Genomic DNA, 108,089 nt, shown 5'->3' with positions numbered 1-108,089 from the left:
CGATCTTCCTCTTTTTTATCGTAGCCGAAGAAACAGACGGCCCAGACTTTTGCCTTTCATCCGGGAGACGCCGCGCTCTGGCTCGGCGTCCGAAAGTGGCGGAAACCCGGCCGGATTCTGCCGCGGCAACGCCCCACCCTCTTCGTCCCGGTCTCGGCACAAAAAAAGGCATTCCGCCCGGACGGTGCGGCAAATTGCATCCGCGCCGGAGAATTACATCCGTTCCGGAACGTCGATGCCGAGCAGTTTCATGCCGCTGCGGATGACGCGGGCGACCTGCTGAGCCAGCTGGAGACGCATTCTGCGGGTTTCGTCGTTCTCCTCCTTGAGAATCGAATGGTCGTGGTAGTAACCGTTGAACTGCTTGGCCAGCTCGTACACATAGGCGCCGACGATCGAAGGCGCGAAGTTCTCGCCTGCGGCGGCAACGACCGACGGATATTCGGTCAGCGATTTCACGAGGGCGATCTCTTCGGGCAGGTAATCCGCCTGCGCCGCACCGGAGAAGTCGATGCCGGCTTCGGCGGCCTTGCGCAGCACCGAGCAGATACGCGCATGGGTATATTGGATGAACGGGCCGGTGTTGCCGTTGAAGTCGATCGACTCGCGCGGATCGAAAAGCATCGTCTTTTTCGGGTCCACCTTCAGGATGAAATACTTGAGCGCGCCCAATCCAACCATCGTGGAAACGGCGTCGGCCTCCTCTTCCGTACAGCCGTCGAGCTTGCCCAGCTCGTCCGACATCTCGCGGGCCGTGGATACCATGTCTGCGATCAGGTCGTCGGCATCGACCACCGTGCCTTCGCGCGACTTCATCTTGCCTTCGGGAAGCTCCACCATGCCGTAGGAAAGGTGCGTGATATGGTCGCTCCAGTCGGCATAGCCCAGTTTCTTGAGGATGAGCTTCAACACCTGAAAATGGTAGTTCTGCTCGTTGCCCACGACATAAATCATGTCGTCGAGCCTGTTCTCCTCGAAGCGGCGGTAAGCCGTGCCGAGGTCCTGCGTCATGTAGACCGAGGTGCCGTCGCCGCGCAGGAGCAGTTTCTCGTCCAGTCCGTCGGCCGTAAGGTCGATCCAGACCGAATTGTCGTCGCGGCGGTAGAACACGCCCTTGCGGAGTCCCTCCTCGACGAGACTCTTGCCCAGCAGGTAGGTCTGCGACTCGTAATAGATTTTGTCGAAATCGACGCCCAGCGCCTTGTAAGTCACGTCGAAACCTTCGTACACCCAGCCGTTCATCGTCTCCCAGAGCGAGTAGACTTCGGGGTCCTTGGCCTCCCATTTGCGCAGCATCTCCTGCGCTTCGAGCATCACAGGGGCGTTTTTCTTGGCCTCCTCCTCGGTTTGGCCCTGCGCCGTCAGCTCCTTGATCTGGGCCTTGTAATGCTTGTCGAACTCGACGTAGTATTTGCCGACGAGGTGGTCGCCCTTCATGCCCGACGAAGCGGGTGTCTCGCCGTTGCCGTAAAGCTTCCAAGCCAGCATCGACTTGCAGATATGGATGCCGCGGTCGTTCACCAGATTGGCCTTGATGACGTTATGGCCGTTGGCCCTGAGTATCTGCGCCACGGAGTAACCCAGCAGGTTGTTGCGGATATGGCCCAGATGCAGGGGTTTGTTGGTGTTGGGCGACGAGTATTCGATCATCACCGTACGTCCCGTGTCGGGAGCCTGCCCGAAGTTCGCATCGGCGGCGATCTCCGCAAAACGCGCGGCCCAGAACGCGCAGTCGAGGGTCAGGTTCAGGAAACCCTTGATGACGTTGAACGACTTGACTTCCGGCACGTTGGCCGTCATATATTCGCCTATCTCGGTCGCGGTGGCTTCGGGCGACTTGCGGCTTCGTCGCAGCAACGGAAACGTCACGAGGGTGTAATCGCCCTCGAACTCCCTGCGGGTCTTCTGAATCTGCAGTTGTTCGCCGTCGAGCGGACCGTAAAGCGCCTCCACCGAACGGCGGACCGCATCCGAAATAAAGTTTTCAATATTCATAACACAAAAGATTTGCCTGCAAATTTAGCGTTTTTCGGCTAATAACCAATCCCGCAAAGCCATAATTCTCACAAATTGCGGCCGCGGCGCCCCCGAAATTCCAAACAATGCTTATCTTTGCCGCTACATTACACGCTTTTCATGGAAATCATCATCATTATCCTGCTGATCCTGCTCAACGGGCTTTTCGCAATGTCGGAAATCGCGCTGATCTCGGCGCGCCGCTCGAACCTGACGGCACGCGCCAAGCAGGGCAACAAGGCGGCCGCCAAAGCCCTCCAGCTGGCTCAGGACCCGGACAGATTCCTTTCCACGATTCAGATAGGCATCACCCTGATCGGCATCCTGACGGGTATCTATTCGGGCGAAGCGCTGGCCGGCCGCTTCGGCGCGATGCTCGCATCGCTGGGCATGCCGCTCCGCACGGCCGTTCCGGTCGCCCAGATACTTATCGTCATCGTCGTAACCTACCTCACGATCGTCTTCGGCGAGCTGGTGCCCAAACGCATCGGCATGAAAAGCGCCGAACGGGTCGCCATACTCGTCGCACGGCCGATGCAGGTGCTCGCCAAGGTGACGTCGCCCTTCGTATGGCTGCTTTCGCGCAGCATCGAGCTTATCACCCGCCTGCTCGGAATACGGGATACGGAGAGCAAGGTCACCGAGGAGGAGATCAAATCGATCATTCAGGAGGGGACCGAAGACGGAGAAGTGCAGATCGTCGAACAGCAGATCGTCGGCCGCGTATTCTCGCTCGGCGACCGCAAGGTGGGTTCGATCATGACGCACCGCAGCGAAATCGCATGGATAGACCCCGCCATGACGCCCGCAGAGATCCGCGAGCTGGTCGGCAGGGAACCCCACACGCTCTACCCCGCCGCCCGCAGCAACCTCGACCGGCTGGCCGGCGTGATATACCTCAAGGACCTCTTCACGCACATCGGCGAGGAGGATTTCGACGTCGCATCCATACTGCGTCCGGCAAAATTCTTCCACGAGGAGACCCAAGTGTACACCGCGCTGGAACAACTCCGCAGCGAGCAGGTCGGCTACGGCATCGTCTGCGACGAATTCGGCGTGACGCAGGGCATCGTCACCCTGCACGACATCTTCGAAGCGCTGGTAGGCTCGATTCCCGAAGAGCGGGAGGAGCCGGACATCGTTCACCGGGAGGACGGCAGCTGCCTGATCGACGGGCAGTGCCCGTTTTACGATTTTCTGGTCTGCTACGGGCTGGAGGACGTCTACCCGAACAACCTCTACAACACCCTCAGCGGCCTGATCCTCGACGAGCTGGGGCATATTCCGCAGACGGGCGAAAAACTGAGGTGGAACACCTTCACGTTCGAGATCGTCGACATGGACGGCGCCCGCATAGACAAGATCCTCGCCTGCGAAACATCGGAAAAAACGAACCAGAACCCATGAAAATAGCTGATATAGAACTCGGCGAAAAGCCCCTGCTGCTGGCGCCGATGGAAGACGTGACCGACCCTTCGTTCCGCTACATGTGCAAGCGGTTCGGGGCCGACGTGGTCTATACGGAATTCATTTCGTCGGACGGGCTGATCCGCGACGCGGCCAAGTCGCTCAAAAAACTCGAAATCGACGCAGCGGAGCGTCCCGTGGGCATCCAGCTTTACGGCCACCTGATCGAACCGATGGTCGAAGCGGCCCGCATGGCCGAAGCGGCCGGTCCCGACATCATAGACATCAACTTCGGCTGCCCGGTGAAGAAAATCGCCGGGCGCGGCGCCGGATCGGGCATGATGCGCGACGTGCCGCTGATGGTCGAGATGACGCGCCGGATCGTGCAGGCGGTGCGCAAGCCCGTGACCGTCAAAACGCGGCTGGGCTGGGACGAGGAGTCGAAGAACATCGAGGAGATCGCATTGCGCTTGCAGGACGTGGGCATCGCCGCGCTCACCGTTCACGGCCGCACACGCGCCCAGATGTACCGCGGCGAAGCGGACTGGACGCTGATCGGCAAAGTGAAGAACAACCCGCAGATACATATCCCGATCATCGGCAACGGCGACGTGGATTCGGGACCGAAGGCCGCGGAGATGTTCGACCGCTACGGCGTGGACGGCGTGATGATCGGCCGGGCGACCTACGGGCGGCCGTGGATCTTCCGCGAGGTGAAGCACTATCTGGCCACGGGCGAAGTGCTCCCGCAGCCGTCGGTGTGCGAACGGGTCGAAATCGCCAAGGAGCATCTGCGCAAGTCGCTCGAAGTAAAGGGCGAATTCGTGGGCATCCTCGAAATGCGCCGTCATCTGTCCAATTATTTCAAGGGACTGCCCGACTTCAAGCCGACGCGCCTGAAGCTCGTCACGTCGCTCGACATCCCCGAACTGTTCGACACGCTCGACTCGATCGCCCGGCGCTGGGGCGACTTCGACGTAAGCGGGACGGTTCCCGCCCCGCTGTCGCACGACCTGTAAAACGGCGCGCCAGCCTATTTCAGCACGCGCTCGACATAGGCTTTGTAGTCCTTGACGACGGGTACGTACCCGTCGTCCTCGAAAAGCGGCGAAGAGATCAGAAAATCGGCCGACGAACGGTTGATGGCCGTCGGCACGTTGTAGAGCGTGGCCAGACGCAGCAGGGCCTTGACGTCCACGTCGTGCGGCTGGGCCGACATCGGGTCCCAGAAGAAAATCAGGGCGTCGATCTTGCCGTCGGCGATCAGCGAACCCAACTGCTGGTCGCCGCCCAGCGGACCGGATTTGAGCAGCGTGATCCTCAGATCGGGAAGCTCTTCGATCTCCTCGCCACCCTCGTACTCTTCCCGGTGGTCGCGCAGCGTCTTTTCGACCATCTTGCCGGTCGTACCCGTGCAGACCAGATGGTGACGGCCGAGTTTTTTGCTGTTCCAGTCCACCCATTCGGCCAGATCGTGCTTCATGTTGTCGTGGGCAACCAATGCCAGCACTTTCGTCCTTCGTTCCATAATGTCAGTTGCTTGAATGTTTGTTTCGCTATTGCACAAAGATAATATAAACCGCGAATTCGGCGGCATGAAAAAAGCCGGAATCACACCGGAGACAACGAAAAAGTCCCGCTCTCGGAGCGGGACTTTTTCTATTCGGCTTCGGACGGGAGTTTGAACTCCGTAAAACCGGCCCTGACCAGAATGTTGTACCACGCGAAGCACTTCTTCATGTCGGATACGTGCACCCGGTCGCGGTCGTATTCGGGAAGGACCTCGGCGAAAGCGGCTTTCAGCTTCTCAGGCGCCTCCTTGGGGCTGATGGCCTCCTTGCCGCCCGTATGCGCATAGATTTTGGTAAAGACGTCCGCCAGCGCAATGTCCTCGCCTTCGGTGAACATCGAAATCTCGGTCAGGGAGCTGACCTTCGACGACGCCGAGGCGTTCATCCGCCTGCCGTCGAGCAGCGACTCGACGATCACGCCGTTGGTGGACTGCGCCACGTATTTATAAAGTCCGGGCTGGCCCGAAATGGCCAGAATTTCTTTTAATTCCATAAACGATATCTCTGATAAAAATTAGTTTTCGTCCGGCAGGTCGGGATTCGGCTTTTCTTCGTCTTCGCCGCCCTCGACCTTGTAGGTATACGTCTGGGTCCACATGAAGACATAATCGGAACGGGTAAGCACCTGAAACGACACTTTCGCTCCGGCCTTCTGTCCCGGAATCCGCTCCCTGAACGTAACGGTGGTGGCGTCGTAATTGAAAGGCGTAGTCGTCACCACATTGGACTCGTCGCCGTCCACGAAGTAGGCAAGCCACACCTGTTTGACCTTGTACGGGCAGGATACCGTCGCATTCACCCACACGACCTCGTCCACCTTCACCGGTTCGGTGATTTTGTCCGGCTGCGTCGCCGTCGTGAAAGTCACTTCGTCGAAAACGGGCGGCGTCTCGTATTCGGGACCAAGCTCCTTGTTGCAGGCGGCCAGCAGCCAGACTGCGGCTGCGGCAAACAATAATTTTTTCATATACTCCTCACTTAGTTTTGTTTCACATGTACGTCCATCTGCGGGAAGGGGAAGCTGATGCCCTTGAGCGGCAGCAGTTTGTAGATTTTTTCGTTGTTCTCGAAAAACACGTCCCAGTAATCGGCGTTTTTCACCCATGCGCGCACCGAAAGGTTCACCGAGCTGTCGGCGAGCGCCGCAACCCACACCACGGGAGCCGGGTCGGTCAGCACACGGCTGTCGGCGGCCAGCAGGTCGAGAAGCGCCCTCCGCGCCGCATCGACGTCGTCGCCGTACGAAATGCCGATCGTCCAGTCCACGCGGCGCGTCTCGGAGGTCGAATAATTGTCGATGATCGCCGTGGCAATGGAATTGTTAGGAATATAAATGGTCTGGTTGTCCCCGGTGGTGATGACCGTCGAGAAGAGTTTGATCTCGCGCACCGTGCCCGACTGGCCCTGCGCCGAAATGAAATCGCCGACCCGGTAAGGTTTCATCAGCAGGATCATCACGCCGCCCGCGAAGTTCTGGGCCGTGCCGCTCAAGGCCATACCGATGGCCAGCGTGGCGGCCGAGAAGAGGGCGATGAGCGAAGTGACGTTGACGCCGAGGGTCTGCACGACGATCATCAGCAGGATGAGCGTGAAGACCACCTTGACGGTATTGCGCAGGAACGAGCGGAGCGAAGTGTCCACCTGACGGCGCTCGAATGCGGCGTCGAGCAGCCGCACGATGCGGCGCACGATCCAGCGGCCGATAAAATAGATGGCCAGCGCGATCAGGATCTTCACCAGTATCCAGACGGATTCGGAAAGCAGAGAGCGCAGCATGTCGCCCACGTCCAGATGGATGATTTTATTCACCGCTTCGGCGAGATTGGCTTTCTGCACGCTGTCGGGCAGGATCAAAGGCGCTTCGGGCGTTTCCGTAAAAAACGGCACGAGAAAAGACCACATAAAGTCCGATTTTTAAGTTTATCGTGCAAAAATAACCAAAAAAAGAAAGTTTACTAACTTTGTCTACGAATTTACCAAAAGGAAACAGGAAACGATGCAGAACAACGTTGAAATTATCCAGATAAACATCTCAGGCGAAGACAAGCCGGGAATGACCTCTTCGCTCACCGAAATACTCGCGCGCTACGACGCCTTCATCCTCGACATCGGTCAGGCCAATATCCACCAGTCGCTGACGCTGGGCATCCTGTTCAAGACCACGGCCGACAAGTCGGGAAACATCATGAAAGAGCTGCTGTTCAAGGCTTCGGAGCTGGGCGTGATGATCCGCTTCACGCCGATTTCGGAGCGGAAATACGAGGACTGGGTGGGCCGTCAGGGCAAAAACCGATACATCATAACCCTGCTGGGGCGCACCGTCACGGCTCGGCATATCGCCGAGGTGACCAGCGTCGTGGCCGAGCACGGACTCAACATCGACGCCATGAAGCGTCTGACAGGCCGCATCCCGCTCAGCGAGGATGACCGTGCGGCCAAATCATGCATCGAGCTTTCGGTGCGCGGGTCGCTCACCGACGAGGAGCGCAGCACCATGCAGGAGGGATTCATGAATCTCTCGGAGATCGGTCTCGACGTCTCGTTCCAGAAGGACGACATCTACCGCCGCAGCCGCCGCCTGATCTGCTTCGACATGGATTCGACGCTGATCGAGACCGAGGTGATCGACGAACTGGCCGAACGCGCCGGAGTCGGCGAGGAGGTGCGGGCGATCACGGCCAGCGCCATGCGCGGCGAAATCGACTTCCGCGAGAGTTTCTCGCGCCGCGTGGCCCTGCTCAAGGGTCTCGACGTCTCGGTCATGGAGGAGATCGCCCGCAGCCTGCCCATCACCGAAGGGCTGGAGCGCATGATGACCATCCTCAAGCGCGTGGGTTACAAGACGGCCATTCTGTCGGGCGGCTTCACCTACTTCGGCAACTACCTGCGCCAGAAATACGGATTCGACTACGTATATGCCAACGAGCTGGAAATTGAGGAGGGCAAACTCACGGGCCGCTACGTGGGCGAGGTGGTGGACGGCCGCCGCAAAGCCGAGCTGCTGCGCCTGCTCTGCCAGTTCGAGGAGATCAACATCGCCCAGTCGGTAGCTGTCGGCGACGGCGCCAACGACCTGCCGATGCTCAATCTCGCCGGTCTGGGCATCGCTTTCCATGCCAAACCCAAAGTGAAGGCCACCGCCCGGCAGTCGATCTCGACCATCGGACTGGACGGCATCCTCTACTTCCTCGGTCTGAAGGATTCACGCATCGAATAACGGAGCTTATGCGACGCCTGCCGCTGTTATGCGCCTTTCTGCTGCTGACCGGGTGTTACGACTCCCGGTTCGGGGAACGGAGCGGCGGCGAGGAACCGGAACCAACAACGGCGACCATCGCCCAATTGCGCCAACTGTACGCCGGGACGACGTTCGTGATTGCGACCGACGTGGTGGTGTCGGGTCGGGTGAACACCAGCGATGCGGAGGAAAACTTCTACCGCACATTCTGCGTCGAGGAAGATGGAGCAGGACTTGAGGTAATGGCTGGTATCGACCATCTGCACAACGACTTTCCACCGGGAAGCCGCGTTACGCTGCGGCTGAAGGGGCTGGCGCTGGGCGAAAGCCGCGGCATATTGCAGGTCGGACGGAAACCCGCCGCGGGAAGCGGCTTCGCAACGGATTACCTCGGCTCGAAAGCCGCGCTGGACGCCGCCGTGAGTCGCACCGGCGAAGCCCCGCAGCCGGTCGCACCCGCTCTGCTGACGATTGCGGAACTCACGCCGAAGCGGTGCGGGACGCTGGTGCGGATTGACGGTCTGAGTTACACGCCCGAAGACCTTACGCCCGGCACGTGGGCGGGGTACAAACGCTTCACCGACGCCGGAGGAGCCGAAATATACACCTATGTCCGCAATTACGCCGAGTTCGCCGGCGAAGAGGTCCCCGCCGGAAAGAGCTGTTCGCTCACGGGCATTCTGCAATACGACGACGCCGGCAAAGGCCGTTACCTGCTCAAAATCCGCGATGAAAACGACTGCATGTATTAAACTGCTGGCGCTCCTGCTGCTGACGGCCTGCGACCGGACGTCGAAACTCTCGTTCGAGGGCGGCGCTCCCGGCGGCGTGCACACCATTGCGGACCTCAAGGCGCGCTGCACCGCAAACAGCGTCGCCGTAACGGAGGACATCACGCTCGAAGGCGTCGTCACGGGCAACGATTTCTACGGCGAATTTTACAAGACGCTCGTCGTCGAGGATGCCAGCGGCGGGATTTCGGTCCTGATCGACGGCACCCGACTCGCTTTCGACTACCCGGTCGGAGCGGCCGTCACCATCTTCTGCAACGGGCTTACGCTGGGCGATTACGGCGGCAAGATTCAGCTCGGAGTCGCGCCCGACGGCGATTACGGCGTAGGGCGGATTCCGCGTGAAGAGCTAGAACGCTATCTGCGCCGCAATCCGGACAAGGACCGCCGGCCGCGGCCGGCCGTATGTACGTTCGACGCCATCGGCCCTCGGCAGACAGACACCTACGTATGTTTCGAAGGAGTACGGTTCACCGAAGCGGGGCCGTGGTGCGACACCGATCCGGAGACCTCGGAACCGCAGACCTCCGAACGGACGCTGACCGACGCCCAAGGCCGGACATTCCGGGTCCGGACGCTGGGGACATGCGCATACGCAACGGAACCCGTACCGCAGGGCACGGGTTCCGTATATGGAATTATCGACTATTTCAACGGGAAATACACGCTCCGCGTCTCGGAGCGGCGCGTCGAATTCGCTAACGCTGCAGGGCTTCCCAGAGCATATCCTTCAACCGGGAAATATTCAGCCCCGAAACCGACGAAATAAAGACCGAGGGAATGCCTTCGGGCAGGTGGGGTTTCATCTGCTCGATCAGCTCCTCGTCCAGCATGTCGCACTTGGTGACGGCCAGCAGGCGCTCCTTGTCGAGCAGTTCGGGATTGTACTGCGTCAGTTCGCCCAGCAGGACTTCGTAATCGCGCCGAACGTCGTCGCTGTCGGCGGGAATCATGAACAGCAGCACCGAATTGCGCTCGATATGGCGCAGAAAGCGGGTGCCGAGTCCGCGGCCCTCGTGCGCCCCCTCGATGATGCCGGGAATGTCGGCCATGACGAACGATTTATGGTCGCGAACCTCCACGATGCCCAGATTGGGTTCGAGCGTGGTGAAGGCATAGTTGGCGATCTTGGGTTTGGCGGCGGAAACAGCCGCGAGCAGCGTACTCTTGCCCGCATTGGGAAAGCCCACCAGTCCCACGTCGGCCAGCACCTTCAGTTCGAGAATGAAAGCCCCTTCGTCGCCCTCTTCGCCCGGCTGGGCGTAGCGCGGCGTCTGGTTGGTGGCGCTTTTGAAATGCCAGTTGCCGAGACCTCCGCGGCCGCCATGCAGCAGCACCAGCCGTTCTCCGTCGGCGGTAACCTCCCCCACCGTCTCGACGGTTTCCGTGCCGTCCTCCTGCGTGACGATCCGTTTCGCAACCGTACCCAGCGGCACGGGAATCACGATGTCCTTGGCGTCCTTGCCCGACGAACGGGCGCCCGAACCGCACTGGCCGTCCTCGGCGAACTGGTGACGCTGGTATTTGAGGTGGATCAGGGTCCAGTACTGGCTGTCGCCCTGCAGGACGATACTGCCGCCCTTGCCGCCGTCGCCGCCGTCGGGACCGCCGAAAGCCACGAATTTCTCGCGGCGGAAATGCGCCGAGCCGGCTCCGCCGTGACCCGAACGGGCGAATATCTTTACGTAATCTACAAAATTCGATCCTGCCATAATGTGCCGTATTGGGGTGCAAAGACAGTGCAAGCCGGGTGCAAAGCCAAATTCATTGGGCTATGCCGGAGCGCAGCCTGTCTAAGCCGGAGTTTGTTTGCGGCAAAGATAGTGCAAGCCGGGCGCAAAAACAAATCGGCCGGCCGCACAATCGCTATAAATGCGTCAGATAACCGTATCTGACGAGGTCTTCTTCGCCCTGCGCGAGGTAGGCCCGGCCGTCGGCCATGACGTAAAGGCGGTCGGCGAGGTCGGTGACGTGGCGGTGCATATGGTCGGTCAGGAGAATGCCTTTGGACGCCCGCTCCTGCAGGATCAGTCGCTTAAGCGCGGAGACATGCAGGGGCGCAACCTGCGAAAAAGGCTCGTCGAGCAGTATGAACCGCGTGGGGCTGCGCAGGATCAGGTAACATTCCAGAATCCGCCGTTCGCCGCCCGACATCGCGTAAATCTTGGTTCCGAACAGTTTTTCGAAGAGCGGAAACCATTTCAGCAGGTCGCCGCGCGTCATGTCGTAATCCCGCAGCACCCGGTCCAGCGTCAGCCAGCCGGGAATGAAACCCTGCTGCGGCAGGTAACGCACTTCGTCGGCCCGGAAGCGGTCGTGCCACACGCCGTCGATGCGCATAGACCGGAAACCGGCCTGCAGGGAGCCGCAGAGAATCTTCATCAGACAGCTCTTGCCGCAGCCGTTGCGGCCCAGAACGGCAGAGACGCCGCCCGTCTCGACCGCCAGATAGACGCCCGAAAGGATACGCCGGTCGCCGAACGACAATTCGACCGAGTCGATTTCGAGGGTATGTTTTTCAGAGGGGTTCATACAGGAAAAGGGCCGTCAGTTTCAACAATACGTAACACAAGACAAAGTCCGCGGCGCAGCTTACGCCCAGCAGTTCGCGCCGCCGGACGCCCAGATTGCGGTAATAGAAGAATTCATCGCCGTAACGCTGTACGATCCAGACATAGAGATACAGCGGATAGACCGCCGCCTTGCCGAGCATGCACATCGGAATGATCTCCGGACCGTGCACCTTGACCAGCCACGCAAGCGCCACGCTCACCGCCGCGCAGAAGAAAAACATGGCCGAGTAGTAAAAACGGAGTATGAGCAGGAGTTTGCGGATCATCGTTCAAATATACGCATAAAAAACGGAGAAGCAGAGCTTCTCCGTATCCTTGAACGAATAAAACTGCACACGGCCGTCCGAATCGGCCCGCCGCACGAACGACGCTGCGCCACGCCACGCCGGATCGCAGGAACTGTGAACTCCGTGCGCCGGGCGGACCGGCGCCTTGCCGACGGCATACGGGACGGCCGGATGCGGCGCGACCGCTGTAGGGAGTAAGTGCACGGCGAAAATCCAGCGGCAGAAGTCACGCGGCAGAAATCACGCTGCAGAAATCGCACGGCGGAAACTACAGCGTCAGCGGCTCGTAGTCGAGTCCCCACGCATCGGCGACGGGCTTGTAGACCACCTTGCCCTGCACGATGTTGAGTCCCAGTTCGAGTTCGCGGTTTTCCCGGCAAGCCCGCCGCCAACCCTTGTCGGCCAGCTGGATGGCGTAGGGAAGCGTCGCATTGGTGAGCGCCAGCGTCGAGGTATAGGGCACCGCACCCGGAATATTGGCCACACAGTAGTGCAGGATGCCGTCCACATAATAGACGGGGTCCTCGTGCGTCGTAGGCCGCGACGTCTCGAAGCAGCCGCCTTGGTCGATGGCCACGTCGACCATCACCGTGCCGGGTTCCATCTCCTTCAGCATATCGCGCGTGACGAGCTTCGGAGCCTTGGCGCCCGGAATCAGCACCGAGCCGACGACCAGATCGGCGCGCTTGAGCTCCTCGCGGATGTTGTATTCCGAAGACATCAGGGTTTTGACGTTCTTGGGCATCACGTCGGCAAGGTACGTGAGACGCTGCAGCGAAATATCGCAGATCGTGACGTCGGCTCCCGTTCCGGCGGCCGTACGCGCCGCGGCCGTGCCGACCACGCCTGCGCCGATGACGAAGACCTTGGCGGGTTTCACGCCCGGAACGCCGCCCAGCAGGATACCCTTGCCGCCGCGAGGTTTCTCAAGGAAGTAGCGGCCCTCCTGCGTGGCCATGCGGCCCGCGACCTCGGACATCGGGATCAGCAGCGGCAGAGAGCGGTCGGCCCGTTCGACGGTCTCGTAGGCGCAGCACACCGCCCCGCTGTCGATCATGGCGCGGGTGAGAGGTTCGCTGCTGGCGAAGTGGAAGAAGGTGAAGACCAGCTGGTCCTTGCGGATCAGCTGGTACTCAGGGGCGATCGGCTCCTTGACCTTGATAATCATCTCGGCGCGGGCGTAGACGTCTTCGATCGTGGGAAGCATCTCCGCCCCTACCGCCGTATAGGCATCATCGGCAAAACCGCTGTTCACACCGGCCGAAGCCTGCACATAAACCTTGTGACCCCGTTTGGTCAGCTCCTGAGCGCCGGAGGGGGTGAGAGCAACGCGATTCTCGTTGTTCTTGATCTCTTTGGGAATACCGATAATCATGGAATTTTGAAGTTTTAATGGTTTTTCGACCTTTAAGTTACGAATTCCATGTCGAAATCCAAAAAAAATCGGCCGTTTTTTTACTTACGTCCTAAAATCGGTAAGAGACTGTAAGATAGAACGAACGGGGATAGGCATAGGTAAGGCGCGTCGCATGGGGAGCATAGCAGAGCGTGTCGCCCGAACGGATGCGGCGCACGCGCTGCGACTCGTAAGCGCTGTAAACGGTGTCGCCGTCGCCCAGCAGATTGCGCAGGATCAGCGACGCCGTCAGCCGCGAACGGTCGAACCAGAAGGTTTTGAAAAGCGCCGCGTCGAGGGTAAAGGCGTCGCCGAGCCGCTGCTGACGGGTGAAGGCGTCGAACATCTCCCGCGTCGTGCCGCCCTGACGGGCGATCCGCTCGGTGCGCCGCAGCAGCGACGGTTCGACGTAACGCGCGCCGGCGTATCCCGCCGAAGTTTTGAATCCCCATCCTTTCGGACCGAAGTAACCCAGTTCGGCGCAGGTCGTCAGCTGCGGCGCGCCGCCGGGCGTGCAACCGTTCAGGTGGCTCACGGCACGGGCGTCCACGACCGAATTATCGACGTCGGAGATCACGGTTATCCGCGGGTTGCGGATGAATTTGTAACGCCCCGCAGATGCGGCGAGCGACAGACTCCAGCGGTAAGAGAGCCGGATGTCGGCGGCGGCTTCGACGCCGCAGGCCATGCGTCCGATCCGCGTCGCAGCCATGTCGCAGAATACGCCCGCCATGTCATCGTAGTAACGACGGGTCTCGACGCCGTCGAACATTGCCAAGAGATAAGCCGAAAACCGCAGGGTCAGCGTTTCGCCCGTACGGCTGTAATTGATTTCGGCGGCATAGCGGCGTTCGGGACAGGGATCGTCGATGACGCGGTTGTTGTACTGCGGCTGGTAGAAAAGGTCCGCGGCGTCGGGCAGCACGGCTTCGGCGGCGGCCGACGCTTCGAGGTAACTGCGGGGCGAGAAGGCCCAGCCGGCGGTCGCTTTGAGGGTATAGGGCGTAAACCGCACCCGGCGCGAACGGCCGTACGACTGTGCGCCGGGGAAAAGCTCCTTCTCGTAATACCCGCGGCGGCAGACTGCGGCGGCGCCCAGCGAAAGGACGAGATCGGCGCGGAAGCGGTCGGAGCGGTATTCGGCATGCAGCCGCGCATCGGCCCGGCGCGTCGTCAGCGCATAATCGTAGCCGAACCTGCCGCCCTTGCGGATCGTACGGTCGGGACGCCGCAGGTCGTTCTGCAGAAGGTTGCTGTAGGTATCGTCGTCCACCAGATACTGGTCGATGTCGGTGATATACTCCGCACCCAGCAGGTCGCGCATCTGCTTGTAATTGCGCGACCGCGCATGGCGGAGAACCAAGTCGTAACGCAGTGTCAGCCGGGCGTCGAGCGCAGTCGTAAACAGGGCGCTGAAGTTCAGGTCGCCGAGCCGCTCGGCGCGGTCTTCGAGGGCATAGACGGCATGGCCCGCCGCCATGCGGTTCTGGGCGATCAGTTCGTCCCAGTCGATCTGCGTATAGCGCGCGTCGCCGGCCCGCCACGCCTGCTCGGTCTCGCGGTCACCGGTATAACCGGGCAGGTAGCGGTAGTTGTCGGGCATCGGCGTGCGGGCGTCGTACCATCCCAGCGCACTGTATTTGCGCGTGCCGTACTCCGCGCTGAAATCGGCGGCAAGCGACGTCGATTGCGAAACCGGCATCCGGTAGGAGACGACAGCCAGCGGCACGAACTCCCGCCGCACGCGCGAATTGCGGACCTTGCCGTGCTGGAATCCCCATGCGGGGTTATAGAGCCGGTCGCCCGTAAGCCGGAACGCCTCTTCGGCCGAGGAGAGACGCGTACCCCGGACCGAGGGCGGAACGATGAGCATCAGGCTCAGGTTGTGATCGTCGCCGAACCGCTTCGCGGCGCGCAGACTCGCAGTCAGCGCATTGGTGAAGACGCCTTCGACGTGCATGTCGCGCCCCGTACGGGCGTCGAGAGCCGCCGTACCGCTCCATCCGCAGCCGAGCGGTTCGGTGACGGACAGCCGCGCCCCGGCCAGATAGCTGCGGTCCGTAAAACTGACGGCGGTATAGCGCGACGCCTGCGGATAATCGGCCGTAAACCGGAACAAGCGCAAACCACCGACTCCGCCCGTAACGCCGTCCGCCGCCGCAAGCCCTCCATAGCGTACTTCATCGGCCCCCAACAGGCGCATCGCCCCGAAATACCGAGACGAAAGCCGTACAACCCCGACCGAGGCGGATTCGTCGCGGTAATTCAGGCCCCGGCGTTTCACGGAGACATAAGGCAGGTTGAAGGCGGTATGTTCGGCATAGAGGTCAGGAGTCGTCTGCACGGCGCGGTAAAACAGCGTCGAGTCGGTCAGCAGAAGCGGCGTACGCTCCTCCTGCCGGGCGGCATAGGGGTAATATTCGTCATCGGGATGCTGGGCCGCGGCACCGCATACGGTGAGCAGGCCGACCAGCAGACAACCGTATTTCGGGATCATGCACAGCGAATTTTCGGAATACAAATATAACTAATTTTGTCACTTCACCAATAAAAAACCGAAGCGTTTGCAGCAGCGATGTTCAGACTGATGGTATTTGACGCCGAAAAGGACGGTTCGATAAAAAAATAATCAATTTATTATTAGTTTGTTTCAATTTATTTTATTATATTGCTCATAAAGTTAATGAATAGCTTGTATAATATTCACCACCCACTTACACTTATTTCCTATGAAAAAACTTTCAGAATTCAGAAAAAAACTTCTTTACAGCCTTTATGGTTGCAGGTAGCGGATTGCTTTCGAGCAATTGCAGTAATGACGATCTGACCGTCGATCGGACAGTTCCGGATGACGTGGTCGCAACAAGATCCAGTGCATTCCATTGGACCTGTCCAGATTCCAAATGCGGATTCGATCTAAATGCGGGTTGGCAAAGTCATTGTGGCAGACCCGGATGTAAAGAAGAATACAGCGATAGTCACGGTATTTTGATTCTCACATTTGCCGATTACATTAAGAACACCGTAGGATTCGACACGGGAGGAGGTGGTGGTGCGGGATTTGATTATAACCGAATCGAATTACCTAATGGAAAATTTCCGAAATTCGCACCGGAGCCGTGGTACGAGACCCCCTGTGCCATGAAGTATTACAACGAACTTAGAAATTCCTCGCAATACAGACTGACACCGGGCTATGCGGAAGCAGTCGAATACGCATGGTATCGGACCGTGCGGATTCTCTATCCTAAATACCACAATTCGACAACCGTAGAAAGAGAATACACAAGATTTCTACTCAACGAAGGGCGAAACTTAACGGGATTTAAAGGTTCGGGGATACTTGATGCCAGCGAAGCCGCCGTGAAAGCGTTTGCGACATGCAGATAATACCACATGAGCTGCTCAATCAATTATGTTGGGCAGTTTATACCGATTAAACCATTCCAACTATGAAAACCATATTAAAACCGCTGTCTATAATTATACTGATTATGGCACTGGCAGGCTGTGCGGCACAAAAGAGCGGGAATACCCCCGGTAAAAGCACAGCGGAAGAGGTACTTTATACGCAGGCTTTGAAAGCACTGGAAGAGCGGAATTTTATCATTAAAATCGACGAGTTCCATTTTCCGTCGGACAAGGCCCCGGTCAATTCCACGAACAGCTATGTATCCATGCAAGGCAGTCACGCCGTTATCCGGATGTCACAGGATTTTCCATCCCAGATTCCCTCGAACCGGAATACGGAAAGCGATAATGCCGAAATAACGAAAGGTTCAGCCAAAAAGAACGGCGACATACAATTTCATATGCTAATTAAAGGTGCTGAGAAATGGCAGGACAGAGAACTAATAATTATATTATATAAAAATACGAATCAATGCTTTGTTAATATCAATAGAGGACATTCCGGACAAAATATTGTTAATTTCAAAGGATACGTATACCCGCTGGCGACCGAATGACACAAAACCGGGAGACCTTTTCAAAGGGTCTCCCGGTTCGAATAACATAATCGTCGGAATCAGACGGTTTTAAGCACTTCGAGCAGCAGGTCCCAGAATTTGGGAACCGTGGCGATTTCGAGCCGTTCGTCGGGCGAGTGTACGCCGCGCAGGGTCGGGCCGAACGAAACCATTTCCAGTTCGGGGTATTTTTCGAGGAACAGGCCGCACTCCAGTCCGGCATGGATCGCACGGACCTTGGGATCGGCGCCGAACAGCCGTTTGTAGGCATCGACCGTCTTTGCGAGCAGGGCCGACTGCGGGTCGGGCGTCCAGCCCGGATAGCCGTCGGAGTGAGCGACATCGGCCCCGGCCAGCGCAAATACCGATTCGACCATCTGCATTACATAGGTCTTGGCGCTCTCGACGGACGACCGCTGGGACGAGGTGACGACGATGCGGTCGTCCCCCACGAATTTGACCGAAGCGAGATTGGTGGAGGTCTCGACCAGCCCCGGCACGGCGAACGACATGGCGATCACGCCGTTGGGCACGCCCACCAGCGAATAGACCAGTCCGAACTGCGTCCGGGCGTCGAGCACCCGATCGACCTGCGGCATTTCGTTGAGCGTGATCTTGAAGTTGGGTTCGCGCAGACGGAACTCGGCTTCGAGATCGGCGGCGAAAAGTTTGTAGCGTTTGATGAACTCATCCTTGAACCGGACCGGAACGCCGAAGATCGCATAGGCCTCGCGGGGAATCGCATTGCGCAGGTTGCCGCCGTCGAACCAGCTCAGCTTCAGCTCGTAGCTCTGCATGCCGTCCCACAACAGACGTGCGACGGTCTTGTTGGAATTGACGCGGCCCTTGTCGATGTCGTCGCCCGAATGTCCGCCCTGCAGGTCCGAGACATCAACCCGGAAGAAGGCGTAGTTTTTCGGAGCCTCCTCCATCGTATAGCGGAACGTGGCGACCGTGTCGATGCCGCCGGCGCAGCCGATGAAGATCTCGCCCTCGTCCTCCGAATCGAGGTTGACGAGGTATTTGCCCGTAAGCATATCTTCGCCCAGCTCGAAGGCTCCGGTCAGGCCCGTCTCCTCGTCGACCGTAAAGAGCGCTTCGACGGGGCCGTGCTCCACGGCGGGGTCGATCAGGACAGCCAGCGCGGCGGCCATGCCGATACCGCAGTCGGCGCCGAGCGTCGTGCCTTCGGCCCTGACCCACCCGCCGTCGATGCGCGTGCGGATCGGGTCCCGGTCGAAATCGAACTCCACGTCGGAGTTCTTCTCGCAGACCATGTCCATATGCGACTGGAGGATAACCGTCGGACGGTTCTCGAAGCCCGGCGTGGCGGGCTTGCGCATCACCACGTTGCCGATGGCGTCCTTCTTGTATTCGAGATTGTGCTTCCGGGCGAAATCGACCAGAAATTCGATGATCCTGCCCTCCTTCTTCGAGGGGCGCGGAACCCGTGTGATGGCGTCGAACTGCTCCCAGACGATGCGGGGTTCCAGATTGGTAATTGCTGACATATCCTATGATAAATTAAAGTCCGTTCTTCATCCCCCGCCGGATTTCCGGAACGTTCTGCGAATCCGGCTCCGCAGAGCGAGGGTATTTTTTACAAAGATATTAAAAACAGCGCAATTTTCGGTATCTCAGGTCCTGTTTTTTGCAGCGGAAACGCGGCGGGCAAATAAATTTGCTTTTACATGCCGGTTCGATTATCTTTACGCAAAAAAACGGAGACCATATGACCGATTTCAGGATAGGACACGGATACGACGTGCATGCGCTGGCGGACGGCCTGCGGCTGATACTGGGCGGAATCGAGATTCCCCACACGAAAGGATGCGTCGCGCATTCGGACGGCGACGTGGCGATACACGCCGTATGCGACGCGCTGCTGGGCGCCGCGGCGCTGGGCGACATCGGGCTGCACTTCCCCGACACGTCGGACGACTTCGCGGGAATAGATTCGAAAATTCTGCTCCGCAGGGTTGCGGCGCTGCTGCGCGAACGGGGATACGAAATCGGGAATGTCGATTGTACGATCCGGATGCAGCGGCCCAAGCTCCGGCCCCATATCGACGCGATGCGCGCCGCAATGGCCGGTGCAATGGGCGTAGGCGATGACCGGGTGTCGGTCAAAGCTACGACCACAGAGCATCTCGGTTTCGAAGGGCGCGAGGAGGGAGTTTCCGTCTCGGCCGTGGCATTGATCTACAAAAGCTGAGCCAAAACGGCTTGGCGAATAAAAAAACGGAGCGGCTTTTCGGGGCCGCTCCGCCTGTTCCGGGATTTTCCGCCGGCGTCAGTCTATCCGCCGGAACTTCGGATCGCCCATCCGCTTGTTCCACAGCCAGCCGACGTAACGCATCGTAACGTCGGGCGTCAGCAGCGTCAGCACCGTCTCGCCGGTAGCCGTCGAAACGGCAAATTCGGCGTGATAGACCCTATTGCCGTCGGCGACATCGAACGAGATGCACCACCCCCACTGCAAGCGCGCGGCCTGATAACTGCGGATCGACATCGAGTCGAAATTGAGCATTTCGACGTATTGCGTAACGCCCCGTTCGGTAGGCAGGTGGATTTCGACGTGATCGACGAACATGCCGAAAAAGAAGTAGTCGGCATAGATGCTGCGGATAAGGCCGCCGGGAATCTCCTGCATGCTGTTCGGAAAGAACATGTAGTCGCGCGACTGCACCAGCGAGTCGATCTTCTGCGCATAGAGTCTAGCCCGGTAGGCCCGGCGTTCGGGGCGAGTCATGCCGCGGGCTGGGTCTTCATAGACCGTCGTGTGCTCGACGAGCTGCACGGGCTGCTGCTGGACGGGAACCACGGTCGTCTGCGGCACGCTGTCCACGGCCGAAGTGCCCAGCGAAAACTGCGGGGAGGACGGAACCTGCGGAGAGGATGAAGCTTGCGGAGATTGGGTGGCCGCTTGCGGAGACGGTGCAGCCGCTTGCGGAGACTGGGCGGCGACCGGCATCAGCCAGAAAAGAGCCGCCGCGCAGAGGAGCGCCCGGCCTGTTTTCAACCGCCGCAGGACAAAAGCCCCCGCCGAAGCGGGGGGTTCTGACTGCGGACTGCATTCCTGCGGTTCCGGCACAGCGTCCGGCGTGCGGTCTTCCGCAGGATGCCGCCGGAAACGTTCCGGACTTGCCGGCACGGCGGCGCGGCGCACTGCCCTGCCCTCCGGCGACGGGGTGCGGAACCCCGTCCGGCTTTGCAACCCGGATTTCATACTAATAGAGCTGAGAAATGCTTCCGGAGTACTCCACGGGGTTGTACCACGGATTGGTGATCGTCAGGTTGGCGCCGCCCGTACGGGTGAAGATCTCGAAGGTGAAGGTATAGGTCGAAGCCGAGAAGAGCGAAGTCGAGAAGGTCACCATCCAGCCTTCGTGGGTCTGCTCGGTCGTATATCCCTGCACGTTGGGAACCGTATAGTTGAGTATCATGACGTAGTAAGGCGGCACGTAGCCTTTGATGTAAGGCAGGCAGATGTCCACCGTACCGTCCCATACTCCGACGTTGAAGGCCGGATTCATGATCTGACGCATGGGGCCGGCCGGCTGGCGCTGCATGGTCTGGGGGTTGAACTGGAAATTGCGCGAAAGGATGACCGAATCCATCGTTTTCTCAAAACTGGCGATACGGTCCGCACGTCTTTTCTCACGCACCTCGCGGCGCTCTTCTTTGGGCGACAGATTCTTTTTCTGTCCGATCACGGTAGCGCCGACTACGCAGAGCAGCAGGCCCACGACGATAATAACTGTTTTTTTCATAGCACATAAAAGATTTGTACGGCTATGAAGTGCAAAATCGGTGCCTAACTGCTTAGCGTAGTGACTAAAGTCCCAGTTTTTTCAGGAATTCGCCCGTGTAGCTGCGTTTGCAGCGGGCTACCTCATGCGGCGTACCGGCGGCGACGATCTCGCCGCCCGCGGCTCCGCCTTCGGGTCCGATGTCGATGATATGGTCGGCGACCTTGATGACGTCGAGGTTGTGCTCGATGACGATGACGGTGTTGCCGCGCTCCACGAGTTTGTTCAGCACCTCCAGCAGCAGGCGGATATCTTCGAAATGGAGTCCCGTCGTAGGCTCGTCGAGGATATAGAGCGTGCGGCCCGTGTCGCGCTTCGAAAGTTCGCTCGCCAGCTTGATGCGCTGGCTCTCGCCGCCCGACAGCGTGGTGCAGGGCTGGCCGAGGGTCAGATAGCCCAGTCCCACTTCCTGAATGGCGCGGAGTTTCTGGTAGATGTTGGGAATGTTTTCGAAAAACTCCACGGCCATATTGACCGTCATGTTCAGCACGTCGTCGATATTCTTGCCCTTGTATTTGACTTCGAGCGTCTCGCGGTTGTAACGGTGTCCGCCGCACGTCTTGCAGCGCACGTAAACGTCGGGCAGGAAGTTCATCTCGATGGTCTGCACGCCCGCGCCGCGGCACTCCTCGCAGCGGCCGCCCTTGACGTTGAACGAGAAGCGGCCCGCCTTGAAGCCCCGGATCTGGGCGTCGGGCGTCATTTCGAAGAGTTTGCGGATGTCGGAAAAGACATTGGAATAGGTCGCCGGATTGCTGCGCGGCGTACGGCCGATGGGCGACTGATCGACGACGACCAGTTTGTCGACATGTTCGATGCCCTCGACGCTGTCATACTCCAGCGGCTGGGCGAAAGAGCGGTAAAGCTCCTTCGAGAGGATCGGCCGCAGGGTCTCGTTGACGAGCGTCGATTTGCCCGAACCGCTGACGCCCGTGACGCAGACGAACTTGCCCAGCGGGAATTCGGCGGTCACGTTTTTGAGGTTGTTGCCCTTGGCTCCGCGGATCACGATGCTCTGGCCCGTCCCCTTGCGGAGCGTTTCGGGAATTTCGATGCGGCGGCGGCCCGTCAGGTAATCGGCCGTGATGGAGTCGGACTTGAGAATGTCATCGAACGTTCCGGCCGCAATGATATTGCCGCCCTTGCGGCCCGCGCGGGGCCCGACATCGACGATGAAATCGGCGGCGCGCATCATGTCTTCGTCGTGTTCGACGACGATCACCGAGTTGCCCGCGTCGCGCAACTCTTCGAGACTGCGGATCAGTTTGCGGTTGTCGCGCTGATGCAGGCCGATCGACGGTTCGTCGAGAATATAGAGCACATTGACCAGTTTGGAGCCGATCTGCGTAGCCAGCCGGATACGCTGACTCTCACCGCCCGACAGCGAGCGCGACGAACGCGAGAGCGACAGGTAGCCCAGCCCCACGTCCATCAGGAAGCGCAGGCGTTCGCGGATCTCCTTGACGACCTCCTGCGCGATCTTCCACTCCTTGTCGGTCATATGCTCCCCGATACGGGCGGCCCACTCCGAAAATTCGGAAATCGACATGGCCGAAACGTCGGCGATACTCAGGCCGCCGATACGGAACTGCAGGGCCTCCTTTTTCAGGCGCGTGCCGCCGCAGACCGAGCATTTGCGGTAGACGAGGAACTGCTCGCGCCACTTCTGGCCGTGTTTGGAGTCGTCGTCCTCGGTGCGGCCGATGTATTCGGCAACGCCCTCCCACGAAACGAGGTGGTTGCCGCCCGACGAACTGAACTCCGAGAGGTTGATCGTCAGCGGCTCGGAATCGCCGTAGAGAACAGCGTTCAGACCTGCTTCGGGCAGCGTGCCGACGGGGTCGTCGAGCGTGAAGTCATAACGGCGGCCCAGCATTTCGAGGATGGCGAAAAGCATGTTGTTGCGGAACTTGCCCAGCGGTTCGACGGCCCCTTCGCGCAGCGAAAGCTTCATGTCGGGAATGATCTTCCCGACGTCGAACACCGCCTCCTCGCCCAAACCGTTGCAATGGGGACAGGCGCCCTGCGGCGAGTTGAACGAAAAGGTATGCGGCGCGGGGTCCTCGAAAGCCACGCCCGTCGAGGGGCACATCAGATGGCGCGAATAGAAACGCTGCTGCTCGGTGCCGTAATCGTAAACGGCCATCGTGCCCTTGCCCTGCCGCATAGACTCCCTGAGCGAAGTCATCACGCGGTCGCGGGCGTCCTCGGCCACGACGAGCCGGTCCACGACCAGATCGATCGTATGGATTTTATAGCGGTCGAGACGCATACCGGCCGAAATCTCGCGGATCTCGCCGTCGATGCGCGCATAGATATATCCTTTCTTGGCCAGCGACTCGAACAGTTCGCGGTAGTGGCCCTTGCGGCCCTTCACGATGGGAGCCATCAGGGCGATTTTACGCCCGGCAAAGCCCGTCATGATCAGCTCGGCGATCTGCTCGTCGGTGTAATGCACCATCTCCTCGCCCGTGACGGGCGAATAGGCGCGCGACGCGCGCGCATAGAGCAGACGCAGGAAGTCGTTGATCTCGGTAACCGTGCCGACGGTCGAACGGGGATTCTTGTTGGTCGTCTTCTGTTCGATGGCCACCACGGGGCTGAGACCCGTGATCTTGTCCACGTCGGGACGCTCCATCGTCCCCACGAACTGACGCGCATAGGTCGAGAGCGTCTCCATGTAGCGACGCTGCCCCTCGGCGTAGATCGTGTCGAACGCGAGCGACGATTTGCCCGAACCCGAAAGGCCCGTTATGACAACCAGTTTGCGGCGCGGAATCTCCAGATCGACATTCTTGAGGTTGTGGACCCGTGCGCCCAGTATTTTGATCGTATCTTCTTTCATCATCGTAATTAAACGCACCGGAAGCTCCGTTTATTGAGCGGAGCGGATTTTTCCGGCGGGAATATCGTACAAAGATACGACATATGCGGCGCAAAACAAAACGAACAGAAGAAAATTCGGCCGGGACAAGATGCGGCGCAACTGCCGGAAAGACAGAGCCGGAATACGAAGAAAAGCAAAGCGGAATTCCGAAGAGACAGCAGCCCGGAACTCCGAGAAAAAGCAGGCCCGGACGCCGAGGAAGAACAGGCCCGGACGCCGAGGGAAAGCAGGCCCGGACGCCGAGGGAAAGCAGGCCCGGACGCCGAGGAAGAGCAGGCACGGACGCCGAGGAAGAGCAGGCACGGACGCCGAGGAAGAGCAGGCACGGACGCCGAGGAAGAGCAGGCACGGACGCCGAGGAAGAGCAGGCACGGACGCCGAGAACTGCGAGAATCCAAGCCGGAACTCCTTAGAGACAGCGACGCGCCTCTGAAGAAAAACCGGATCGGGCATCTAAAGAAAAAAACGCAGGATCAAGCCTCCGACGGACTGCGGAGACGGGAGACGGGAAAAGCACAAGCCGGGGTTCCGAAAGACAGCGGAGCCGCGGACAGGCAGGACGGAGCTGGGACCGGAAAGCCGTCAGAGCCTCAGCACTTCAGTTCGAAGTCGTCGGCATCCATCCATGCGGGGAATTTCTCCTTGAAGGCCGCCTGAGCTTCGGAGTCGAATTCGGCGGTCAGCGTCCGTTCGCGGTCGCCGGCGTCGGCCAGCGTACGGCCGGCGAAGTCGATCAGCGCCGAATCGCCCGCATAGCTTGCGTCGGGATCCGTACCTACACGGTTCACGCCCGCCAGATAGCACTGGTTCTCGATGGCGCGGGCGCGGAGCAGCGTGCGCCACACCTCGCGCCGGTCGTCGGCCCACGAGGCGCTGCACAAAATGGCGTCATAGTCGCCCCTATTGCGGCTCCACACCGGAAAGCGCAGGTCGTAGCAAACCAGCAGCAGGAAGCGGAAGCCCATGTATTCGACGATCACGCGCCGGTCGCCGGGCGTATAGTCGCGCGCTTCGCCGCCGGGGCGGAACAGATGGCGTTTGTCGTACCACGCCGTCTCGCCCGAAGGTTTGACGAAGAACATCCGGTTGCGGAACCGCTCCTGCTCGGCGACGACGACACTGCCCACGACGGCCCTGCCGTACTGCGCGGCCCAGCGGCGCATGGTCGTGACGACCAGCCCGTCGGCCGGTTCGGCGACGCAGGACGGACGCAGTTTGAATCCCGTGGCGAACATTTCGGGCAGCACGACAACATCGGCATCGGCGGCGGCCACGATCGGCTCCAGACGTTTCAGGTTCCGGGCGGTGTTTTCCCACTCCATATCGACCTGACAGATAGCTACGCGTATTTTCATAGGAAACTTCTCTTTTGTAACAAATATATGAAATTTTCTTACAGTTTGCACTTTTTGCAAGAAAAAAGCGGGACATCCTATGGACATCCCGCAAATTTCATGCGATCCGCGCATACCGACGCGGCGCGGCGTAAGCCGGAACAGAGCGGCGAACCGGGTCAGCTTTCTCCGAGCCGCCACACGGTAACGGACGAAGCGTTGCTCCGCTGGTGCAGCACCGAGACTTTGCAGGGCACGAAATCCGAAGCGCCGCACGTCCAGACATCGACGAACTGCTGGGGGCTGCGCTCCGCGAGCGGGAACCATGTGCTCTGCACCTGAATCATCACCCGGTGTCCGGCGCGGAACGTATGCGCGATGTCGGTCATGCGGAACGGCACGCGGGCCGGAACGCCCGGCGTAAAGGCTTTGGGACGCGAGAACCCGTCGCGGAAACGCCCCCGCATCACGTCGCCGCGCACGAGCATCCGGCAGCCGGACTGCGGATCGTCGTCGGGAAAAACGTCGATCAGCCTGACGACAAAATCGGCGTCGGTGGTCGAAAGGATCACCTCCAGCTCGACATCGACGGGTCCCGCGAGGGTCATATCCCCGTCGAGCGGCTCGGTGACGAAGGTCAGCACGTCGGAACGGTCCGACACGAAGCGCTGGTCGGCGAGCATATACTCTTTGGGGCGGCGTTCGCCGAAGGATTCGATATAGGGCACGGGATCGGCCGGATCGGACGTATAGGCGGAGGCGGAGCTTTTGGCCGTCGGGCGGCGGGTTTCGAGACGTCCGCCGTCGGAGAGGTAGAAGGTGAGCTTACGCGCTTCGCGCGGCGTCCAGCGGTCGAAAGCATGCCAGCGGTTGTCGCCCGACGAGAAAACCGCGGCGGCGGGAAGCGGGTCCGCGGCGCCCTCGCCCTTGAGGTAATGGTCGAAGAAAGGAAGTTCGAAATGCTCCATATAGTATTCCCACGCCGCCTCGCGCCCGAAATCGAACGCTCCGAGTTTTCCGCTGCCGTTGCGCCATGCTCCGTGCGCCCAAGGTCCCACGACCAGATGGCACGGCGTTGCGGGGCTTTGCCGGACCATGGCCCGGTAGAGGTTCCACGCCCCGAAGCAATCCTCGGCGTCGAACGTCCCTCCGACGACCAGCACGGCCGGCTGTACGTTGTAGCAGGCCCTGCGCAGGTCGCGCGCCTGCCACCATGCGTCGTAGGAGGAGTGTTCGGCAAGCTCTTCCCAGAAAGGATTGGGTCGCTGAAGTTCCGTAAGTTCGGCCAGCGTCGCATGTTCCCGGAAGAACGTCCACTCGTCGGGGCGGGTCCGCTTCGACATCGGGGGCATCTTTTCGGTCGGAGTATGGCCCGGAGGGGTGTTCATGCCGCTCAGGAAACGGTAGGAGTCGGTGAGCATCAGCACGCCGTTGTGGCGGACGTCGTCGCCCATGAACCAGTCGGTGACGGGAGCCTGCGGCGAAACGGCCTTCACCGCAGGATGGGTGCAGAGACCGCCCATCATGGCGTAGAAGCCCGGATAGGAACTGCCGGCGAAACCCACCCTGCCGTTGTTGTGCGGCACATGCTTCACAAGCCACTCGACCGTGTCGTAGCTGTCCGTCGTCTCGTCCGTCTCGCCGTATCCCGCAGGGCGGACATGGACGAATTCGCCCTCGCTCATAAAGCGGCCCCGCACATCCTGCATGACGACGATATAGCCGCGGTCGATATAACTGCGCATATAGCCGCTCCCGAAGCCGCGGGGAAACTCGCCGGGACCGTAGGGGGCGCAGCCGTAGGGGGTACGGAAAATAAGGATGGGGGCTTTGGCATCCGTTTTGGGCGTATAGACCGCGGTATAGAGTTTCACGCTGTCGCGCATCGCGATACGGTATTCGGCCTTGTCGTACAGTTCATCGACGGGCTGCCGGGCAAAGGCCGCGGCCGCCGTGAGCAATCCTGCGAGCAGGAGTGCGGAAAATAGGCGCAGCTTCATGGTCGGGAGTTTTCGGTTAGTGTCCGAAAGGTACGCTTTTTTCCGCAATAGCCAAAGCCTCGGCGGAAAATCGGATTCATTCGAAGCGGCGGGTCCGATCTATTCCCGCGCGGAAAGTTGCATAGCCGCGAAATTAAACGTACTTTTGCAGTCGGTCAATTCCGACAAACGACAATATGCTCAGAGCAGGACGCATCCAGAAACTCACCGTAAGCCGCATCTCGGATTACGGATTATACCTTGCGGACGAGGAGCAGAACGAGGTTCTGCTGCCCAACCGTTACATATCCCTTACAGACAAGCCGGGCGACGAAAAGGAGGTCTTCCTCTACCACGACTCCGAAGACCGGCTGGTGGCGACGACCGAAACGCCGCTGCTGCGCGTCGGCGAGGCGGGTTATCTCCGCGTCGTGGACAAGACGGCCCACGGGGCGTTCCTCGACTGGGGGCTGTACGGCAAGGACCTCTTCCTTCCGAACCGCAACCAGCAGGGCGGCATCATCGCCGGACGGAGCTACATCGTCTACCTCTACGAAGACAGCGTCACGGGCCGCTGCGTGGCGACCTGCAAGCTCAAGAGCTTCATCAACAACGACATCATCACGGTGGCGCCCCGTCAGGAAGTCGATCTGCTCGTGGCGTCGGAGAGTCCGATCGGCTACCGCGTGATCATAAACAACCGGCACTGGGGCATGCTCTACCGCAACCAGCTGTTCCGCCCCATAGCGGTCGGAGACCGGACGAAGGGTTACGTCCGCAAGCTCACCGAGGACAACCGCATCGACGTCAGCCTCCAGCAGGAGGGTTTCGCGCAGGTGAAGGACTCGGCGGAGGTTTTGCTGCAGCTGGTCCGCGACAACGGCGGCTTCCTGCCGCTGAACGACGACAGCGCCCCGGAAGAGGTGAACCGGCTGACACAGACGAGCAAGAAGATTTTCAAACGTTCGCTGGGCATGCTGCTCAAACGCGGCGCCGTCACGGTGGACGAACAGGGAATAAAGATCAACGAGTAATGGCCAAGATAACGACCGCGGAACGGGTTTCGCGGGAAGCTTCCGACAATTTCGTGTTCCAGCGTTCGCTGCTGGCCTACCATGCCGCGGCGCAGCGCATCAGCGGCGACGTGCTGGAGATAGGCACGGGGGCCGGTTACGGCATCGAGGTCGTGGCGCCCCGCGCCCGGAGTTTCGTCACCATCGACAAACTGGCCCCCGCGCCCGAACCGACGCAGCTCCCGAACGTCGAATTCCGGCAGGCGACAGTTCCGCCGCTGCCCTTCGCAAACGACTGTTTCGACTTCGTGATCTCGTTTCAGGTGATCGAACACATAAAACGGGACCTCGAACTGGTGCGCGAAGTGAAGCGCGTGCTGCGTCCGGGCGGAAAGTTCATCGTGACGACCCCGAACGCCCCGATGTCGCTCACGCGCAACCCGTGGCACATCCGGGAATACACCGCCGTGGAGCTGCGCAGCCTGCTCGGCAGCGAATTTTCGTCGGTCGAGGCGCTCGGCGTTTCGGGCAACGCGCGGGTCATGGAATATTACGAACAGAACCGCCGCAGCGTGGAGCGCATCACGCGCTTCGACATCCTCGACCTGCAGCACCGGCTCCCCCGCTGTCTGCTGCAATTCCCCTACGACGTTCTCAACCGCATAAACCGCCGCAGACTCCTGAAGTCCAACACCGATCTCACGACCTCGATCCGCATGGACGACTACCGGATCGGCCCCGTGACGGACGAGAGTTTCGATCTGTTCTTCGTGGCGGAAAAATAGACGGAATCATCTGATAAAAACCAAGGGCTGCCCCACTGCGGGGCGGCCCTTGTCATATTGTCCCGGACCTACATTCGACATGCAGGCTGCGCCGCCGAAATCAGCGGCAGCGGCCGGCGGTTCCGCCACGAAAAGGCATGAGGTTGCAGCGGTTCAACGGGAATGATCCGGTTCCCGATTTCGAGGCCCGTATTTACGAAAAAAATGCAAGGAATCGGAAACTTACGATAAAATATTGTACAAAAAACAACATTACATTTTAATCGTACAGCACTGATTATCAACATTGATATTCATTAAAAATCTTATCTTTGGCTTTCAAAAATCCAACGATTTGACTGCTAACGACATGCATATCAGGCTGGTTATCCGAATCCGGGAGTTCTGCAATAACTTAATATAAAAAAGGGATTGCAGCATGCTCATAAAGAATCACTCGCCTTAACGAAGACCCGACTCCGCCAGATCTCATGAATTAACTATTAATCCTCCTCCATATGGAATTCATCATAACGATTCTCGTCATGGACATATTCATTGTCCTCATAATATACCGACGCCTGCGAAACCATATACACTATGTTTCAGGGCAGGCAAAAGCCAGACTGAACTATATCCGTATCCTGATCGATACCGTATATACCTATTCCCACCAGCCGGAACTGCTGCAAAAACCCCTGCAAAAAGAGATGTCGATCAAAAAACTGCTGGCTTATCATGTGATCGACAACCGATGCGACCGTCTTTTCTCCGCCAGAATGAAAGTGAACAGCAACGATCAATTGCTGTACATGCTTCATAAAGAGGGATTTTCACCACGGGAGCTATGTGTCATATTCGAATTGAACAACCTCAATTCGGTATATGTCAAATGCCACCGAATAAACAAGAAACTGCATGCGGGCGACATGCAGGAAGTGCTTTCGAAATAAACAGCCAAAAGCAGACAGCCCTTCCCGGCCGGAAGCCCTGCTTCCGGCTTTTTTCGTCCCCTCCCGGCAACGTATTCTTCATAGCTGCGGTTCGGAATCCGCCGCCCAGCTTTTAGACAAAAGCGTCCCCGCCCCGGTTCGGCAGACCAACTTTCGATCTGTTCGGTGAAACCGGATCCTTGGAAAAACCGCCGTCCGGTCCCTGCGTTCGTCCCGTTTCCTTCGGACCGGCAGGGAGCCGGCGGGAAGGCCGCGGCGGGCAATCACGGGGCGATATTTATTAAATATTTGAAATCCAGCGAGGTGAATAATAAAAAAGCAGCCGTTTTTCCGCCCGGAACAACGCCCTTATTACACGAAACCTCCGTAACAGGATATTTTTCGTTTTGTAAACTAAAAAAAATACGAAATATTTTGCACAGTAAAAACTAATTCGTATTTTTGTTTTGAAACGAAAGGTATTATTTTCATATTGAAATTAACAAGTCGCTTCGGGAGCGGAAAATGAACGCTGATATGGACCGCCGCCTAAACAACTGACCATGAAATCGAAACTGCCGCCAAACCGGATTCCGGAACCTGCCGGAATAAGAACAACAGCAATGGCCGCCGCCGATGCGACGGCACCTGTACCCGCAGCAAAATGCCGGTTCCACGCCCCTGCGACAACCGCAGGCAACGCGGTTTCGGACCGCACCGGCAGCATTCCCTGCCGGAAAAAACCGAATCGAATCTCGAATCCGCTGATCGCTTCCGGCGCTTCCCGCACCATACAGAGCCATTGGCGACCATACCTATATTTATTTAACCGACAACATTCAAACAACTTAAACATTTAACCAAAAACAAATGCTTATGAATTTTAAATTCTACGTTAAGAGGTTTTTGTTATCCCTGTTTCTGGTGCTGGCATCGACGATGCTCTACGCCCAGAAGAAAGCGGATATCACAGGAACCGTCTACGATTCGGACGGCACTACCCCGGCGGTAGGCTGCGCCGTAACGATCGAGGGAACACCGACAGGTGTTATCACGGACATCAACGGCAAGTACAAAATAAGGGGGGGGGAAACTCAGACCCTCGTTTTTTCTTCGCTGGGTTATAAGACCCAGAAGATACTAATAGGCCCTAAAACGCGGATAGACGTCACGCTGGAGGCCGACAGTCAGGAAATCGAAGGCGTCGTCGTAACCGCACTCGGTATCAAGCGAGACGAAAAAGCGCTCGGTTATGCCGTTACGAAGGTGGACAACGACGTACTCACCAGCACGGTATCGAGCAACTGGATGAATGCTCTGTCAGGCAAGGTCGCCGGTCTGAACTTCGATCAGGCGTCGACGGGTCCCGGAGGATCGATGCGCGTGACTCTCCGCGGCGAAACCTCCATCAACATGAACGGCGGCACGGCCCTGTTCGTGGTCGACGGAGTGCCCATCACCAGCAGCACCACTTCCAGCACGTCGGAAAGCGCATACAACTCGACCGACGGCGCCGTAGACTTCGGTAACGCCGCGGGCGACATCAACCCCGAAGACATCGAGAACGTATCCGTACTGAAAGGTCCCGCCGCAACGGCATTGTACGGATCGCGCGCCGCAAACGGCGCCATCATCATCACGACCAAGTCGGGTCGCACCACCAAAGGCATAGGCGTTACGTTCAGCTCGTCGGTTTCGTTCGAGAAAGCCGGATTCTGGCCCGATTTCCAGTACGAATACGGCGCAGGACGCTTCGGCGGCAACCCCTATTCGTTCTACAGCGTAGACGGCGTGTCGCGCAACTGGTCGTCCTATGCCTTCGGCGACAAGTTCGACGGCCATCTGACCTACGAGTGGCCTTCGCTGAACGACGACGGCACCTATACGATGATGGAGTGGCGTCCGCGCAACTTCTTCGCGGGATTCTTCGACACCGGCGTAACGTGGAACAACAACATCTCGGTCAGCGGCAACAACGGCAAAGGCACCTCGGTCCGGGTTTCGGTAACCGACGTGCGCAACGACTGGATCGTTCCCAACACCGGTTACAAACAGCAGACCTTCTCGATATCGCTCTCGCAGCAGATCAACAAGTACATCAAGCTGGACGCCAAGGTGAACTACTACCGCAAGGACAGCGACAACCTGCCGATGACCGGTTACGGCGGCTCGTCGATCATGTATCCGCTGCTGTGGAATACGCCCAACGTGGACGCCCAGTGGTTCAAGGCGGACTACAAGAAATGGGTGCGCGAAGGCGGTGACCTGAGCAAAAGCACCCAGCACGTATCGGCCAACGGCAACAACCCCTACTACACGGCTTACGAACAGCTCAACAAACTCGACCGCGACCGCGTGTTCGGCAATCTGGCAGCGACGATCAACTTCACCGAAGAGCTTTCGCTGATCCTGCGATGCGGCATGGACCTCAACAACGATTTCCGCACCCAGCAGAAACCCAAGGGCGCCAAGACCTACATCAACGGTATGTACAAGGAGCAGACCGTGTTCGACTACGAGATGAACAACGACTTCCTGCTGCGCTATACCAAGAAACTGAACGACTTCGACCTGAGCGCATCGTTCGGCGGCAACAACATGATGCAGTCCTACCGTTCGAACACCTCGCTGGCCGAAAGTCTGGTCGTGGACCGCGACTACCGCCTGAGCAACTCGGTGGACCGTCCCAAAGTGACTTCCATACGCCGTCAGAAGTCGATCAACAGCTTCTACGGACTCATATCGGCCAGCTGGCGCAACATGATATTCCTCGACGTCACCGGCCGCAACGACTGGTCGAGTACGCTGGCTCCGGGCAACAACTCCTATTTCTATCCTTCGGTCAGCGGCAGCGTCATTCTCAGCGACCTGCTGCACATCGACACCCCGATGGTCAATTTCCTCAAGGTGCGGGCTTCGTGGGCCAACGTGGGTAACGACACGTCGCCCTATCAGCTGCTCAACTACTACAACAACTCCTCCTTCACCGGCGGCTTCAACATGCCGACCAACAAGGCGAACTACAACCTCAAACCCGAAAACGTCGAGAGCTGGGAGTTCGGCGTCGAGGGCCGCTTCTTCGACAGCCGTCTGACGTTCGACGTGGCGTTCTACAACGCGACCACCACGAACCAGATCATTTCGGTGCCCGTAGACATCACCACCGGCGTCTACAATACGATCGTGAACGCGGGCGAAATCAACAACCGCGGCTGGGAGGTATCGGCCCGCATACAGCCCGTGAGGAACAAGAACATCCGCTGGGACATGAACTTCACGTGGTCGCGCAACCGCAACAAGGTCGTGGAGCTGGCCCCGAATCTGGATTCTTGGACCATCGCAACCGGTCCCCGCGGCGAAATCCGCGCCGTTCCGGGCGGATCGCTGGGCGACCTGTACGGTTCGGGCTACGAGAAGGCCCCCAAGGGTTCCTACGTCACGGCCGACGACGGATCGACGATCGACGTATCGGGCTGGGACATCGTCGATTCGGACGGTTATCCCGTACTGGCTTCGGAATTCGAGAACCTCGGCAACACGCAGGCCGACTGGAAGGCGGGCTGGATGAACTCGATCTCCTACAAGAATTTCCGCCTGAGCTTCTCGTTCTCGGCGCAATGGGGCGGGCAGGCCTACTCCTTCACCAACGCCATGCTGGGCTATCAGGGTAAGATAAAGGCGACGCTCCCCGGCCGTTATGACGGTCTGATCCACAAGGGCGTGAACCAGAACGCCGACGGCACCTACTCGATCAACAAGACCGTGACGGCCAGCATCGAGAGCTACTACAACCTGCGCGTGTTCAACCGCGACAACGTGGTGAACAACACCTTCAGCACGTCGTTCCTGAAGATGAAGGACATACGTCTCGAATATTCGCTTCCCAAGAAGATCGCGGCCAAGACCAAGGTGCTGCAGGGCGCTTCGATCGCCTTCTTCGCCACGAACCTCTTCTGCTGGACCAACTGGCCGCAGTTCGACCCGGAGATCGCGACGATGAACGGTTCGGAAATCACCAAGGGTTTCGAAACCGCGGCGTTCCCGATGACACGCACGTATGGCGTTAATCTTAAACTTCAATTCTAATAAGACGATGAAACGAATCAATTCATATATATTGACCGGGGGAGTGATAATCTTGGGATTGTGCGGCTGTACGAGCAATTTCGACGATTACAACAAGGACCCCAACCGGGCGGAGGTCGGCAAGGCCAACTCCTCCCAGATGCTCGAAGACCTGATTTTCGAGGGCGCCGGAAGCATGAAATACCGCACGTGGCGCCACAACAACGAGTTCATGCAGTATACGGTGGAGACCAGCACGCTGAATCAGCTGCACCGCTTCGTGCTCACCGACAGCGAATTCAAGGGCGCGTGGAACTTCTGCGGACGCTGGGCCGTCAATGCCATAGAGATGTATAAGCTCGCGGAGAAGGAGGAGAATACCAACGCGCAGGCCATAGCCCTGACCATGAAGGCGCTCTACCTTTCGAACATGACCGACCTGTTCGGCGACATGCCCTTCAAGGAGGCGTTCAAAGGCATCGACGAAAACATCATGCAGCCGAAATTCGACGATCAGAAAGTCATCTACGACTCGCTGCTGATGGACCTCGAACGGGCCAACACGCTTTACACGAAGACCTCGACCATAGACGCCAAGCGCGACCTGCTCTACAACGGCGACGTGACCAAATGGCGGAAGTTCACCAACTCGCTCTATCTGCGCCTGCTGATGCGCGTGAGCAACCGCAGGGACATGAATTCGGCGGAACGCATCAAGACCGTATTCGAGAACCCCTCGCAGTACCCCATATTCGAGAGCAACGACGACAACGCCACGCTGAAATACAGCGGCACGCGTCCGTTCGTCAATGATTTCGGCGACAACGCCACCGACGACAGCGCGATGGGCGAACGTTTCATCAACATCATGGTGGACTCAAGCGACCCCCGCATCTCGGTTTACTGCAACCGCGTAAGCTCCGGAGCCAACGCGGGCGGTTACGTGGGAATCACGAGCGGCGCCCCGGCTTCGGTCATCTCCAAACAGTCGGCCGACGGCGCGTCCAACAGCAACAATACGACTTTCAGGCAGTACACCTCCCCGTACACGTTCATGACCTATTCGGAGGTGCTGTTCATCAAGGCCGAGGCCATTCAGCGCGGAATGATGGACGGCGAAGCGTCGGAGACCTACTATGCTGCGGTCACGGCGTCGCTCAAGCAGTGGATTCCCGACATCTCAGAATCGGCCGTCGAAACCTTCCTGCAGAACGGAGCCGTGGCTTACGACGCTACGACCGAAATCATCATCACCCAGAAATACGTTTCGCTGTTCACGGTGGGCTACGAGTCTTGGCACGAGTACCGCCGGACGGGTTATCCCCTGCTGGTGATGGGCGAAGCCATCCGCAACGACGGCGTGCATCCGACCCGTTTCCCCTACCCGCTGGTGCTGCGTTCGTCCAACAAGAACTATGCGACGCAGCTGGCAAAAATGGGCGAAGACAACATGAAAACGCCGGTGTGGTGGAGCCGCAAGGCCGTCAAGCTGGAAAATCCGGAGGAGGACAACAACCTCGGTTACACCGGCCACAAATGGGATGCGGACATCAAATGGTAAGAGTGTCCGTAAAACGAATCGCAACCGGAAAGGCAACGCAGCATCCCGGTCGAGTTTTGAATTTAACCCGTAAATAACGAAAAAACAATTCATATGAAAATAAAACAATTCATCTCCGGAAGATGGCCCGGCCTGAAGGCGCTCGCTCTCTGCGCGATGGCGGCAACGGCATTCGTCGCCTGCAAGGACGACGAGACCGACGTTGTCCAGGATCCCCATATCACGCTGTCGGAAGACGCTTTCCTGTACAACGCAGCGGGAGAGACGCACAGTTTCACCGTGTATTCCAATATCGACTGGAAGGTCGAAATGGCGGACACCTCCCAGACGTGGGTCAATATCTGGCCCAAGGAGGGTTCCGACGACGGCGTTTTCGCCGTGAAGGTATCCAAACAGCCGGCCAAGGACCCCGTACTGCGGGAGGCCCGCTTCCGCGTCGTTGGCAAGCACGAGCACGACAACATCATTCAGGAAATCACGATTTCGCAGCGGGACGTCGATCCGGCGCTCAAACTCGGAGTGACCACGACGCCTCCCAAGGTGGTCATCAACAGCAACGGCGAGGAGAAATATTCGGTAGGCGTCACCTGCAACGTGGAGTGGACGGCCAAGGTCGGCGACTCCGGCGAGGGCTGGATCACGATCGACGAGATCAGCGACAACGAAATCAAGTTCTCCGTACCCAAATATGCGGGAACGGTGCCCCGCACGGGACGTATCGAATTCAACGCCACCACCGAGCGTATGGCGACGGTAGAGCTGATCGTCTATCAGAGCATTCCGCTGGATATCGGCGAAAACGCCGAACTCAAGACCATTGCCGAGGTGTACGAGAAGCTGGGCGGCCTGCAGGGAACCGTTCGTGAGAACGTCAAGATACAGGGTACCGTGATCAGCGACCGCGTATCCGGCAACTGCCCGAATCCCGCCGCGTTCTTCGTTCAGGACGCCAGCGGACGCGCCATTCAGTTCCGCGTTCAGGAAGGCTCGCACTCGCTCCAGCTCAATTCGCTGGTGACCATACCGCTCATGAATACGCAGTCGGTGATCGACGACGACGGACAGCCCTACATCACCATTTCGACCGAACGCATCCGCGACGTCATCACCACGGGCGGCGCTCCGATCGAACCGAAGGTGATGGAAAGCACGCAGGGCCTGACGGACGAAATGCTCGGTACGCTGGTAACGATCAGAAATCTCCAGTTCGTATTCCCGCACGGAACCTACTACAACGCCAACGAAGGCTCCATTTACGGCGGCGGACGTCCTACCGACCTCGCCCAGCTGCTTCTGGACCGCGACGGCAACACGATCAGCCACTACGTCTACGGCGGCACCAGCGTCGAGACGGGCGCCATGTTCAAGCATTACGAACTGCTGACGGACGATCCGATGCTAGATATAACGGGTATTCTGATCAAGGTCGAAAACGAATGGGCGATCCGCATGCGCAACATCAACGACCGCGACAAACTGACCGAAGCCCGGCGTTACGTGCCCGTCACCGAATTCTACTGGCCCGAAACGCTTCCCGACAAGGAGATACTCGTTCCCAAAGTCGGCACGGGACAGCTGTTCGTGAACTTCGCCCCCAAGGCCGTCATCGCGCAGAGCACCACCTTCCGCCTTTACAGCGGCGCCGCCTATGTCCGCGTCGATGCGTCGGTCAACGGCACCGAGAAGGGATACTATTCCGCCAACTGCGGCGGTTGGGGCGCCCAGTCGAACGACACCTATACGCCGACCCAGAAGGCATGGTACTTCGAGACTTCGACGGCAGGCATTTCGGATGACCTTTACGTATGCTTCTGCACCACCAGCTCGCAGTCGGGCCCCGGTCCCTTCTCGATCGAGTGGGCTGCGGCCGAGGCCGGTCCGTGGACCTTCGTAACCGACTACAAGGCCGGAAACTGGGAGGTAATACCCGGTCCCAAGAACTTCGCCTTCAAACTGCCCGACGGTTGCAAGAACCAGTCTTCGCTCTGGCTGCGGTTCCGCGTCAATTCGGACGAGCGCGTGGACGGCAAGGCCGCCAACAGCGCGACGGGTACGAACCGCATGATCTATACGAGCCTGAAGAAAAAAGTCAATTAATCCGGTGTAACGCAGGATAATCTTGCCGGGCCGCTCCCCTCCCGGAGCGATTCGGCAGGATTAGACAAAAATCTAAACAATGAGAAAAATGAAACGATTGATAAAATTCAGATTACCGTATCTGTTCGCAGCCGCATTTCTGCTGTTGTGCATCGGAATCAGCTGTTCGGAAGATCCGACATGGACCAAACCGACGCCCGAACAGGAGGAAATTATCCCCGCCGTCTTCATCGAAGATCTCGTGATGCCCGATGCGGAGGAGATCTTCATCCCGGAGGACCCCATCAAGATCATGGGAACCGGATTCGACAAATACGACGTATTCCTGTTCCGCTCCACGTCGGAAGACCCTGAAGAGGAGACCAAATACTTTCAGGCCGAGATCAGCGAGGTGGCCGAGGATTACGTCATAATAACCGTTCCCAAGACGATCGACCTGCGCTCGTACGAGCTTATCCTGAAGCGTTACAACAAGCAGCAGGTGCTGGGGCCGATGACCATTTACAAGGCGCACTTCCCCGCGATTCCCGATCAGGCGGGCATGACCGTCAAGGGCCGCGTCTACTGCGGGAAAAAGGCGGTTGCAGACGTGGTGGTGTCCGACGGAGTCATCGTCACCAAGACCGACAAGGACGGCGTCTATTACCTGCCCTCGGAGAAGAAGATGGGGTACGTATTCGTTTCCATCCCCTCCGGATACAACATCGAGAGCGAAGCGGGTTATCCGGCCTTCCCGGCCATGAGCCAGCAGCTGCTCAACGAAGACAACGAGCAGCACGATTTCGCGCTTACGGAGATCCCCGGTGGAAACACGAACCATGTGATGATGGTATTCACCGACCTTCATCTGGCGAGCAAGACCCCGAACACGGCCGGCAAATATGCCGACATCGACCAGTACAAGAACAAGTTCATGCCCGACATCACGGCCGAAATGGCGCAGTATGCGAACGTGTATGCGCTCTGTCTGGGCGACATCACGTGGGATGCGTTCTGGTACAAAACCATGAATCAGGGTCCTGAGAACATGGTGGAGGTACGCTACCAGCTGCCGAACTACAAGGAGTTGATGAAGAACTTCCCCTGCCCGGTTTTCAACGTGATCGGCAACCACGACAACGATCCGAAAGTGGTCGGAGACTATTTCACCGAGCTGCCTTTCAAGCAGCACATAGCTCCCACCTACTATTCGTTCAACATCGGCGACGTACACTACATCGTTCTGGACAACGACCAGTACGACAATTACAACGGCGGCAGCCGCATCGAGCGGATCGGTCTGCTCGGCGACTCCGACCCGCAGAAATGGCAGATGGCATGGGTGGCCGAAGACCTGAAATACGTGGACAAGTCCAAGAAGATCGTGGTCGCCATGCATGCCCCGATGACCTCGGCCGGTCTGAACCCGATCGTAACGCTTTCGGGCGGAAACGACCTGCTCGGTCTGCTGCAGGGTTATCAGGTGGAATTCCTCACCGGACATACGCACACCAATCACCACGCGAAGATCGCCGAAGGCGTACGCGAACATAACGTCGCAGCCGTATGCGGCACGTGGTGGTTCAACGTGAAAAGCGCCAACGGAGGCGCCGACTACGACTTGTGCAAGGACGGCTCCCCGACGGGATACGGCGTATTCAAATTCAACGGAACGGCCGTGCAGTGGTACTATAAGGGGATCGAGGTGGCCCGCAACGAGCAGTTCGCCGTATACGACATGAATTTCGTGAAGAGCGACTACAAGAGCGCCGTGGGCGCCAAGGCCAACGAAGTGCTGGTCAATGTCTGGAACTGGGACGAAGACTGGACGGTATCCGTGACCGAAAACGGACAGCCGCTCACAGCGACCCGCGTATACCGCAAGGACCCGACGCACTACACATGGCAGAAAGACGTACTGGAACCGGCCCACGCCCCCGGATCGCCCAACAGCACCTACCTCACGGGCTACAATGCCCATATGTTCTCCGCCATAGCGCAGGTTCCCGGCTCGACGATCAAGGTCGTCGTAACGGATCCGTTCGGCGGCGTCTACGAGAAGACGATCGTACGGGAAATTCCTTCGAATCTGCCGGCGCAATGGGTATTTACAAAGGGCGTCAACGTCGATGAGTTCGTCGTGGACAACAAAATGCCGTCGGCAACCGGAAAGGGCTATATCAGCTATATCAGCAACTGCGATCCGGCACTCGACGTAAACAACAAGATAGCCCGCGCCAATACGGCCGGCGAGCCTTATATCACGGGCAGATGGCCGGGCGACTGGTGGCTGTTCACCATTCCGGAAATGACCATAAAGGCCGGAACGGTCATCAACGCCAAGTTCCACGCACGCGCATCCGGAACCGGTATGAAATACTGGATGCTGGAGTACTACGACGGCGGCGAATGGAAGCCCGGAGCGCCCTTGCAGACGACGACCGTCGGAGAGGGCGATCAGGCGCAGACATTCTCTTACAATTATGAAATGATGAATACGGACCATTGCCTGATCGACCGCAACATGACGTTCGAGCATGCCATCAATAACGGGGATATTCTGATCCGGCTCCGTTGCATGGCCAACTGGCAGGCCAGCGGAAAGGGAGCCTTAGCCGCTCCCAACGGCGGTACGCACCGCATATCCGTACAAAACAATATCAACCCCACGATCTCGATCGTTCAGTAAACGGGATCGGACAGCAAACAGAACGGCCGCTTCTTTCGGAGCGGCCGTTTTATTCGTCTACAGCCGAGCAAATGCGCGTCATAGCAGACGATCCCCGACCGGGCGGACATTTGGCCGTCGTTCTTACGTCTCAGAAATAAGTATTACTCCATAGCAACAAGAGTATGCTTAAAAATTAGGATGAAACGGGATGCAACTTCCCCTTTTGCGTTCGGCTTGGTGCGCACAATAAAGTTGCCAGAGGGACATTCTGATTTAAGTCTACCCATAATTTCCGATTTTTTACCATCACAAAGATGAATCCAAAAATTGTCAATTTTTTGTCAATTTTATTTAACCGGAAATGTCCCTTAAATACTAACGGCACGATTATGAATCGTGCCGTCGAGTAATTTAACTATGTCATTTTGAGCCATTTCAGCCCAAAATTCTTTTCAGTACTCCTCTTCATTAAAGAAGAAATCGTCTTTCGAGGGGTAATCGGGCCAGATGTCTTCGATAGATTCGTATATCTCGCCTTCGTCTTCTATTTCTTGCAGATTTTCAAGCACTTCAAGAGGTGCACCCGAACGTACTGCATAGTCGATCAGTTCGTCTTTCGTGGCAGGCCAAGGGGCATCTTCGAGTTTCGATGCCAATTCAAGTGTCCAGTACATAATTTCAATGTTTTTAAGTTCCCAAATATCAGCGGATTAGCCAAACCGAAAACGGGACTGTTCCGCCATCACTGATTTGCAAAAGTATAAAAAAAACGAGAAAAACAAAGAAAAAACAACAAAACATCGCCGGTGCAGGATAAACACGCTTGCACTCAACAGATTACGGAATCCACAAGGTTTCATCGACCTCGTAATGCGCCGTAAGCATGCGTCCGAGCGCATAGAAGTAATCCGACAGCCGGTTCAGGAACATCAGCGCCTCGGCGTCCGTGCCGTATTTCTCGTCGGCGCGCAGTGCGGCGCGTTCGGCACGGCGGCAAACCGTGCGGCAGACATGGCACATCGAAACGACGGCGTTGCCGCCGGGAATCGTAAACTTGTCGATCGGCGGTACGGCAGCCTGCAAGGCGTCGATCCGCCCTTCGAGCCACGTGACGGCTTCGGGCGCCAGCGGAGCGACCTTCTCGCAGCCCGATTTCCCGCGGGCCAGCAGGGCTTCGACGGTCATCAGCCGCGAAAGGATGCGGTTCAGGTCGTCCACATACGGCGTCAGTGCGGCATCGGAGCGCATATTGTCGCACAACAACGCCGTAAAAGCCGCCAATTCATCTACCGAGCCGTACGCTTCGACCCGTTCGTCGGTCTTGAAAACCCGCTCGCCGCCGACCAGAGACGTGGTCCCCTTGTCGCCCGTTTTGGTGTATATTTTCATATCCGGAAATGTTGTTTCGGCAAATTATTGTTGAAAATCAGCAGGTATCCCCTATTGTCCACCGTCGTCGAACGATGCGCCGCCACGATCTGACGGCACAACATCTGGCGATCCTGTCCCTCGCAGGGCGACATCAGGGCGACGGTATGCCCCGCTTCGCCCGCGGCGGCGACCAACGCCAGCGTCTCCGCACGGGGCAGGTCCCGCGTCAGGATACAGAATTCGGCATCCGCACGATTCAGGCCAAACGTACCGTAACCGCAATGAATCGCCACGTTTTGCAACTGTATCGCCCGGCGTTCGGGAACTCCGGTACCGCGCAACGCCCGGTACAGCCGCCGGTCGCCCGGCAGCAGCTCGCCGCGCATGAAGACCTCCCGTACAATATTATATACGAAGGGCGAATGGACTCCGTGCCCCCGAAAATAACGGGCGCGGACCAGCCGGTTGTGCAGTTCTGCGATCCGTCCGTAAAAACCCAGTCCGATAGTGCGGCCGCCGATCCTCATCTCCCCTACTTTTTCAGCATGCCCGCCAGACGGCCCGTCGAAAAGGCGATCTGCAGGTTGTATCCGCCCGTATTGGCGTCGAGGTCCAGCACCTCGCCCGCAAAGTAAAGTCCCCGGACCTTCAGCGACTCCATCGTATAGGGGTTCACCTCGTCGCAGCAGACGCCGCCGGCCGTCACGACGGCATATTCGAACGGCGCATAATCCGTAAGCGGGAAGGTGAATCCCTTGAGCGTCTTTATCAGGCGGCCGATCTGCTCTTCGGTGATTTTGCTGACGTAATTCTTGCCGTTGACATCCATTTCATGCACAAGAGTCAAGACGAGCGGCTTCGGAACCAGCTTACGCAGCAGTTCGGTGAAAAACTCGGTCGGCTCCATATCGGCGATCTCGCGCGCGATCCGCTCGCGCAACACCTCTTCGGTAAGCGCGGGTTTGAGGTCCACGACCAGTTTCACGCGCCGCTGGTCGATCAGCGCATCCACCGCGTCGCGGCTCATCCGCAGCGCCACGGCGCCCTCGATGCCGCGCTGCGAGAATCCCAGTTCGCCGAACTCCTCGCGCACGGGCTGGTCGTCGATCCAAAGCGTCGCCCGGACGTTGCGCAGCAGAAGGCCGTCGAGGTATTTGATCTGCGGATGCGACGAGACGAGCGGCGTCAGCGAAGGGCGCACCGGCTCTACGGAGTGTCCCAAGTCGGATGCGAAGGCGTATCCGTCGCCCGTGGAACCCGTCGCGGGATAGGAAAGCCCTCCCGTAGCGACGATGACGTTCGGGCACTCCTCCTTGCGTTCGAAACCGCGCTTGTTGATATAGCGGACGCCGAAGACCTTGCTGCCCAAGGTCATAATCCCGGTGACGCGCGTATTGTATATGATTTTGACGCCGTTCTCGAAGCAATATTCCAACAGGGCCGTAGCGATGTCCCATGCCTTGCCGCTTTTGGGAAAGACCCGTTCGCCGCGCTCGATTTCGAGCTTCACGCCCGCCCTCTCGAAGAAGCGGATGGCGGCGCGGTTGTTGAACTCGGCGAAGGCCGGCGCGAAAAACTCCGCATTGGTCCGCACCTGCGAGGCGAACTCCTCGGCAGGGCGGGCGTTGGTGACGTTGCAGCGGCCCTTGCCCGTGATGCGGACCTTACGGCCCGATTTCTCCATCTTCTCGATGAGCAGCACACGTTTTCCGTTGCGCGCGGCGGTTCCTGCGGCCATCATGCCCGCAGCCCCCGCACCGACGACGATGACGTCGTACGGTATGATCTCTTTTTCTTCCAATTGCTCCATACGACCGCAAAGATAGGCAATAATTCTTTCTTTACGGAAAAATTTTTCTATCTTTGCGGCCGTTAAAACCGTTCTAAAAGATATGTTGAGCAGAAGATTACTTCGTATTAAGGTCGTCAAAGCGCTGTTCGCGCACCTCAAATCGGGTGCAGACAACATGATTGCGTCCGAGAAAACGCTGATGACGTCCGTCGACAAGGCCTACGACCTCTACTTCCAGATACTGATCCTGCCCGTGGAAATCGCCCGTTACGCCGAACAGCGTCAGGAGCTGGCCAAGCAGAAAAAACTGCCGACACACGAAGACCTCAACCCCAACACCAAATTCGTCGACAACCAGATCATCCGCGTAATCGCCAACAGCGACGCGGTGAACGACTATGCGGCGGCCCGCAAGCTGAACTGGACGCGGTATCCGGAGTTGATACGCACGCTCTACACCCAGCTGACCGAAAGCGACTACTTCAAGGATTACATGGCGCGTCCGGAGCGTTCGTTCGCCGACGACCGCAAACTGCTCGAAGACTTCTTCAAGGAGCTTCAGAGCTGCGAACCGCTGGACAACGTGCTGGAGGAGATGTCGATCCTCTGGAGCGACGACCTGCCCTATATCGTGATGATGATCCTGCGTTCGCTCTCGAACCTGCGCCCGACGCACACGGAGCTGAAGGTTCCCGCGAAATTCAAGAGCGACGAGGACCCGCAGTTCGTCCGGACGCTGTTCGAAAAATCGCTCGTCAATTACGACTCCTATCAGGATTATATCGAGAAATTCACCTCCAACTGGGACGTGGAGCGCATCGTCTTCATGGACAACCTCATCATCGGCACGGCGATGGCCGAACTGACCTCGTTCCCGTCGATTCCGGTCAAGGTGACGCTCGACGAGTACATCGAGATTTCGAAATACTACTCGACACCCGGCAGCAGCACTTTCATCAACGGCGTGCTGGACAAGATCGTCGATTCGCTCACCGCCGAAGGCCGCATCAAGAAAGCGGGCCGCGGCCTGATCTGAGGTCCGATGCTGCGTGTCTGTCTGTTGCTGCTTCTGGCCGCGTCGCTCGCGGCATGCGGCGCCCGGCAGGTGAAGACCGAACGCAAAGGCCGGATTATCACCCTCACGGACAAGATTCTCGACACGGGAGGTACGGACACCGTGCGTTTCGGACGCCTGCATTCGGGCGAAATCGCCCAGCTGCGTCTGTGGCTGGCCAACGAGACGAGCGGACCGGTCGTCATCGCCAAATACGGCCGCAGCTGCGGATGCACGACGCTCGGATATGACAATCAGCCGATTAACGCCGGCGATGCGCAGCAGGTAACGCTCACTTTCGACGCAAGGGGCGAGTGGGGCTGGCAGCTCAAGACGCTCGACGTCTCGTTCGCCGGGGCGCGCAGTCCCCTCCGGCTGTTTATCGAAGCCGAAGTGGAATAAATAGTTGCGTATTCGACAATATTTCGTATATTTGTCCCGTTACAGAAATTAAACACTAAAACATAACGACGTATGATCAATTTTCTTCAGGTGCCGCCCGTAGAACCCCAGCCGGGTTTCATGCAGCAGTACAGTTTCATCATTATGATCGGCCTCATGGTGCTGGTTTTATGGCTATTCATGTGGCGTCCCGAAGCCAAGCGCCGCAAGCAGATGCAGGCTTTCCGCGACGGGCTGAAAAAGGGCGACAAGGTCATCACCGCCGGCGGTATCTACGGCACGGTAAAGGAGATCAAGGAGACCACCCTGCTGATCGAAGTGGACGGCAACGTAACGCTGCGCATCGACAAGAACATGGTCGTAGCCGACAACAGCGACCTCCAGCGTCAGTAAAACAGGATACGCGAAAACAGGAAAAGCTGCAAAATTTGCAGCTTTTTTGTTTGTCGGTTAGGAATTTATCCCTATATTTGCACTTGTAACCGGAGCAATCCGGGCACGATCCCAATAACATTGTCGAGGGGGGGGGAATCTTTTAAGCGCCTCTTACAGATTACCCCCTTTTCGGCAATGTTTTTTAGGCCCTTCACACAAAGAGACACGGCAAACCCCGGCCGGGGCATTCCCGCAACAGCCGCGGCCGCGAAAGCACCTCCCCTACATTCAGAAAAGATTTCCCGTTTCGCCGTTTATTGCTATATTTGCGGTCGAATTTTCATATCAGACACCATGACCCAGCACATATCCTATCCCACCGTCGGGACCTGTTCCCGGCAAATCGACATCGAACTGGAAGAGGGCGTTATCCGCAACGTAACCTTCACGGGCGGCTGTTCCGGAAACACACAGGGCGTCGCCGCGCTCGTACGCGGCATGAAGGCCGCAGATGCCGTCGCGCGGCTCGAAGGCATCGACTGCCGCGGCAAGGGCACGTCGTGCCCCGACCAGTTGGCAAAAGCGCTGAAACAGGCGCTTTAGCGCCCCGGTGCAACATCGGGAACGAATTTTGCACGCGGCAGGTACATAAGATCAAAACTGGAAATCTATGTATTTTGTCTGGTACCTCCTGCTAGGTCTGGCGTCCGGATGGATCGCCAACCTCATCGTCAAGGGCGACGGCTCAGGACTCATCATCAACCTTATCGTAGGACTCGTCGGCGGCGTGCTGGGAGGCTGGCTCTTCTCGCCCGTAGGACCTGCACCGCTAGGTTCGCTCGGCAGTCTGGCGACTTCGGTCATCGGCGCCGTCGCGCTGTTGTGGATCGCCGCCGCCATAACGCGCAAGAAAATCCGATAAACCTAAATCATTCGATCATGGACACACTGAAAACCGACAAGACCGACACCGCAGAGGCGGAAAATATCGAAACGATGGAACTGTTGACCGGCATGCTCGACAATGCGACGCAGTGCGGCGGGACGGACGATGAAAATCCGCAGCCGGAGAAGTCCGGGAAATGATACCGGAACACTCCGGCAGAAGCCGTGCCGGACTGGCGTCGGCAGCTGATGGACAGCGCGATAACACAAAAGGGAGACCTCGAAAGTCTCCCTTTGTGTGAGTTGAGCTGCCAGGACTCGAACCTGGAACGACAGAACCAAAATCTGCTGTGTTACCATTACACCACAGCTCAATCCGTTGCTCGAAAGCGGCACAAAGATAAGCAAATTTTCCCAAAATACAATTCCGGAAGCGAAAAATGCTGCAAATCAAGGAGCATACTCGGTATAATTTTATTACTTTTGCAAGGATGAAACAGTGGTTGATGATATTGGCTTTGTGCTGGGCGGCGGCGACGGTAAACGCCGCCGGGGAGAGTCGGTCCCGTACGCTCCGGGCCGAAATCACCGCCGCCGTTCTCTCGCAGGCCGACAGCGAACGTTTCGAGACAGACAACGCGCCCCTGCTGGCTACCGCCTGCACGGGCTGCACCCAGCTTTCGGGAGCGGAACAGGGCGCCGGCCGAAGCGTCCGCCACGCAGGGAATTTCATCGTGGCGGCGACCCGCGGGTACGCCTGCGCCGGCAATCCGCATCCGGCCGCACCGGCCGTCGGAAAATGCGGCGTACGCCCGCCCAGCATACGCAGGGCCGATCGGTATATTTATTATTTGAGGAGGATCATCATTTAGCGGAGGATTCACGTTCGAACCGCACGCTCCTACATGCGGACAATACTTTCACGAATCTTTCACCAAACGAAAACTCATCAATGAAAAATATGATCGATGATGCGATTTATTCCGCATCGCCCGAAATTGCATGCCGCCGTTACAACCCGTCATTAGGCATCGTGCTGACGGCAGGCAGCATCACCCTGCTGTGGGCCAACTCCCATGCCAGTCTCTTTACCGAGAACGACATGCTGTCACAGTGGAACCTTTTGATCAGCTCCTGCATCCTTTGCACGGGCATCGTGATGATCTGCTACCGGCTGTTCGGCGATTCGTCGGCCCCGGTCGAGAAGCGGAGCCGCGAGCGGCTCTACCGCTCGGAATACTCCTTCGAGGCGCACGATCTGCCCAAAGTGCAGTCGGCGATCGAATGCGGCAACTTTGCGGTACTGCAGAATCTGCCCCGCAGCTACCAGCCCGCGGCTCAGGTCATCTGCTACCGGACGGACAGCGGCTCGCTTATTGCGGCGCAGGTGCTGATGAACCGGCAGCCGACCGGGGAGATCAAGGTCTTCCGCGCCGGAGAATATGATTTTTAACACATAAAGCATGATTCTGACAATGATTCTGCTCTTCGTGGTGGGTTACACGTTCATCGCGCTGGAGCATAAGGTAAAAGTGGACAAATCGGCCATCGCACTGCTTATGTGCGGCGCGATATGGACGGTTTTCAGCCTGTGGGGACACGACAGCAACATCAGCCACGAGATGGTAGACCATCTGGGCGACACGTGCGAAATCTTGGTTTTCCTGATCGGAGCCATGACCATCGTCGATCTGATCGACACGCACGGCGGCTTCAACGTCATCACCGACCACATTACCACCCGCAACAAGCACAAGCTGATGTGGCTGCTGGCCATCATCACGTTTTTCATGTCGGCGGCGCTGGACAACATGACCACGACGATCATCATGGTAATGCTGCTGCGGCGAATCATTGCGGATCAGAAGGAGCGCTGGATTTTCGCCAGCCTGATCGTCATCGCGGCCAACAGCGGCGGCGCATGGTCGCCCATCGGCGACGTGACGACGATCATGCTCTGGATGCGCGGCAACGTCACTGCGGCGGCCCTGATGGGAACGCTCTTCGTGCCGTGCATCGTATCGGTAATCATCCCGACGGCGATCGCGATGCGCTACGTGGGCAACGAAGACGCGGCCCCCGTGGACGAAAGCGCGTTCGAAGCGGAGCTGCCCAAGGGCGTGGGTCCGCGGCTGAGCAAGTTCATCCTCGTCACGGGCGTCCTCAGCCTGCTGTTCGTACCCGTATTCAAGAGCATCACCCACCTGCCGCCCTACATGGGCATGATGGTTTCGCTGGGCGTGATGTGGGTGCTGACGGAGATCATCTACGACCGCAAACGCGGCATCGAGGAGTCGATCAAATGCCGCGTTTCGAAAGTGCTCAAGCATATCGACATGCCGACGATTCTCTTCTTCCTCGGCATCCTGATGTCGGTGGCCGCACTGCAGAGCGCGGGCGTGCTGACCGACGTGGCCAACTGGCTCGACAAGCAGGTGCACGAGGTCTTCACGATCGCGGGCGTCATCGGCGTGCTTTCGTCGGTCATCGACAACGTACCGCTGGTGGCCGCATGTATGGGCATGTATCCGGTCATGGACGCGGCGGCGGTTGCGGCCAGCGCCGATCCGGCCTACATGCAGTCGTTCGTGCAGGACGGACTGTTCTGGCACCTGCTGACCTACTGCGCAGGCGTGGGCGGCAGTCTGCTGATTATCGGTTCGGCGGCGGGCGTCGTGGCGATGGGGCTGGAAAAGATCAACTTCGCGTGGTACTTCAAGAAAATCACGCTGCTGGCGTTCGTCGGCTATCTGTCGGGCATTCTGGTCATCCTGCTCGAACACCTGCTGATCGGGCTATGACCGGAGAGGAGCGATGTGAAAAAGGGCGCGGAGGATTTTCCCCTGCGCCCTTTTCATTTACAGGCGGTTATTCATAGCCGGGCCGCTGATTGTCGGCCGGCCGTTTTCCGGGCTGAGCGTTCTCCGCAAGAAACGGCGAATACATCATCAGCGCGTCGTTGCGGGTGACGTACTGCACATCGACGCAGCGGCCTTCGGCGTCGTACACCTCGCGGTAGAGCTTGTTGTGGCGGCTGTATCCGCCCCAGTATTCGCTCTGCATGCAGTGATCCCGTTCGACCACGCGGTAAGAGTATTCCGGCCGCCGGTCGGCGCGCCACTCCCCTTCGAGGAACTCGCCGCCTACGGTGACATGCAGGCGGAAAGTCGTCTGCGTATCGTTGCGGATCATCAGGTCGCGGTAGGGATAAACGCAGGTCGCGCCGCTTCCGAAAGGCTGGGTGCGGCCGCAGTCGGGAAATACGTCGTACGAATGGCGGTAACGCTCGACAACGGTCAGCGGCGTATGGAGCGTCATCCAGAAGATCAGGTTGGACATCTGGCAGAGTCCGCCGCCGACTCCGGGGCGGAACGTGCCGCAGAAAAGAACGATGCCGTCGAGATAGCCCTTGCGGCGGGAGGGACGTCCGATCAGCCGCCAATAGCTGAACGTCTCGCCCGGACGCAGCACCACGCCGTCGAGACGCGCCGCGGCCAGCCGGAGATTGGTGATCTTGTTGTATTGGTACTGCATGTCGACGTCCTTCAGCCTGCGCAGCAAGGGCGTCCGGTGCCGGAAGTGCGAATAGTCGCAGCTCGGAGAGCCGGATTTACGGGCGAAACGCAGGCCGCCGAAGTACCACAACCCGTAACGCAGGCAGGTGTACCAGAGACGTCCGCACCACAGACGGAAGCGGCTGCGGCGCCGAGGTTCGGCACTTGGTCGGTCCACGGTCAGCCCAGTTTGGCCATGAACTTCTCGCAGTCCACGACATAGCGGATATGCACGCCCTCGCCGATCATCCCCCCGGCGTCGCGCGCGCCGACGTTGAAAGTCAGCTTGCGTCCCTCGACTTCGGTCAGCACGGCCGTCGCGGTGATTTCGGCGCCCAGCCCCGAAGGTTTGATATGGGTGACGTTCATCTCCGCGCCCACGGTCGTCGAGCCGGCAGGCAATGCGGCCGCCGCGGCTGTCATGGCGGCGTTTTCCATCAGCGCCACCATCGAAGGCGTGGCGAATACGGGCAGGTCGCCCGATCCCATCGCGGCGGCCGTATTTTCGTTCGTTACCGTAGTGCGGCTCTGGGCCGACAATCCTTTTTCGAGCATAATATCGTTCTGGCGTATGACGTTTAACCGATAAATAATTACCTTCGCAAAGGTAACAATTTTTTACGGACATGAAAAAGTGGCTTCTGCTTCTGATAACGCTGGCCGCCGCACTCCCCGGAGCGCAGGCGCAGGGAGGCCGCGGCTTCTGGCATCAGGAGTGGTGCGTGGAAAAGGGCGACTCCGTGCCGCTGGTGCACATTCTTCCGGTTTACGTATTTAGCCGCCCGGTGGACCTGCGCCGCTACCGCAAGCTGGTCGATGCCGTGAAGAAGGTCTACCCCATCGCCCGGATCGCCAAAGCCAAGATGGCGGCCATGGAGGAGGAGTTGTGCCGCCTGCCGACGAAGAAGGCGCAGAAAGCCTATATCAGACAGGTTTACAACCAAATCAAGGAGGAGTATACGCCGGTGCTGAAGCACATGACCCGCACGCAGGGCAAAGTGTTGCTGAAACTGATCGACCGCGAAACGGAATACACCGCCTACGAGGTGCTGAAGGAGTTCCGGGGCGGCTTCGTGGCGGGATTCTGGCAGGGCGTGTCGCGCATCTTCGGACAGAACCTCAAGTCGGAATACGACAAGCAGAACGAAGACCGGATGATCGAACAGATCGTAATTTATTACGAAGCCGGACTGCTCAGGTAACCCTTCCGGATAAATTACGATCTGTCCGGCCGCAAAGCGGCCTTCATACTGACAATCCCCCGAAATTCCCCTTTGAAAAGGGGGACTTGTATTTTTAGTGGTACGAAGCCGGACTGCTGCGGTAAGCGACTGGCTGGGGCAACCGGGCTGCGACGGCTGGGCAACCGGATTGCGGCGACCCGGCAATCCGGTCAGAAGTTGAACGACAGGCCGACGCCGACGCCCATATAGGAGCGGGTCGGACGGAAGTCTCCGTATCGGAATCCGAAATTATCCGTAATATAACAATGGTAGGTGAAATCTCCGTAGAGATTGAACCGCCAGATGGGAATAATCAGCCGCGCGCCGACATCGAAAGTACAGCTGAAGCGGTGTCTGACGAGAAATCCCCCGTCATAGGGCGGAAGGCTCAGCGGCCCGAACATCATGCCCGGTGTGAAACCCGTATGCACTTCGAACGCCGAGGGGAGAATCGAGAACAGCGTGGTGAGGAACGCACTGCCCCAGTCGGGTTCGCTCTCCCCGTAATAATCGTTGCCATAAGGGTCGTTGTTCGGATAGCCTTCGTCCCTGCTTCTGCGCCATGCCGACACCATACGTCCCGTCCGCCATGTAAACTGCATCGGGATGGAATAGTAGTCGAAGACGTCGGAGTCCAGAAAGACGTTCAGACCCGTGCGGAAGCCGATGTTGTAGTAGTTGTAGCGGGCATAGTCGATGCTGAACGCCTGCAGGTCGGGCGAAAGCCGGTCGGGCGAAAGCCGGCCGCCGTTGCCGAGCTGGATCTGGGCGCCGTAGCGGATGCCGATTTCGTTGCCGTAGGGCAGGCCCTTCGGGGGCTGCCATTCGTCGGGAGTCTGGGCCGCCCCGCTGACGCAACACAGAAGCGCGAGGAGTACCGCAAAAGCTGTTTTTTTCATAATGCACAGTTTGCTTCGGTCACAAAGGTGGCACAATAGGCCGGACTGCCAAACATTTACGCCGAAAAGTGCGGTCGGCGGCGGCAGCGGCGCCGAAAATTGCCGCGGCCCTTGCTCTTTGTGAATTATTCGTTATCTTTGTGGGCAAAATTTCGCAGACCTATGTTTGAAAATTTAACGGATAAACTCGAACGGTCGTTCAAAATCCTCAAAGGCGAGGGCCGCATCACGGAGATCAACATCGCCGAAACCCTCAAGGAGATTCGACGTGCGCTGATCGACGCCGACGTCAACTACAAGGTAGCCAAGTCGTTCACCGACGAGGTGAAGCAGAAGGCGCTGGGGCAGGACGTATTGAAGGCGGTGAAGCCCGGACAGATGATGACCAAGATCGTACGCGACGAGCTGGCCCTGTTGATGGGCGGCACGGCGACGGACATCCGGCTGGAGGGCAATCCCGCCGTGATTCTGATCGCGGGTCTTCAGGGTTCGGGTAAAACCACTTTCTCAGGCAAGCTGGCTTTGTTCATCAAGAGCAAGAAAGGCCGGCAGGTGCTGCTGGTCGCCGGCGACGTTTACCGTCCGGCAGCCATCGACCAGCTGAAGGTGCTCGGAGGGCAGATCGGCGTCGAGGTATATACCGAAGAGGGCAGCAAAGACCCGGTGCAGATCGCCGAAAACGCCATAAAATACGCACGCCAGCACGCGTTCAACGTCGTGATCGTCGATACCGCCGGACGTCTGGCCGTAGACGAGGCCATGATGCAGGAGATCACGGCCATCAAAACCGCCGTGAAACCCTCGGAAACGCTCTTCGTCGTGGACGCCATGACGGGTCAGGACGCCGTGAACACGGCACGGGAGTTCAACGACCGGCTCGACTTCGACGGCGTGGTGCTCACCAAGCTCGACGGCGACACCCGCGGCGGCGCCGCGATCTCGATCCGTTCGGTCGTGAACAAACCGCTGAAATTCATTTCGAGCGGCGAGAAGATGGACGCCCTGCAGGTCTTCCACCCCGAACGTATGGCCGACCGTATTCTGGGCATGGGCGACGTGGTGTCGCTCGTGGAGCGCGCGCAGGAGCAGTTCGACGAGGAGGAGGCCCGCAAGCTGAAAAAGAAGCTGGTCAAGAACCAGTTCAATTTCAACGACTTCATCGGCCAGATACAGCAGATCAAGAAGATGGGCAACCTGAAGGACCTTGCGTCGATGCTTCCCGGCATGGGCAAGATGCTCAAGAACGTGGACATTCCGGACGACGTCTTCAAGCAGACCGAGGCGATCATCTCGTCGATGACCCCCGCCGAGCGCGAACGCCCCGAAATCATCAATGCCCGCCGCCGCGAACGCATCGCCAAAGGCAGCGGCACGACGATGGCCGACGTGAACCGTCTGATGAAGCAGTTCGAGGACACCCGCAAGATGATGAAGGCCGTGGCCGGAGGCGGTATGAAGATGCCGAAGATGCCCGGCATGCGGCGGTAATTCGGACGACAAGCCGTCCCGCCGTCCCGGAAAATCCGAAGTTTCCGAAACAAAATCAGAAAATCCCTGCCCGATGAACCGGCGCAGGGATTTTCGGTTTCGAGTCCCGGACTACCGCGTCCAGCCGTTACGCCGGATATTGCCGGGATTCCATTTCTGTTTAGGCTCTGGGGTCTGGGCCGGATACCCGATCGGAATCACATTCAGCGGCACGACGGATTCCGGAAGTCCCAGAATAGTGCGGACGGCCTTCACCCGCTCGCTGCGGGGATATACGCCTGTCCATACCGCCCCCAGCCCTACGGCGTGGGCCGCGAGAAGCAGGTTCTCGGAAGCGGCCGAAGCGTCCATCACCCACCAGTCGCCGGAAGCGCCCGGATTGCGGGTGAGGTCCGCGCAGACGACGACCGCCAGCGGCGCCGATGCCGCCATCTTGGCGTATTGCAGGGAGTCGGCGAATTTTTGGAGCAACGCCTTGTCGTCCACGACCACGAAGACCCACGGCTGGCGGTTCATGGCCGAAGGCGCGGCCATCGCCGCACGCAGCAGCAGTTCGACCGTATCGGCCCCTACCGGACAGTCCCGGTAGGCGCGGACGCTCGTGCGCGTCGCAATCACGTCGAGGGCGCTCCGCTCCCCCGCGGCCGGCAGTCCGGCGGCAGAGATTCCCGCAGCTGGCATTCCAACGGCGGAGGTGCCGGCGGCGGCCTGTTTGCCGCCGGCCAGCCACCACGTCAGCAGGGCCGCCAGCAGGGCGCCGAGCAGGAAAAAGAGAGTTTTCGAGGTTTTCATAGGCGGTTGCATCGGGATTTCACGTTACGGCAAATATAAACGAAAAAATCGGGAAATGCGGCAGGACGGGTCCAATCGGGAAAAATGCCGGGTAAATTAATCGTTCCCGTGTTTGGAGGGGGTGCATTTTATCGTTACCTTTGTCCGGATCATATCCCAGAAAGAAAATGCACAAATCGGGCTTTGTAAATATCATCGGAAATCCCAATGTCGGAAAATCGACACTGATGAACGCTCTGGTCGGCGAAAAACTGTCGATCATCACCTCCAAGGCGCAGACCACGCGCCACCGCATCATGGGCATCGTCTCCGGCGAAGATTTCCAGATCGTCTACTCCGACACGCCGGGCATCCTCAAACCCAGTTACAAACTGCAGGAGTCGATGATGAAATTCGTGACCGGCGCCGTGACCGACGCCGACGTCATCCTCTACGTCACCGACACCGTGGAGCAGGGCGACCGTTCGGCCGAAATCATCGGCCGCATCCGGGAAAGCGGCATTCCGACCGTCGTGGTGATCAACAAGATCGACCTCTCGACGCCCGAAGCGCTCGACGCGCTGGTGGACAAGTGGCGGCAGGAGTTGCCCGAAGCGCAGATCGTACCTGCATCGGCCAAGGAAAACTTCAATATCGAGGGGTTGTTCAAAACCATCCTCGCCCTGCTGCCCGAAGGTCCGGCGTTCTACCCGAAAGAGACGCTGACGGACAAGACGCTGCGTTTCTTCGCATCGGAAATCATCCGCGAAAAGATCCTCAAATTCTACGACAAGGAGATCCCCTACTGCTGCGAAATCGAAATCGACAGCTACAGGGAGGAACCGACGATCGACCGCATCGCCGCGACGATCTACGTCGCCCGCGACTCACAGAAAGGCATCCTGATCGGCCACAAGGGCGAAAAGCTCAAGCGTGTGGGACAGACCGCACGCGAGGACATGGAGGAGTTCCTCGGCAAGAAGGTTTTCCTGCAGCTTTTCGTCAAGGTGAGCGACGACTGGCGCAACAACGAGCGCCAGCTGCGCCGTTTCGGATATGAATTGGAATAAACCGGAATAATAAACAGCCCGAAAAGAACGTTAGAGGGACAAGTGAGTCGGAAAATGCGTAAATATATCTTGGGAATCGCCCTTGCCGCCGCGCTGATGTGCGGGACGAAATCGTATGCACAATACAACCGGGAATATTTTTTCTGGGTCGGACGTTCGTGCATGATGAACAACGATTACCAAGAGGCCATCCGCACGCTCAACACCCTGCTGCGTTTCGACGAAAACGCTTTCGAAGGCTATTTCCTGCGCGGCATCGCCAAATACAACCTCAACGACCTGCTGGGCGCCGAAGCCGATTTCTCGACCGCGATCCGCATGAATCCGGTCTACACGCAGGCCTACACCTACCGCGCCATCACCCGCTCGCGGCTGGGCAACTACGACGACGCGCTGCAGGACTTCCGCGAAGCCATCGAGCTGCGTCCCGACCTGCCGGGACCTTATTACAGCCGCGGCGTCACGCGTCTTTTGAACCAGCAGTTCACCGAGGCCATCGACGATTTCGACAAGTTCATCCGTCAGGAGAACAAGGTCGCCGACGCCTTTATCTGCCGCGGCCTGAGTTACCTGCATCTCAAGGACACGGTCCGCGCCTACGACAATTTCAACACCGCCATCCGCACCAACCGCGAGAACCCCAACGGTTACAACCGCCGGGGCGGTCTCTACATGGAGCAGAAGCGTTATCCCGAAGCCGAAGCCGACTTCAACAAGGCGATCGAGTGCGACTCGACCTACCTGCTGTCATACTTCAACCGGGCGCTGGTCTACTCGAACACCAACCGCCCGATGCTGGCCTTGTCGGACTTCGACAAGGTGATCCAGCTCGATTCGACCAACTCGCTGACCTACTTCAACCGCGCCATGCTGCGCACGCAGATCGGCGACTACAACCGCGCGCTGGAGGATTACGACAAAGTGGCGCTCTATTCGCCCAACAACGTGCTGGTATACTACAACCGCGCGGGCGTATACGCCCAGCTGGGCGAGATCGAAAAAGCCGCAGAGGACTACACCTCGGCCATCAAGCTCTATCCCGACTTCGCCAACGCCTATATCTACCGCGGCCGCCTGCGCGAGCTGCTGCGCGACCCGCAGGGCGCCAAGAAGGACCGCGACACGGCGCAGAAGAAAATCGCGGAATACCGCTCGCGCCTGAGCGACAGCACCTATTCGATATTCGCCGATACGACGCAGCGCTTCGACCGCCTGCTGTCATTCGACAGCAAATTCTCAGGCGGCAGTTTCGACCGCGTGACGGGCCACAACGGCGGACGCGAAGAGATGCGCCTGCTGCCGCTGTTCAAATTCACGCTGATGCGCCCCGACACCGTGCCGGCCGTGAAGCGTTACCACGTGCAGCGCGTCGAAGACTTCAAGAAACGCGTGGACAACGAATTCCTGACGCTTTCGTGGCGCGAAACCAACATTGCGCCCGACACGCTCGTGATGCTCGACAAGCAGTATGTCGAGGAGCTGAAAGCGGCGGAAACCTCGTGGACGGTGCTCTTCGAGCGCGGCGTCTCGCAGGCGCTCATCAAGCAGTACACCAATGCCGTCAATACCTTCTCGTCGGCCATCGAGCTGAATCCGAGCAACCCGTTCCTCTACCTGAACCGCTCGACCACGCGCGCCGAGATGATCGACTTCATCTCGTCGATCGACAACTCCTACCAGCGCATCACCATCGACTCGGACCCGGCGAACCGGCTGAACAACAACAGCAAACGCACGTACAGCTACGACGAGGCGGTAGCCGACCTGAACAAGGCCATCAAGCTCTTCCCCGATCTGGCCTATAGCTACTACAACCGCGCGAACCTGCGGGCCTTGTCGGGAAGCCTGCCCGAAGCGTTCGAAGACTACACGAAGGCCATCGAACTCAACCCCAATTTCGCCGAGGCGTATTACAACCGCGGCATCATACAGATATTCATGAAGGACACGCGCAAAGGGTGTCTCGACATTTCGAAGGCCGGCGAACTGGGTATCGTCGAGGCTTACGAGGTGCTGAAACGTTACGCGCCGACGGACAAGTAAGCTAAACTCAAATCAAATAACTATGACGGAAATTATCCAACGAAAACTCAACGATTCGGCATTCGTCCGCTGGACGGCGCTGATTCTGATCGCGCTGACGATGTTCTTCGGCTACATGTTCGTAGACATGATGTCGCCGCTGCAGAGCATGATCGAGGCCCAGCGCGGCTGGACGCCCGACGTCTTCGGCATGTACGGAAGCTCGGAGTTCATTTTCAACGTCTTCGGATTCCTGATTCTGGCGGGCATCATCCTCGACAAGATGGGCATACGCTTCACGGGAGTGCTCTCGGCGTCCCTGATGTTCATCGGCGCCAGCATCAAGTATTACGGAGTGAGCGACGCCTTCATCGGTTCGGGCATCGAAACGTGGCTCAACAGCTGGTGGGTATCGTTTCCGGGCAGCGCCAAACTCGCATCGCTGGGATTCATGATCTTCGGCTGCGGCATGGAGATGGCCGGCATCACCGTATCGAAGACCATCGCCAAATGGTTCGAAGGCAAGGAGATGGCACTGGCCATGGGACTCGAAATGGCCATCGCCCGCGTGGGCGTATTCGCCGTGTTCACCATCTCGCCGTGGCTGGCCAACATGGCGCCGGCAACGGTCGTACGTCCGGTGGCGTTCTGTACCCTGCTGCTGCTGATCGGCCTGCTGACCTACGTGGTCTTTACGTTCATGGACCGCAAGCTGGACAAACAGCTGGGACTCGACGCCAAAGGCAACAACAGCTCGGAAGAGGAGTTCCGCGTCAGCGACCTCGGCAAAATATTCGGCAGCAAGGTCTTCTGGATCGTCGCCATGCTCTGCGTGCTCTACTACTCGGCGATCTTCCCCTTCCAGCGTTTCGCCACGAACATGCTGGAGAGCAACCTCGGCGTCTCGGCCCAGACGGCCGCCGACATCTTCCGCTGGTTCCCGATGGGCGCCGCGGCCATCACGCCGCTGCTCGGCAGCTACCTCGACCATAAGGGCAGGGGCGCTACGATGCTGATCTTCGGTGCAATTCTGATGACGGTCTGCCACCTGATCTTCGCCTTCGTACTTCCGGCCTATCCGAGCACGCTGATCGCCTACGGCGCGATCATCATTCTCGGCATCTCGTTCTCGCTGGTTCCCGCGGCCCTCTGGCCTTCGGTTCCCAAGATCATGGAGACCCGCTATCTGGGTTCGGCATACTCGCTGATCTTCTGGATTCAGAACATCGGGCTGTGCCTCTTCCCGGCCGTGATCGGCTATGCGCTCAAATTCAGCAACCCCGGCCATATCGACGGTACGGCCTACAACTATACGCTTCCGATGGTGATCTTCGCAAGCTGCGGCGTCGTCGCCATGCTGCTCGGCATATGGCTCAAAGCCGAGGACCGCAGGAAACATTACGGGCTTGAACTGCCCAATATCAAGAAGTAGCCAAACTACGATAAGTAAATGAAGAGGAAGGGCTGTCGTGCGATGCACGACGGCCCTTTATAATTTACTGCTACATAGCCCGTTAATCGTACAGTGTCGAAGCGGCGGCACCGCGCCGGAAGACGAAAAAAAGCAGAAGGTTGCTGTTTGTTATATTTTTTACTATATTTACAGCCAAGTTGTTAGGTTAACAACAAACAGGATAAAACGTAAAAATCAGCGTAACGAACTTACAGTTTGTTACTTCAGACTTCGCACCCGGCGGAAGCGGGGCGGATACGGTTTGTTCGATTAAAACGAAAAAACAATGTGTGATCCCATCAAATCAATCGCCAACCGCCTGCGCGGACTGCGTGAAGTGCTCGAACTCTCGGCGCAGGAGGTGGCGGAGAGCTGTCATCTCCGGGTCGAAGAGTATATGGCGCTGGAGAGCGGCGAAAGCGACATCTCGGTAAACGTCCTGCAGACCATAGCCCGCCGTTACGGAATCAGTCTGGACGTGCTCATGTTCGGCGAAGAGCCAAAGATGAACGCCTATTTCATCACCCGTGCGGGTGCGGGCGTGTCGGTCGAACGGCGCAAAGCCTACAAGTACGAAGCGCTGGCGTCGGGATTCCGCGACCGGAAAGCCGATCCTTTCATCGTGACGGTAGAACCCGCTCCGGCCGACGCCCCGATGCACCTGAACAGTCACGAGGGGCAGGAGATGAACTACGTGCTCGAAGGGCGTCTGCTGCTGAGCCTGAACGGGAAAGAATTGGTGTTGAACGTCGGTGACAGTCTCTATTTCGATTCCAGCCTGCCGCACGGAATGAAGGCGCTCGACGGGCGGCCGGTCCGCTTTCTGGCGATAATCATGTAAGCTATGGTAGAGAGATTCTTACAGCAAACGACCTTCCGCTCGCAGGAGGATTACAGAAAGAACCTGCATATCCGCGTCCCGGAGAATTTCAACTTCGCGTATGACGTGGTGGACGCCTACGCGGAGGAACAGCCCGACCGGAAAGCGCTGCTCTGGACGAACGATCAGGGTGCGGAGATTCAGTTCACGTTCGCCGACATGAAGCGGGAGACCGACCGCACGGCCTCCTATTTCCAGAGTCTCGGCATCGGAAAGGGCGACGTGGTGATGCTGATTCTCAAACGGAGATACGAATTCTGGTTTTCGATCCTCGCCCTGCACAAGCTGGGGGCGGTCGTGATTCCGGCGACTCACCTGCTGACCAAGAAAGACGTCGTGTACCGGTGCAACACGGCCGGAATCAAGGCGATCGTCGCGGCGGGCGAACGGGTGATCGCCGACCACGTGGCGGCGGCCATGCCGGAAAGCCCGACGACCGAGCTGCTGATAAGCGTCGGGCCGGAAATTCCCGAAGGATTCCTCGATTTCCACGCGGGAATCGCAAACGCCGCCCCTTTCGTGCGTCCGCAGCGGGTGAACGCCAACGACGATATCATGATGATGTACTTCACATCGGGGACCACGGGCGAACCTAAAATGGTGGCGCACGACTTCACCTATCCGCTGGGGCATATCAGCACGGGGTGTTTTTGGCACAACCTGCACGACGGGAGCCTGCACCTGACGATCGCCGACACGGGATGGGCGAAGGCCGCTTGGGGCAAGCTGTACGGGCAATGGCTGGCCGGAGCCAATATTTTCGTCTACGACCACGAGAAATTTACGCCGGCGGACATCCTGCACAAGATCGAACAGTACCGCATCACCTCGCTGTGCGCCCCACCCACTATCTACCGCTTTCTGATCCGCGAAGACCTCTCGAAATACGACCTCTCGTCGCTCGAATACTGCACCACGGCCGGAGAAGCATTGAACGGGGCCGTCTACGACACCTTCAGGCAGCTGACGGGCGTCCGGCTGATGGAGGGTTTCGGGCAGACCGAAACGACGCTCACGCTCGCCACTTTCCCGTGGATGGAGCCGAAGCCCGGCAGCATGGGCGTGCCCAACCCCCAGTACGAAATCGACCTGCTGACGCCCGACGGACGTTCGGCCGAGGACGGCGAACAGGGGCAGATCGTGATCCGCACCGACAAGGGAAAACCGCTGGGGCTGTTCAAGGAGTACTACCTGAACGACGAACTCACGCGCGAGGTCTGGCACGACGGAGTTTATTACACGGGCGACGTGGCATGGCGCGACGAGGACGGCTATTTCTGGTTCGTGGGGCGTGCCGACGACGTGATCAAGAGTTCGGGCTACCGCATCGGCCCCTTCGAGGTGGAGAGCGCGCTGATGACCCACCCCGCCGTGGTGGAGTGCGCCATTACGGGCGTGCCCGACGAAATCCGCGGACAGGTGGTCAAGGCGACGATCATCCTCGGCGAAAAGTACAGGGCGCAGGCCGGGGAAGCGCTGATCAAAGAGCTGCAGAACCACGTGAAGCGGATCACGGCGCCTTACAAGTATCCGCGCATCATCGAATTCGTGGAGGAGCTGCCCAAGACGATCAGCGGCAAAATCCGCCGCAAGGAGATTCGCAACGGGGATGAAAAACGGTAATCCCCGCCGGGGCGGACCTATCCGCCGGCAGATTTCCGGAGCCAGCCGGATACCAGAACCTTGCTGAATTGCCCGGAATCTGCAGGGTTGCCCGGAGTTTTCGGGTTACCCGGAGTTTTCGGGCTGCAGTTCGGGAACTTGGCCGGGCGCTGTTCCTGCGACCGAGGTCCGGCTCCGCCGCGAGATACACCCCTCTTTCTATTCCGATCGCCTGAAACAAATGTTTCGGGCGATCGTGTTTTTTTGGGTTCGGAGGGCAGCTACGATTAAGGCACGCCCGCGCCAGCATCTCGATACGCTCCGCAACGACTCGATGCGGCCCGCATCCCAATGCCCCGCGGGATCAGCGTACTCGCAGGATCAGCGGACCTGCCGATCAGCGGACCCGTTCGTACAGCTCCGTAATGCGGCTGCACATCTCTTCCCACGAAAAACGCTTGCGCTCCTCGATGCAGTTCAGTCGGAAACGCTCGATCGCGTCACCCTCGTACATCTTCGCAACGGCTTCGGCGACGCCCTGCGCCGTCGGTTCGCACACATACCCTACCCGTCCGTCGGGCACGATTTCGGCCAGCCCCCCGACATCGGTGACGACCATCGGAACGCAAAACTGATAGGCGATCTGCGTCACGCCGCTCTGCGTGGCCGTTTTATAGGGCTGCACGACGAAATCGGCGGCCGAAAAATAGTATTTCACCTGCTCGTCGGGAATAAAGCGGTCGTGAAGAATCACGTCGTCCTGCAAGCCGTTGTCGGCGATCTGACGCAGGTAACGCTCCTTCGGGGTGTAGAATTCGCCGGCGACGATGAGTTTGCGCCCTTCGGCGCGCCCCGCGCGTTTCAATTCGGCCCACGCATCGAGCAGCAGATCGAGTCCCTTATAATCGCGGATCAGGCCGAAAAACAGCGCGTAACCCACCGCAGGATCGAGCCCCAGCCGGACGCACGCTTCGGAGCGCGCCACCCGCTCGCCGAAATTTTCGAACAGCGGATGCGGCGAGAAGAGTGCCGGAGCCTTGCTGTAGGCTTCCAGTTCGCGGTGCACCTGCTCGGACATATAGACGAAGCCGTCCACGGCCCGCAGGTAGTAACGGTTGAAGGGCTTATCGGTCAGGTGGCGTTCATGCGGCTCGACATTGTCGATCTGGCAGAGGACCTTCGTATGGCCGTTGCCGCGCGCGATGCGCGCGATGGTGCCGAAGCAGGGCGCCATGAAGGGCGTCCAGTACTTCATCAGCACGAAGTCGGGCCGCTCCCGGCGGATGCGGCGGCCCACGCGGAGCCAGTTGAAGGGATTGACCGTATTGACGCACCGGCAGATGTCGAGGTCGGCGGGAGGCGGCGTATCGACGGTCTGGCTCTTGCCGGGGAAGAGCAGCGACGGATATTGCAGCGTAAAGGTTTTGATATCGACCTCATTGCCCCGCAGCCGGAACGTGCGGGCCATGATCTCCATGATCGAAGCCAATCCCCCGCGGTAGGGGTGCGCAGGTCCTAAAATTGTAATTTTCATAGTACAAATATAGGAAAATATGCGACATGGCAACCGTTTTCCCGCTCTTTATCGCCGACGCAGAGGGCGCATCGGCGGATCGGCCGCCCGCAGGCACGGAAAATCCCCGCCGAAGCGGGGACTTCCCGTGCCGCAGAGGGCAGAAACGCATATACGATTAAAAAACGGGATCCGGCCCGGAAGGCATCCGCGGTGCCGGTCCGGCAGGACGGACTATTCTCCGTCGCCGGGGTGTCCGAAGCTCTTGGCGGCGTGCTTGCTTCCCGCGGCGGATTGCAGCGCGAGGTACTCCTCGCCGTAGTCGAGTACGTTTTGCAGTTCGGTGCGGAAGGTGTCGAGGTGCTGCTCCTCCTCGGCGATGATGTCCTGAAACATCTTGTGCGTAACGGCATCCTTGTGCTCGGAAGCGATGCGCGAAGCCTCGTTGTAGGAATCTATGGTGCTCTGCTCCAGCTGCAGCGCCAAACGGAGCATGTCCTTGACGTCGGTCACCTGCCGGGTGCGGAACGAAGCGTTCATATCGACGTCGCCCTGCAGGAAGAGGATGCGGTCGGAGAACTCTTCGATATGGCGCATCTCGGCGATCGAGATTTCGCGCATGATCTTCGAAAGGTACTGATAGCGGTCATCCTCGAAATGGGTGTGGAAATACATGTACTGGAGTGAAGTGGCGATTTCCTTGCCCACGGCATCGTTCAGCAGGTCGATGCTCACCTGATACTTGTTTTGTGTTTTAACTGCGTTTTCCATAATGAAAAAGGTTTTGCAGCCGTAACTGCAAAACCCGTTCCACGAAGCAGATGCGGGACACGCCCCGCAGGCTTATTTCCACTCGATAGAGGCGCGCACGGCCGGAGTGCCCTCGTCGCTGCGTATCTCGAAAAGCGCCGTGCGGCCGCGCTGCTCGTAACCGACGCTAAGCGTCTGGCCGTAACGGCATTCGCGCAGGAAATGGATGTCGAAGCGCACCGGCGTCTCCTGCATGAGCAGTTCGACGGGCAGCATGTCGATCATCATTTCGATATAGCGCATCGTATTGACGTGGCGGTTGAAGTCGATGTCGCTGTAGACCACCTTGTGTTCGACCGTCTGCGCAGGGTTCACCTCGCGGATCTTGCGGGGCTTGTCGGTCGGCGACGGAGCGTCGACGATGGCGTCGGCGTGGGCGTCGCCCACCCACGACAGGTCGAGCGCCGAACGGCTCCGAAGGTCGATCATCGCCCACTGCGTCACGGCACGGCCGAATTCGGTCCCTGCCGCATCGGTCAGCGTGAAGTTACGCGTGGAGAGCACCCGGCCGTATTCGTTGATCCACGTGGCGATCGTATAATCGGTATACTGCGTGGGCTGGCTGTCAAATTCGACAGCCATGCGCGAGAGGACCCACGAGTGGTTGTCGGCGTTCAGCGCGTCCACGCCGAAGCCCTTGCCGTGGGCGTCGACGCCCGCCGTATTGAGGATCGCCGAACCAAGCGAGGGAATCGTAGCCCTCAGCGTGAAATCCACGTCCTGCGGTTCGACACGGTAATTATAATGCGATTTTTCTGCCATATTGCTGATTTTTAACGTTGTGTCCCGGCAAAGATACGTTTTTTGCAGATATTTTCATATATTTGTTTGACTATTAACCCTTATTAAAAATCGTTAGTTATGGAAATGAAAAAACTCGACTTCGCGGAAACGCTGAAGGATTCGATCGCCATCGGCGTGAAAAACGCCCCGTCGGTGGTCGTGGCAGTGGCCTTGTGGCTCGTGACGATCTGGATACCCTATATCAATATAGGGACGACCATCGCCATCAGCCTGCTGCCGGTCGAACTGGCCAAAGGCAGCGTAATCAACCCGCTCGGAATTTTCGACAGCAAATACCGCCGCTACATGGGCGAGTACCTCATCACGGCCGGCCTGATGGTGATTCCGATCTACATCGCCTTCGTATTCATGATCGTGCCGGGCATCGTGCTGTCCCTGTCATGGGCGCTTTCGTTCTATTTCCTGCTCGGCAAGGGCAAAAAACCGATGCAGGCCATCAAGGCGTCGAACGACGCGACGTACGGCAGCAAGTGGACGATGTTTCTCGTGACGCTGGTATTCGGCATCATGGTGGGCATCGTGTTCGGCATCTTGTACGCCATTTGTCTGGCCATCAACGTCGGCTTCATCACCTTCCTCGTCATGTTCGTCCTGATCGTGCTCGCGGCTTCGGTCCGGATGGCGATCGACGCATCGTTCTGGAAACAGCTGAAAGACAACGTGGAATAAGTTTACGGCACTATTTCCCAAAGACGGCCTGCGGGTCGTCTTTTTTTGTCTAGGACCAAATATTTTATCGAAAAACGATAAATATTATTTGTTTTTCGAAAATAAATACTAAATTTGCACTATCGAAACTTAAAAACCGAAGCTATGCAGAACAAAAAGAGACTGCACAAACATTTGCTGATGATCTACATCATCTACTTCGCGGCGCTGATCGTCGGCTTCGCCGCGAGTTTCGTGCCCGACTTTTCGCGGGGATGGCGCAACGCGCAGAATACGCTGGAGATGGAAATTCCGCAGGGAGGCATACGCTCCTACTACGTTTCGGCTCCGGTCATCCGCTCCGCCGGCGAACCTATAGGCATCGACAACCTGCCGGAGAACATCACTCCGACGATCAGCCGTCTCGACCTGAAGGTGACCGTGGACGAAGCCTACACGCTGGGCAACGCATTCAAGGTGATGGGCAACAACAGCTTCTGCTACCTGCTGATGGTCATCACGGGCCTTTCGTACCTGACGATCCTCGTACTGATCGCACTGATCATCAACTCGCTCCGCAAGTCGATCCGCGACGAGCAGCCGCTACGCCACAGCAACATCCTGCGCACGCGCGCCATCGGCATCCTAATTCTCGTGGGCGAGTTGAGCGAAGCCTTCATGAAGTACCTCAACAACAACGAGGCCGTCCGCCTGCTCGAAGGAACCTCCTTCGAAGTCGTGCAGACATTTCCGCTGAGTTACTGGAACGTGATCGTCGGCATTCTGTTCCTCTTCATGGCCGAAGTGCTCTCACTCGGCACGCAGCTCAGCGAAGAGCAGAAACTGACTATCTAAAAACAACGTAATTACCATGATAACGACAGGAACGACAAATAACGGGGGGGGGACGACATTATGGCTATAATCATCAATATAGACGTCATGATGGCAAAGCGCAAGATGTCGCTCGGCGAACTTGCCGAACGCGTGGACATCACGCCCGCCAACCTCTCGATCCTCAAAAACGGGAAAGCGAAAGCCATCCGGTTCTCGACGCTCGAAGCGATCTGCCGCGAGCTGGACTGCCAGCCGGGAGACATCATCGAATACCGCCCGGACCAGCCGTCGGAAGAGTAACAAAAACCCCTTTATACGATCAATTATGAGAAAAATCACCATGCTCGTCATCGCGGCATTCGCAGTGACAAGCGCAGCGGCCCAGTTCAATCCGCAGCAGCCGATTCCGGCGGACAAGGACGTCCGCACGGGCAAGCTCGAAAACGGAATGACCTACTACATCCGCCACAACGAAAAGCCGAAAGGACAGGCCGACTTCTACATTCTGCACGACGTCGGCGCCATTCAGGAGAACGATTCCCAGCAGGGGCTCGCCCACTTCCTCGAACACATGGCCTTCAACGGCACCAAGAACCTCCCCGGCAAGATGCTGACGGAGTATCTCGAAAAAGTAGGCGTGAAATTCGGCGCCAACCTCAATGCCGGCACCGGCTGGGACCAGACGACCTACATGATGAAGGACGTCCCCACTTCGCGCGAAGGCATCATTGACAGCGCACTGCTGATCCTGCACGACTGGTCGCACTTCATCGCGCTCGAACCTGAGGAGATCGACTCCGAGCGCGGCGTCATCATGGAGGAGCTGCGCACCCGCGACGGTGCGTCGTGGCGTTCGACCATGAAGATGCTTCAGGCGCTCGGTAAGGACACAAAATACGAGCACCGCAACCTGATCGGCTACCTCGACGGACTGAAGGGCTTCCACCACAAGGAGCTGGAGGACTTCTACAACCAGTGGTACCGCCCCGATTATCAGGCGGTCGTCGTGGTCGGTGACATCGACGTGGATGCCGTAGAAAACAAGATCAAGACGCTCATGAGCGACATTCCGGTTCCCGCGGCCGACGCCGCCCGGAAGGAGACGATCACCGTTCCCGACAATGAGGACCCGATCATCAGCATCTACACCGATCCCGAAATGCAGGGTTCCAAAATCCAGCTCTTCGTGAAGCGTCCGGCGCTTCCCGAACAGATGAACAACCTGATATACGGCGAAATGTTCGACGTCATACAGGCCTACATGACCACCATGGAAAACGCACGTCTGCAGGAGATTTCGATGAAACCCGACGCACCGTTCCTCGGCGCAGGCATGGGTTCGGGCGAAATCGGCGTGATTCCGACGCTCAACGCGACGACGTTCGTGGCCATGACGCAGGACGGCAAACTGGCCGAAGGTTTCGAAGCCATCTACACCGAAATGGAGAAAGTCCGCCGCTACGGCTTTACGCAGGGCGAATTCGAACGCGCCCAGAACGACCTGATGCGCCGCGCCGAACGCGCCTACGCCAACCGCAACGACCGCCGCAACGGCGAGTTCGTACAGACCTATCTGAACAACTACTCGAAGAACACCCCGATGCCCGACGCCGAGACCGAGTGGCAGCTGGACAGCATGCTGATCAAGATGATCAACGTCGAGGCGGTCAACGGATTCGCCCAGCAGGTCATATATCCCCGCAATCAGGTGATCGTCGTCACGGCGCCCGAAAAGGAAGGCATCGTGAATCCGACGGCCGAGGAGCTGCTCGCCATCCGCGAGAAAGTCGCCAACGCCGAAATCGAGGCGTATGAGGACAACACCGTCAAGGAGCCGCTGATCCCGGAAGGCACCGTACTGAAAGGTTCGCCCGTAAAGAAAACGGCACAGGACGCCACGCTCGGCACGACCGAGTGGACGCTCGCCAACGGCGTGAAGGTAGTCGTGAAGCCCACGACCTACAAGGCCGACGAGGTGCGCATGAGCGCCGTGGCCAAAGGCGGACTGTCGATCCTCTCGGACGAGGAGTTCTACATGGGCGAGATGATGCCTGCATTCAACTCGATGTCGGGCGTCGGCAAATTCTCGGCGACGGATCTCAAGAAACAGCTTTCGGGCAAGTCGGCTTCGGTTCAGCCCTCGGTGGAGAACTATGCCAGCGCCGTGAACGGCTACTGCTCGCCCAAAGACCTCGAAACGATGATGCAGTTGCTCTACCTGAATTTCACGCAGCCGCGCTTCGACCAGAACGACTACAACACGCTGATGAAGATGCTGCGCTCGCAGCTCGACAACGTGAAGTCGAATCCCGACTACCTGATGGAGGAGAAATTCATCGACGTGGCCTACGGCAACAACCCGCGCCGCCAGATGATTTCGAGCGAGATCATCGACAAGTTCAGCTTCGAAGCCCTGCCGGCGATCTACAGGAAGCTCTATCCGGACGCCAACAGCTTTACGTTCACCATCGTGGGCAACGTGGACCTCGACGCGCTGAAACCGCTCGTGGAGAAGTACATCGGTTCGATTCCCGTGTCGAAGAAGGCCATGACGTTCGCTGACGACAAGTGCGCCCCCGTCAAGGGCGACGTGACGGAGGAGTTCACGGCGCCGATGCAACAGCCGAAAGTCTCGGTACACTACATGTTCTCCGGCAAGATGCCCTACACGCTCAAGGACAAAGCAGCCCTGACGTTCCTCACGCAGGCGCTCAACTCGCGCTACCTGATTTCGATCCGCGAGGAGAAGGGCGGCACGTACGGCGTGCAGGTTTCGGGTTCGACCGAGTATATCCCCGACGAGACCTACAAGCTGGATATCCGCTTCGACACGAACGAAGAGATGGCCGACGAGCTGCGCGAGATCGTGATGAAGGAGATCCGGGAGATCGCCGAGAACGGCCCCAAGACCGAGGACATCGAGAAGAACCGCGAATTCATGCTCAAGAGCTGGAAAAACAGTCTGGAGCAGAACGCCGGCTGGATGAACTACATTCAGGCCAAATACGGTCCGGGACTTGAATACCTGAAAGATTACGAGCAGGTGATCAGGTCGCTCACCAACGCCGACGTACAGGCCATGGCCAAGAAGGTCCTCGGCGACAACAACCTCGTGAAGGTCGTCATGCGCCCCGCGAAGGAAAAGGCCGAATAACAGACCTGAATCCGCTGAAAAAGCCAGCCGCCGCAACGGCTGGCTTTTTATTTGTCAGCCCGGCGAAAAACATTAACTTTGCAGACAATTAAAACAATCAGTTATCACCTATGCGCCAAAGTCTTCGGCTGGTTTCCGGCCTGTATCTCAAACTTAGCCTGCTCACAATCGCTGTAGGCTTCCTGTTACGCATCGTACTGCTCTTCAACGAGCAGACCACCGACCTCGGTTTCTCATTCGGCGAATGGCTGCAGGTTTTCCTGCTGGGCGCCGTGAACGACCTCTGCGCCGCGACGATCGGATTCGTGTTCCTATGGCTCTTCTCGATGAGCGTCTCCGAGACCAAGTACGGCAAACCGTGGGGCTACATCATCCTCGGAATTCTCGTTGCGGCATTCTGCTACGTGACCTTCTGCAACACGATCTTCGACGAATACGGCAGCGTCGCGCCGCAAATCGCCTCCGCCGTTTTGGGCTATTGGGCCGGCACGTTCGCCCTGCGTCTCTTTTTCAAGGGTTTCCGCAGCTACTGGACCACGGTATGGTTCGCGCTCATCATCACGCTCTACGTGGGCGCCATCCTCTTCAACGGACTCAGCGAATATTTCTTCTGGAGCGAATTCGGCGTACGCTACAACTTCATTGCGGTAGACTACCTCGTCTACACCAACGAGGTGGTCGGCAACATCATGGAGTCCTACCCCATCGTGCCGATGACGCTGGGGCTGATCCTCGTGACGCTGGTCGTGACATGGTATCTCTTCCGCCGCGATCTGGCCCTCGCCGACCGGCTGAAAGGCTGGCGCTGGAAAGCGGTCGCAGGACCGGCGTACATCGCCGCCGTGCTCCTCGCCGTCTGGCTGCTGAACTTCAACACCCGGTTTCAGGACAGCCAGAATGTCTATGTAAACGAGCTGCAGGCCAACGGGCTCTACAAATTCTACGACGCATTCGTCAAGAACGAACTCAACTACAAGCAGTTCTACATCACCGAACCCGAAGAGCAGGCCGAAGCCTTCGTCCATGGGATTTACGGCAGCACGGGCGACAACCTGCACGCCGTACGCTGCGAAGGACCCGAAATCCGCCGCAACATCGTGCTGATTACGATCGAGAGCATGAGCGCTTCGTTCATGGAGCGTTTCGGCAACACGAACCGCCTGACGCCCGTACTCGACTCGCTTTACAAGCAGGGACTCGCCTTCGACCGCGTATACGCGACAGGCAACCGCACGGTGCGCGGACTGGAAGCCGTAACCCTCTCGCTGCCGCCCTGCCCCGGCCAGAGCATCATCAAGCGGCCGAACAATGCCGGCATGCACTCCACGGGTGCGCTGCTGCGCGAAAAGGGCTATAACGTCAAGTATTTCTACGGCGGCAACAGCTACTTCGACAACATGGAGACCTTCTTTTCGGGCAACGGCTACGACATCGTGGACCAGCGGCAGTATGCGCCCGAAGAGATCACTTTCGCCAACATCTGGGGCGTATGCGACGAAGACGCCTACCGCAAGGTCATCCGCACGCTCAACGAAGACGCGCAGAGCGGCAAGCCCTTCTTCGCCCACGTCATGACGGTCAGCAACCACCGCCCCTTCACCTACCCGGCCGGAAAGATCAGCATTCCCCACGACTCGAAGTCCCGCAACGGCGGCGTGATGTATACCGACTACGCCCTCGGTGAGTTCTTCACGGAAGCTTCGCGGCAGCCGTGGTTCGACAACACGATTTTCCTCGTCACGGCGGACCACTGCGCATCGAGCGCCGGCCGCACCGAGATTCCGCTGAACAAGTACCACATTCCGGCCCTGATCTACGCTCCGGGCTTCGTGGAGCCGCAGTGCGTCGACGGCATCGTCTCGCAGATCGACCTGATGCCTACGCTCCTCTCGCTGCTCAACATGAGCTACGATTCGCATTTCTTCGGCCGCAGCATATACGACAAGCAGTACGTCAACCGCGCATTCATCGCCACCTATCAGGATCTGGGCTACCTCGAAGGCGACGTGTTCACCATCCTCTCGCCCGTGCGGCGGTTCGAGCAATACCGCGTCGTTCCGACGGCGGAGAATCCCCACAACCTCGAACCGATGGAAGAGAAGAACCGGGAGCTGGTAACCCGCGCCGTCGGCTATTACCAGACTTCGGGCGAATGGAACAAACGCTGAGAAACGGACAAAAAGAGAGACCCGTCGTTGCAAATTGCAACGACGGGTCTCTCTTTTACGGTCGGATCCGCTACTTCTCGACGACGGTAACGTCCCTGTCCGTATTCAGCGTCAGCTGATAGGTCCCATAATTACCCGAACCGTTCGTGAACTTGGTGTAGATCGCCGTAAGGTTCACCACCCAGCCGTCTTCGGGAATCTTGTTGTCGCGGAACTGGCTGTAACCGCTCGTACGCACCACGTAGTTGCCCGGAGCCGCATTGGTACCGGAGCCGGTCGCCGCCGCGTCGTAGGTAAACCATGCCGAGCCGTAGAAATAGGTCTCCGCGTTAGCGCCTTCCAGCCTGCGTTTCGTAGCCCAAGTCGCCCACTCGTTGATGTCCGACCAGCCGGGAGAGTTCACGTCGTACGACGTCGAATTCGCAAAATAGTTGGGGAAGGTATTCTTGTATCCCCACGGCGCCGTGCCGAACTTGCTTTCCAGCCCTTCGAAACGCACCAGACGGCCCAGATCGGCATCCGAAATCGCCGTCTTGTAGTTATCCTTGGTAACGACCAGCGTATCCGACTTCAGCATCTGCTGCTGTTCGCCGGAGAAAATGTGCTCGTCCTGCATGATCTTGCTCTCGATGTTGTCATTCGAATAGCTGGCGTTGGAGGAGGTCGTACCGATGCTGGTCATACCGCGGTAGTTGCCGAGCACCAGCCCCTGCAGCTTGACGAAAACGATCTGTCCCGCGGGGTGGAAAAGGTAGTTGCCCGTATTGAGCTTAAGCTCGATCGCCGATTCGGACTCCGCATCGTAGAGGTAGACCGATTTATAGACATTGCCGTAACGGTCGGTGGAGATGACCTTGCCGGAGGTGAAAATCGGCTCATCCACCGTCCACGAAGCGACCGTCCCGTCGTTCATGCCGGGATTCTCGGCTTTGAACTGCGCCTTCAGGTCCTTGATCGATATATATTCCAGCCCCTCTTTCTCGAAATCGGCGCGGGTATATATCTTGGCCGCCTTCGGGTTCCTGTAATCGTTGTAACAGCCAACGAAGAACAGCCCTGCCGCGGCGATCAGAAACAGTTTAGATACTTTGTTCATAATATTCGTGTTTTATTCGTTAGCCGTCAGAAACGGAAGTAGAGATTGAGGTAATAGGTCGTACCGAACATGTAGAAATACTTCGAGTCGAAGGCCTGATAGGTAGTCACCGTCGTCTCGGTGTTCTTCGTCAGACGAGTCTGCTCGTAACCGCCGGTGCGGATGTCCTGATTGTTCAGGATATTCTTGACTTCGAGGCTGAAGCCCAGCGTATACTGGCGGTGGATATACCAGTTCTTGCCGATGCTGGCGTTGAGCGTATAAGCCGAGTCGAACTTCTCCTGACGGCGCAGGTGAGCGATGTCCTCGGCGGTCATGCCGGTGGTAATCACCGCATCGGTGCGATAGATCGGGCTCATCGACAGATACATGTTGTTGTAATAGTTGAAATCGGCCGACAGGAAGATGTTGTTGTTGCTGCGGTACGAAAGACCGACGTTGGCGGCCAGCTGCGGGGTGCTCTCCACGCGGAAGTTCTTCCAGTAAACATAGCCGTCGGAGACGATATCGCCGCTGTTGTCCTGCGTCTGCAGGTAATAGGGATTCGAATCGTAGGTGTACTGGCCCCAGCTAACGGCTCCGTTCAGGGCAAGGCTGCGGTACAGGGGAATCGAAACGGCCGCTTCGAGACCGAAGTGGAGCTTGTCGATGCCGCTCATAGCGAAGTTCGTGAAGGTCGCGGCCACGTCGTCGTAGTACGAAATCACTTTCGACTGATCGTAAATGCGGGTATAGTAACCGGAAACGCGCGCTTTCAGGTCGCCGACACGCAGGTTATACGACGCATCCACACCGAAGACACGTTCGGCGGAAAGCCCCGGAGTCGTGGTGTTGCGCGTACGGGGCGACACGAACGAAGCTTGGAATTCGGGGGCGTCCTGCAGGTAAACGACATTCGCTTCGACGGTATGAGCCGCGGAGAAGCGGTAGCTGAAGTTGCCTTTGGTCTTGTAGGTCAGGTAGTCGAGTTTCTTGGAATCGCCCTTCGAATTGTCGGGGAACAAGCCTTTGCGCCAAAGACCCTCGCGCCATTGCGAAGCATATCCCACTTCGCCGCCGACGGTTACGCCCAGACCGCCGACATTGAAATTATAGGCAGCCCATGCCTTCGTCCGGAGGACGTGCGCATAGTAGTCATAGCCGTATTTGTCGCCGACTTTGGCTGCGTGCGCATGACCGTGGCGATAGTAATAGTCGAGGTTGTTCTGATATGCGATGGCGTTCGAGCCGAAGTCGCGCTCGGCGAATTTGTCGATGTCGGCCCAATAGTCGCCGCCAAGCAGGTCTTTGACCTCCGAATAGTACTCCGTACGGTTCCGGCGCAGCGAAAGGCCCCCGTAGATTTTGGAGTTATTGCGGAAGATATGCGAGAAGTTGGCGACCAGATTCCAGTCCAGCTGATCGGTGTGACGCTCTTCGACCATATAGTTAGAACGACGGCCCGGACCGTACTGCGCCTCATCGACCGGATCGTTCTGGATATAGTTCGTCTGATACATCTTATCCCAGTCGAAATGGCGGATATTCTGGTAGTTGGCCTGCCAGTAAACCTGCTGCCAAGCCGCACCCAGCATATTCTTGTCGAGCGCGAAGTAGCTCGGCAGATAACGGTAATAGTCGGGGCGCGGGTCGGGACCGTTCTGCCACGTCAGCGCCGAGTAACCGTTCATGCCGAAGCGCAGCGAGGTGGCCAGATCGAGTTTCGAACGGTCTGAAATGTCGAACGTATAGTTCAGCATCACGACGGGTTCGTGGTTGTTGCGCACACGGGCGTTACGTTTCTTGCCGTCCTGCCAGCCCCAGTTGGGGTTGTAATAGTTATTGCCGACCAGATCGTAAGCTTCCTGCGTCGCCGCCTGCTGCGCACCGCGTTCGGTAGGAGCGCCCAGCAGGGTCAGCGCCAGACGATGACGCTGACCGAACTGCTTCTCGACAGCGGCAAAATAACCGAAAGCGTTGTAATAGACGCCATTGACATAGGAGTTGCCGCCCTGACGGGTCGAAACCGAAAAGGCATACGACCACCCGTTGTCCTGATAGCCCGAAGCATAGGTGACCATCGCGCGGAAACGGTACATCGAGTTGCCGTTTACGAGGCTCGCACGCAGGCCTTGACGCATCTGCGCAGGACTCGTCACGATATTGGTCGTACCGCCGATGCCGCCCAGACCGGCGTCCGACGCCACGATGCCCGACGTAACTTCCTGATTGCGGGTAGCGTCGTTCAGACCGCTCCACAACGACCACGGCGTATAGCCCGTCATGGCGTCGTTGAGCTGAATGCCGTTCATATACACGTCCTGATACTGCGAATCGTAACCGCGGACGTTGAAACGCATTTCGCTGAACTTGTAGGACGCGATGTTATTGAAGAGGTCTTTCGAAGCCGAGAGCGACGTGGGCAAAGCCTGCGCGTCGTCGGTGGTTTCGGTGTCGAACTCCGCGAAGACCGCGTCGTCGATCATCTGACGCTGCGTATCGGGCACGAGGATCACCGCATTGATGTCGCGCATCTGCGAACCGACACGTACGGCGATATTCGAAGTCTCGAATTCGGGAGTTTCGAACTGCAGCGAATATTCGCCCGCAGGAATATTTTCGAAAACGAAGTTACCCTGCGCATCCGAAACCGTTGTCGTACCGCCCGGCGTCATCGTAATCTTCACGTCGCCGAGTGCAATGCGTCCCGCACGCGAAACGACCCTGCCCTTGATACCGCCGTCCTGTCCAAAGGCGGTCAGCGTCACAAGCGACAGCACTAAAATTAGTAGACTCTTGATTTTCATAGACTATGTAAGTAATTTATTTGGCAAAATAGATATACACCGGGAAGTGGTCGCTGTAACCGCCCTGAAAGTTATTTCCCACGTACGTACGCAGGGGATATCCCTTATACTGTCCCTCTTTCTGCAGCATGTAGTACCGCTTGAAGATATTGCCGTAGAACTTCGATCCGGGAGCCTTCTGCAAACGAAGCCTGCCTTCGGAACCCGTAGCCAGATTCTCCGTGACCACGATATTGTCAAAGAGATTCCATGCATCGCCGTAAGCCAGCGTTCCGAGTCCCGCCTTGAGCATATCGGCAAAGGGGTTGTAGAAATCGCCCGGCTTGAGATCCTTCATCTTGGCTTTGGCACCCAACCCCTCGGCAATGCTCTCGTCCGTAGGATCGTCGTTGAAGTCGCCCATGGCTACGACCTTGGTCGCCGGGTTGATCTTCAGCACGGAATCCGCAATGCGGCGCATCTGCTCCCCGACGGCAATGCGCTTGAATTCCGAAGCGTCCTTGCCGCCCAGCCGCGAAGGCCAGTGCGCAACCATAAAGAAGAAGGGTTCGTTCTCGATGGTTCCCCACATCGTCAGGATGTCACGGGTCTTGAAGTTGGGAAGCTGCGGCACGACGGTTTTCACCGGGAAACTGCCCTCCAGTTTGAACACATCGGGACGATACATGAAAGCCACATCGACGCCGCGGGCTTCGGGCGAATCGTAATGCACGATACGGTAGTTGCCGGGGGCCAATTTGGGCGTCGCCACAATGTCCTCCAGCACCGAGCGCGTCTCGACTTCCGAGACGCCGATAACAGCCGGATAATTCTTGTCTGCGGCAGCAATGTCGAAAAGCACCCGCTCGATATTGCCGAGCTTCTTGAAATACTTGGCGGAATTCCACTTCTTGGGACCTTCCGGCGTGAACTCGTCGTCATGCACCTCCGGATCGTTGATGGTGTCGAAAAAGTTCTCCAAGTTATAGAACATCACCTTGCAGGGCTTCTGCGCAAAGCACATTACGACGAACGCCGCCAAGAACAAAGTGAATATCAGTCGTTTTTTCATCGTTCTGAAATTTTAAGGTTTTACAATCCCCAAGAGGCGGCATCTGTCTTTTCCTTGACCTCGGCAGGCAGCGTGGGGAAGAATTCGAACTTGGTCAGCTCTTCGATCTCCTTGACGCTCTTCACCCAGCTTTTGGCCTCACCCTGACCGCCTTCGTTGGCCACCCAGAATCCGATGGACTTGAGCTGGCCGGCCGAATAATCACCTAGTTTATCACCAGCCTGACGGATGTTACCCTTTACCGTGCGGACAAATACTTTAAAATAGTAATTCGGCACAGGACATAACTTACCGTCGCGGTCTGCCGTCGTAAGCGTACTACCGGGATTCCAATATGCACCGGTTACGACATACAGCGTGTCGGAACACATCCAATGGTCACGGGCCATTTTCTCAAGGTCCGCCCACGGATGCTGGTTCAGGCTGGAGTTCTGGGGCGTCATATTCGAGAAATAGAAAGTCTGCGCCTGCATCGTGGCATTTCCGCTACGGTCGGCATTGGGAATCTGATGGCCGCGGTCGTAATTCGCCGCAGGATAACTACGGGTCAAATTAGCCTGATATTCAGCTGCGATCTTGGGATCATACGCCCATGTTTCCACGCGTCCCGACCCCGTATACGAACTATGCAGCGGATAAGCCACCCACCATGCGGCATACTTGGTTTTGTCGAGACACAACGTATAGTTACGGGCGTTATACCACTGATTCGTATTCTGATTCTTGAGCTGAGCGAAATGTGATACATAAATATAATTGCTATTCACCTTTTCGGCAGGAATCTCAGGCCAAACCAGATTGTGACCGGTCTCATATACATTGTCGTTCGACGAAGTACTGTACTGGACGAGTTCAAGCTCGACGGGCATCTCGCCTTCGAACTCGAACCTGATCAGGGCATGCCGCTCGTCCTTGGTGTTGTTCGGCCAATAATAGACATACTGATTCTTGTCGGACAAACTCGTTCCGACCTTTCCCGTCTTGACAGTCTGGCCTCCCGGCGCTGTCCGGTTAAACGAAATCCATTCGGCTCCCGAAATGATTTCAGCCGTCCACGGCGTCCCCGTATCTCCGGTCACGAGCAGCACGGCAGCGCCCTCCTGATCGGGATGCACGGTCTTGGCAGGGTCCCACTCCACCGAGTTGGCGCCCCCGCCTCCCTTATTGTCGGAATCCTTACCGCACCCCGTAAAGGCGACAGCTATCAGCACCATCGCCGCAAGGGAAGCGGCAAACATCCGCGAACTATATTTATATATCAACGTCATTCAATTAAAAACTAAGTGCGAAAATACGCATTTTAAGACAACCTTCCCCCGGCAGGATGTTCCTGCCGGGAGAGGGAGTGTCGATATTCGGTTATTCGTACGACAATTCGACTTTAACGAGCTGCGTATTCTTATTCGAAGAATTGATACGGTACGAAACTCCGGCGGCAGGATTCGTAAGATTAAAGGTATATTCGGTATTCTTGTCGCCGACAGCCTGTTCCGGAGATACAATGTTATCCGAAGTATCCTTAATAGTTACCTTTGCCGAAGCACTGATGCCGTTGCTGGTCGTAATCTTGATGGTCTTCAGAGTCGATCCGGGAACGGCGGGAGTCGCCAAATAACCATTGGTGCCGTTAATCATAAGGTATCCCGCATTCTGTTTCGCATTGAGCAATCCCCAGACATAACCATCTATAGTAGCCGTAGCTTCGGTTGTAGGCGCTGTAGCCGGGAAACCGGAATCAGCAGTGGTCGGAGTGATCGTAATCGTGAGTTTTGTCCCTGAGCTGGCGCCATTCTGAGTCAAAGTAACCGTAACACTGTTGCCGCCATTGGCCGTAATTGTCAGAGTCTCTTTAAGCTCGGCATCACTCGTATTAACGGCTTTAGGAGAAATCTTTACGGTAGTCCCCTCGACAGACGCATTGAAGGAAGTCAGCGAAGACAACGTAAATCCATTGAAGTTAACACCTTCGATCGTCACGGTCTTTTCACTTGTGTCGTTTGCAGTCCATACTAATGAAGAGGGAGTTACCTCCGTAATGGTCGGAACGGTTACCTTGAATGCTTCCACATCGTTCAAATTACGCGGAGCGATCTGGCCCTTTCCGCCATACATGGTCACAATACCCGTAATATTGCCTGTAGCGGCTGCATACGGAATATCCTGAAATACCGTAGCACGCTTATTTACGTTGACAGTAAAGTTCGTACCGCCGGAGGTAAACGTGTGATTTCCATTGCTTGATGCCGTACACCAGACTCCTGCTTTAGCCGTACTGGCTTGCTGTACCGTGGCAGGCATCGAAACATACGATGCCAAATCTGCAGGAGCTACGTTGATCGGAGTAACAGTCGCCGTACCGGATTTCTCGACATGATAAGTCGTTACGCCTGTAATCTGCTTGACGCCGTTATACTCATCCATCATCGCGACGTTGGCCTGAAGTGTAATCTTCAATCTATCGCCAAGTGCATAATCCGCAACATTGAAGTCCGCCGACTTATTGTTGTAAATCACAATACCGTTGCCGCCCTCGGTCGCCCCCTCCGTCATCACGTAGAGTGTTCCGAACGAGAAGTTATTGCCGGTCGGGTCTCCGCAGACCACAGCCGTCAGTACTTTGTCCTGACTTTCCGAGATTACACTTCCTTTGGCAATCTGCAACAATTCAGGGATAGTGATCGCGGTCACGCTGCCACCGCCTGTGGTAATGAACGTCTTATGATCGCCGTAAAGAATATCGCCGGTGTTCGGAGTCGCGTAGGCGCGGAAAGCGTACTGTGTCTCCTTCGTCAGGCCGGTAACGTCTACGGTCCATGTCGCAGCCTTCGTTGCGGCCGGAACTTTCACGGAGCCTGTCCAATCGGGCGTATTTCCCGTGGCGAAGACCACATACTCCACGCCGACGGCCGAATAGTCGGCCAGATCGGCATTGGCGATCGAGCCGCCCAGCGTCACCGTCGTCTCGGCTACATTCGAAGCGTTGGCCGTCGTAACCGCAGGCGTAGCGGCACCGCCGCCCAAATCGATCTCTGTCCCACCCGTGCCAACGAAAATACGGACATCATCAACACGAGTTCCGGTCGCACCACTCGGATATTCAATTTTCAAAGAAAGACGTGAAACAGTATTTTTCAGCGTAATATCAGCCGATGCCCATTTCCAAGCCGGAGTTGCATCTACATTTTCCAGATTATACGCTATTTCAGTCCAATTTTCGGCATCTGACGAAAGATAGAGTTTAATGACATCCTTTTGGGGATCGAAAGCATCAGTATTACCATACAATCCAAAACGGATTGACAGATTCTTTTCAGTTGTAAGAACAAGATCCTGCACCGTAAAATATGCATTCTTACCTGCCTGCAACCACATCAAGCCTTTACCTGAAAAGCCCGCGCTTGTCGGAGAAGCCGTTGTTGCCGTCCAACGGTTCGAAGCGTAAGCTGTTTTATAGTCTGACGTACCGGAAACATAACCGAATCCGCTGCGAATCACATACGGACTTTCATTGATATAAGGCCACTTGTCGAGTTTCTGTTCCAAATCACCGAACGATTCATAGAATATGTCGTTCGACACCCCCTTCTGTGATACCGCTATCGTCTTGGTGCCAAAATCATTGCTGACGACTATCGAACCCAGATTTTTTATTTCCGAAGAAGCATTGGCCTCAGAAGCAGTTACGGTAATCGAAGTGTCGGAAGCCGTACCCGTAGTTTTGTCGATCGAGAAGCCTGAACCGGAAACAGTCGCTTTCCAGTCACCGGTAGACGTAACCGTAATTTTTGCCGTCGCTCCGGCTGCATCACCGAGAGAAATGGCCGTAGGATCGACAACAAGCGATCCGGTAGCTCCCCCATTGAACGAGACATCATCCAATCGATAGGTGTTGTTATGCCCTACATAACGGAAAGCTACATATACTTTATCAGAAGCGGCATAAGCCGAAAGATCGGCAGACTCGTCAAAGTACACGTTGATCTCATTTACCCCCTCTTTATACTCGATTGTCTTAACAACAGTCCATACACTGGGATCGGTAATCGTTTCGTTTGTTACCGTGGTAGAAGCTACGATCTCAATCTTGCTGTCGTCAGCTGCACTTGCCGTTGCATTGAAATACCATGCCAGTTTGAACGTCAACACTTTATTATCCGCAGCTTTCACATTAAACGGAGTCATTATAGCATAAGCCGTAACGGTCTTCTGCGTTGAGCTGTAAGGAGCACACTGAAGATAGAACGTGTCTCCAAATACACTGCCGAACCATCCCAATTTAGGATTGGCCGGATACCCAGCATCACTCGAAGTAAACGCCCAATTGGGAGAATCGTAAACAACACCACTAATAACATCGTTGAAACTGTCGCCAAACTGCGTCACAACAGTAGTCGGAAGCTCTACATCACCGACAGGCGGTGTCACGGAGCCATTATCCAAATCGACCTGCTGTCCACCGGCACTCGTCACCAAAGTAACATCGTCAATACGATAGTTGCCGTCAGGCTTCTTAGTGGATAAGAATTTAATATACAGATGTTCCGAGAATTCCTTCAACGTAAAGTTCAACGTTGCAAGATTCCAGTTTTTCTCAGCCACAAAGTTTTCGAAAGTATAGGGAATGGCATTGGTCCATTTTTCGCCGTCTTTACTGAATTGAACGGTCAGCTGATCGTAGATCTCAATATTGGGAGCATTGAAATAACTTGCGCCGAAAGTCAAAGTATATCCGGTTTGGCCCTGAGGAAGCGTAATATCCTGAACCGTAAAATAAGTGTTTCCGGTGCCAAACATCAAATTAGAACCACCGGAACCTTCATAGGCACTTCCGTTGCCGACACTGGAAAGATTACTGCGAATATCAACCCCTTCACCGGCATAAGTTACGGTCGAAGAGCCTTCACCGGTCTTATCCCAGCCATCGTATGAAGCAACCGGAGTTTTATCTCCCGTCGTTCCGAAAGTTTCTTTATAAACAAGTTTTTCGGGAACGACTTCACCCTGGTTAATGGTAACCATCTTGGTGAAATAGGCGCCGTAGGAGTTCTTGAGCTGGAAACTCAGCGTTGCCGTACGGCTCTCGTTGCTTGCGGGGATCGAGAATTCGACCTCGGTCGTACCGGCTTTTCCATCGGTCGCGGAAGGAGTCACCCAGTCTGCGCCCGATTCGAAAGCGAGCGTCCACGGACGATTGCTTTTCACCGTAACGGCAGACGCACCTTCGGCCACGCCCTCGGCGGAAAAGGTCAATGCTTCGGGAGCAACCTCAAGATAAGGCATCCCGTCGTCATCGTTATCATCCACACACGATGTAAACGCCGTCGCGGCGATCAGGAACATCGCACCGAACAATAACCTCAAAAGGTTTAACTTTTTCATAGAAGAGTTGTTTAAAATTGATTAAAAACTTTTATTTTATTTCTAAAAAAACTTACGATTCCTTACATAATGGCAATATTATGCCTCAAATCTAACATTATTTTCCGGACCGACAAAAGCCTAAACGCCTTTTTTATATTACGATTAGGTTAATTAGCGGACATCGGCGTCCAATGCGGACACAATCGGAGACAAAAGCCCCGGAATACGCACGTTTCTGCATATTCCGGGGCTAATAGTCTTTCGGGATCAACGGATGCGGTCGGCCGCGCGCACCATCAGTTCGTCGCGGAAAACCGCACGTGCGGCGAGGTATGCGAAAAGCAGGCAAACCAGCGGCAGCACGACGGCAGGTTTCAGCACCTGCGTATGGAACGTCTGTTCCGCAAACACCCGGTAGCTGAGAAAGTAGTACACGCCTTCCATAACGGCGGAGCCGACGAGCAGCACCATTTCAACCACGCAGAGCCGGAGCTGGAGCAGGCGGCGCTTGAACAGGAAAATCGTAATAAACGGCAGCACGCAGGCCAGCGCCAGCACGACGCCCATATAAACCGTCGGCTGCACGGCTTCGCCGGCAGCGGTTTTCAAAGAAAAGGCATACAGCCCGAACTCTCCGGCCTCGCCGGCGAACCACGCAAGCGGAGCGAAAAGCGTAACGGCCATAAGCGCCGTGACAATCAGCATGTAAAGCGTTTGGATTCGTTGTATCATAGGGTCATAAAGTTTTATCTATCAAATATTTGTTCCTGTCGGAGGAGCCGCGGTTGATAAGCTCGCCCAAAAATCCCGCCAAAAACAGCTGGACTCCGAGGATAATCGCCAGAATCGCCAAATAGAAAAGCGGCTGATCGGTAACCGCCCTCAGCGGCAGTTCGTGGACCTGCTTCCAGATTTTGGCGGCGATGATCCAGACCGTCGTGCCGCCGCCGATAAGGAACATCAGCGTCCCCAGACTGCCGAAGAAATACATCGGCGAGCGGCCGAAGTACGACATGAAGAGTACGGAAATCAGGTCGAGATAACCTTTCAGCATACGTTCGAGACCGAATTTCGAACGACCGTATTTGCGGGCGCGGTGCTCCACCGGCTTCTCGCCGATGCGGCGGAAACCGGCTTGCTTGGCCAGTATCGGAATGAAACGGTGCATCTCGCCGTAGACTTCGATCGCCTTGACGACCTTGCGGCGGTAGGCTTTCAAGCCGCAGTTGAAGTCGTGAAGCCCGATTCCCGACACGGTGCGGGCCGTCCAGTTGAAAAACTTGCTGGGCCAGCGTTTGCCGATCGGATCGTAGCGCTTCTTCTTCCAGCCCGAAACCAGATCGTATCCCTCTTCGAGGATCATCCTGCGCAATTCGGGAATCTCGTCGGGCGAATCCTGCAGGTCGGCGTCCATCGTGACGACGACCTCCCCTTCCGCAGCCGCAAAACCGCAGTACAAGGCCGCGGATTTGCCGTAGTTACGGGCGAACCCGATGCCCCGCACCGCCGGATACTGCTTTTTGAGGGATTCGACGACGCTCCACGAATCGTCGGACGAACCGTCGTCCACCAAGATAACTTCGTAGGTATAGCCGTGCTCCGCCGCCACGCGGTCGATCCATGCGACCAGTTCGGGCAGCGATTCCGCCTCGTTGTAGAGCGGCACTACAACCGATATGTCGAGTTTATTCATCTTCTGCTTTACTGTTCTTACTCACCGGCCTGCGTATCGAACGGCCGCGGAGCGCGCGAAAGCACACCTGCAATGATAAGGCCGAAAACAGCGCCGAAGAGCAGGCTTACCCAGATACCGCCCCAGACGGTCGCAAGCACCGAGGGGGCAGGCGCGGTCTGAATCTGCTCCAGCGACTGGGCCATCACCGACTCCATCGACGCCGGCACGCCGCCGCCCAACGCCATCATGTCGGTCAGCGCTTCGACCAGCCGGGAGGTGTAATTCGAATAACCCATGATCAGGTGCAGGTAGATATATTGCACGCCTCCGACGATGACGCCAGCAAAGGCCGACACCGCCAGCACGAAGAGATATCCCTGTCCGAAGGAGAATCCCTCCTCGGCCGAATAGAGTTTCGAACGGTTTCGCGTGAAGCGGTGCAGCAGGTAATAGTGCAGGACGACGACTCCGATCCATTCGACCGTCATCAGGGCATAGTACTTCATGCTGCCCGAAAGTGTCATCATCGTCTCCAAGACCATCGAAACGGCCAGTATGGCCCCGATAATCGCCCCGCATTTCGCGGCATCGTTCCAGAAATTTTGCTTTTCCATTATATCATTCAGAATTATCAGTTCCCAATCATTGCAGCTCGCCTTTGCCCTCGCGCAGGATTTCGGGTTCGTCGCCCGTGAGATCCACGACCGTCGTCGGCACATTGTCGCCGACGCCGCCGTCGATCACCAGCGCCACATCGCGGCCGTACCGCTCGTGGATCAGTTCGGGATCCGTGGTGTATTCGACCACTTCGTCGTCGTCCTTCACCGAGGTGGTGATCAGCGGACATCCCAGCGCCGCGACGATAACCCGCGGAACGGCGTTGCCGGGAATACGGATTCCGATCGTACGCCGTTTTTCGAGCGCCTTGTCGGGCATGCCCGACGATGCCGTCAATACAAACGTGAAAGGCCCCGGCAGGTTGCGCTTCAGGATGTGGAACGCCGCATTGTCCACCCGGCAGTACTCGGCCGCCTGAGCCAGATTTTCGAAAACCACCGTAAAGGCCTCGGCGTCCTTGCCCTTCATGCGGCGCAGCCGCTCGATGGCCTTGGGCGAACGCAGCGAGCAACCGAAAGCATAGACACTGTCGGTCGGATAGATGATGATTCCGCCGTCCTCCAACGCATCGACCACTTTCCGCAACTCCCTTTCGGAGGGGTTCTGTTCGTATATTTTCGTCAGCATGAATACAAATGTACGAAAAATTATTTAATCTTGCGCCGGTTCAGCTCCCTGCTGTACGCCTGAGCATTGGCATTGTGCTCGCGCAGGGTCTTCGCAAAATTGTGGTAGCCGTCGAACGTCTCCCGTGCGCAGAAGAAAATATAGTCGTGTTTTTCGTAATTCAGCACCGCGTCGATGGCATTGATGCCCGGCATGCAGATAGGCGACGGCGGCAGGCCCTTGTTCAGATAGGTGTTATACGGAGATTCATATTTCAGATGCTTGTACAGGATGCGGCGCAGGCCGAAATCCTGCATCGCGTATTTGATCGTCGGGTCGGCCTGCAGGGGCATTCCCTTTTTCAGCCGGTTGACGTATACGCCGGCGACGCGGGGCATCTCGTCGGTCTTGCGCGTCTCTTCATAGACGATCGACGCAAGGGTCATGACTTCGAACCGGCTCAGGCCGCTGCGTTTGCGCAGCGCGCCCCGCTCCGGCGTCCAGAAACGGTCGTATTCGCGTTTCATCCGCTCCACGAACTCTTCGGGCGTCACCGTCCAATAGAATTCATAGGTGTTGGGAATGAACATCGAAAAAAGGGTCAGGCTGTCGAAACCCGCTTTTCGGGCGACTTCGTCCGAAGTCAGCGCCCGCATGATCGCGGCGGAGTCGGCGTCGATCTGACCGGCGAGTTTCTGCGCCAGCTGGGCGGGAATCCGCACGTTGTTGATCGTCACCCGCACGGGGGTCTGCATGCCCAGTTTGAGCATCCGGGCCACCCGGATGACGCTCATGCCCCGTTCGAGGAGATAGTGTCCGGGCTTGAAGGTCTCGGCCAGATTGATGCGCCGGGCATAGACCCCGAACGCCCAATGGTGTTTCAACTCCGGCAGCAGGGAATCGACGAGCGCACGGTAATCGGCCCGGCTGCTGACAAAGAGTTCGCGTTCCGTCTTCACGGCATTGCCGTAGAACTGCTGACGAAGGACGAATCCCGCGATCAGCAGAACAGACAGGCCCGCAAAAAAGATATAGAGCAAAGTTTTTTTACGCATCTGGTCGAAAATTTTTGCAAAGATATAAAAAATTCCTACTTTTGTGCCGGGTGAGTCTTATACGACCAGCTCCTACAGAATCCCCCAGGCGAGGAATCGAGCAAGGGTATGTGGTTGTAGCGGTGCGATATAATCAGCTCACCCAACCATATATGGCGCTGTAAATTCCGGTTTGCAGCACCATATTTTTTTTGTGGATTCATAATCGGAGCGAACAAAAAAACGGAACCCGGCCGGGGTTCCGCATAGCGTCGGACGGCACTCCGCCCTATTTGGTGTATTCGATCAGCAATTGGTTGACCACACTCACGAAGACATAGCAGATCACAAAAACGACGATGCTCTTCCATCCTTTCATATTGGCCGAAACGAGGTAGGCGAAACAGCCCCAGACCATCGACCAGACCATCGAAACCGACAGGACGATCACGATCAGATTGTAGGCTGCCTGCTTCAAGACCTCGCAGGCGCTGCGGGGTTCGCAGACAATGCTCCCCAGCCACATGGCACAAAGACTCAGCACTCCCAGAATAACGATCGTCGGCAGCATCGCGAACAGGTTGGTGGCAAAGATATCCACGGCCCGGATGCGGGAGGGCGAGAGCACCAGCGCCATCACGTACAACAGCAGCGAGAGGGGCAGCCACAACAGCAAATTCGACGACAGAATCGTGATAATCTTGGAAACGTCGCCCTCGACGGGCCAACTCACCGCGGTCAGCAGGCAGATGGAAAAGAGCGTTCCCGCGAGGCCCCAACCGAGCGCTTTCCCTGTAGACAGGTATTCGAACGGGTTAAGAATCTTGTTCATCGCTTTCGAATTTATTTAGTTGAGAGATAATATCGTCCAGTCTGTTGCGCACGGTCGGATAACTCAATCCCAACTTATGGGCCATCTCCTTCAGCGAACCGCTGCTCTTCACGAAATCGAGTACGAACTGCTGGTCGGGTGCTGACAGCTGCATCATCACGGGAAGACTGTAATTGCCTTCGATATGTGTTTGGCATCCGTTGCAATGCATCGCGTGCACGCTCAAACGTTTACCGCAGGAGGGACATATTTTGGGGAGGTTCTTCAGTGTAGCCATAAATATTATTAAAGAAATATTGCGTTTAAATTAGCTTATTATTGACAAAATTAATATTATTTCCCCAAAACAACAAATTTACATCCATGAATACTCTTCACGGACAATTTATATGCGCCCAACCGGCATGGAGAGGAAATCTTTTTAAAAGTTCGCCTTCACGCCGACCGTAAAGTTAGCCCCGTATTCGGGGTAGAACGGATATTCGTACAGGCGGCGGTTGATCAGGTTGCGGCCCTCGGCGAAGAGCGTCACGCGGCCCGAAACTTTCCAGTCGAAATTGACGCGCAAATCGACGGCGAAGGGCGCTTCGAAAGTATCGTACTGCATCACAGGTTCACCGGGCGCAGTTTCCGTCCCCGTATTTTCGAAAACCGCACTCCACTTCCGGGCACTCTGCAAGTAGACTCCCGCGCCGAACGAAATCTTGCGGCCGTCGTAGTGCGCCGACAGACTGCCGTCGAAGGACGGCGCGCCGTTGTGCAATTTGGTTTCGTCGTCGTTGTAGATATATCCGTGTACGCCCAATTCCGTCCGGAAACTGCTCACCGGACGCCACGTCACTTCGCCGTTGAAGGAAAGTACGGTCTGACGGGCCAGTGCCGGGCGCATGGCTCCGGCGACGGCCGTTTTTTCCCCGTCGATCGCATAATTGTCGGAAACATACCAATAGGGATGGTTGTCCCGGACCGAAAATCCGGCATACACCCTGTAGTCGAACTTTCCGCGCCAGATACTGCCGCCGATACCGAAACGGCCGTTGTAATCGACCGAACTCTTGGTCTGCCAGAACGCTGCGGCGACGTAAGGATTCTGCCGGGTCAACGAGCGGAAGCCGTTGTCGTCCACACTGCCGTCCATCTCGAAAAAGGGACAAAGTCCGTCCGTTCCGAGGTTCAGGTTCAGCCGGACGAAAGGAATGATGTAATTCTCCGCGTCGACGGTCTTGACCTTGTCGTGGTAATAGTCGGCGCCCGCTTCGAGACGCACTACCCCGCCCTCGATACCGTAACGCAGGGCGGCATGGATCAGCTGCTGATTATAAAGGCCGATCGCTTTCTGTCCGGCCAGCCGCGTATAACCGAACTCCGCCGCAAGCTGGTGGCGGCCGAATCCGCGGGCGATCTTCGCATGGGTCTCCAGCGTGGTCTGACGCGCTTTGTCGTTGTAATCCGGCCACTCGGAGTGGTCGAAAAACAGCCCGCCGCGGATCGCGATTTCGAAATTCACACGGCTCAGGTCCTGAAAATCATCGCCGAAACGCACCGCGATATTCGCATCGCCGTAATCGGCCATTGCGCCGGGGGTCATGTCCGACGTGACGTCCGACGCGACATACATCCCGTAACGGTGATACATACGGTTTTCATACGAGAGATCGCCCTCCAGAATGTGTTTGCCGAAATACTTGCCGGCCGCGGCGCCGATGCGGTTGAGCATCCGCGTCGAGTTGTTTCTGATGCCGAAGTCGTTTTTGATCTTCGCATAGCGGCCCTCGTGGTTCACGTACCCCACGACATAACCCGTACCGGGGTTCTGGCTCGAAGCGTAGAAATCCAGCACCGAATTGAGCGGATAGCCCGCCCCGGCCTTCAGGTAGAACGGCAGCGGACGGTTGAATTCCCAATAGGTCACCGTCGCCGGACGGATAGGCCGCGTGGCGAGTGTCGTCTGCAGCGACAGCGGCGTGATCGTATAGTCGATTTCGGGCCGCATCTTCACCGTGTCGGTCATATCGGGCACGACGGCCAGCTTCGCGGCGCTTTCGACGCTCGGAACATAGGCTTTGGTCACTTCGACCCGTTTTTCCACCTGCGCGCTCACGCTGCAGGGAAGCGCCGCCAGCAGCGCGGCGGCAAACAATATGCGTTTCATCATCAGTTCAGTTTTGCGATCCGTTCTTTCGCTTCGGCCACAATGCCGTCGTCGGCAGGCGAATAGCCGTCGGCAACGCTCTGGTAGGTCGCCCTAGCTTGGAAATTGTCGCCCTTGCGGACATAGACGTCGCCCAGCAGGATAAAGGCCTTGGCTAACCAGTACGCCTGCGGCTCACGCTCCGAATAGGCGAATATCGCCTTTTCGGCCTTGTCCATATCGCCGCCCGCGAAAACATCTTCGAGTACGTAATAGGCGGCCGCGGAGCCCTCCTTCGTGCGGACGTCGGACGCCAGTTCCTTATACAGTTTCACGGCATCGGCGCGGCGGTCCTGCCGACGCAGCAGCTCGGCCCATGCGAATTTCGACTCGCGCAGCGCGACGGTCCCGGCGTCGGGATGCGCCGCGACATCGGCGGCCATCGTTTCGATCTTCGCCGCATCGCCCCCGGCCAGCGTCGCACGCACATAGCCCTTCATGGCGTCCTCACGCCCGGCGACCGTCGTCGTAACGTCGTACAACTGGCGGTAAGCGGCGGCAGCTTCGTCGTAACGCTTGTCCTCGAAGGTCATATCCGAGAGTTTTTCGAGCACCGTGACCGTATATTGGTTCGTTCCCTGCCCGGCCAGCGTCGTCAGGGTTTCGATGGCGTCGTCGCGCTGATCGGAGCGGAGGTAGCAGTCGCTCAGGAAATAGAGCGCATCGTTCACGTAATAGCCCTTGGGATAGCTCTTGACGTAACTGCGCAGCGATTTGGCGGCGGCATCGGTCTGGCCCGCAAGGTAAAGTTTCTGCGCGGAGGCGAACGACAGCGAATCGCGCGACACGGCGGTCAGATCGCTCTCCAGCCCCGCCTTCTGCGCATAGTCGAAGTAGTCGTCCACCCGGCCTTCGGAGACGTAAATCTCGCGGATGCCTTCCATCGCGCCCTTGGCTTCGGACGACTGCGGGGCCGTCTCGACGACCATGTCGTAATAGCGGAGCGATTTCTCCTTGTCGCCCAGATTGAGGTATGCGAGGCCCAGATCGGAGAGGGCCTGCGCCCGGCGCGGCGACGAAGGATAGTCGGCGACGAATTTCTCCAGCTGCGCGGCGCCTTCGGCGTACTGTTCCTGCGCGATGTGGGAGCGTCCCAGTTCATAGGAGGCCTCGTCGGCATAATCGCCCTCCCCCGCGGCGATGATCTGCCGCAGCGCCTGCTGTTTCTGCTCCGTGCGGCCCAGAATGCCGAGCGTCACGGCGCGCTTGTACTGCGCATAATACTTTTCGGGACCGCCCAAGGCCGCAGCCCGGTCGTACTCGGCCACCGCCGCTTCGAACTCCCGGTCGGAGTAGCGGATGTCGCCCAGACGGTTGCAGGCGTCGGCGCGGTAACGGTCACGTGCGGGATAGACGGCGAGGAATTTCTCGAACGAGCCGCGCGCCTGCGCCATGTCCATACGCGAGAAGGCGCAGTAGCCGAGGTTGTACAGCGCCATGGCATACTCCTTTTCGCTGCGGGGCGCACGTTTCAGATAGGCGTTGTATTTGGCCGCCGCAACCGTATAGTCGCCCTGCGCAAAGGCGATTTCACCCTGCCAGAAGGAGTTGAGGGCCGAATATTTGGGGCTGACGTTGATCGCCGCAGACTCGGCCAGATAGCGCTGCGCCGCACGCATGTCGCCGGCATTGTAGGCTTCCAGTCCGCGGAAATAGGTGATTTTCTGCAACGCGGCGCGGATGTCGGCATCCTGCGTCGGGAAGGATTTGATGGCCCGGTAGGCCGCGTCGTAATCGTTGGAATTGTAGTAGGCGGCGATCAGCAGCGTACGGGCTTCGCCCACGCGCGGCGACGAGGGATACTGCTCCACATAGCGCGTCAGCACGTTGATCGCGCCGTTGAAGGCTCCGCCGCCCAGCTCATACTGCAGTTTGCCGTAATTGAACAGCGCATCCTCGGCGATCGTCGCGTCGAAGCGGTCGTCCGCGGCCATGGCGAAAGTGTGCATGGCGGCCCGCTTGTCGCCCGCCCGCAGGTAACAGTCGGCCAGATGGTACGAGGCATTCTGCGTCAGCGCATCCTCGGCGCCGCACGCCCTGCGCAGGTATTCCGCCGCTTCGGGATAGCGCGCCGTGCGGTAGAGCGAGAAGCCCATCAGGTAACTGCCGTCGCGGTCCAGCTCGCCGCCGGCCGCAGCAAAAGCGTCCAGATGTTCGATCGTCTTGTTGAAATCGCCCAGCCGGAACCACGACTCGGCAATGACGCGCTCCAACTCCTTGCGCCGTTCGGGAACGGCCCGCTGCACCAGTTTGCCGCCGTTCTCGACGACATAGCGGTAGTTGCCCTCGTGAAATTCGATCTGCAGCAGGTAGTACGGCACCACGTCGCGGTAGGCGTCGCTGCGCTGCAAAGCCGTGAAGCCCTGCTTGGCACGGCCGTAACGGCCTTCGGCATAGTCGATATAGGATTTGTAATAAAGCGCGTGGTCGGCATATTCGCTCTGCGGGCCGATGCGGTCGAAATAGCCGAACGCCTTGTCGTAATCGCCGTCGGTGAATTCGACATAGCCCATGCGAACGTCGTACTGCTCCTTGCGCGCCCGGCCGAGAGCTTTGTAATCGGTCTTTTCGAAAGCTTCGCGGGCGCGTTTCATATCGCCCTCGGCGCAATAGTAGGAGCCCAGCGAGAACCGCACGTCGTTGGCATAGACCGATCCGGGGTAACGCGCTTCGAATCGGCGGAGCGCGGCCTCGGCGTCACGGCTGCCCAGCTCGACGGCGCAGGCCGCCAGATAGAAGTCGACCGTCTGCGCCGCCTCGCGGTCGGCGGGAGAAAGCGTCTCCCGCGCCTGCAGGAACTCATGCCGGGCGTCGGTCCAGCGACCGAAGTCGAACAGCGACCTGCCGCGGTCGATAAAGGCAGCAGATTCGGGGGTTCCGGCCTGCGCTCCGGACGCGCACAACGCACACACGGCAAAGGCCAGCAATAAATTCAGATTTTTCCGCATACGAGACTTAGATTCTTACAAAGGGCAAATATACGAAAATTTACCTTTTTCTCACATAGGGAAACGAAATATATGCCGTTGCCGGATTCTCCGCAAACCGCCGCTTTTGCATCTGTCGAAAATTATCCCTACCTTGCGTCGTCACTGATTCGCTAAACCTCCACTCGATGAAATCGCGTCTTTTTCATCACAAGGACCCGCGCGCAGCCTCCCGCACCGGCGCCCAGTCCGAGACAGACACGCTGAGCATGCTGTCCGTCGGCGCCGTCACGCTCACTCCGGAAGGGGAAATTACGGAAATCAACGCACGGGCATGCGACGAACTCCGCATCCGCGGGGGGGGGATTTTGCACATCCGCTGAACATCTCCGACATCCTCTCGGTCTGTCACGACCGGCAGGACCTTCTGCCCGGCATTTTCGCCCGGCTCAGGGAACGGCACCGCTACGGAGACCTGCCGCCATGGAGCTATATCCGGCTTCGGGACTCCAACCTGAAATTCTACATCGAAGGCCGTTTCGTCGGCCGTTACGACCGGCGGCGGCAGCTGCGCCGGATCGTCTTTCTGTTCCGCAACACCGAGGAGGAGATCACCCGCAAATTCATCCTCGGCATGGCCCTGTCGCAGACGAAAATATTCCCGTGGTTTTTCGACCTCGGACACAACAGAATGGTCATCGACGAGCGCTGGTTCGCCCACTTGGGTCTTCCGGCGGGCGACGGCACGATCGGCACCGAAGATTTCTTCAGGCTCGTGCATCCCGAAGACCGCGGCAGGCTGGCCGACGCCTTCGCAAAACAACTCGCAGGAGAGATGAATCCCGACACGTTCACGTACCGGCTCCGGCGCGGTGACGGTACGTGGGAGTGGTTCGAGGAGCAGTCCGTATACCTCGGACAGACCGGCGACGGATCGCCCTGCCGCATCGTGGGGATATGCCAGAGCATCCACGACCACAAGATCTCCGAAGACGGACTGCGCGCAGCCCGCGACAAGGCGAGGGAGAGCGACCGTCTGAAAAGCGCGTTTCTGGCCAACATGAGCCACGAGATACGCACGCCCCTCAACGCCATCATCGGCTTCGCCAATCTGCTCACCAGCGAAGACATCCCGTTCAGCGAGGCGGAGAAGCAGGAGTACAGCCGGCTCATAACGAGCAACGGAGACCAGCTGCTGCGCCTGATTTCGGACATCCTCGACCTTTCGAAGATCGAATCGAACACCATGGAATTCCATTTCGGGGAGCACTCGCTGCACGCCCTGCTGACGGATATTTATCAGGCCCAGCGGCTCTGCATGCCGGAAGGCGTCCGTTTGCGGCTCGACATGCCGCAGGCAGACACACCGATAGTCACCGACGCATCGCGGCTCAAGCAGGTCGTCAACAACCTCATCAACAACGCCGCGAAATTCACGGACGACGGCAGCATCACCTTCGGCTTCCGCTCCCCGCAGGGGTGCGAACAGGTCGAACTGTTCGTCCACGACACCGGAAAGGGCATCGCACAGGAGCATCTGGACCGGATTTTCGAACGGTTCTACAAGGCCGACTCGTTCGTCAAAGGCGTCGGGCTCGGACTGTCGATCTGCCGCACGATCACCGAATATCTGGGCGGCGCCATTTCGGTCGAGTCCGAATCCGGCAAAGGCACCCGGTTCACGATTCAGCACCCGCTGAGCAGGCCCGAAGCGGCTCCGCGGCGGGAGCCTGCGGGGACGGCCGGAATGCGGCAGTAAGGTACGATTCTTGCCCGAAGAGCGTTGTTCAATAAAAATTCAGCCATATGATTGAAAAAGTAACGTTGCAGCTGACCGGGGATTCGAAACTCGTGCCCGAAAACGGTCCCGACTGCGGGGAGATGAATCCCAAGACCCTGCTGCTCTATGCCGCAGCCAAATGTTCGGGAATGACGGCCCTGATGATTATGGAGAAGGAGCGCCTGCGTCCCAAGCGCTTCGAGATAAGCGTATCGGGCGAACTTTCGACCGAAGAGGTCCGGTCCGAAAGCGTATTCAAGTCGTTCCACGTCGTCTACAACATCGAATGCGACACCGAGGACGATCAGGCCAAGGTGAGCCGGGCGGCGACGCTGACGCACGAAAAATACTGCGGCATCATGCGCATGTTCCGCATGATCGCCCCGGTATCTCACGAAATCGCGGTGGTCAGCACCGAACCGGCGAAAGCCTGACACCGCAAACCGGCGAAAAAATCGGAGGGTCCGACGGACCCTCCGATTTTTTATTTCCGGGCTACTGCTGCGCCGTAATCCGCCGGTAATCAGACACCGCCACGGCATAATTGTAATGCGCCTTGATGGCGTTGGTATAGAGCTGAATCCAGCTCAGCTGGGCCTGCAGCACGTCGAGAATCGTCGCCAGCCCCTCGCCGTAGGAATAGGTGCTGATGTCGAGGTTCTCGCCGGCGATGCGCAGGCTCTGCTCCATGGCTTCGACCTGCGCACGGCTGTTCTCCAGCGCCGTCCAGCCGTTCATCTCTTCGCGCACGATATCGTCATAGAGTTGCGCGGCGTCCCATTCGCTCTGCCGCTGTACGGCACGGGCGACGCCCGTCGCGCGGCGGCGTTCGCCCCAGTGGAATATCGGCAGCGAGAGTTTCACGAACGCCGAGCCGTCCACCGTCGTAGCGCCCGTGCGGTTGGGATAATAGGGCTGCCACGATCCCCCGATGCCGACGCTCAGCTGCGGATTGAAGGCCGCACGGGCCGCGCGGATGCCGGCTTCGGCCCGGTCGCTGCGCAGCTGCGCGGCGGCATAGTCGGGTCTGAATGCCGCCGCTTCGGCGGCGGGCACCCGCACGGGCTGCGGAAGCGAATCGCGGATGCCCTGCGCCAGCGTTACGCCGAGTGCAGGATCGGCGCCCCGCAGGATGTTGAAATTATGCAGCGCCACGGTGTAATTCCGCTCGGCGGAGATCAGTTCGTACTGCGCTTCGCTCAGGCGCGTGTCGATCATCAGCACGTCGCCCTTGGCGATATACCCCTCGGCAAACCGGCGGTCCACCACCTCCTTGAGCGAACGGATGATGCTGACATACTGCCGCATCGAAGCGGCATAGAGCGCCATGGCCGAAAGGTTCCAGTAGGTATACTCGGCCGTATAGCGGACGTCGAGCCGGGTGAACTCCTCGTCGCAGAGGGCGATGTCGTATCCCAGTTCGGCCTGCCGGTAAGCCGCACGCACGGCTCCGCCGCCGTAGACGACCTGCACCAGCTGGGGCAGCACGCTGAAGTTCCAACGTTCGACGCCGTCGTAATGATGGACGGTGGCCGTGAAGTTCCCGTCGAGCGACAGCCGCGGCAGGTAGCCCGTCCGCGCCTGCCCCACGGTTTCTGCGGCGGCATCGCTCCCGGCAGCGGCGACTTTCAGCCGGCGGCTGTACTCGATCACGTCGCGGCGGTAATCGTCGAGCGTGGTCTGAGCGTGCGTCGGCGGCAGGCAAAAAAACAGAATGACTGACAGCAGAAACGGTTTCATGATTCACGGATATTATAGAAAATGGCGTAGACGACCGGCAGGACGCAGACGGTCAGCAGCGTGGCGACCAGCAGTCCGCCCATGATCGTCGCAGCCATTGCTCCGAACATCGAGTCGAACAGCAGGGGCAGCATGCCGAGGATCGTGGTCCCCGAAGCCATCGCAACGGGCACGATACGGCTGCGCGTGGCGGAGACCAGCGCATCGTAAGGCCCTCTGCCCCCGGCCCGCAGGACGCCGATCTGCTCGACCAGCACCACGGCGTTCTTGATATTCATTCCCACAAGCCCCAGCAGTCCCAGCAGCGAAAAGAAGTTGAACACCTTGCCCGTAACGGCCAGCCCCAGCACCACGCCGATAAAGATCAGGGGGATCATCAGCAAGATGATGACCGGTTCGCGGTAGTTGCGGAACAGCAGAAGCAGGACGATGAAGATCAGGATCATCGTCAGGGGCATGTACTCGGCCAGCGCCGAATTGGACTCCTGCTGGCTCTCCTGCTCGCCGAAGACCTTCATCGAATAGCCTTCGGGCAGCGGCACGGCGCGGGTCACCGAATCGCGCAGGGCCGCGAACAGCTCCATCGTATTGACCCCGCGCGCCGGATCGCACTGCGCCTTCATCACCCGCTGGCGGTTGTAACGCTTCACCACCCCACCGCGGTATTCGAAGCGGAAACCGTCGGTCGCCTGCTCGATGGAGTAGACTTTGCCCGCAGGCGTGAAGATCGGCAGCGCCTGCAGGTTGGTCAGGTTGTAGGCGTCGATATTCTCGTCCTTGAGCAGGATCGGCATGAACTGGTCGCCCTCGCGGTACTCGCCGAGCCGGTAGCCCTGCGTGGCGATGGTAATGCCCTGTGCCATCTGACTGCGGGTGACGCCGATGCGCTGGCCCTTCATCTGCGAGTAGAGCGGCAGCCACGTCGGAACGCGGTTGCCCCAGCTGTTGCGGATATTCGCCGTGCCGGGCGTACGCCACATGATATCCTCGGCCGCCTGCGTCAGCCGGCGGAGCGTGTCGATATCGTCGCCGATGAACCCGAATTCGATCGCGGCGTCGGGCACGGGCGAGAGCTTGAAAAGCGACGAGCGCAGCCACACGTCGGGACAGTTCGCCACAACGTAGGCGTTGAAACGGTTTTCGACCTCCTCGGTCTGTTTCCGGTCGTGCAGTTCGATCAGGATATTGCCGAAATTGGGACGCAGCGAAATGCTGCTGCTGGCCAGATAATAGCGCGGCGGCGTGGAGCCCATCGTCACCGATACGGTCTTCACTTCGGGCTGCGCATGGAGCCACTCCTCCATCAGACGCAGGTTGCGCTCCGTATCGCGGATGTTATACCCTTCGGGCAGCAGTACGTCGGCCCGGAAATAGGGCTTGTCCAGCGACGGGAAGAAATTCTGCGGCATGAGACCCATTACCGCCAGCGAAAGGGCGAAGAGCGCGACGACGCCCGCAACGACGCCCCACCGCCAGCGCAGCAGCCCGGCCAGCAGCTGGTCGAATTTCCGGTAGAACTTCGTATCGTAGGGATCGTGCGCCGCAGGTTTGACGCGGAGCATGAAATCGCCGAAAAGCGGCGTCTGCGTAAGGGCCAGCCCCCAGCTCAGCAGCAGCGAAAGCCCCAGCACGACGAACAGCGGCTTGACGATCTCGGCAACGGACGAAGGGGCCAGATAAAGCGGCAGGAACGAGAAAATGGCGATCAGCGTCGCTCCCAGCAGGCTCCAGCGCGGAGCATTGGCTCCGTCGATGACGGCCTGCCGCCGCGCGACGCCCCGCAGCATGGCCTGCTGCGCATTGTCGGTCACCACGATGGCATTGTCCACCAGCATGCCCATCGCGATGATGAACCCCGCCAGCGAGGTGCGGTTGAGACCTTCGCCCAGAAACTGCATCAGCAGAAGCGTACCGCCGATGGAGAACAGCAGCGAACTGCCGATCAGCACCCCGGCGCGGAATCCCATGACGAGCATGATGATAAGGATGACGATCGCCACCGATTCGGCGAGGTTCAGGATAAAGGTGGAATTCGCCTCGCGGGCAATGCGGTCTTCGGGATAAAGCACCGTGAGGTCCATGCCCACGGGCATCTGGCGCGTAAGGCCGCCGAGCACCCGGCCGATCTTCTCCCCGGCCTTCACCACGTCCACGTCGGCCTCGGTCGAGATGCCGATGCCCACCGCCCTGCGGCCGTTCACGCGCATCAGCGTCTGCGGCGGATCGGCGTATCCCCGCTCCACGCGGGCGATGTCGCCCAGCCGGTACTGCTTGCCCGAAGAGGAGATGAGCAGCTGGTTGGAGATGTCGCCGAGGTCCTTATAGGCCCCGTCCTCCAAAATCTGTATTTCGAGCGCCCCGGCCTGCTTCTCGCCGCTGTTGACGATCGTGTTCTGCTGGCCGATGGTCCTCACGATCGATTCGGGGCGGATCGAGAAGTTGGCGAGCGCCGCAAGGCTGACATAGACGTTCACCACAGGCGTCTGCTCGCCGAAGAGCGTCACCTTCTGCACGCCGTCCACGGTCACCAGCGCCGTCTTGATCCGCTGCGCCCATTCGCGCAGTTCGGACCATGTGAATCCGCCGTCGACCGAAAGGCCGTAATAGATGCCGTACACGTCGCCGAAATCGTCGGCCACGGTAACGGGCGAAGCCCCGGCCGGCAGCCGGGACTGGATGTTGAGCACCTTGCGCCGCAGCTCGTCCCACAACTGCGGAATCTCCGCGGCACCGGTCGCAGGATCGAGTTCGACCATGATCTTCGAAAGTCCGTAATAGGACTCGGAGGTGATTTTATGCACCAGCCGCATCGACTGCACCTCGCGTTCGATCGGCTCGGAAATGAGCTGTTCGACCTCCAGCGGCGTGGCTCCGGGATAGGTGCAGACCAGCGACGCACTTTTGATGACGAACGTCGAATCCTCCTTTTTGCCCAGCGTGACGAAGCCGAGGGCGCCGCCAGCAAGCAGGACGAAAAGGAAAAACCAGACGACTTTTTTATTTTTCAGCGAATATTCGGGCAGACTCATGACCGTATCACTTTAGGATTCGCACCCGCTCGCCCTGCCGCAGCTGATAAACGCCCGCCGTGACGACGCGCTCGCCCGGCTCCACGCCGCTGTCCACCACGACGCGGTCGCGGCCGTACAGCTCGCCCAGCGTCACCTCACGGCGCACGACATGGCCGTCGCCGGTCACGATCCAGACGTAGGTGCCGCCTTCGGCCGGAGCGAAGATCGCCGACACGGGCAGCGACACGGCGTCGGGAACCGGATCGGCGCTCTGCATGGTAATCGTACACGACATGCCCGGAGAGACGGGATAACGCCCCGGATCGGCATTGGTCAGGCGAAGCGATACGGGAAATCCCGACGCATCGGACGAAGTCTTGGCGTAATCTTTCAGCACGGCCGGAAACTTCACGCCCCGGTAGTTGTCGAATTCCACCTCGAAGCGCGTGGATTGGGAGGCCAGCAGCGGCAGAGCGCTTTCGGGCAGGGTGAACTGCACCTGCGTCGTCACGGGATTCACGACGCGCACGATGGTCTGTCCGGCCTGCACCCGTTCGTAATTATCGACGTATTTGCGTTCGACGACGCTGGCGAAAGGCGCCCGGAGCTTGGTCTCCTTGAGCATATCGAGGGAGTTGTCATAAGCAGAGCGGGCCTGCGCATAGCGGGTTCGGGAAGCTTCGAATTCCTGCTGCGAGACGGCTTCGTGCTCCAACAGCCGCTGCATGCGCTGCAGCTGCGAGCGGGCCTCTTCGTATGCGGAGCGGTCGGCGGAGACCTGCAGCTGGATGTCGCGGGGGTCGAGCTCGGCCAGCAGCGCCCCCTTCTTCACGTTCTCGCCCTGCGACACCGGAACGTCCAGCACCTGTCCGGAAAGCTTGAACGCCAGATTCACGGCGTCGTCGGGCGTAGCCATGCCCGCGAAATCCTTGTCGATGACCCCGGCGCCCGACGCCGTGACGACCTTCACCGGGCGGACCGTCTCAGGCGCCGGCTGACGGCGGCCGCAGCCGCACAGCGCGAGAAGAAGGAATAAAGTTTGGAAAGTTCGCATAATAAGAAAGTTGACTCCGTTTCCGGGGTCAACTTTCATACCACTCGCCGCAAAAAAGTCCCTATGGACGAATATCGCGACAATTCTTTTTAGCGCGGATCACGCCCTCTTCGAGCAGCACCATGCCGTTGTTGGCGCGAAGCATGGTCTTCATGGTCGAAGCGTCTATGTTATAGCACCGTACTTCGCCCGATCCGAAATCGTGGCGGGTGACGCCGTACAGCGGCTGGGGCGTGAGGCAGACGGCACGTGCGCCTTCGGTCTCTGCACGCTGTATGAGTCTGGCAAACCGTTTGGCGCAGGCGCGCGGCAGGCGGTCGAACGAGGTGACGCAAAGCATATACACGCGTCCGGGAGCGGTCAGTATCTCCTCCGTGGCGTCCCCCTCGGCATCGCGCAGGGCGAATTCGCTCATAAGCGGGCGTATGGCGGGCATCTCCTCGGTAGTCCGGGTATCGACCCACTCCCACTTCCCGGCGTCCTGCCATGCGGTGTCTTCGAGCGAAAATTCGTGCAGTTTGCCCGTTTCGAGATTGCGGTAAACGAGCACGGTCTCCGTCTCGCCGGGTTCGACGGCCGGAGCGTGCATGCCCTCCCAGATATTGACCCCGACCTTGTAGGGCAGGAAGTCGATCAGCGGCAGATGGCGGTAACAGTAGTACCCCAGATACATCGAAAGGAAGAAGAAGGTGACCGTCAGCACGATTTCCAGCGCGTTGAAGGCGAAAATCTTGTCGGGACGGTAGCGCCACCAGACCACGAAGGCCATGGGCAGCAGGGCCAGATTCTTGAAGAAAGTCTGCCACGGCGTCAGTTTCAGCGCCTCGCCGAAACAGCCGCAGTCCTCGACGGGAATCAGCGTGGCACTCAGCAATGTCAGCGCTGTGAAGAACAGCATCGACAGCACGGCGAAGATCGAAATCAGGCGGATGCGAACCTTGAACAGCAGCATGCACCCCATCATCAGCTCGGCGCCGCACAACCAGATCGAAAAAGCCATGCTCGCAGGCTGCAGCGACTCGACGCCGTAGATCGAGAGGTACTCGTTGACCTTCATCGCCGTGCCCCACGGGTCGATAACCTTCGTGAAACCCGAAAGGATGAACGTGCAGGCGAGGATCAGCCGGCAAACGTTGGCTATCAGTTTGAATACCCGTGTTTTACACATCTGCTCCAAGTATTGGGATTAGTTCCGCACGGATTTTGGCGAAGATGCCTTCGGGCGACTCCATCGCGCCCGAAGCGTCGCTGCAATCGACGACCCGCAGCGACGGGTCCTTGGCCGCCGAAGCGAGATAGACGCTGCGCACGTCCTGCTGTAGCTGCAACGACGCTTCGTGGATATCCTGTCCGCCCTGCAGATAGTCGCGGTCGTCGCCTTCGCGCACTTCGGAGAGCTTGCGCTCGGTGAAGGCGAACGGTACGTCGAGGAACAGCGAGAGGTCGGGACGGGGAAGCGCGTTATGGCCGAATTCGAGGTTCACGATCCAGTCGGCCAGCCGATCGCGCTCCTCGCCGGCGGGAAGTTTGGCGCACTGGAAACCCACGTTCGAGTAGACGTAACGGTCCAGCACCACCGCTTTTCCTTCGGCGAGCCACTGCCGTATCTGCGGCGCGGCGTCGGCGCGGTCGCCCGCAAAAATCAGCGCCACGAGGTAGGGATCGACCTCCTGCACGCCGCCGAATTCGCCGCGCAGGAACCGGGCGATCAGCTGGCCGTATACGGGCGAATCGAAGCGCGGGAAATGCACATACTCGCTCTCGACGCCCCTGTCGGTAAACAGCTGGCGCAGCATGCGTATCTGGGTCGATTTGCCCGCTCCGTCCAATCCTTCGAGTACAATGAACATAAGTTGCCTGTTTTATTTCCGTTTGTGGTAGTTATGGTAGTTTCCTCTTCTCAGCGCAGCATCCGCACGGCCCGTTCGACCCCGTCGGCCAGCGCATCGGCTTCGGCCTGCGTGTTGTAAAGCGCGAACGAAGCGCGGCACATGCCCGTCGTCGCGTAATGGTCCATCACCGGCTCGGCGCAGTGCTGTCCGGTACGGACGGCGATGCCGAGCTTGTCGAGAATCATCCCCATATCGTAAGGATGCACGCCCTCGACGTTGAACGACACGATGGCGCATTTGCCGGGCGCCGTGCCGTAAATCCGCAGGCCGTCGATCGCCGCGAGACGTTCGGTCGCACGGCGCAGCAGCGCCTGCTCGTGCCGCTCGACCTCTTCGGGATCGAAGCGCTGGACGAATTTCACTGCTTCGCCGAGCGCGATGGCGCCCGAAAAATTGGCCGTTCCCGCCTCGAACTTGAGCGGAACGGGCGCATAGGTCGTCTTTGCGAACGTCACCGTATCGACCATGTCCCCGCCGCCCAGAAACGGCGGCATCGCCTCCAGCAGCGCGCGTTTGCCGTACAGCACGCCGATACCCGTCGGAGCGAAGAGCTTATGTCCCGAAAATGCGTAGAAATCGCAATCCAGCTCCTGCATGTCCGCGCCCCCGTGCACGACGCCCTGACATCCGTCCACGACGGCGATCGCCCCCACGGCATGCGCCGCGTCGATAATCCCGCGCAGTTCGGGCCGCGTGCCGAGCGTATTCGACGCCTGCGTCACGGCGACGGCGCGCGTCCGCCCGTCGAGCAGCGACGGCAGCAGTTCGGTGCGCAGACGCCCTTCGTCGTCGAAGGGCAGCACCCGGATCTCGGCCCCTTTGCGTTCGCACAGCATCTGCCACGGAACGATATTGGAGTGGTGTTCCATTTCGCTGACGACGATGTTGTCGCCCGCACGGACGAATTTCTCGCCCCACCCATAGGCCACCGTATTGAGCGAAGCCGTCGCGCCGGCCGTGAAAATCACCTCTTCCTTCTCCGCCGCCCCGATAAAGGCGCGGATCCGCTCGCGCGACGCTTCGTAGAGCGTCGTGGCCTCCTCCGAAAGGTAATGCACCCCGCGGTGGATATTGGCGTTGAGCTCCCGGTTGAGGTAATCGATCGTCTCGATCACCGCCAGCGGCTTCTGGGCCGTGGCCCCGTTGTCGAGGTAGACCAGCGGCTTGCCGTAAACCTCGCGTCCGAGAATCGGGAACTCCCCGCGTATTTTTTCAACGTCGAACATGGTTACAATTTTTCCATTTTGGCCCTAACGGCCTCCATCATCGTCTCGCACAACGGCTCCACGCCGCAGCGACGCACGACGTCGCCCACGAAACCTTCGATCTGCAGCCGGCGGGCCTGCACCTCGCTCAGGCCGCGCTGGCGCATGTACAGCACGGCTTCCGAGTCCATCTGCCCCACCGTCGCGCCGTGCGAGCACTTCACGTCGTCGGCATATATCTCCAGCTGGGGCTGGGTGGCGATATGCGCCGTCTCGCTCAGCAGGATGTTGCGGTTCTGCTGCTGCGCGTCGGTATGCTGCGCATCGGGCGCCACATAGACCAGTCCGCAGAACTCGCCGCGGGCCGAACCGCCGGCAACGCCTTTGATATAGGAATTGCTGCGGCAGTCGGGCACGTTGTGGTTCGTGCGCAGTTTGACGACGCAGTGTTCTTCGCCGCCGGCGAGGAACACCCCGCCCAGCATGTTCTCGGCATCGCGGCCGTCGAGATCGATCGTATAGGAGGCGTTGGCGCTCGTAAGCTGCACGGCCGTCAGGCGGCACAGGCTGCGTGCGGACTGCTTCACCGCAATCTCCGCGAAAGCTTCGGCGAGGAACACCTCCGTTATTTCGAGACGGGCGTCCTCCGCCGCAACGATCTCCAGCGACGACATGTCGGGCGCGGTATGCACCACCACGATGCGTCCCGACGCGCCCGCGGCGGCTTCGATGCGCATGTGCCGGGGATCGACCGCCGCATAAGGCCCGTCCTGCGTCCCTTCGATCCGGAACACTTCGCCCTGCGCCGTGCGGAAATCACGGATTATATCGAGTATCGCCGTCATTCCCTGTAATCGTTAATCAGCCAGTCGTAGCCCTCCTTTTCGAGTTTGAGAGCCAGCGTCTTGTCGCCCGTATGGATAATGCGTCCCCGGTAGAGCACATGCACCACGTCGGGCACGATGTAATCCAGCAATCGCTGGTAATGCGTAATGACCACCGTGGCGTTTTCGGGCGTATGCAGTTTCGTAACGCCCGTGGCGACGATGCGCAGGGCGTCGATGTCGAGTCCCGAATCGGTCTCGTCCAGAATGGCCAGCTTCGGATCGAGCATCGCCATCTGGAAAATCTCGTTCTTCTTCTTCTCACCGCCCGAAAAGCCTTCGTTCACGGCGCGCGAGGTGAGTTTCGAATCCAACTCCACGACGGCGCTCTTCTCGCGCATCAGCTTCAGGAATTCGGCGGCCGTCAGCGGCTCCTCGCCGCGGAACTTGCGCTGCTCGTTCACGGCCAGCTTCATGAAGTTGGCCATCGTGACGCCCGGAATCTCGACCGGATACTGAAAACCCAGAAACAGCCCCAGACGCGCCCGGTCCTCGATCGGCATCTCCAGCAGGTCCCGTCCGAGGAACGTGGCCGAACCTTCGGTCACCGTGAATTTCTCATTGCCCGCGAGCACCGCCGCGAGCGTCGATTTGCCAGAGCCGTTAGGCCCCATGACGGCATGCACCTCGCCGGCTTTCACTTCGAGGTCGATGCCCCGCAGAATCTCTTTGCCGTCGACCGACGCATGCAGATTTTTTACGCTTAACATATCTTTCTTGCCAGTTTTTTACATTTTTCAATCTCTCTGTCCGTCAGCCTGCCGTTCTTGCGGCAGCCGCTTTTGGCCGCGGTACCGACGATGCGGTAACCGCTCCACCGGAGTATCTCGCGCAGGGCGCGGAACACCCCGCGGGTCTGGTTGAACAACACGCTGAACGGATATATCGTGTTGCACGTCGCCACCAGCACGGCCCGCTGTCCCTTGTGCAGCGCCACCGGCATTCCGCTCTCCTTCTCCCCCATCATCACATGGACCGACCGGTCGAACAGCACTTTCAAGGCCCCGTTCATATTGCCCCAATAGCAGGGCGAACCTATAACCAGCGCATCCGCCGTGCGGATCGCCTCCGCGACGCGGTGCGCATCGTCTTCGGGCAGCGCGCAGCAGAGTTTCGAGCGGCAGCTCATACACCCCGTGCAGGGTCTTACGGTCAGGTCGTGGACGAAAATACGCTCGACGTCGCACGTCTCCGGCAAACTGCCGGCAATATGTTCCAGCATCTGCGAGACCAGACCGTTGCGCCGCGGACTGCCGTTGAGCACCAGCACTTTCATCTTCCCCGCCCGTTATCCGACCGAGCCTTCGAGGCTGATCGAAAGCAGTTTCTGCGCCTCAACGGCGAATTCCATCGGCAGTTTGGCCAGCACCTCGCGGGCATAGCCGTTCACGATCAGCCCCACGGCGTCCTCGGTCGAAAGGCCCCGCTGGTTGCAGTAGAAGAGCTGGTCGTCCGAAATCTTCGAGGTCGTGGCTTCGTGTTCGACCACAGCCGTGCGGTTGCGGCTGTCGATCACGGGGAAGGTATGCGCCCCGCATTTGTCGCCGATCAGCAGCGAATCGCACTGCGAATAGTTGCGGGCGTTCTCAGCCCCCTTCGCCATGCGGACCAGACCGCGGTAGGAGTTTTCGCTCCGCCCGGCCGAAATGCCTTTCGACACGATGCGGCTGCGGGTGTTGCGCCCTATGTGGATCATCTTCGTACCGGTATCGGCCTGCTGGAAATTGTTGGTCATGGCCACCGAGTAGAACTCGCCCACCGAATTGTCGCCGGCGAGAATGCAGCTCGGATATTTCCACGTGATCGCCGACCCGGTCTCGACCTGCGTCCATGACAGACGGGCGTTCTCGCGGCAGATACCGCGCTTGGTGACGAAATTATAGATGCCGCCCCGGCCCTCCCTGTCGCCCGGATACCAGTTCTGCACCGTCGAATATTTGACCTCGGCGTCTTTCTCGACGATGATCTCCACCACGGCGGCATGCAGCTGGTTTTCGTCGCGGCGAGGGGCTGTACACCCCTCCAGATAGCTCACGTAAGCACCTTCGTCGGCTACGATCAGCGTACGTTCGAACTGCCCCGTTCCCGCGGCGTTGATGCGGAAATAGGTCGAAAGCTCCATCGGACAGCGGACGCCTTTCGGAATGTAGCAGAACGAACCGTCGGAAAAGACCGCGGCGTTGAGCGCGGCGTAGAAATTGTCGGTATAGGGCACGACGCTGCCGAGATACTTCTTCACGAGATCCGGGTAGTCGCGCAGCGCTTCGGAAATCGAACAGAAGATGATGCCTTTCTCGGCCAGCACCTCCTTGAAGGTAGTCTTGACCGACACCGAGTCCATCACGGCATCGACCGCCACGCCCGCCAGCGCCATCTGCTCTTCGAGGGGAATGCCCAGTTTGTCGAACGTCCGCTTGAGTTCGGGGTCGACCTCGTCCATCGAATCGAGTTTTTTCTGCTGCTTGGGGGCGGCATAATAGATGATGTCCTGAAAATCTATTTCGGGAATCGTCAGGTGGGCCCACGTCGGCGGTCCCATCGTCAGCCAGTGGCGGTAGGCCGCCACGCGCCGCTCGGTCATCCATGCGGGTTCGCCCTTCTTGGCGGAGATCAGCCGCACGACATCCTCGCTCAGTCCCTTGCCGATGGTTTCGGTCTCGATATCCGAGGTGAAGCCGTACTTATATTCCTGCTCTCCGATATTCTCCAGTATGTCTTTATCTTTCTCTGCCATTATGCGCGAAATATCGTACAAAGGTACAAAATCAAATCACATTTTCATAACGCAGCAGAGCAAATCTGGGTCCAGAGCGGGCAAAACGGCAAAAAAGCGGGATGAACGGGGAGCTAAAAAAATAAAGACGGCCCTCTGGTCGTCTTTATTTCAGGCTGCCGGTACGATACCCTTTCCTTGGCGGAGAGTGGGGGATTCGAACCCCCGGTACAGTAATCCCGTACGTCAGTTTAGCAAACTGGTGGTTTCAGCCACTCACCCAACTCTCCGGTCGCCGTTCCGGACCTTTATCCTGAAACGGGTGTGCAAATATAGAATCTTTTTGACGAAATACAAAGAAATGCAGTCAAAATTTCATTTTTCCATCGCATCGCATTCGCCTTGGCGTTGATAATCTGCAAAACGAGAAGCAAATCCAGCATACAAAACAGGAAGTGCCATAGGGGGGGGGCCGCACAAGCCCTCCCCCGCATCCTGTCCATTTCCCCGGACAAAACACACCTGCTGCAAAAACAACATGCCCTCCGTATCAAGATGCGGAGGGCATGTCTACCGTTGCTGGAGTTTAGAAAACAAACTTCTCCAGTTTCATTTCGCCCAACTGATGCAGACGCGGCACCAGCGTCGTGAAATGCGACGCCTGTTCGTGTGCGGCCAGCGCCTTGGCGTCGCTCCACGTCTCGCAGATCATCAGCACGTCCGGACGCGTCGCACTCTCGAAAATATCGTACGCTATGCAGCCTTCGTCCTTGAGCGAAGCGGTCACCAGTTCTTTTGCCACGGAGAGTATTTCCGCACGATTGGATTCGGTCGTGCGGATAAAAACATTCAGTCTTATCATGATCGTATCTATTTAGGTCGGTTAGTTAGCTTTCACGGCTTCGACGGCCTTGTCGTAGTCAGGCTCCTCGGTAATCTCCGGCACCAGCTCGGTGTACACCACCCTGCCCGCCTTGTCGATCACCACAACGGCACGCGCCAGCAGGCCGGCCAGCGGTCCGTCGGCCATCAGCACGCCGTAAGCCCCGTCGAATCCCGATGCCCGGAAATCCGATGCGGGCACGACATTCTCGATGCCCTCGGTCGTGCAGAAACGGGCATGCGCAAAAGGCAGGTCCTTCGACACGGCCACAACGACGGTATCGGGCAGCGAAGCGGCCAGCTTGTTGAATTTGCGCACCGAAGTCGCGCATACGCTCGTATCGAGACTTGGGAAGATGTTCAGCACGACGCGCTTGCCTTTGAGGTCGCTCAGACGCAGGGGCGAGAGATCGCTCTTAACCAGTTCGAAAGCGGGAGCTTCGGCGCCCGCCGTTATGAATTCGCCGGCGACACGCACGGGCGAACCTTTGAATTTTGTCTCTGACATGACAGTTTACTTTAACGGTTATATTATTAAACGTCCCCGGCCGGGGTTTATTGTTTTTCGGCCGGGCGGCCGGGAGTCCTCCGAATCAGTCCGATCCTCCCGTCCGCTCCAGCAAATTTAATTCCTTTCCGGCAGGATTCCAAAGTCTGTTTCATATTCTTTTCAGGTTTACTTTCCAACTTTGCAGCAAATTAACCGGGACGCGCATATTTTTTGTATTTTTGCGGGGAACCGGACGAACGGAAAAAACAGACAAGACCGAAATGAAAAAAACACTCCTCCTGCTCCTGCTGACCAGTTGCTGCTCGATCGCCGCGGCACAGGAGCGCTCGCCGCTCAGGCGCACCGAAGTCATTACCGCCGATTCGCTCGACAACGACGCCGAACTGCGGGAACGCCTGCGCAACATGCCCAACCTCGAAGTGGGCAAGGGCATCACGTTCCGCCCCAAAAGCAACTGGTTTTCGCTGACCATGCGCTTCCGCATGCAGAACATGGTGGGACTGTCGTTCGACAAGGATTTTACGCTCACCAAAACCGACGCGCAGGTAAAACGGCTGCGGCTGCGTTTCGACGGACACATCTACTCCCCGAAACTGGTTTACTCCATACAACTGGGCTTCACCTCGTACGATACCGAACCGCTGCCCAACGGCAACATGAACATCGTCCGCGACGCCATCGTCTACTATGTGCCCAGTCCCAAATGGAACATCGGGTTCGGCCAGACCAAGATCAAGGCCAACCGGGCGCGCACCAACTCGTCGAGCGCCCTGCAGTTCATCGACCGGAGCATCGTCAACAGCGAATTCAATCTCGACCGCGGCTTCGGATTCTTCGGCGAATACAACATGCGTCAGGGCGAGGGGTTCAACCTCTCGGCCAAAGGCTCCGTAACGCTGGGCGAAGGCCGCAACTGGGGCAGTTCGGCGATCGGAGGAGTGGCCTACACGGGACGTCTGGAACTCTATCCGCTGGGACGGTTCAAATCGAAAGGCGACGTGCTCGAAGGCGACTTCGAAGGCGAAGAACGGGTCAAGATACTGCTGGCGGGAGCCTATTCCTACAACCACAAGGCGTCGCGCCTGAAGGGCCAGCGCGGCGCCGTCATGCCCGACGACGCGACC

At 58.2% G+C, this 108,089-nt stretch carries 94 protein-coding genes and 2 tRNA genes (1 of these 96 cut by a window edge); 41 read left to right on the top strand and 55 right to left on the bottom strand.

The genetic code is table 11. The features are described 5' to 3' along the window. Nucleotides 1–213 precede the first annotated feature (213 nt). Nucleotides 214–1,995, bottom strand: coding sequence for an arginine--tRNA ligase (argS, locus tag HMPREF9720_RS09600; protein ID WP_009598030.1), 1,782 nt, complete (start codon nt 1,993–1,995; stop codon nt 214–216). Between the two features lie 141 nt (nt 1,996–2,136). Between argS and HMPREF9720_RS09595 the strand changes: the two genes are divergently transcribed. Next, complete coding sequence (locus tag HMPREF9720_RS09595) at nt 2,137–3,423, top strand: hemolysin family protein (protein ID WP_039940330.1); 1,287 nt, start codon at nt 2,137–2,139, stop codon at nt 3,421–3,423. Next, nucleotides 3,420–4,442 (top strand): tRNA dihydrouridine synthase DusB, encoded by a 1,023-nt coding sequence (dusB, locus tag HMPREF9720_RS09590; protein WP_009598096.1) that lies wholly within the window; start codon nt 3,420–3,422, stop codon nt 4,440–4,442. Before HMPREF9720_RS09595 ends, dusB begins: the two co-directional genes overlap by 4 nt. A 14-nt stretch (nt 4,443–4,456) precedes the next feature. On the opposite strand, the gene HMPREF9720_RS09585 is transcribed toward dusB, so the two are convergent. From HMPREF9720_RS09585 to HMPREF9720_RS09570, 4 genes are all read right to left on the bottom strand, one after another. Further along, nucleotides 4,457–4,951: a methylglyoxal synthase gene (locus tag HMPREF9720_RS09585; protein WP_039940329.1), complete on the bottom strand. Its 495-nt coding sequence runs from the start codon at nt 4,949–4,951 to the stop codon at nt 4,457–4,459. A 131-nt stretch (nt 4,952–5,082) separates the two neighbouring features. After that, on the bottom strand, nt 5,083–5,487 hold the full coding sequence (locus tag HMPREF9720_RS09580; protein ID WP_009598040.1) for a DUF5606 family protein: 405 nt from the start codon (nt 5,485–5,487) through the stop codon (nt 5,083–5,085). Between the two features lie 21 nt (nt 5,488–5,508). Next, nucleotides 5,509–5,961 (bottom strand): hypothetical protein, encoded by a 453-nt coding sequence (locus tag HMPREF9720_RS09575; protein ID WP_009597954.1) that lies wholly within the window; start codon nt 5,959–5,961, stop codon nt 5,509–5,511. A gap of 11 nt (nt 5,962–5,972) precedes the next feature. Next, nucleotides 5,973–6,896: a mechanosensitive ion channel family protein gene (locus HMPREF9720_RS09570; RefSeq protein WP_009598016.1), complete on the bottom strand. Its 924-nt coding sequence runs from the start codon at nt 6,894–6,896 to the stop codon at nt 5,973–5,975. Between the two features lie 94 nt (nt 6,897–6,990). Here HMPREF9720_RS09570 and serB point away from each other — a divergent pair, with 94 nt between their 5' ends. From serB to HMPREF9720_RS09555, 3 genes are read left to right on the top strand one after another with little or no spacing between them, the layout of a single operon-like run. Then, a complete protein-coding gene (gene serB / locus HMPREF9720_RS09565; protein ID WP_009598021.1) occupies nt 6,991–8,211 on the top strand; it encodes a phosphoserine phosphatase SerB in 1,221 nt (406 codons plus the stop codon). Nucleotides 8,212–8,219: 8 nt separating this feature from the next. Continuing rightward, the gene (locus HMPREF9720_RS09560; protein WP_009597921.1) at nt 8,220–8,984 is read left to right on the top strand and encodes a DUF5689 domain-containing protein; all 765 of its coding nucleotides are present in this window, start codon (nt 8,220–8,222) and stop codon (nt 8,982–8,984) included. Further along, the gene (locus tag HMPREF9720_RS09555; protein WP_039940327.1) at nt 8,962–9,792 is read left to right on the top strand and encodes a DUF5689 domain-containing protein; all 831 of its coding nucleotides are present in this window, start codon (nt 8,962–8,964) and stop codon (nt 9,790–9,792) included. Before HMPREF9720_RS09560 ends, HMPREF9720_RS09555 begins: the two co-directional genes overlap by 23 nt. Here the strand turns inward: HMPREF9720_RS09555 and obgE are convergent. The 5 genes from obgE to HMPREF9720_RS09525 all read right to left on the bottom strand — a co-directional run bounded on the left by obgE (nt 9,722) and on the right by HMPREF9720_RS09525 (nt 15,776). Beyond that, nucleotides 9,722–10,735: a GTPase ObgE gene (gene obgE, locus HMPREF9720_RS09550; protein ID WP_009598009.1), complete on the bottom strand. Its 1,014-nt coding sequence runs from the start codon at nt 10,733–10,735 to the stop codon at nt 9,722–9,724. The genes HMPREF9720_RS09555 and obgE overlap by 71 nt on opposite strands. A gap of 154 nt (nt 10,736–10,889) precedes the next feature. Beyond that, the gene (locus HMPREF9720_RS09545; protein WP_009598090.1) at nt 10,890–11,555 is read right to left on the bottom strand and encodes an ATP-binding cassette domain-containing protein; all 666 of its coding nucleotides are present in this window, start codon (nt 11,553–11,555) and stop codon (nt 10,890–10,892) included. Further along, a complete protein-coding gene (locus HMPREF9720_RS09540) occupies nt 11,542–11,862 on the bottom strand; it encodes a hypothetical protein (protein ID WP_009598097.1) in 321 nt (106 codons plus the stop codon). Before HMPREF9720_RS09540 ends, HMPREF9720_RS09545 begins: the two co-directional genes overlap by 14 nt. 289 nt (nt 11,863–12,151) lie before the next feature. Next, nucleotides 12,152–13,258 carry an alanine dehydrogenase gene (ald, locus tag HMPREF9720_RS09530; protein ID WP_009597985.1) on the bottom strand — a complete coding sequence of 369 codons (1,107 nt, stop codon included), beginning with the start codon at nt 13,256–13,258 and terminating at the stop codon, nt 12,152–12,154. A gap of 91 nt (nt 13,259–13,349) precedes the next feature. Beyond that, nucleotides 13,350–15,776: a TonB-dependent receptor gene (locus HMPREF9720_RS09525; RefSeq protein ID WP_254654380.1), complete on the bottom strand. Its 2,427-nt coding sequence runs from the start codon at nt 15,774–15,776 to the stop codon at nt 13,350–13,352. 278 nt (nt 15,777–16,054) lie between these two features. Between HMPREF9720_RS09525 and HMPREF9720_RS15445 the strand changes: the two genes are divergently transcribed. Together HMPREF9720_RS15445 and HMPREF9720_RS09520 are read left to right on the top strand one after the other, a co-directional pair. Further along, nucleotides 16,055–16,669, top strand: coding sequence for a hypothetical protein (locus tag HMPREF9720_RS15445; protein ID WP_014776246.1), 615 nt, complete (start codon nt 16,055–16,057; stop codon nt 16,667–16,669). Nucleotides 16,670–16,731: 62 nt separating this feature from the next. After that, nucleotides 16,732–17,247, top strand: a complete 516-nt coding sequence (locus HMPREF9720_RS09520; RefSeq protein WP_009598010.1) for a DUF4251 domain-containing protein — start codon at nt 16,732–16,734, stop codon at nt 17,245–17,247. A 59-nt stretch (nt 17,248–17,306) separates the two neighbouring features. On the opposite strand, the gene HMPREF9720_RS09515 is transcribed toward HMPREF9720_RS09520, so the two are convergent. Further along, a complete protein-coding gene (locus tag HMPREF9720_RS09515) occupies nt 17,307–18,758 on the bottom strand; it encodes an aminoacyl-histidine dipeptidase (RefSeq protein ID WP_009598064.1) in 1,452 nt (483 codons plus the stop codon). Between the two features lie 221 nt (nt 18,759–18,979). On the opposite strand from HMPREF9720_RS09515, the gene ispF reads away from it, so the two are divergent. Then, complete coding sequence (gene ispF, locus HMPREF9720_RS09510) at nt 18,980–19,462, top strand: 2-C-methyl-D-erythritol 2,4-cyclodiphosphate synthase (protein ID WP_009598041.1); 483 nt, start codon at nt 18,980–18,982, stop codon at nt 19,460–19,462. A 78-nt stretch (nt 19,463–19,540) separates the two neighbouring features. Here the strand turns inward: ispF and HMPREF9720_RS15900 are convergent, their stop codons facing one another. From HMPREF9720_RS15900 to HMPREF9720_RS09480, 5 genes are all read right to left on the bottom strand, one after another. Beyond that, entirely contained in the window at nt 19,541–20,476 is a 936-nt protein-coding gene (locus HMPREF9720_RS15900; RefSeq protein ID WP_014776243.1) for a hypothetical protein, read from the bottom strand. Nucleotide 20,477: 1 nt separating this feature from the next. After that, the gene (locus HMPREF9720_RS09500; protein ID WP_009598015.1) at nt 20,478–21,020 is read right to left on the bottom strand and encodes a DUF4251 domain-containing protein; all 543 of its coding nucleotides are present in this window, start codon (nt 21,018–21,020) and stop codon (nt 20,478–20,480) included. A gap of 64 nt (nt 21,021–21,084) precedes the next feature. Then, the gene (uvrA, locus tag HMPREF9720_RS09495) at nt 21,085–23,907 is read right to left on the bottom strand and encodes an excinuclease ABC subunit UvrA (protein ID WP_039940324.1); all 2,823 of its coding nucleotides are present in this window, start codon (nt 23,905–23,907) and stop codon (nt 21,085–21,087) included. 629 nt (nt 23,908–24,536) lie between these two features. After that, entirely contained in the window at nt 24,537–25,301 is a 765-nt protein-coding gene (locus HMPREF9720_RS09485) for a nitrilase-related carbon-nitrogen hydrolase (protein WP_039940319.1), read from the bottom strand. 158 nt (nt 25,302–25,459) lie between these two features. Beyond that, on the bottom strand, nt 25,460–27,280 hold the full coding sequence (locus HMPREF9720_RS09480; RefSeq protein ID WP_009597898.1) for a CocE/NonD family hydrolase: 1,821 nt from the start codon (nt 27,278–27,280) through the stop codon (nt 25,460–25,462). 176 nt (nt 27,281–27,456) lie between these two features. Here HMPREF9720_RS09480 and HMPREF9720_RS09475 point away from each other — a divergent pair, with 176 nt between their 5' ends. The 8 genes from HMPREF9720_RS09475 to HMPREF9720_RS09445 all read left to right on the top strand — a co-directional run bounded on the left by HMPREF9720_RS09475 (nt 27,457) and on the right by HMPREF9720_RS09445 (nt 40,359). Beyond that, on the top strand, nt 27,457–28,293 hold the full coding sequence (locus tag HMPREF9720_RS09475; RefSeq protein ID WP_009598019.1) for a CvfB family protein: 837 nt from the start codon (nt 27,457–27,459) through the stop codon (nt 28,291–28,293). Continuing rightward, nucleotides 28,293–29,057: a class I SAM-dependent methyltransferase gene (locus tag HMPREF9720_RS09470; protein ID WP_009598073.1), complete on the top strand. Its 765-nt coding sequence runs from the start codon at nt 28,293–28,295 to the stop codon at nt 29,055–29,057. Before HMPREF9720_RS09475 ends, HMPREF9720_RS09470 begins: the two co-directional genes overlap by 1 nt. 497 nt (nt 29,058–29,554) lie before the next feature. Then, nucleotides 29,555–29,989, top strand: coding sequence for a hypothetical protein (locus HMPREF9720_RS09465; protein WP_039940317.1), 435 nt, complete (start codon nt 29,555–29,557; stop codon nt 29,987–29,989). 542 nt (nt 29,990–30,531) lie between these two features. Beyond that, nucleotides 30,532–30,828, top strand: coding sequence for a hypothetical protein (locus tag HMPREF9720_RS15435; protein ID WP_130062600.1), 297 nt, complete (start codon nt 30,532–30,534; stop codon nt 30,826–30,828). A gap of 16 nt (nt 30,829–30,844) precedes the next feature. Further along, nucleotides 30,845–34,054: a SusC/RagA family TonB-linked outer membrane protein gene (locus HMPREF9720_RS09460; RefSeq protein ID WP_009598004.1), complete on the top strand. Its 3,210-nt coding sequence runs from the start codon at nt 30,845–30,847 to the stop codon at nt 34,052–34,054. A 7-nt stretch (nt 34,055–34,061) separates the two neighbouring features. Next, nucleotides 34,062–35,594, top strand: coding sequence for a SusD/RagB family nutrient-binding outer membrane lipoprotein (locus HMPREF9720_RS09455; protein WP_009598098.1), 1,533 nt, complete (start codon nt 34,062–34,064; stop codon nt 35,592–35,594). Nucleotides 35,595–35,687: 93 nt separating this feature from the next. Further along, nucleotides 35,688–37,691, top strand: a complete 2,004-nt coding sequence (locus HMPREF9720_RS09450; protein WP_009597981.1) for a DUF5689 domain-containing protein — start codon at nt 35,688–35,690, stop codon at nt 37,689–37,691. Between the two features lie 88 nt (nt 37,692–37,779). Then, the gene (locus HMPREF9720_RS09445; protein WP_254654379.1) at nt 37,780–40,359 is read left to right on the top strand and encodes a calcineurin-like phosphoesterase C-terminal domain-containing protein; all 2,580 of its coding nucleotides are present in this window, start codon (nt 37,780–37,782) and stop codon (nt 40,357–40,359) included. 434 nt (nt 40,360–40,793) lie between these two features. Here HMPREF9720_RS09445 and HMPREF9720_RS09440 read toward each other — a convergent pair whose 3' ends face one another. The 4 genes from HMPREF9720_RS09440 to HMPREF9720_RS09425 form a co-directional block, all read right to left on the bottom strand. Beyond that, a complete protein-coding gene (locus HMPREF9720_RS09440) occupies nt 40,794–41,015 on the bottom strand; it encodes a DUF2795 domain-containing protein (RefSeq protein ID WP_009597992.1) in 222 nt (73 codons plus the stop codon). A gap of 163 nt (nt 41,016–41,178) precedes the next feature. After that, complete coding sequence (locus HMPREF9720_RS09435; RefSeq protein WP_009598082.1) at nt 41,179–41,730, bottom strand: cob(I)yrinic acid a,c-diamide adenosyltransferase; 552 nt, start codon at nt 41,728–41,730, stop codon at nt 41,179–41,181. After that, entirely contained in the window at nt 41,727–42,239 is a 513-nt protein-coding gene (locus tag HMPREF9720_RS09430) for a hypothetical protein (protein ID WP_009598094.1), read from the bottom strand. The genes HMPREF9720_RS09435 and HMPREF9720_RS09430 overlap by 4 nt, the downstream gene beginning before the upstream one ends. Before the next feature lie 5 nt (nt 42,240–42,244). Further along, entirely contained in the window at nt 42,245–43,522 is a 1,278-nt protein-coding gene (locus HMPREF9720_RS09425; RefSeq protein WP_022043801.1) for an NAD(P)/FAD-dependent oxidoreductase, read from the bottom strand. 82 nt (nt 43,523–43,604) lie between these two features. On the opposite strand from HMPREF9720_RS09425, the gene HMPREF9720_RS09420 reads away from it, so the two are divergent. From HMPREF9720_RS09420 to HMPREF9720_RS15670, 6 genes are all read left to right on the top strand, one after another. Then, nucleotides 43,605–44,540, top strand: a complete 936-nt coding sequence (locus HMPREF9720_RS09420) for a transcription antitermination protein NusB (RefSeq protein ID WP_009598045.1) — start codon at nt 43,605–43,607, stop codon at nt 44,538–44,540. Between the two features lie 6 nt (nt 44,541–44,546). Continuing rightward, nucleotides 44,547–44,960, top strand: coding sequence for a DUF1573 domain-containing protein (locus HMPREF9720_RS09415; protein ID WP_009597903.1), 414 nt, complete (start codon nt 44,547–44,549; stop codon nt 44,958–44,960). Between the two features lie 72 nt (nt 44,961–45,032). Next, nucleotides 45,033–45,353 carry a preprotein translocase subunit YajC gene (gene yajC, locus HMPREF9720_RS09410; protein ID WP_009598011.1) on the top strand — a complete coding sequence of 107 codons (321 nt, stop codon included), beginning with the start codon at nt 45,033–45,035 and terminating at the stop codon, nt 45,351–45,353. Between the two features lie 336 nt (nt 45,354–45,689). After that, entirely contained in the window at nt 45,690–45,938 is a 249-nt protein-coding gene (locus tag HMPREF9720_RS09405; protein ID WP_009597927.1) for a TIGR03905 family TSCPD domain-containing protein, read from the top strand. A 67-nt stretch (nt 45,939–46,005) separates the two neighbouring features. After that, entirely contained in the window at nt 46,006–46,257 is a 252-nt protein-coding gene (locus HMPREF9720_RS09400; RefSeq protein WP_009598038.1) for a GlsB/YeaQ/YmgE family stress response membrane protein, read from the top strand. A gap of 17 nt (nt 46,258–46,274) precedes the next feature. Further along, nucleotides 46,275–46,421 (top strand): hypothetical protein, encoded by a 147-nt coding sequence (locus tag HMPREF9720_RS15670; protein WP_175282408.1) that lies wholly within the window; start codon nt 46,275–46,277, stop codon nt 46,419–46,421. Between the two features lie 102 nt (nt 46,422–46,523). Here HMPREF9720_RS15670 and HMPREF9720_RS09395 read toward each other — a convergent pair. Then, nucleotides 46,524–46,594 (bottom strand) — tRNA-Gln (locus tag HMPREF9720_RS09395). A 117-nt stretch (nt 46,595–46,711) separates the two neighbouring features. Between HMPREF9720_RS09395 and HMPREF9720_RS09390 the strand changes: the two genes are divergently transcribed. From HMPREF9720_RS09390 to nhaD, 3 genes are all read left to right on the top strand, one after another. Then, nucleotides 46,712–47,092: a hypothetical protein gene (locus HMPREF9720_RS09390; protein WP_254654378.1), complete on the top strand. Its 381-nt coding sequence runs from the start codon at nt 46,712–46,714 to the stop codon at nt 47,090–47,092. Between the two features lie 80 nt (nt 47,093–47,172). Then, nucleotides 47,173–47,673, top strand: a complete 501-nt coding sequence (locus HMPREF9720_RS09385; protein WP_009598089.1) for a hypothetical protein — start codon at nt 47,173–47,175, stop codon at nt 47,671–47,673. Between the two features lie 10 nt (nt 47,674–47,683). Further along, a complete protein-coding gene (gene nhaD, locus HMPREF9720_RS09380; protein ID WP_009597990.1) occupies nt 47,684–49,021 on the top strand; it encodes a sodium:proton antiporter NhaD in 1,338 nt (445 codons plus the stop codon). Between the two features lie 67 nt (nt 49,022–49,088). Here nhaD and HMPREF9720_RS09375 read toward each other — a convergent pair whose 3' ends face one another. Together HMPREF9720_RS09375 and HMPREF9720_RS09370 are read right to left on the bottom strand one after the other, a co-directional pair. Beyond that, complete coding sequence (locus tag HMPREF9720_RS09375; protein ID WP_009598035.1) at nt 49,089–49,952, bottom strand: VanW family protein; 864 nt, start codon at nt 49,950–49,952, stop codon at nt 49,089–49,091. Between the two features lie 2 nt (nt 49,953–49,954). After that, nucleotides 49,955–50,329: a thioesterase family protein gene (locus tag HMPREF9720_RS09370; RefSeq protein WP_009598069.1), complete on the bottom strand. Its 375-nt coding sequence runs from the start codon at nt 50,327–50,329 to the stop codon at nt 49,955–49,957. 71 nt (nt 50,330–50,400) lie between these two features. Here HMPREF9720_RS09370 and HMPREF9720_RS09365 point away from each other — a divergent pair, with 71 nt between their 5' ends. After that, nucleotides 50,401–50,976: a DUF4294 domain-containing protein gene (locus HMPREF9720_RS09365; protein ID WP_009598013.1), complete on the top strand. Its 576-nt coding sequence runs from the start codon at nt 50,401–50,403 to the stop codon at nt 50,974–50,976. A 191-nt stretch (nt 50,977–51,167) separates the two neighbouring features. Here HMPREF9720_RS09365 and HMPREF9720_RS09360 read toward each other — a convergent pair whose 3' ends face one another. Next, nucleotides 51,168–51,896 carry a hypothetical protein gene (locus HMPREF9720_RS09360; protein WP_009597911.1) on the bottom strand — a complete coding sequence of 243 codons (729 nt, stop codon included), beginning with the start codon at nt 51,894–51,896 and terminating at the stop codon, nt 51,168–51,170. A gap of 162 nt (nt 51,897–52,058) precedes the next feature. On the opposite strand from HMPREF9720_RS09360, the gene ffh reads away from it, so the two are divergent. Beyond that, nucleotides 52,059–53,384: a signal recognition particle protein gene (gene ffh / locus HMPREF9720_RS09355; protein ID WP_009598076.1), complete on the top strand. Its 1,326-nt coding sequence runs from the start codon at nt 52,059–52,061 to the stop codon at nt 53,382–53,384. A gap of 111 nt (nt 53,385–53,495) precedes the next feature. Here ffh and HMPREF9720_RS09350 read toward each other — a convergent pair whose 3' ends face one another. Continuing rightward, nucleotides 53,496–54,176: a nitroreductase family protein gene (locus HMPREF9720_RS09350; protein ID WP_244989954.1), complete on the bottom strand. Its 681-nt coding sequence runs from the start codon at nt 54,174–54,176 to the stop codon at nt 53,496–53,498. A 167-nt stretch (nt 54,177–54,343) separates the two neighbouring features. Between HMPREF9720_RS09350 and era the strand changes: the two genes are divergently transcribed. The 5 genes from era (at nt 54,344) to HMPREF9720_RS09325 (ending at nt 61,203) form a co-directional block, all read left to right on the top strand. Then, nucleotides 54,344–55,225, top strand: a complete 882-nt coding sequence (era, locus tag HMPREF9720_RS09345; protein WP_009598058.1) for a GTPase Era — start codon at nt 54,344–54,346, stop codon at nt 55,223–55,225. Nucleotides 55,226–55,279: 54 nt separating this feature from the next. After that, nucleotides 55,280–57,268 carry a tetratricopeptide repeat protein gene (locus tag HMPREF9720_RS09340; RefSeq protein ID WP_039940313.1) on the top strand — a complete coding sequence of 663 codons (1,989 nt, stop codon included), beginning with the start codon at nt 55,280–55,282 and terminating at the stop codon, nt 57,266–57,268. 22 nt (nt 57,269–57,290) lie between these two features. Beyond that, entirely contained in the window at nt 57,291–58,679 is a 1,389-nt protein-coding gene (locus tag HMPREF9720_RS09335; RefSeq protein WP_009598020.1) for an MFS transporter, read from the top strand. Between the two features lie 307 nt (nt 58,680–58,986). Next, nucleotides 58,987–59,541 (top strand): helix-turn-helix domain-containing protein, encoded by a 555-nt coding sequence (locus tag HMPREF9720_RS09330; RefSeq protein WP_009597958.1) that lies wholly within the window; start codon nt 58,987–58,989, stop codon nt 59,539–59,541. A gap of 3 nt (nt 59,542–59,544) precedes the next feature. Then, nucleotides 59,545–61,203: an AMP-binding protein gene (locus HMPREF9720_RS09325; RefSeq protein WP_009598026.1), complete on the top strand. Its 1,659-nt coding sequence runs from the start codon at nt 59,545–59,547 to the stop codon at nt 61,201–61,203. A gap of 376 nt (nt 61,204–61,579) precedes the next feature. Here the strand turns inward: HMPREF9720_RS09325 and HMPREF9720_RS09320 are convergent, their stop codons facing one another. From HMPREF9720_RS09320 to HMPREF9720_RS09310, 3 genes are all read right to left on the bottom strand, one after another. Next, nucleotides 61,580–62,716: a glycosyltransferase gene (locus HMPREF9720_RS09320; RefSeq protein WP_009598006.1), complete on the bottom strand. Its 1,137-nt coding sequence runs from the start codon at nt 62,714–62,716 to the stop codon at nt 61,580–61,582. A gap of 213 nt (nt 62,717–62,929) precedes the next feature. Continuing rightward, nucleotides 62,930–63,466: a ferritin-like domain-containing protein gene (locus HMPREF9720_RS09315; protein WP_009597968.1), complete on the bottom strand. Its 537-nt coding sequence runs from the start codon at nt 63,464–63,466 to the stop codon at nt 62,930–62,932. Between the two features lie 72 nt (nt 63,467–63,538). Next, nucleotides 63,539–64,267 carry an acyl-[acyl-carrier-protein] thioesterase gene (locus HMPREF9720_RS09310; RefSeq protein WP_009598007.1) on the bottom strand — a complete coding sequence of 243 codons (729 nt, stop codon included), beginning with the start codon at nt 64,265–64,267 and terminating at the stop codon, nt 63,539–63,541. 99 nt (nt 64,268–64,366) lie between these two features. Here HMPREF9720_RS09310 and HMPREF9720_RS09305 point away from each other — a divergent pair, with 99 nt between their 5' ends. The 5 genes from HMPREF9720_RS09305 (at nt 64,367) to HMPREF9720_RS09285 (ending at nt 71,116) form a co-directional block, all read left to right on the top strand. Continuing rightward, entirely contained in the window at nt 64,367–64,978 is a 612-nt protein-coding gene (locus HMPREF9720_RS09305) for a hypothetical protein (protein ID WP_009598091.1), read from the top strand. A 144-nt stretch (nt 64,979–65,122) separates the two neighbouring features. Then, complete coding sequence (locus HMPREF9720_RS09300; protein ID WP_009598053.1) at nt 65,123–65,812, top strand: DUF2975 domain-containing protein; 690 nt, start codon at nt 65,123–65,125, stop codon at nt 65,810–65,812. Nucleotides 65,813–65,872: 60 nt separating this feature from the next. Beyond that, nucleotides 65,873–66,094, top strand: a complete 222-nt coding sequence (locus tag HMPREF9720_RS09295; protein ID WP_009597909.1) for a helix-turn-helix domain-containing protein — start codon at nt 65,873–65,875, stop codon at nt 66,092–66,094. A gap of 40 nt (nt 66,095–66,134) precedes the next feature. Beyond that, the gene (locus HMPREF9720_RS09290) at nt 66,135–68,948 is read left to right on the top strand and encodes a M16 family metallopeptidase (protein WP_009598050.1); all 2,814 of its coding nucleotides are present in this window, start codon (nt 66,135–66,137) and stop codon (nt 68,946–68,948) included. Between the two features lie 110 nt (nt 68,949–69,058). Further along, complete coding sequence (locus HMPREF9720_RS09285) at nt 69,059–71,116, top strand: LTA synthase family protein (RefSeq protein WP_009597977.1); 2,058 nt, start codon at nt 69,059–69,061, stop codon at nt 71,114–71,116. Nucleotides 71,117–71,186: 70 nt separating this feature from the next. Here HMPREF9720_RS09285 and HMPREF9720_RS09280 read toward each other — a convergent pair whose 3' ends face one another. The 14 genes from HMPREF9720_RS09280 to HMPREF9720_RS09215 all read right to left on the bottom strand — a co-directional run bounded on the left by HMPREF9720_RS09280 (nt 71,187) and on the right by HMPREF9720_RS09215 (nt 91,314). Then, nucleotides 71,187–72,212: a DUF5689 domain-containing protein gene (locus HMPREF9720_RS09280; protein WP_009597975.1), complete on the bottom strand. Its 1,026-nt coding sequence runs from the start codon at nt 72,210–72,212 to the stop codon at nt 71,187–71,189. Nucleotides 72,213–72,238: 26 nt separating this feature from the next. After that, nucleotides 72,239–74,998 carry a TonB-dependent receptor gene (locus tag HMPREF9720_RS09275; RefSeq protein WP_009598057.1) on the bottom strand — a complete coding sequence of 920 codons (2,760 nt, stop codon included), beginning with the start codon at nt 74,996–74,998 and terminating at the stop codon, nt 72,239–72,241. Nucleotides 74,999–75,014: 16 nt separating this feature from the next. Then, nucleotides 75,015–76,049 carry an endonuclease/exonuclease/phosphatase family protein gene (locus HMPREF9720_RS09270; protein WP_009597929.1) on the bottom strand — a complete coding sequence of 345 codons (1,035 nt, stop codon included), beginning with the start codon at nt 76,047–76,049 and terminating at the stop codon, nt 75,015–75,017. 20 nt (nt 76,050–76,069) lie between these two features. After that, a complete protein-coding gene (locus HMPREF9720_RS09265) occupies nt 76,070–77,287 on the bottom strand; it encodes a DNA/RNA non-specific endonuclease (protein ID WP_009598052.1) in 1,218 nt (405 codons plus the stop codon). Nucleotides 77,288–77,408: 121 nt separating this feature from the next. After that, complete coding sequence (locus HMPREF9720_RS09260; RefSeq protein WP_009597938.1) at nt 77,409–81,428, bottom strand: DUF5689 domain-containing protein; 4,020 nt, start codon at nt 81,426–81,428, stop codon at nt 77,409–77,411. A gap of 249 nt (nt 81,429–81,677) precedes the next feature. Beyond that, entirely contained in the window at nt 81,678–82,142 is a 465-nt protein-coding gene (locus tag HMPREF9720_RS09255; RefSeq protein WP_009597980.1) for a DUF4293 domain-containing protein, read from the bottom strand. Between the two features lie 4 nt (nt 82,143–82,146). After that, entirely contained in the window at nt 82,147–83,103 is a 957-nt protein-coding gene (locus HMPREF9720_RS09250; RefSeq protein WP_009597983.1) for a glycosyltransferase family 2 protein, read from the bottom strand. A 17-nt stretch (nt 83,104–83,120) separates the two neighbouring features. After that, nucleotides 83,121–83,699: a DUF4199 domain-containing protein gene (locus HMPREF9720_RS09245; RefSeq protein ID WP_009598061.1), complete on the bottom strand. Its 579-nt coding sequence runs from the start codon at nt 83,697–83,699 to the stop codon at nt 83,121–83,123. Nucleotides 83,700–83,727: 28 nt separating this feature from the next. Then, nucleotides 83,728–84,330, bottom strand: coding sequence for an L-threonylcarbamoyladenylate synthase (locus HMPREF9720_RS09240; protein ID WP_009598012.1), 603 nt, complete (start codon nt 84,328–84,330; stop codon nt 83,728–83,730). A gap of 20 nt (nt 84,331–84,350) precedes the next feature. Next, nucleotides 84,351–85,364, bottom strand: a complete 1,014-nt coding sequence (gene mltG, locus HMPREF9720_RS09235) for an endolytic transglycosylase MltG (protein ID WP_009597933.1) — start codon at nt 85,362–85,364, stop codon at nt 84,351–84,353. Nucleotides 85,365–85,632: 268 nt separating this feature from the next. Further along, nucleotides 85,633–86,175 carry a hypothetical protein gene (locus HMPREF9720_RS09230; protein WP_009597917.1) on the bottom strand — a complete coding sequence of 181 codons (543 nt, stop codon included), beginning with the start codon at nt 86,173–86,175 and terminating at the stop codon, nt 85,633–85,635. After that, nucleotides 86,159–86,452 carry a DUF2089 family protein gene (locus HMPREF9720_RS09225; protein WP_009597946.1) on the bottom strand — a complete coding sequence of 98 codons (294 nt, stop codon included), beginning with the start codon at nt 86,450–86,452 and terminating at the stop codon, nt 86,159–86,161. The genes HMPREF9720_RS09230 and HMPREF9720_RS09225 overlap by 17 nt, the downstream gene beginning before the upstream one ends. Nucleotides 86,453–86,596: 144 nt before the next feature. Beyond that, nucleotides 86,597–88,327 carry a hypothetical protein gene (locus tag HMPREF9720_RS09220; RefSeq protein WP_039940356.1) on the bottom strand — a complete coding sequence of 577 codons (1,731 nt, stop codon included), beginning with the start codon at nt 88,325–88,327 and terminating at the stop codon, nt 86,597–86,599. A 2-nt stretch (nt 88,328–88,329) separates the two neighbouring features. After that, nucleotides 88,330–91,314, bottom strand: a complete 2,985-nt coding sequence (locus tag HMPREF9720_RS09215) for a tetratricopeptide repeat protein (protein ID WP_009597995.1) — start codon at nt 91,312–91,314, stop codon at nt 88,330–88,332. 167 nt (nt 91,315–91,481) lie between these two features. Here HMPREF9720_RS09215 and HMPREF9720_RS15665 point away from each other — a divergent pair, with 167 nt between their 5' ends. From HMPREF9720_RS15665 to HMPREF9720_RS09200, 3 genes are read left to right on the top strand one after another with little or no spacing between them, the layout of a single operon-like run. After that, entirely contained in the window at nt 91,482–91,676 is a 195-nt protein-coding gene (locus HMPREF9720_RS15665) for a hypothetical protein (RefSeq protein WP_039940310.1), read from the top strand. Then, entirely contained in the window at nt 91,628–93,052 is a 1,425-nt protein-coding gene (locus HMPREF9720_RS09205; protein WP_009598034.1) for a PAS domain-containing sensor histidine kinase, read from the top strand. Before HMPREF9720_RS15665 ends, HMPREF9720_RS09205 begins: the two co-directional genes overlap by 49 nt. Before the next feature lie 47 nt (nt 93,053–93,099). Beyond that, on the top strand, nt 93,100–93,507 hold the full coding sequence (locus tag HMPREF9720_RS09200; protein ID WP_009597994.1) for an OsmC family protein: 408 nt from the start codon (nt 93,100–93,102) through the stop codon (nt 93,505–93,507). A 61-nt stretch (nt 93,508–93,568) separates the two neighbouring features. Here HMPREF9720_RS09200 and HMPREF9720_RS09195 read toward each other — a convergent pair whose 3' ends face one another. The 13 genes from HMPREF9720_RS09195 to tpx all read right to left on the bottom strand — a co-directional run bounded on the left by HMPREF9720_RS09195 (nt 93,569) and on the right by tpx (nt 106,962). Next, the gene (locus HMPREF9720_RS09195; RefSeq protein WP_009597904.1) at nt 93,569–94,813 is read right to left on the bottom strand and encodes a TolC family protein; all 1,245 of its coding nucleotides are present in this window, start codon (nt 94,811–94,813) and stop codon (nt 93,569–93,571) included. Next, nucleotides 94,810–97,842 carry an efflux RND transporter permease subunit gene (locus HMPREF9720_RS09190; RefSeq protein ID WP_009597996.1) on the bottom strand — a complete coding sequence of 1,011 codons (3,033 nt, stop codon included), beginning with the start codon at nt 97,840–97,842 and terminating at the stop codon, nt 94,810–94,812. Before HMPREF9720_RS09190 ends, HMPREF9720_RS09195 begins: the two co-directional genes overlap by 4 nt. Before the next feature lie 7 nt (nt 97,843–97,849). Further along, nucleotides 97,850–98,878, bottom strand: coding sequence for an efflux RND transporter periplasmic adaptor subunit (locus HMPREF9720_RS09185; protein ID WP_009598083.1), 1,029 nt, complete (start codon nt 98,876–98,878; stop codon nt 97,850–97,852). Between the two features lie 61 nt (nt 98,879–98,939). Further along, on the bottom strand, nt 98,940–100,046 hold the full coding sequence (locus HMPREF9720_RS09180) for a BT_3928 family protein (protein ID WP_009597955.1): 1,107 nt from the start codon (nt 100,044–100,046) through the stop codon (nt 98,940–98,942). Next, on the bottom strand, nt 100,039–100,728 hold the full coding sequence (locus HMPREF9720_RS09175; protein ID WP_009598032.1) for a dTMP kinase: 690 nt from the start codon (nt 100,726–100,728) through the stop codon (nt 100,039–100,041). The genes HMPREF9720_RS09180 and HMPREF9720_RS09175 overlap by 8 nt, the downstream gene beginning before the upstream one ends. 50 nt (nt 100,729–100,778) lie before the next feature. Next, nucleotides 100,779–101,996: an aminotransferase class V-fold PLP-dependent enzyme gene (locus HMPREF9720_RS09170; RefSeq protein WP_009598088.1), complete on the bottom strand. Its 1,218-nt coding sequence runs from the start codon at nt 101,994–101,996 to the stop codon at nt 100,779–100,781. A 2-nt stretch (nt 101,997–101,998) separates the two neighbouring features. Next, a complete protein-coding gene (locus HMPREF9720_RS09165) occupies nt 101,999–102,820 on the bottom strand; it encodes a SufD family Fe-S cluster assembly protein (protein ID WP_009597982.1) in 822 nt (273 codons plus the stop codon). Beyond that, nucleotides 102,817–103,569, bottom strand: a complete 753-nt coding sequence (gene sufC, locus HMPREF9720_RS09160) for a Fe-S cluster assembly ATPase SufC (RefSeq protein ID WP_009598044.1) — start codon at nt 103,567–103,569, stop codon at nt 102,817–102,819. The genes HMPREF9720_RS09165 and sufC overlap by 4 nt, the downstream gene beginning before the upstream one ends. Further along, on the bottom strand, nt 103,563–104,135 hold the full coding sequence (locus HMPREF9720_RS09155) for a flavodoxin family protein (RefSeq protein ID WP_009597934.1): 573 nt from the start codon (nt 104,133–104,135) through the stop codon (nt 103,563–103,565). Before HMPREF9720_RS09155 ends, sufC begins: the two co-directional genes overlap by 7 nt. 12 nt (nt 104,136–104,147) lie before the next feature. After that, nucleotides 104,148–105,593: a Fe-S cluster assembly protein SufB gene (sufB, locus tag HMPREF9720_RS09150; RefSeq protein WP_039940351.1), complete on the bottom strand. Its 1,446-nt coding sequence runs from the start codon at nt 105,591–105,593 to the stop codon at nt 104,148–104,150. Nucleotides 105,594–105,771: 178 nt separating this feature from the next. Further along, nucleotides 105,772–105,862 (bottom strand) — tRNA-Ser (locus HMPREF9720_RS09145). 296 nt (nt 105,863–106,158) lie between these two features. Then, nucleotides 106,159–106,434 carry a putative quinol monooxygenase gene (locus HMPREF9720_RS09135; RefSeq protein ID WP_009598086.1) on the bottom strand — a complete coding sequence of 92 codons (276 nt, stop codon included), beginning with the start codon at nt 106,432–106,434 and terminating at the stop codon, nt 106,159–106,161. A gap of 21 nt (nt 106,435–106,455) precedes the next feature. Beyond that, nucleotides 106,456–106,962 carry a thiol peroxidase gene (gene tpx / locus HMPREF9720_RS09130; protein WP_009597966.1) on the bottom strand — a complete coding sequence of 169 codons (507 nt, stop codon included), beginning with the start codon at nt 106,960–106,962 and terminating at the stop codon, nt 106,456–106,458. A 263-nt stretch (nt 106,963–107,225) separates the two neighbouring features. On the opposite strand from tpx, the gene HMPREF9720_RS09125 reads away from it, so the two are divergent. Beyond that, on the top strand, nt 107,226–108,089 hold the 5' portion of the coding sequence (locus HMPREF9720_RS09125; RefSeq protein WP_039940349.1) for a porin. The gene runs 396 nt beyond the window's last position; only the first 864 of its 1,260 coding nucleotides appear in the window; its start codon is at nt 107,226–107,228; its stop codon lies off the right edge, out of view.

This window comes from Alistipes sp. HGB5 (genome assembly GCF_000183485.2).
Classification (GTDB): domain Bacteria; phylum Bacteroidota; class Bacteroidia; order Bacteroidales; family Rikenellaceae; genus Alistipes; species Alistipes finegoldii.
The sequence above is the reverse complement of the archived record's forward strand: the minus strand, read 5'-3'. Positions and strand labels throughout refer to the sequence as shown.

Excerpts from the sequence above, each read along its gene's own strand:
- argS (WP_009598030.1), bottom strand. The coding sequence starts at position 1,995 with ATGAATATTGAAAACTTTATTTCGGATGCGGTCCGCCGTTCGGTGGAG.
- HMPREF9720_RS09595 (WP_039940330.1), top strand. The coding sequence starts at position 2,137 with ATGGAAATCATCATCATTATCCTGCTGATCCTGCTCAACGGGCTTTTC.
- dusB (WP_009598096.1), top strand. The coding sequence starts at position 3,420 with ATGAAAATAGCTGATATAGAACTCGGCGAAAAGCCCCTGCTGCTGGCG.
- HMPREF9720_RS09585 (WP_039940329.1), bottom strand. The coding sequence starts at position 4,951 with ATGGAACGAAGGACGAAAGTGCTGGCATTGGTTGCCCACGACAACATG.
- HMPREF9720_RS09580 (WP_009598040.1), bottom strand. The coding sequence starts at position 5,487 with ATGGAATTAAAAGAAATTCTGGCCATTTCGGGCCAGCCCGGACTTTAT.
- HMPREF9720_RS09575 (WP_009597954.1), bottom strand. The coding sequence starts at position 5,961 with ATGAAAAAATTATTGTTTGCCGCAGCCGCAGTCTGGCTGCTGGCCGCC.
- HMPREF9720_RS09570 (WP_009598016.1), bottom strand. The coding sequence starts at position 6,896 with ATGTGGTCTTTTCTCGTGCCGTTTTTTACGGAAACGCCCGAAGCGCCT.
- serB (WP_009598021.1), top strand. The coding sequence starts at position 6,991 with ATGCAGAACAACGTTGAAATTATCCAGATAAACATCTCAGGCGAAGAC.
- HMPREF9720_RS09560 (WP_009597921.1), top strand. The coding sequence starts at position 8,220 with ATGCGACGCCTGCCGCTGTTATGCGCCTTTCTGCTGCTGACCGGGTGT.
- HMPREF9720_RS09555 (WP_039940327.1), top strand. The coding sequence starts at position 8,962 with ATGAAAACGACTGCATGTATTAAACTGCTGGCGCTCCTGCTGCTGACG.
- obgE (WP_009598009.1), bottom strand. The coding sequence starts at position 10,735 with ATGGCAGGATCGAATTTTGTAGATTACGTAAAGATATTCGCCCGTTCG.
- HMPREF9720_RS09545 (WP_009598090.1), bottom strand. The coding sequence starts at position 11,555 with ATGAACCCCTCTGAAAAACATACCCTCGAAATCGACTCGGTCGAATTG.
- HMPREF9720_RS09540 (WP_009598097.1), bottom strand. The coding sequence starts at position 11,862 with ATGATCCGCAAACTCCTGCTCATACTCCGTTTTTACTACTCGGCCATG.
- ald (WP_009597985.1), bottom strand. The coding sequence starts at position 13,258 with ATGATTATCGGTATTCCCAAAGAGATCAAGAACAACGAGAATCGCGTT.
- HMPREF9720_RS09525 (WP_254654380.1), bottom strand. The coding sequence starts at position 15,776 with ATGATCCCGAAATACGGTTGTCTGCTGGTCGGCCTGCTCACCGTATGC.
- HMPREF9720_RS15445 (WP_014776246.1), top strand. The coding sequence starts at position 16,055 with ATGGTTGCAGGTAGCGGATTGCTTTCGAGCAATTGCAGTAATGACGAT.
- HMPREF9720_RS09520 (WP_009598010.1), top strand. The coding sequence starts at position 16,732 with ATGAAAACCATATTAAAACCGCTGTCTATAATTATACTGATTATGGCA.
- HMPREF9720_RS09515 (WP_009598064.1), bottom strand. The coding sequence starts at position 18,758 with ATGTCAGCAATTACCAATCTGGAACCCCGCATCGTCTGGGAGCAGTTC.
- ispF (WP_009598041.1), top strand. The coding sequence starts at position 18,980 with ATGACCGATTTCAGGATAGGACACGGATACGACGTGCATGCGCTGGCG.
- HMPREF9720_RS15900 (WP_014776243.1), bottom strand. The coding sequence starts at position 20,476 with ATGAAATCCGGGTTGCAAAGCCGGACGGGGTTCCGCACCCCGTCGCCG.
- HMPREF9720_RS09500 (WP_009598015.1), bottom strand. The coding sequence starts at position 21,020 with ATGAAAAAAACAGTTATTATCGTCGTGGGCCTGCTGCTCTGCGTAGTC.
- uvrA (WP_039940324.1), bottom strand. The coding sequence starts at position 23,907 with ATGATGAAAGAAGATACGATCAAAATACTGGGCGCACGGGTCCACAAC.
- HMPREF9720_RS09485 (WP_039940319.1), bottom strand. The coding sequence starts at position 25,301 with ATGAAAATACGCGTAGCTATCTGTCAGGTCGATATGGAGTGGGAAAAC.
- HMPREF9720_RS09480 (WP_009597898.1), bottom strand. The coding sequence starts at position 27,280 with ATGAAGCTGCGCCTATTTTCCGCACTCCTGCTCGCAGGATTGCTCACG.
- HMPREF9720_RS09475 (WP_009598019.1), top strand. The coding sequence starts at position 27,457 with ATGCTCAGAGCAGGACGCATCCAGAAACTCACCGTAAGCCGCATCTCG.
- HMPREF9720_RS09470 (WP_009598073.1), top strand. The coding sequence starts at position 28,293 with ATGGCCAAGATAACGACCGCGGAACGGGTTTCGCGGGAAGCTTCCGAC.
- HMPREF9720_RS09465 (WP_039940317.1), top strand. The coding sequence starts at position 29,555 with ATGGAATTCATCATAACGATTCTCGTCATGGACATATTCATTGTCCTC.
- HMPREF9720_RS15435 (WP_130062600.1), top strand. The coding sequence starts at position 30,532 with ATGAAATCGAAACTGCCGCCAAACCGGATTCCGGAACCTGCCGGAATA.
- HMPREF9720_RS09460 (WP_009598004.1), top strand. The coding sequence starts at position 30,845 with ATGAATTTTAAATTCTACGTTAAGAGGTTTTTGTTATCCCTGTTTCTG.
- HMPREF9720_RS09455 (WP_009598098.1), top strand. The coding sequence starts at position 34,062 with ATGAAACGAATCAATTCATATATATTGACCGGGGGAGTGATAATCTTG.
- HMPREF9720_RS09450 (WP_009597981.1), top strand. The coding sequence starts at position 35,688 with ATGAAAATAAAACAATTCATCTCCGGAAGATGGCCCGGCCTGAAGGCG.
- HMPREF9720_RS09445 (WP_254654379.1), top strand. The coding sequence starts at position 37,780 with ATGAAACGATTGATAAAATTCAGATTACCGTATCTGTTCGCAGCCGCA.
- HMPREF9720_RS09440 (WP_009597992.1), bottom strand. The coding sequence starts at position 41,015 with ATGTACTGGACACTTGAATTGGCATCGAAACTCGAAGATGCCCCTTGG.
- HMPREF9720_RS09435 (WP_009598082.1), bottom strand. The coding sequence starts at position 41,730 with ATGAAAATATACACCAAAACGGGCGACAAGGGGACCACGTCTCTGGTC.
- HMPREF9720_RS09430 (WP_009598094.1), bottom strand. The coding sequence starts at position 42,239 with ATGAGGATCGGCGGCCGCACTATCGGACTGGGTTTTTACGGACGGATC.
- HMPREF9720_RS09425 (WP_022043801.1), bottom strand. The coding sequence starts at position 43,522 with ATGGAGCAATTGGAAGAAAAAGAGATCATACCGTACGACGTCATCGTC.
- HMPREF9720_RS09420 (WP_009598045.1), top strand. The coding sequence starts at position 43,605 with ATGTTGAGCAGAAGATTACTTCGTATTAAGGTCGTCAAAGCGCTGTTC.
- HMPREF9720_RS09415 (WP_009597903.1), top strand. The coding sequence starts at position 44,547 with ATGCTGCGTGTCTGTCTGTTGCTGCTTCTGGCCGCGTCGCTCGCGGCA.
- yajC (WP_009598011.1), top strand. The coding sequence starts at position 45,033 with ATGATCAATTTTCTTCAGGTGCCGCCCGTAGAACCCCAGCCGGGTTTC.
- HMPREF9720_RS09405 (WP_009597927.1), top strand. The coding sequence starts at position 45,690 with ATGACCCAGCACATATCCTATCCCACCGTCGGGACCTGTTCCCGGCAA.
- HMPREF9720_RS09400 (WP_009598038.1), top strand. The coding sequence starts at position 46,006 with ATGTATTTTGTCTGGTACCTCCTGCTAGGTCTGGCGTCCGGATGGATC.
- HMPREF9720_RS15670 (WP_175282408.1), top strand. The coding sequence starts at position 46,275 with ATGGACACACTGAAAACCGACAAGACCGACACCGCAGAGGCGGAAAAT.
- HMPREF9720_RS09390 (WP_254654378.1), top strand. The coding sequence starts at position 46,712 with ATGAAACAGTGGTTGATGATATTGGCTTTGTGCTGGGCGGCGGCGACG.
- HMPREF9720_RS09385 (WP_009598089.1), top strand. The coding sequence starts at position 47,173 with ATGAAAAATATGATCGATGATGCGATTTATTCCGCATCGCCCGAAATT.
- nhaD (WP_009597990.1), top strand. The coding sequence starts at position 47,684 with ATGATTCTGACAATGATTCTGCTCTTCGTGGTGGGTTACACGTTCATC.
- HMPREF9720_RS09370 (WP_009598069.1), bottom strand. The coding sequence starts at position 50,329 with ATGCTCGAAAAAGGATTGTCGGCCCAGAGCCGCACTACGGTAACGAAC.
- HMPREF9720_RS09365 (WP_009598013.1), top strand. The coding sequence starts at position 50,401 with ATGAAAAAGTGGCTTCTGCTTCTGATAACGCTGGCCGCCGCACTCCCC.
- HMPREF9720_RS09360 (WP_009597911.1), bottom strand. The coding sequence starts at position 51,896 with ATGAAAAAAACAGCTTTTGCGGTACTCCTCGCGCTTCTGTGTTGCGTC.
- ffh (WP_009598076.1), top strand. The coding sequence starts at position 52,059 with ATGTTTGAAAATTTAACGGATAAACTCGAACGGTCGTTCAAAATCCTC.
- HMPREF9720_RS09350 (WP_244989954.1), bottom strand. The coding sequence starts at position 54,176 with ATGAAAACCTCGAAAACTCTCTTTTTCCTGCTCGGCGCCCTGCTGGCG.
- era (WP_009598058.1), top strand. The coding sequence starts at position 54,344 with ATGCACAAATCGGGCTTTGTAAATATCATCGGAAATCCCAATGTCGGA.
- HMPREF9720_RS09340 (WP_039940313.1), top strand. The coding sequence starts at position 55,280 with ATGCGTAAATATATCTTGGGAATCGCCCTTGCCGCCGCGCTGATGTGC.
- HMPREF9720_RS09335 (WP_009598020.1), top strand. The coding sequence starts at position 57,291 with ATGACGGAAATTATCCAACGAAAACTCAACGATTCGGCATTCGTCCGC.
- HMPREF9720_RS09330 (WP_009597958.1), top strand. The coding sequence starts at position 58,987 with ATGTGTGATCCCATCAAATCAATCGCCAACCGCCTGCGCGGACTGCGT.
- HMPREF9720_RS09325 (WP_009598026.1), top strand. The coding sequence starts at position 59,545 with ATGGTAGAGAGATTCTTACAGCAAACGACCTTCCGCTCGCAGGAGGAT.
- HMPREF9720_RS09320 (WP_009598006.1), bottom strand. The coding sequence starts at position 62,716 with ATGAAAATTACAATTTTAGGACCTGCGCACCCCTACCGCGGGGGATTG.
- HMPREF9720_RS09315 (WP_009597968.1), bottom strand. The coding sequence starts at position 63,466 with ATGGAAAACGCAGTTAAAACACAAAACAAGTATCAGGTGAGCATCGAC.
- HMPREF9720_RS09310 (WP_009598007.1), bottom strand. The coding sequence starts at position 64,267 with ATGGCAGAAAAATCGCATTATAATTACCGTGTCGAACCGCAGGACGTG.
- HMPREF9720_RS09305 (WP_009598091.1), top strand. The coding sequence starts at position 64,367 with ATGGAAATGAAAAAACTCGACTTCGCGGAAACGCTGAAGGATTCGATC.
- HMPREF9720_RS09300 (WP_009598053.1), top strand. The coding sequence starts at position 65,123 with ATGCAGAACAAAAAGAGACTGCACAAACATTTGCTGATGATCTACATC.
- HMPREF9720_RS09295 (WP_009597909.1), top strand. The coding sequence starts at position 65,873 with ATGGCTATAATCATCAATATAGACGTCATGATGGCAAAGCGCAAGATG.
- HMPREF9720_RS09290 (WP_009598050.1), top strand. The coding sequence starts at position 66,135 with ATGCTCGTCATCGCGGCATTCGCAGTGACAAGCGCAGCGGCCCAGTTC.
- HMPREF9720_RS09285 (WP_009597977.1), top strand. The coding sequence starts at position 69,059 with ATGCGCCAAAGTCTTCGGCTGGTTTCCGGCCTGTATCTCAAACTTAGC.
- HMPREF9720_RS09280 (WP_009597975.1), bottom strand. The coding sequence starts at position 72,212 with ATGAACAAAGTATCTAAACTGTTTCTGATCGCCGCGGCAGGGCTGTTC.
- HMPREF9720_RS09275 (WP_009598057.1), bottom strand. The coding sequence starts at position 74,998 with ATGAAAATCAAGAGTCTACTAATTTTAGTGCTGTCGCTTGTGACGCTG.
- HMPREF9720_RS09270 (WP_009597929.1), bottom strand. The coding sequence starts at position 76,049 with ATGAAAAAACGACTGATATTCACTTTGTTCTTGGCGGCGTTCGTCGTA.
- HMPREF9720_RS09265 (WP_009598052.1), bottom strand. The coding sequence starts at position 77,287 with ATGTTTGCCGCTTCCCTTGCGGCGATGGTGCTGATAGCTGTCGCCTTT.
- HMPREF9720_RS09260 (WP_009597938.1), bottom strand. The coding sequence starts at position 81,428 with ATGAAAAAGTTAAACCTTTTGAGGTTATTGTTCGGTGCGATGTTCCTG.
- HMPREF9720_RS09255 (WP_009597980.1), bottom strand. The coding sequence starts at position 82,142 with ATGATACAACGAATCCAAACGCTTTACATGCTGATTGTCACGGCGCTT.
- HMPREF9720_RS09250 (WP_009597983.1), bottom strand. The coding sequence starts at position 83,103 with ATGAATAAACTCGACATATCGGTTGTAGTGCCGCTCTACAACGAGGCG.
- HMPREF9720_RS09245 (WP_009598061.1), bottom strand. The coding sequence starts at position 83,699 with ATGGAAAAGCAAAATTTCTGGAACGATGCCGCGAAATGCGGGGCGATT.
- HMPREF9720_RS09240 (WP_009598012.1), bottom strand. The coding sequence starts at position 84,330 with ATGCTGACGAAAATATACGAACAGAACCCCTCCGAAAGGGAGTTGCGG.
- mltG (WP_009597933.1), bottom strand. The coding sequence starts at position 85,364 with ATGCGTAAAAAAACTTTGCTCTATATCTTTTTTGCGGGCCTGTCTGTT.
- HMPREF9720_RS09230 (WP_009597917.1), bottom strand. The coding sequence starts at position 86,175 with ATGAACAAGATTCTTAACCCGTTCGAATACCTGTCTACAGGGAAAGCG.
- HMPREF9720_RS09225 (WP_009597946.1), bottom strand. The coding sequence starts at position 86,452 with ATGGCTACACTGAAGAACCTCCCCAAAATATGTCCCTCCTGCGGTAAA.
- HMPREF9720_RS09220 (WP_039940356.1), bottom strand. The coding sequence starts at position 88,327 with ATGAAACGCATATTGTTTGCCGCCGCGCTGCTGGCGGCGCTTCCCTGC.
- HMPREF9720_RS09215 (WP_009597995.1), bottom strand. The coding sequence starts at position 91,314 with ATGCGGAAAAATCTGAATTTATTGCTGGCCTTTGCCGTGTGTGCGTTG.
- HMPREF9720_RS15665 (WP_039940310.1), top strand. The coding sequence starts at position 91,482 with ATGAAATCGCGTCTTTTTCATCACAAGGACCCGCGCGCAGCCTCCCGC.
- HMPREF9720_RS09205 (WP_009598034.1), top strand. The coding sequence starts at position 91,628 with ATGCGACGAACTCCGCATCCGCGGGGGGGGGATTTTGCACATCCGCTG.
- HMPREF9720_RS09200 (WP_009597994.1), top strand. The coding sequence starts at position 93,100 with ATGATTGAAAAAGTAACGTTGCAGCTGACCGGGGATTCGAAACTCGTG.
- HMPREF9720_RS09195 (WP_009597904.1), bottom strand. The coding sequence starts at position 94,813 with ATGAAACCGTTTCTGCTGTCAGTCATTCTGTTTTTTTGCCTGCCGCCG.
- HMPREF9720_RS09190 (WP_009597996.1), bottom strand. The coding sequence starts at position 97,842 with ATGAGTCTGCCCGAATATTCGCTGAAAAATAAAAAAGTCGTCTGGTTT.
- HMPREF9720_RS09185 (WP_009598083.1), bottom strand. The coding sequence starts at position 98,878 with ATGCGAACTTTCCAAACTTTATTCCTTCTTCTCGCGCTGTGCGGCTGC.
- HMPREF9720_RS09180 (WP_009597955.1), bottom strand. The coding sequence starts at position 100,046 with ATGTGTAAAACACGGGTATTCAAACTGATAGCCAACGTTTGCCGGCTG.
- HMPREF9720_RS09175 (WP_009598032.1), bottom strand. The coding sequence starts at position 100,728 with ATGTTCATTGTACTCGAAGGATTGGACGGAGCGGGCAAATCGACCCAG.
- HMPREF9720_RS09170 (WP_009598088.1), bottom strand. The coding sequence starts at position 101,996 with ATGTTCGACGTTGAAAAAATACGCGGGGAGTTCCCGATTCTCGGACGC.
- HMPREF9720_RS09165 (WP_009597982.1), bottom strand. The coding sequence starts at position 102,820 with ATGACGGCGATACTCGATATAATCCGTGATTTCCGCACGGCGCAGGGC.
- sufC (WP_009598044.1), bottom strand. The coding sequence starts at position 103,569 with ATGTTAAGCGTAAAAAATCTGCATGCGTCGGTCGACGGCAAAGAGATT.
- HMPREF9720_RS09155 (WP_009597934.1), bottom strand. The coding sequence starts at position 104,135 with ATGAAAGTGCTGGTGCTCAACGGCAGTCCGCGGCGCAACGGTCTGGTC.
- sufB (WP_039940351.1), bottom strand. The coding sequence starts at position 105,593 with ATGGCAGAGAAAGATAAAGACATACTGGAGAATATCGGAGAGCAGGAA.
- HMPREF9720_RS09135 (WP_009598086.1), bottom strand. The coding sequence starts at position 106,434 with ATGATAAGACTGAATGTTTTTATCCGCACGACCGAATCCAATCGTGCG.
- tpx (WP_009597966.1), bottom strand. The coding sequence starts at position 106,962 with ATGTCAGAGACAAAATTCAAAGGTTCGCCCGTGCGTGTCGCCGGCGAA.